The sequence below is a fragment of the Paenibacillus sp. LHD-38 genome (genome assembly GCF_031157315.1).
Classification (GTDB): domain Bacteria; phylum Bacillota; class Bacilli; order Paenibacillales; family Paenibacillaceae; genus Pristimantibacillus.
Genome location: NZ_JAVIFU010000016.1, coordinates 1 through 115,343, shown reverse-complemented (window position 1 = coordinate 115,343; position 115,343 = coordinate 1). Strand labels below are relative to the sequence as shown.

The 115,343-nt window shown below is 47.6% G+C and carries 110 protein-coding genes, 1 pseudogene and 4 riboswitches (1 of these 115 running past the window's edge); of the genes and pseudogenes, 35 read left to right on the top strand and 76 right to left on the bottom strand.

The genetic code is table 11. The annotated features are described in order from the left end of the window. From RCO25_RS15700 to RCO25_RS15635, 14 genes are all read right to left on the bottom strand, one after another. A protein-coding gene (locus RCO25_RS15700) for a 5'-3' exonuclease (RefSeq protein ID WP_308997085.1) crosses the window boundary here: on the bottom strand, nucleotides 1–709 show its 5' portion. It extends 158 nt beyond the left edge of the window; the window shows 709 of its 867 coding nt (coding positions 1–709); the start codon lies at nucleotides 707–709; the stop codon falls past the left edge of the window. Nucleotides 710–743: 34 nt separating this feature from the next. Then, nucleotides 744–1,949, bottom strand: a complete 1,206-nt coding sequence (locus RCO25_RS15695) for an aminotransferase class I/II-fold pyridoxal phosphate-dependent enzyme (RefSeq protein WP_308997084.1) — start codon at nucleotides 1,947–1,949, stop codon at nucleotides 744–746. 8 nt (nucleotides 1,950–1,957) lie between these two features. Beyond that, on the bottom strand, nucleotides 1,958–2,338 hold the full coding sequence (locus RCO25_RS15690) for an arsenate reductase family protein (RefSeq protein ID WP_308997083.1): 381 nt from the start codon (nucleotides 2,336–2,338) through the stop codon (nucleotides 1,958–1,960). 36 nt (nucleotides 2,339–2,374) lie between these two features. After that, nucleotides 2,375–3,337, bottom strand: coding sequence for an RluA family pseudouridine synthase (locus tag RCO25_RS15685; protein ID WP_308997082.1), 963 nt, complete (start codon nucleotides 3,335–3,337; stop codon nucleotides 2,375–2,377). Continuing rightward, nucleotides 3,334–3,906 carry a cob(I)yrinic acid a,c-diamide adenosyltransferase gene (locus RCO25_RS15680; RefSeq protein ID WP_308997081.1) on the bottom strand — a complete coding sequence of 191 codons (573 nt, stop codon included), beginning with the start codon at nucleotides 3,904–3,906 and terminating at the stop codon, nucleotides 3,334–3,336. Before RCO25_RS15680 ends, RCO25_RS15685 begins: the two co-directional genes overlap by 4 nt. Nucleotides 3,907–4,010: 104 nt before the next feature. Then, on the bottom strand, nucleotides 4,011–5,231 hold the full coding sequence (locus RCO25_RS15675; RefSeq protein ID WP_308997080.1) for an aminotransferase class I/II-fold pyridoxal phosphate-dependent enzyme: 1,221 nt from the start codon (nucleotides 5,229–5,231) through the stop codon (nucleotides 4,011–4,013). Between the two features lie 15 nt (nucleotides 5,232–5,246). Beyond that, nucleotides 5,247–5,738 carry an Lrp/AsnC family transcriptional regulator gene (locus RCO25_RS15670; protein ID WP_056640011.1) on the bottom strand — a complete coding sequence of 164 codons (492 nt, stop codon included), beginning with the start codon at nucleotides 5,736–5,738 and terminating at the stop codon, nucleotides 5,247–5,249. A 268-nt stretch (nucleotides 5,739–6,006) separates the two neighbouring features. Continuing rightward, nucleotides 6,007–6,408: a spore coat protein gene (locus RCO25_RS15665; protein WP_308997079.1), complete on the bottom strand. Its 402-nt coding sequence runs from the start codon at nucleotides 6,406–6,408 to the stop codon at nucleotides 6,007–6,009. A 34-nt stretch (nucleotides 6,409–6,442) separates the two neighbouring features. Then, nucleotides 6,443–6,667, bottom strand: a complete 225-nt coding sequence (locus tag RCO25_RS15660; RefSeq protein WP_308997078.1) for a hypothetical protein — start codon at nucleotides 6,665–6,667, stop codon at nucleotides 6,443–6,445. Nucleotides 6,668–6,759: 92 nt separating this feature from the next. Beyond that, the gene (locus RCO25_RS15655; RefSeq protein ID WP_308997077.1) at nucleotides 6,760–7,932 is read right to left on the bottom strand and encodes a Ger(x)C family spore germination protein; all 1,173 of its coding nucleotides are present in this window, start codon (nucleotides 7,930–7,932) and stop codon (nucleotides 6,760–6,762) included. Then, complete coding sequence (locus tag RCO25_RS15650) at nucleotides 7,932–9,395, bottom strand: spore germination protein (RefSeq protein WP_308997076.1); 1,464 nt, start codon at nucleotides 9,393–9,395, stop codon at nucleotides 7,932–7,934. Before RCO25_RS15650 ends, RCO25_RS15655 begins: the two co-directional genes overlap by 1 nt. Further along, entirely contained in the window at nucleotides 9,392–10,519 is a 1,128-nt protein-coding gene (locus RCO25_RS15645; protein WP_308997075.1) for a GerAB/ArcD/ProY family transporter, read from the bottom strand. Before RCO25_RS15645 ends, RCO25_RS15650 begins: the two co-directional genes overlap by 4 nt. Before the next feature lie 116 nt (nucleotides 10,520–10,635). After that, the gene (locus RCO25_RS15640) at nucleotides 10,636–11,301 is read right to left on the bottom strand and encodes a DUF2642 domain-containing protein (RefSeq protein WP_308997074.1); all 666 of its coding nucleotides are present in this window, start codon (nucleotides 11,299–11,301) and stop codon (nucleotides 10,636–10,638) included. 73 nt (nucleotides 11,302–11,374) lie between these two features. Continuing rightward, nucleotides 11,375–12,142, bottom strand: coding sequence for a DUF2642 domain-containing protein (locus RCO25_RS15635; RefSeq protein WP_308997073.1), 768 nt, complete (start codon nucleotides 12,140–12,142; stop codon nucleotides 11,375–11,377). 244 nt (nucleotides 12,143–12,386) lie between these two features. Here RCO25_RS15635 and RCO25_RS15630 point away from each other — a divergent pair, with 244 nt between their 5' ends. Beyond that, nucleotides 12,387–12,704, top strand: a complete 318-nt coding sequence (locus RCO25_RS15630) for a hypothetical protein (protein WP_308997072.1) — start codon at nucleotides 12,387–12,389, stop codon at nucleotides 12,702–12,704. Between the two features lie 97 nt (nucleotides 12,705–12,801). Then, nucleotides 12,802–13,872 carry a CotH kinase family protein gene (locus RCO25_RS15625; protein WP_308997071.1) on the top strand — a complete coding sequence of 357 codons (1,071 nt, stop codon included), beginning with the start codon at nucleotides 12,802–12,804 and terminating at the stop codon, nucleotides 13,870–13,872. 18 nt (nucleotides 13,873–13,890) lie between these two features. Here RCO25_RS15625 and cysK read toward each other — a convergent pair whose 3' ends face one another. The 5 genes from cysK to RCO25_RS15600 form a co-directional block, all read right to left on the bottom strand. Continuing rightward, on the bottom strand, nucleotides 13,891–14,808 hold the full coding sequence (cysK, locus tag RCO25_RS15620; RefSeq protein ID WP_308997070.1) for a cysteine synthase A: 918 nt from the start codon (nucleotides 14,806–14,808) through the stop codon (nucleotides 13,891–13,893). Nucleotides 14,809–14,832: 24 nt separating this feature from the next. Beyond that, on the bottom strand, nucleotides 14,833–16,032 hold the full coding sequence (locus RCO25_RS15615) for an MFS transporter (protein ID WP_308997069.1): 1,200 nt from the start codon (nucleotides 16,030–16,032) through the stop codon (nucleotides 14,833–14,835). 129 nt (nucleotides 16,033–16,161) lie between these two features. Next, nucleotides 16,162–16,785: a hypothetical protein gene (locus RCO25_RS15610; protein ID WP_308997068.1), complete on the bottom strand. Its 624-nt coding sequence runs from the start codon at nucleotides 16,783–16,785 to the stop codon at nucleotides 16,162–16,164. A gap of 112 nt (nucleotides 16,786–16,897) precedes the next feature. Further along, nucleotides 16,898–17,320: a DUF350 domain-containing protein gene (locus RCO25_RS15605; RefSeq protein WP_308997067.1), complete on the bottom strand. Its 423-nt coding sequence runs from the start codon at nucleotides 17,318–17,320 to the stop codon at nucleotides 16,898–16,900. Between the two features lie 50 nt (nucleotides 17,321–17,370). Beyond that, nucleotides 17,371–19,737, bottom strand: coding sequence for an endonuclease MutS2 (locus tag RCO25_RS15600; protein WP_308997066.1), 2,367 nt, complete (start codon nucleotides 19,735–19,737; stop codon nucleotides 17,371–17,373). Nucleotides 19,738–19,938: 201 nt separating this feature from the next. Here RCO25_RS15600 and RCO25_RS15595 point away from each other — a divergent pair, with 201 nt between their 5' ends. From RCO25_RS15595 to RCO25_RS15585, 3 genes are all read left to right on the top strand, one after another. Beyond that, nucleotides 19,939–20,298: a phage holin family protein gene (locus tag RCO25_RS15595; protein ID WP_308997065.1), complete on the top strand. Its 360-nt coding sequence runs from the start codon at nucleotides 19,939–19,941 to the stop codon at nucleotides 20,296–20,298. 210 nt (nucleotides 20,299–20,508) lie between these two features. Next, nucleotides 20,509–20,895 carry a cupredoxin domain-containing protein gene (locus RCO25_RS15590; RefSeq protein ID WP_308997064.1) on the top strand — a complete coding sequence of 129 codons (387 nt, stop codon included), beginning with the start codon at nucleotides 20,509–20,511 and terminating at the stop codon, nucleotides 20,893–20,895. A 213-nt stretch (nucleotides 20,896–21,108) separates the two neighbouring features. Further along, a complete protein-coding gene (locus RCO25_RS15585; RefSeq protein WP_308997063.1) occupies nucleotides 21,109–21,789 on the top strand; it encodes an SDR family NAD(P)-dependent oxidoreductase in 681 nt (226 codons plus the stop codon). A 91-nt stretch (nucleotides 21,790–21,880) separates the two neighbouring features. Here the strand turns inward: RCO25_RS15585 and RCO25_RS15580 are convergent, their stop codons facing one another. The 4 genes from RCO25_RS15580 to RCO25_RS15565 all read right to left on the bottom strand — a co-directional run bounded on the left by RCO25_RS15580 (nucleotide 21,881) and on the right by RCO25_RS15565 (nucleotide 30,618). Continuing rightward, nucleotides 21,881–25,576 carry a hypothetical protein gene (locus tag RCO25_RS15580; RefSeq protein ID WP_308997062.1) on the bottom strand — a complete coding sequence of 1,232 codons (3,696 nt, stop codon included), beginning with the start codon at nucleotides 25,574–25,576 and terminating at the stop codon, nucleotides 21,881–21,883. 200 nt (nucleotides 25,577–25,776) lie between these two features. Continuing rightward, nucleotides 25,777–28,218 carry a phenylalanine--tRNA ligase subunit beta gene (pheT, locus tag RCO25_RS15575; RefSeq protein WP_308997061.1) on the bottom strand — a complete coding sequence of 814 codons (2,442 nt, stop codon included), beginning with the start codon at nucleotides 28,216–28,218 and terminating at the stop codon, nucleotides 25,777–25,779. Nucleotides 28,219–28,242: 24 nt separating this feature from the next. Then, nucleotides 28,243–29,277, bottom strand: coding sequence for a phenylalanine--tRNA ligase subunit alpha (gene pheS, locus RCO25_RS15570; protein WP_308997060.1), 1,035 nt, complete (start codon nucleotides 29,275–29,277; stop codon nucleotides 28,243–28,245). Nucleotides 29,278–29,784: 507 nt separating this feature from the next. After that, nucleotides 29,785–30,618, bottom strand: a complete 834-nt coding sequence (locus RCO25_RS15565; RefSeq protein ID WP_308997059.1) for a GMC oxidoreductase — start codon at nucleotides 30,616–30,618, stop codon at nucleotides 29,785–29,787. A 163-nt stretch (nucleotides 30,619–30,781) separates the two neighbouring features. Here RCO25_RS15565 and RCO25_RS15560 point away from each other — a divergent pair, with 163 nt between their 5' ends. Continuing rightward, the gene (locus RCO25_RS15560) at nucleotides 30,782–31,549 is read left to right on the top strand and encodes a ThuA domain-containing protein (protein WP_308997058.1); all 768 of its coding nucleotides are present in this window, start codon (nucleotides 30,782–30,784) and stop codon (nucleotides 31,547–31,549) included. A 68-nt stretch (nucleotides 31,550–31,617) separates the two neighbouring features. On the opposite strand, the gene RCO25_RS15555 is transcribed toward RCO25_RS15560, so the two are convergent. The 5 genes from RCO25_RS15555 to RCO25_RS15535 all read right to left on the bottom strand — a co-directional run bounded on the left by RCO25_RS15555 (nucleotide 31,618) and on the right by RCO25_RS15535 (nucleotide 35,223). After that, on the bottom strand, nucleotides 31,618–31,749 hold the full coding sequence (locus tag RCO25_RS15555) for a hypothetical protein (RefSeq protein WP_308997057.1): 132 nt from the start codon (nucleotides 31,747–31,749) through the stop codon (nucleotides 31,618–31,620). A 95-nt stretch (nucleotides 31,750–31,844) separates the two neighbouring features. Further along, nucleotides 31,845–32,099, bottom strand: a complete 255-nt coding sequence (locus RCO25_RS15550) for a PP2C family protein-serine/threonine phosphatase (RefSeq protein ID WP_308997056.1) — start codon at nucleotides 32,097–32,099, stop codon at nucleotides 31,845–31,847. 136 nt (nucleotides 32,100–32,235) lie between these two features. After that, nucleotides 32,236–32,937, bottom strand: a complete 702-nt coding sequence (locus RCO25_RS15545; RefSeq protein ID WP_308997055.1) for a response regulator — start codon at nucleotides 32,935–32,937, stop codon at nucleotides 32,236–32,238. Then, nucleotides 32,934–33,791, bottom strand: coding sequence for a sensor histidine kinase (locus tag RCO25_RS15540; RefSeq protein ID WP_308997054.1), 858 nt, complete (start codon nucleotides 33,789–33,791; stop codon nucleotides 32,934–32,936). The genes RCO25_RS15545 and RCO25_RS15540 overlap by 4 nt, the downstream gene beginning before the upstream one ends. A gap of 22 nt (nucleotides 33,792–33,813) precedes the next feature. Further along, the gene (locus tag RCO25_RS15535) at nucleotides 33,814–35,223 is read right to left on the bottom strand and encodes a copper resistance D family protein (protein ID WP_308997053.1); all 1,410 of its coding nucleotides are present in this window, start codon (nucleotides 35,221–35,223) and stop codon (nucleotides 33,814–33,816) included. 171 nt (nucleotides 35,224–35,394) lie between these two features. Between RCO25_RS15535 and RCO25_RS15530 the strand changes: the two genes are divergently transcribed. After that, nucleotides 35,395–35,547: a hypothetical protein gene (locus RCO25_RS15530; RefSeq protein ID WP_308997052.1), complete on the top strand. Its 153-nt coding sequence runs from the start codon at nucleotides 35,395–35,397 to the stop codon at nucleotides 35,545–35,547. A 121-nt stretch (nucleotides 35,548–35,668) separates the two neighbouring features. Here the strand turns inward: RCO25_RS15530 and RCO25_RS15525 are convergent, their stop codons facing one another. Next, nucleotides 35,669–36,034, bottom strand: coding sequence for a gamma-glutamylcyclotransferase family protein (locus RCO25_RS15525; protein WP_308997051.1), 366 nt, complete (start codon nucleotides 36,032–36,034; stop codon nucleotides 35,669–35,671). A gap of 60 nt (nucleotides 36,035–36,094) precedes the next feature. Here RCO25_RS15525 and RCO25_RS15520 point away from each other — a divergent pair, with 60 nt between their 5' ends. From RCO25_RS15520 to RCO25_RS15510, 3 genes are all read left to right on the top strand, one after another. After that, nucleotides 36,095–36,979: an AraC family transcriptional regulator gene (locus RCO25_RS15520; RefSeq protein ID WP_308997050.1), complete on the top strand. Its 885-nt coding sequence runs from the start codon at nucleotides 36,095–36,097 to the stop codon at nucleotides 36,977–36,979. Nucleotides 36,980–37,088: 109 nt separating this feature from the next. Next, nucleotides 37,089–38,378 (top strand): glycoside hydrolase family 27 protein, encoded by a 1,290-nt coding sequence (locus RCO25_RS15515; RefSeq protein WP_308997049.1) that lies wholly within the window; start codon nucleotides 37,089–37,091, stop codon nucleotides 38,376–38,378. 1,378 nt (nucleotides 38,379–39,756) lie between these two features. Continuing rightward, nucleotides 39,757–41,136, top strand: coding sequence for a Glu/Leu/Phe/Val family dehydrogenase (locus tag RCO25_RS15510; RefSeq protein WP_308997048.1), 1,380 nt, complete (start codon nucleotides 39,757–39,759; stop codon nucleotides 41,134–41,136). A 66-nt stretch (nucleotides 41,137–41,202) separates the two neighbouring features. Here RCO25_RS15510 and RCO25_RS15505 read toward each other — a convergent pair whose 3' ends face one another. Beyond that, nucleotides 41,203–42,534: a VWA domain-containing protein gene (locus RCO25_RS15505; RefSeq protein ID WP_308997047.1), complete on the bottom strand. Its 1,332-nt coding sequence runs from the start codon at nucleotides 42,532–42,534 to the stop codon at nucleotides 41,203–41,205. Nucleotides 42,535–42,686: 152 nt separating this feature from the next. On the opposite strand from RCO25_RS15505, the gene RCO25_RS15500 reads away from it, so the two are divergent. Then, nucleotides 42,687–42,989: a hypothetical protein gene (locus RCO25_RS15500; RefSeq protein ID WP_308997046.1), complete on the top strand. Its 303-nt coding sequence runs from the start codon at nucleotides 42,687–42,689 to the stop codon at nucleotides 42,987–42,989. 73 nt (nucleotides 42,990–43,062) lie between these two features. On the opposite strand, the gene RCO25_RS15495 is transcribed toward RCO25_RS15500, so the two are convergent. The 4 genes from RCO25_RS15495 to RCO25_RS15480 form a co-directional block, all read right to left on the bottom strand. After that, nucleotides 43,063–44,025: an aldolase catalytic domain-containing protein gene (locus tag RCO25_RS15495; protein ID WP_308997045.1), complete on the bottom strand. Its 963-nt coding sequence runs from the start codon at nucleotides 44,023–44,025 to the stop codon at nucleotides 43,063–43,065. Between the two features lie 93 nt (nucleotides 44,026–44,118). Further along, nucleotides 44,119–45,129 (bottom strand): hypothetical protein, encoded by a 1,011-nt coding sequence (locus tag RCO25_RS15490; RefSeq protein WP_308997044.1) that lies wholly within the window; start codon nucleotides 45,127–45,129, stop codon nucleotides 44,119–44,121. Nucleotides 45,130–45,261: 132 nt separating this feature from the next. Further along, nucleotides 45,262–46,008, bottom strand: coding sequence for a GTP cyclohydrolase II (locus RCO25_RS15485; RefSeq protein ID WP_308997043.1), 747 nt, complete (start codon nucleotides 46,006–46,008; stop codon nucleotides 45,262–45,264). Between the two features lie 31 nt (nucleotides 46,009–46,039). Then, nucleotides 46,040–46,804: a DODA-type extradiol aromatic ring-opening family dioxygenase gene (locus tag RCO25_RS15480; RefSeq protein ID WP_308997042.1), complete on the bottom strand. Its 765-nt coding sequence runs from the start codon at nucleotides 46,802–46,804 to the stop codon at nucleotides 46,040–46,042. A gap of 147 nt (nucleotides 46,805–46,951) precedes the next feature. Between RCO25_RS15480 and RCO25_RS15475 the strand changes: the two genes are divergently transcribed. Next, a complete protein-coding gene (locus RCO25_RS15475; protein WP_308997041.1) occupies nucleotides 46,952–47,272 on the top strand; it encodes a winged helix-turn-helix transcriptional regulator in 321 nt (106 codons plus the stop codon). A gap of 173 nt (nucleotides 47,273–47,445) precedes the next feature. Next, nucleotides 47,446–47,606: riboswitch (cyclic di-AMP (ydaO/yuaA leader) on the top strand. Between the two features lie 5 nt (nucleotides 47,607–47,611). Further along, entirely contained in the window at nucleotides 47,612–48,037 is a 426-nt protein-coding gene (locus tag RCO25_RS15470; RefSeq protein WP_308997040.1) for a hypothetical protein, read from the top strand. A 170-nt stretch (nucleotides 48,038–48,207) separates the two neighbouring features. Here the strand turns inward: RCO25_RS15470 and kduD are convergent, their stop codons facing one another. The 7 genes from kduD to RCO25_RS15435 form a co-directional block, all read right to left on the bottom strand. Next, a complete protein-coding gene (kduD, locus tag RCO25_RS15465) occupies nucleotides 48,208–48,963 on the bottom strand; it encodes a 2-dehydro-3-deoxy-D-gluconate 5-dehydrogenase KduD (protein WP_308997039.1) in 756 nt (251 codons plus the stop codon). A 4-nt stretch (nucleotides 48,964–48,967) separates the two neighbouring features. Continuing rightward, a complete protein-coding gene (locus tag RCO25_RS15460; RefSeq protein ID WP_308997038.1) occupies nucleotides 48,968–49,762 on the bottom strand; it encodes a DeoR/GlpR family DNA-binding transcription regulator in 795 nt (264 codons plus the stop codon). A gap of 25 nt (nucleotides 49,763–49,787) precedes the next feature. Then, entirely contained in the window at nucleotides 49,788–50,618 is an 831-nt protein-coding gene (gene kduI, locus RCO25_RS15455; RefSeq protein ID WP_308997037.1) for a 5-dehydro-4-deoxy-D-glucuronate isomerase, read from the bottom strand. A 281-nt stretch (nucleotides 50,619–50,899) separates the two neighbouring features. After that, complete coding sequence (locus RCO25_RS15450; RefSeq protein ID WP_308997036.1) at nucleotides 50,900–51,163, bottom strand: hypothetical protein; 264 nt, start codon at nucleotides 51,161–51,163, stop codon at nucleotides 50,900–50,902. A gap of 137 nt (nucleotides 51,164–51,300) precedes the next feature. Then, nucleotides 51,301–51,870, bottom strand: a complete 570-nt coding sequence (locus RCO25_RS15445; protein ID WP_308997035.1) for a histidine phosphatase family protein — start codon at nucleotides 51,868–51,870, stop codon at nucleotides 51,301–51,303. A gap of 24 nt (nucleotides 51,871–51,894) precedes the next feature. Continuing rightward, the gene (locus RCO25_RS15440; protein ID WP_308997034.1) at nucleotides 51,895–52,464 is read right to left on the bottom strand and encodes a hypothetical protein; all 570 of its coding nucleotides are present in this window, start codon (nucleotides 52,462–52,464) and stop codon (nucleotides 51,895–51,897) included. A 34-nt stretch (nucleotides 52,465–52,498) separates the two neighbouring features. Then, the gene (locus RCO25_RS15435) at nucleotides 52,499–52,975 is read right to left on the bottom strand and encodes a hypothetical protein (protein ID WP_308997033.1); all 477 of its coding nucleotides are present in this window, start codon (nucleotides 52,973–52,975) and stop codon (nucleotides 52,499–52,501) included. 298 nt (nucleotides 52,976–53,273) lie between these two features. Here RCO25_RS15435 and RCO25_RS15430 point away from each other — a divergent pair, with 298 nt between their 5' ends. The 6 genes from RCO25_RS15430 (at nucleotide 53,274) to speE (ending at nucleotide 56,936) form a co-directional block, all read left to right on the top strand. Next, entirely contained in the window at nucleotides 53,274–53,756 is a 483-nt protein-coding gene (locus tag RCO25_RS15430; RefSeq protein WP_308997032.1) for an NUDIX hydrolase, read from the top strand. A gap of 273 nt (nucleotides 53,757–54,029) precedes the next feature. Continuing rightward, entirely contained in the window at nucleotides 54,030–54,539 is a 510-nt protein-coding gene (locus RCO25_RS15425; RefSeq protein WP_308997031.1) for a GNAT family N-acetyltransferase, read from the top strand. Nucleotides 54,540–54,800: 261 nt separating this feature from the next. Next, nucleotides 54,801–55,382 carry a TetR/AcrR family transcriptional regulator gene (locus RCO25_RS15420; protein ID WP_308997030.1) on the top strand — a complete coding sequence of 194 codons (582 nt, stop codon included), beginning with the start codon at nucleotides 54,801–54,803 and terminating at the stop codon, nucleotides 55,380–55,382. A 13-nt stretch (nucleotides 55,383–55,395) separates the two neighbouring features. Further along, complete coding sequence (locus tag RCO25_RS15415) at nucleotides 55,396–55,737, top strand: DMT family transporter (protein ID WP_308997029.1); 342 nt, start codon at nucleotides 55,396–55,398, stop codon at nucleotides 55,735–55,737. After that, nucleotides 55,737–56,051 (top strand): DMT family transporter, encoded by a 315-nt coding sequence (locus RCO25_RS15410; RefSeq protein WP_308997028.1) that lies wholly within the window; start codon nucleotides 55,737–55,739, stop codon nucleotides 56,049–56,051. Before RCO25_RS15415 ends, RCO25_RS15410 begins: the two co-directional genes overlap by 1 nt. Before the next feature lie 57 nt (nucleotides 56,052–56,108). Beyond that, on the top strand, nucleotides 56,109–56,936 hold the full coding sequence (speE, locus tag RCO25_RS15405; protein WP_308997027.1) for a polyamine aminopropyltransferase: 828 nt from the start codon (nucleotides 56,109–56,111) through the stop codon (nucleotides 56,934–56,936). A 218-nt stretch (nucleotides 56,937–57,154) separates the two neighbouring features. Here the strand turns inward: speE and RCO25_RS15400 are convergent, their stop codons facing one another. The 9 genes from RCO25_RS15400 to RCO25_RS15360 form a co-directional block, all read right to left on the bottom strand. Then, the gene (locus RCO25_RS15400; RefSeq protein WP_308997026.1) at nucleotides 57,155–59,197 is read right to left on the bottom strand and encodes an alpha-glucuronidase family glycosyl hydrolase; all 2,043 of its coding nucleotides are present in this window, start codon (nucleotides 59,195–59,197) and stop codon (nucleotides 57,155–57,157) included. Nucleotides 59,198–59,235: 38 nt separating this feature from the next. Continuing rightward, on the bottom strand, nucleotides 59,236–60,246 hold the full coding sequence (locus tag RCO25_RS15395) for an endo-1,4-beta-xylanase (protein WP_308997025.1): 1,011 nt from the start codon (nucleotides 60,244–60,246) through the stop codon (nucleotides 59,236–59,238). A gap of 19 nt (nucleotides 60,247–60,265) precedes the next feature. Continuing rightward, the gene (locus tag RCO25_RS15390; protein ID WP_308997024.1) at nucleotides 60,266–61,210 is read right to left on the bottom strand and encodes a carbohydrate ABC transporter permease; all 945 of its coding nucleotides are present in this window, start codon (nucleotides 61,208–61,210) and stop codon (nucleotides 60,266–60,268) included. A 14-nt stretch (nucleotides 61,211–61,224) separates the two neighbouring features. Continuing rightward, nucleotides 61,225–62,199 (bottom strand): ABC transporter permease, encoded by a 975-nt coding sequence (locus RCO25_RS15385; RefSeq protein WP_308997023.1) that lies wholly within the window; start codon nucleotides 62,197–62,199, stop codon nucleotides 61,225–61,227. Between the two features lie 96 nt (nucleotides 62,200–62,295). Beyond that, nucleotides 62,296–63,954, bottom strand: a complete 1,659-nt coding sequence (locus RCO25_RS15380; protein ID WP_308997123.1) for a type 2 periplasmic-binding domain-containing protein — start codon at nucleotides 63,952–63,954, stop codon at nucleotides 62,296–62,298. A gap of 188 nt (nucleotides 63,955–64,142) precedes the next feature. Next, the gene (locus RCO25_RS15375) at nucleotides 64,143–65,921 is read right to left on the bottom strand and encodes a sensor histidine kinase (RefSeq protein ID WP_308997022.1); all 1,779 of its coding nucleotides are present in this window, start codon (nucleotides 65,919–65,921) and stop codon (nucleotides 64,143–64,145) included. Nucleotides 65,922–65,965: 44 nt separating this feature from the next. Continuing rightward, complete coding sequence (locus RCO25_RS15370; protein WP_308997021.1) at nucleotides 65,966–67,543, bottom strand: response regulator; 1,578 nt, start codon at nucleotides 67,541–67,543, stop codon at nucleotides 65,966–65,968. Between the two features lie 22 nt (nucleotides 67,544–67,565). Then, nucleotides 67,566–68,360, bottom strand: coding sequence for a Nif3-like dinuclear metal center hexameric protein (locus RCO25_RS15365; protein ID WP_308997020.1), 795 nt, complete (start codon nucleotides 68,358–68,360; stop codon nucleotides 67,566–67,568). Between the two features lie 254 nt (nucleotides 68,361–68,614). Further along, entirely contained in the window at nucleotides 68,615–70,588 is a 1,974-nt protein-coding gene (locus tag RCO25_RS15360; protein WP_308997019.1) for a glycoside hydrolase family 127 protein, read from the bottom strand. Between the two features lie 136 nt (nucleotides 70,589–70,724). Between RCO25_RS15360 and RCO25_RS15355 the strand changes: the two genes are divergently transcribed. Next, nucleotides 70,725–71,597: a helix-turn-helix transcriptional regulator gene (locus RCO25_RS15355; protein ID WP_308997018.1), complete on the top strand. Its 873-nt coding sequence runs from the start codon at nucleotides 70,725–70,727 to the stop codon at nucleotides 71,595–71,597. Between the two features lie 764 nt (nucleotides 71,598–72,361). On the opposite strand, the gene RCO25_RS15350 is transcribed toward RCO25_RS15355, so the two are convergent. Continuing rightward, on the bottom strand, nucleotides 72,362–74,494 hold the full coding sequence (locus tag RCO25_RS15350; RefSeq protein ID WP_308997017.1) for a glycoside hydrolase family 52 protein: 2,133 nt from the start codon (nucleotides 74,492–74,494) through the stop codon (nucleotides 72,362–72,364). Between the two features lie 161 nt (nucleotides 74,495–74,655). On the opposite strand from RCO25_RS15350, the gene RCO25_RS15345 reads away from it, so the two are divergent. Further along, nucleotides 74,656–75,555, top strand: a complete 900-nt coding sequence (locus RCO25_RS15345; RefSeq protein ID WP_308997016.1) for a helix-turn-helix domain-containing protein — start codon at nucleotides 74,656–74,658, stop codon at nucleotides 75,553–75,555. 322 nt (nucleotides 75,556–75,877) lie between these two features. On the opposite strand, the gene RCO25_RS15340 is transcribed toward RCO25_RS15345, so the two are convergent. Beyond that, nucleotides 75,878–76,903: a dienelactone hydrolase family protein gene (locus tag RCO25_RS15340; protein ID WP_308997015.1), complete on the bottom strand. Its 1,026-nt coding sequence runs from the start codon at nucleotides 76,901–76,903 to the stop codon at nucleotides 75,878–75,880. 167 nt (nucleotides 76,904–77,070) lie between these two features. Between RCO25_RS15340 and RCO25_RS15335 the strand changes: the two genes are divergently transcribed. Continuing rightward, nucleotides 77,071–78,282, top strand: a complete 1,212-nt coding sequence (locus RCO25_RS15335) for an aspartate aminotransferase family protein (RefSeq protein ID WP_308997014.1) — start codon at nucleotides 77,071–77,073, stop codon at nucleotides 78,280–78,282. A gap of 82 nt (nucleotides 78,283–78,364) precedes the next feature. On the opposite strand, the gene RCO25_RS15330 is transcribed toward RCO25_RS15335, so the two are convergent. Together RCO25_RS15330 and RCO25_RS15325 are read right to left on the bottom strand one after the other, a co-directional pair. Continuing rightward, complete coding sequence (locus tag RCO25_RS15330; protein WP_308997013.1) at nucleotides 78,365–79,402, bottom strand: hypothetical protein; 1,038 nt, start codon at nucleotides 79,400–79,402, stop codon at nucleotides 78,365–78,367. Nucleotides 79,403–79,988: 586 nt separating this feature from the next. Continuing rightward, nucleotides 79,989–80,714, bottom strand: coding sequence for an SDR family oxidoreductase (locus tag RCO25_RS15325; RefSeq protein ID WP_308997012.1), 726 nt, complete (start codon nucleotides 80,712–80,714; stop codon nucleotides 79,989–79,991). Between the two features lie 115 nt (nucleotides 80,715–80,829). Here RCO25_RS15325 and RCO25_RS15320 point away from each other — a divergent pair, with 115 nt between their 5' ends. Beyond that, nucleotides 80,830–81,072 carry a hypothetical protein gene (locus tag RCO25_RS15320; protein WP_308997011.1) on the top strand — a complete coding sequence of 81 codons (243 nt, stop codon included), beginning with the start codon at nucleotides 80,830–80,832 and terminating at the stop codon, nucleotides 81,070–81,072. Nucleotides 81,073–81,097: 25 nt separating this feature from the next. Here RCO25_RS15320 and uxaC read toward each other — a convergent pair whose 3' ends face one another. Next, complete coding sequence (gene uxaC, locus RCO25_RS15315; protein WP_308997010.1) at nucleotides 81,098–82,504, bottom strand: glucuronate isomerase; 1,407 nt, start codon at nucleotides 82,502–82,504, stop codon at nucleotides 81,098–81,100. Nucleotides 82,505–82,524: 20 nt separating this feature from the next. Further along, entirely contained in the window at nucleotides 82,525–83,820 is a 1,296-nt protein-coding gene (locus tag RCO25_RS15310; RefSeq protein ID WP_308997122.1) for a Gfo/Idh/MocA family protein, read from the bottom strand. A 127-nt stretch (nucleotides 83,821–83,947) separates the two neighbouring features. On the opposite strand from RCO25_RS15310, the gene RCO25_RS15305 reads away from it, so the two are divergent. The 4 genes from RCO25_RS15305 (at nucleotide 83,948) to RCO25_RS15290 (ending at nucleotide 88,054) form a co-directional block, all read left to right on the top strand. Further along, nucleotides 83,948–84,799: an AraC family transcriptional regulator gene (locus RCO25_RS15305; protein ID WP_308997009.1), complete on the top strand. Its 852-nt coding sequence runs from the start codon at nucleotides 83,948–83,950 to the stop codon at nucleotides 84,797–84,799. A gap of 150 nt (nucleotides 84,800–84,949) precedes the next feature. Further along, a complete protein-coding gene (locus tag RCO25_RS15300) occupies nucleotides 84,950–85,954 on the top strand; it encodes a Gfo/Idh/MocA family protein (protein ID WP_308997008.1) in 1,005 nt (334 codons plus the stop codon). A gap of 39 nt (nucleotides 85,955–85,993) precedes the next feature. Further along, a complete protein-coding gene (locus tag RCO25_RS15295; protein WP_308997007.1) occupies nucleotides 85,994–86,941 on the top strand; it encodes an AraC family transcriptional regulator in 948 nt (315 codons plus the stop codon). 33 nt (nucleotides 86,942–86,974) lie between these two features. Next, nucleotides 86,975–88,054, top strand: coding sequence for a Gfo/Idh/MocA family protein (locus RCO25_RS15290; protein WP_308997006.1), 1,080 nt, complete (start codon nucleotides 86,975–86,977; stop codon nucleotides 88,052–88,054). A 259-nt stretch (nucleotides 88,055–88,313) separates the two neighbouring features. Here the strand turns inward: RCO25_RS15290 and RCO25_RS15285 are convergent, their stop codons facing one another. Then, complete coding sequence (locus RCO25_RS15285) at nucleotides 88,314–88,514, bottom strand: hypothetical protein (RefSeq protein WP_308997005.1); 201 nt, start codon at nucleotides 88,512–88,514, stop codon at nucleotides 88,314–88,316. 481 nt (nucleotides 88,515–88,995) lie between these two features. On the opposite strand from RCO25_RS15285, the gene RCO25_RS15280 reads away from it, so the two are divergent. The 3 genes from RCO25_RS15280 to RCO25_RS15270 are packed head-to-tail and all read left to right on the top strand — an operon-like array spanning nucleotide 88,996 to nucleotide 92,291. Next, entirely contained in the window at nucleotides 88,996–90,360 is a 1,365-nt protein-coding gene (locus RCO25_RS15280) for a TrkH family potassium uptake protein (RefSeq protein WP_308997004.1), read from the top strand. Nucleotides 90,361–90,372: 12 nt separating this feature from the next. Next, nucleotides 90,373–91,038 carry a potassium channel family protein gene (locus RCO25_RS15275; RefSeq protein WP_308997003.1) on the top strand — a complete coding sequence of 222 codons (666 nt, stop codon included), beginning with the start codon at nucleotides 90,373–90,375 and terminating at the stop codon, nucleotides 91,036–91,038. Between the two features lie 17 nt (nucleotides 91,039–91,055). Continuing rightward, on the top strand, nucleotides 91,056–92,291 hold the full coding sequence (locus tag RCO25_RS15270; RefSeq protein ID WP_308997002.1) for a cation:proton antiporter: 1,236 nt from the start codon (nucleotides 91,056–91,058) through the stop codon (nucleotides 92,289–92,291). Nucleotides 92,292–92,429: 138 nt separating this feature from the next. Here RCO25_RS15270 and RCO25_RS15265 read toward each other — a convergent pair whose 3' ends face one another. Next, nucleotides 92,430–92,918: a DUF2798 domain-containing protein gene (locus RCO25_RS15265; RefSeq protein WP_308997001.1), complete on the bottom strand. Its 489-nt coding sequence runs from the start codon at nucleotides 92,916–92,918 to the stop codon at nucleotides 92,430–92,432. A 168-nt stretch (nucleotides 92,919–93,086) separates the two neighbouring features. Between RCO25_RS15265 and corA the strand changes: the two genes are divergently transcribed. Next, the gene (gene corA / locus RCO25_RS15260; protein WP_308997000.1) at nucleotides 93,087–94,037 is read left to right on the top strand and encodes a magnesium/cobalt transporter CorA; all 951 of its coding nucleotides are present in this window, start codon (nucleotides 93,087–93,089) and stop codon (nucleotides 94,035–94,037) included. A gap of 53 nt (nucleotides 94,038–94,090) precedes the next feature. On the opposite strand, the gene RCO25_RS15255 is transcribed toward corA, so the two are convergent. The 7 genes from RCO25_RS15255 to RCO25_RS15230 all read right to left on the bottom strand — a co-directional run bounded on the left by RCO25_RS15255 (nucleotide 94,091) and on the right by RCO25_RS15230 (nucleotide 102,819). Further along, nucleotides 94,091–95,029 (bottom strand): magnesium transporter CorA family protein, encoded by a 939-nt coding sequence (locus RCO25_RS15255; protein ID WP_308996999.1) that lies wholly within the window; start codon nucleotides 95,027–95,029, stop codon nucleotides 94,091–94,093. Nucleotides 95,030–95,436: 407 nt separating this feature from the next. Continuing rightward, nucleotides 95,437–97,755 (bottom strand): histidine kinase, encoded by a 2,319-nt coding sequence (locus RCO25_RS15250; RefSeq protein WP_308996998.1) that lies wholly within the window; start codon nucleotides 97,753–97,755, stop codon nucleotides 95,437–95,439. Between the two features lie 71 nt (nucleotides 97,756–97,826). Further along, a complete protein-coding gene (gene kdpC / locus RCO25_RS15245; RefSeq protein ID WP_308996997.1) occupies nucleotides 97,827–98,435 on the bottom strand; it encodes a potassium-transporting ATPase subunit KdpC in 609 nt (202 codons plus the stop codon). A 30-nt stretch (nucleotides 98,436–98,465) separates the two neighbouring features. Then, nucleotides 98,466–100,499 (bottom strand): potassium-transporting ATPase subunit KdpB, encoded by a 2,034-nt coding sequence (kdpB, locus tag RCO25_RS15240; RefSeq protein ID WP_308997121.1) that lies wholly within the window; start codon nucleotides 100,497–100,499, stop codon nucleotides 98,466–98,468. A gap of 18 nt (nucleotides 100,500–100,517) precedes the next feature. Beyond that, a complete protein-coding gene (kdpA, locus tag RCO25_RS15235) occupies nucleotides 100,518–102,197 on the bottom strand; it encodes a potassium-transporting ATPase subunit KdpA (protein WP_308996996.1) in 1,680 nt (559 codons plus the stop codon). A gap of 16 nt (nucleotides 102,198–102,213) precedes the next feature. Continuing rightward, nucleotides 102,214–102,291 (bottom strand): K(+)-transporting ATPase subunit F, encoded by a 78-nt coding sequence (kdpF, locus tag RCO25_RS34855; protein WP_374992119.1) that lies wholly within the window; start codon nucleotides 102,289–102,291, stop codon nucleotides 102,214–102,216. Between the two features lie 123 nt (nucleotides 102,292–102,414). After that, the gene (locus tag RCO25_RS15230; protein ID WP_308996995.1) at nucleotides 102,415–102,819 is read right to left on the bottom strand and encodes a hypothetical protein; all 405 of its coding nucleotides are present in this window, start codon (nucleotides 102,817–102,819) and stop codon (nucleotides 102,415–102,417) included. Nucleotides 102,820–102,987: 168 nt separating this feature from the next. Continuing rightward, nucleotides 102,988–103,155: riboswitch (cyclic di-AMP (ydaO/yuaA leader) on the bottom strand. A 90-nt stretch (nucleotides 103,156–103,245) separates the two neighbouring features. Then, a riboswitch (cyclic di-AMP (ydaO/yuaA leader) is annotated at nucleotides 103,246–103,446 on the bottom strand. A gap of 395 nt (nucleotides 103,447–103,841) precedes the next feature. Further along, a riboswitch (cyclic di-AMP (ydaO/yuaA leader) is annotated at nucleotides 103,842–104,002 on the top strand. 6 nt (nucleotides 104,003–104,008) lie between these two features. Between RCO25_RS15230 and RCO25_RS15225 the strand changes: the two genes are divergently transcribed. The 4 genes from RCO25_RS15225 (at nucleotide 104,009) to RCO25_RS15210 (ending at nucleotide 107,059) form a co-directional block, all read left to right on the top strand. Continuing rightward, a complete protein-coding gene (locus tag RCO25_RS15225) occupies nucleotides 104,009–104,434 on the top strand; it encodes a hypothetical protein (protein ID WP_308996994.1) in 426 nt (141 codons plus the stop codon). Between the two features lie 120 nt (nucleotides 104,435–104,554). Further along, nucleotides 104,555–105,439, top strand: a complete 885-nt coding sequence (locus RCO25_RS15220) for an ABC transporter ATP-binding protein (protein ID WP_308996993.1) — start codon at nucleotides 104,555–104,557, stop codon at nucleotides 105,437–105,439. Nucleotides 105,440–105,445: 6 nt separating this feature from the next. Next, nucleotides 105,446–106,243, top strand: a complete 798-nt coding sequence (locus tag RCO25_RS15215) for an ABC transporter permease subunit (protein ID WP_308996992.1) — start codon at nucleotides 105,446–105,448, stop codon at nucleotides 106,241–106,243. A gap of 18 nt (nucleotides 106,244–106,261) precedes the next feature. Then, the gene (locus RCO25_RS15210) at nucleotides 106,262–107,059 is read left to right on the top strand and encodes an ABC transporter permease subunit (protein ID WP_308996991.1); all 798 of its coding nucleotides are present in this window, start codon (nucleotides 106,262–106,264) and stop codon (nucleotides 107,057–107,059) included. A gap of 142 nt (nucleotides 107,060–107,201) precedes the next feature. On the opposite strand, the gene RCO25_RS15205 is transcribed toward RCO25_RS15210, so the two are convergent. The 11 genes and pseudogenes from RCO25_RS15205 to RCO25_RS15155 all read right to left on the bottom strand — a co-directional run bounded on the left by RCO25_RS15205 (nucleotide 107,202) and on the right by RCO25_RS15155 (nucleotide 115,140). Then, entirely contained in the window at nucleotides 107,202–107,552 is a 351-nt protein-coding gene (locus tag RCO25_RS15205; RefSeq protein WP_308996990.1) for a DUF1048 domain-containing protein, read from the bottom strand. A 9-nt stretch (nucleotides 107,553–107,561) separates the two neighbouring features. Then, entirely contained in the window at nucleotides 107,562–107,909 is a 348-nt protein-coding gene (locus RCO25_RS15200) for a DUF1048 domain-containing protein (RefSeq protein WP_308996989.1), read from the bottom strand. Beyond that, nucleotides 107,909–108,214: a PadR family transcriptional regulator gene (locus tag RCO25_RS15195; protein WP_308997120.1), complete on the bottom strand. Its 306-nt coding sequence runs from the start codon at nucleotides 108,212–108,214 to the stop codon at nucleotides 107,909–107,911. Before RCO25_RS15195 ends, RCO25_RS15200 begins: the two co-directional genes overlap by 1 nt. A gap of 434 nt (nucleotides 108,215–108,648) precedes the next feature. Then, nucleotides 108,649–108,912, bottom strand: a pseudogene (locus RCO25_RS15190) (hypothetical protein); the annotation flags it as partial. A 299-nt stretch (nucleotides 108,913–109,211) separates the two neighbouring features. Next, nucleotides 109,212–109,697: a nitroreductase family protein gene (locus RCO25_RS15185; RefSeq protein ID WP_308996988.1), complete on the bottom strand. Its 486-nt coding sequence runs from the start codon at nucleotides 109,695–109,697 to the stop codon at nucleotides 109,212–109,214. After that, entirely contained in the window at nucleotides 109,684–110,031 is a 348-nt protein-coding gene (locus RCO25_RS15180; protein ID WP_308996987.1) for a hypothetical protein, read from the bottom strand. The genes RCO25_RS15185 and RCO25_RS15180 overlap by 14 nt, the downstream gene beginning before the upstream one ends. 446 nt (nucleotides 110,032–110,477) lie before the next feature. Beyond that, a complete protein-coding gene (locus RCO25_RS15175) occupies nucleotides 110,478–111,431 on the bottom strand; it encodes an aldo/keto reductase family protein (protein ID WP_308996986.1) in 954 nt (317 codons plus the stop codon). Between the two features lie 73 nt (nucleotides 111,432–111,504). Next, nucleotides 111,505–112,149, bottom strand: coding sequence for a ThuA domain-containing protein (locus tag RCO25_RS15170; protein WP_308996985.1), 645 nt, complete (start codon nucleotides 112,147–112,149; stop codon nucleotides 111,505–111,507). 29 nt (nucleotides 112,150–112,178) lie between these two features. Further along, nucleotides 112,179–112,874, bottom strand: coding sequence for an SDR family oxidoreductase (locus RCO25_RS15165; RefSeq protein ID WP_308996984.1), 696 nt, complete (start codon nucleotides 112,872–112,874; stop codon nucleotides 112,179–112,181). Nucleotides 112,875–112,937: 63 nt separating this feature from the next. Beyond that, the gene (locus RCO25_RS15160; RefSeq protein WP_308996983.1) at nucleotides 112,938–113,396 is read right to left on the bottom strand and encodes a VOC family protein; all 459 of its coding nucleotides are present in this window, start codon (nucleotides 113,394–113,396) and stop codon (nucleotides 112,938–112,940) included. Nucleotides 113,397–114,093: 697 nt separating this feature from the next. After that, nucleotides 114,094–115,140 carry a LacI family DNA-binding transcriptional regulator gene (locus RCO25_RS15155; RefSeq protein WP_308996982.1) on the bottom strand — a complete coding sequence of 349 codons (1,047 nt, stop codon included), beginning with the start codon at nucleotides 115,138–115,140 and terminating at the stop codon, nucleotides 114,094–114,096. Nucleotides 115,141–115,343 lie beyond the last annotated feature (203 nt).

The window sequence follows — 115,343 nt, the reverse complement described above, 5'->3', positions numbered from 1 at the left end:
GATCCGCTTCGATTTTAGCCCGAATCGTTTTGGACACTACCTCTAAATTTGCCAGCAGACCCTCGATAGAGCCATGCTCTTGAATCAGCTTATGAGCCGTCTTCTCGCCGATCCCTTTTACGCCGGGATAGTTATCGCTGGTGTCGCCCATGAGACCTTTGATATCGATAATTTGAATCGGGGTTAGCTGGCGTTCTTCCATTAAGGTCTCTGGCGTGTACACCATATAGTTGCCGATCCCCTTCTTCATGATGGCAACCGAAACACGGTCATCCACCAGTTGAAGCATATCATGATCGCCCGTCACGACAAAAATTTGCGCTTGATCCTTCAGTGCTGCAGCCAAAGTACCGATACAGTCATCCGCTTCATATCCCGCAATGCCTATGTTCGGTACATTGAAGCTCGCGACAACGTCTTTTACAAGATCAAACTGCGGCACCAAATCCTCCGGTGCGGCAGGACGATTCGATTTGTAGCCGTCATATTGCTCCGTCCGGAAAGTCGTGCTTCCCATATCCCAGCAGCAAGCCACATGCGTTGGATTAAAGGTGTTGATCGCATCCATGAAATAACGAACAAATCCATGCACGGCGTTTACCGGTACGCCTGCGCTCGTTTTACGAACGCTTCCTCCAAATGATGTTGCAAAATAAGCCCGAAATAAAATCGCCATGCCATCAACTAAAAGCAAACGCTGCTCACTCATATTTTTATAACCCCTCTCTCGCCCATTAACCTCTTTATTGCCCGCGAATAAAGTTTCCAATCCTTTTCGCTGCTTCTTTCAATCGTTCTTCGTCTTCCACAAGCGCTATCCGTACATAACCTTCACCTTCGGAGCCGAAGGCTTCCCCTGGAACGACAACAACTCCGGTTTGCCGCAGCATTTCCTGGGAAATCCGTCTTGATGTCCAAGGTTCGTCCTGCGACCATTGCATCGGAGGCAGCTGCGCCCATACAAACATGGTTGCCTTTGGCGCTGGAACCTGCCATCCTTCAGCACGAAGCGCTTCAATAAATGTGTTACGTCTCTGCTCGTAAAGCTTCCCGGCCTTTGGCAGCTCCGCGCCAGCAATCGCTTCCTTCAAGGCAGCTATGCCAGCCTCTTGAACGGGATCGAACACACCGTAATCGATATTGGCTTTTAGCTCGCGAAGCGCGCCGACCGCAACCTGATTCCCGGCCAAAAAGCCTATTCTGCAGCCAGCCATATTAAAACTCTTGGATAAGGAATGAAATTCAACCGCTTGGTCAAGCGCACCCGGTACCTCAAATATACTTGGCGGCTCGCAGCCGTCAAAGCCCATCTCCGAATAAGCGAGATCATGTACGACTAATACGCCGTGACGACGAGCCTTATCTATGAGCCTCTCGAAAAATGCAACGTCTGCTACCGCTGAGATGGGGTTATTCGGATAATTGAGCAAAATAAAGGTAGCTCTGTCCCAATCCGCATCGGAAATAGCATCCAGATCAGGCATAAAGCCGTTTTCTTCCTTTAGCGGCATCAGCACTGCTTCCACCCCGGCAAGCGCTAATGACCCTGCGTAAATGGGATAACCCGGATTAGGCAGCAAAGCCGTATCTCCTGGATCGCAAAGCGCCATTGCCAGATGCGCTAGTCCATCCTGTGAACCAAGCAGCGTAACAATCTCGCTGGCGGCATCAAGCTCCACGTTAAAACGATGCTTCATCCATTCCGCCGCATGCTGACGAAAGGGCAAGCCGCTTTTTGTAGCTGGATAGGCATACATATCCGTGCGCAAAGCCGCCTCACTTAGCGCTTGCCTAACGGAAGGCGAAGGCGGCTGATCCGGGCTTCCGATGCCAAGGTCGATAATATCAAGCCCGCTTTCTGCTGCTGACCGCTTCCACGCCGCGACTTCTGCAAAAATCGATGACCCTAACTGCGACAGCCTGTTCGATCGCCATTTGGTTTGCGACATTCGTTTATTCACCCTTTTCCGTTGTTCCAAACTTGTTCGTATTGCTCTTCCTTATAGCCTACCGTAACGGTTTGTCCGTCCGTTACGATTGGACGCTTAATCAGCATTCCGTTTGATGCAAGCAACGCGTATTTCTCATCTTCTGACATAGAAGCCAGCTTGTCCTTCAAGCCAAGCTCCCTATAAACTTCGCCCGATGTATTGAAAAACTTCTTCAGCTCCATTCCGCTGTTCGCAACAATCACCTTCAACTCCTCGGCTGTAGGCGTTTGTTCAACGATATCGCGGGATACGACGTCATTCCCTTTGTTTTTCAGCGATTTAAGCGCTGTTTTGCATGTACTGCATTTAGGATATTGAATGATGGTTAATTGCTTTTGCTTTGTCATCGTGATGAATCCTCCAATAGGTATGTGACCAATTCGCTATCCTTCCGACAGCTTCTGCTCTAATAATTCAAGCTCAGGCGGCAGTGATGCCTGCCATTCCATCCATTGTTTCGTGAGCGGATGCGTGAATCCAAGAATCTCAGCATGCAGCGCTTGTCGACCGACCGTACTTTCCCAGTCCTCAACTGACCCTTCCTCAGGACCATACATCTTATCTCCGACAAGCGGACAGCCTATATGCTTCATATGAACGCGAATTTGATGCGTCCTGCCCGTTTCCAGCTTTAAGCGAACGGCAGCTGCGGCTGGCTTGCCCGGGGAAGATCCAAAACTTGATATGGTCTCATAATGAGTAATAGACGGATAGCCCTCAGGCGTGACTATTCGAATATGAGGCTGGTCTGGATTCCGGTCAATCGGCGCATTCACAGTGCCTTGCGCTGGCACGGGGCTTCCGTAAACATAAGCGCGGTAGAGCTTCAAAAAACCGTTCGCCTGCATTTGCTCTGATAGCTGTTGATGTACGTAAGATGTTTTCGCAATCGCAACCAATCCTGAGGTTTCCTCATCAAGGCGGTGAACAGGCCTAAAGCGCACACGCTCCCCCATTTCCTGCCAGTGATACACGACCCCGTTTGCAAGCGTGCCCGTGTAATGCCCGTGTGTAGGATGGACGATCATACCTGCAGGCTTATTGATAATGAGAAGATCCTCGTCTTCGAAAACGATTTGTATGGGGATAGGTTGAGGCAAAATATCCTCGGAAACCTCCCGCTCCATGCGTACGCGTATGATATCGCCGGCGGCAACGGGAGCGGTTGTATAAGCACGGACTTCGTTCACCGTAAGCCCATGCTCCGTCAGCTTCACCTGCGACAACAGCTTGCGCGACACGCCAAGCTGCCGCTCAAGTACTGTTCGCACCGTTTTCCCATGCTCCGCGTCGCGAACAACAGCGACTAACGGCCGATAATATAATTGCTCTAAAAGATCTGTCATTTCTTTGGTTTCCGGAACACTTCCGCGCTTCGAATATATTCAATATCCGGAACGCCAAGCTTCGCATTGGCTACTCTTGCAGCCGCGAAGAAAAAATCGGACAGGCGGTTTAAATACGTTAGTACCTCTTGGTTAATGGGATGCTCGGCAGCAAGCGTGACAACGCGTCGTTCTGCTCGGCGGCATACCGTTCTACATACATGCAGCTGCGCGGAAACCGAACTTCCGCCCGGCAAAATGAATTTCGTAATTTCCGGCGCTTCCGTTACATATTGATCAATCCAATTTTCCAGCCGTTCAGCCGGCTCTGCCGAGATTTTTAAAGGAGCACCCTCTACGGCATAGGCAAGATCCGAACCGCAGTCGAACAGCTCCTGCCCAATGTCGATGAGCAAAGCCGCCATTTCCGCAAGTTCCTCATGCTTATCCGCTTCTGCCGCTGCTAAGCCAACAAAGCAATTGAGCTCATCAATCGTGCCATAAGCCTCAACACGCGCGTCGTCCTTCCGCACCCTCCCGCCAATCAAGGATGTCTGACCGCTGTCTCCCGTTTTTGTATATAATTTCAACCTTCTCAGCCTCCTCATGCATCTAATACTGGTTAATCATGCAAACAGCAGGCCGGATATTCTCCTGACCTGCTGCTCGTGAAAGTGAAGTAACGTGTTCCTGGTTACCCTTGCTGCTTTAAGCGATCTACAAAACCGCCAATTCGGTCTAAAGCTTCGGTTAGATTAGTAACGGAAGTTGCATAAGAACAGCGAAGATGGCCTTCGCCTCCGAGACCAAACACATCGCCCGGCACCGCCGCTACATTCGCTTCATCCAGCAGACGCTGTGCGAATTGTTCGCTCGTCAAGCCCGTTGATACGATCGAAGGGAAAGCGTAAAACGCCCCTTGCGGCTCATGACACTCGAGCCCGATATCACGAAAGCCCTTCACGACGAGACGTCGGCGCTGGTTGTACGCCTCAACCATACGGTCCTTCTCTTCCAAGCCATGCTGAAGCGCTTCAAGCGCCGCATACTGTGCCATGATTGGCGCGCACATTACCGTATATTGGTGAATTTTGAGCATCGCTGCAATAAGATCGGGATGGCCGCATGCATAACCCATTCGCCAGCCAGTCATGGCAAAGGCTTTGGAGAAGCCGCTGACAAGGATCGTTCGATCCTTCATGCCGGGCATACCGGCAAAGCTTACATGCTTCGAGCCGTAAGTAAGCTCGGCATATATTTCATCCGAGATTACGATAAGATCGTTTTCTTCCACAAGCTTCGCGATAGGCAGCCAATCCTCATAGGTCATGGTTCCGCCAGTCGGATTGCTTGGGTAACATAATATAAGTACTTTCGATTTCGGCGTAATAACCGCTTGCAGCGCTTCTGCCTTAAGCTTAAACTCATCCTTGGCAAAGGTTTCGATACCTACCGGCTTGCCGCCAGTAAGCGCGGTAATCGGCGAATACGAAATATAACAAGGCTCTGGAATCAAGATTTCATCGCCGGGCGCAATGAAAGCGCGCAGCGCAAGATCGATTGCTTCACTGCCGCCAACCGTAACCAAAATTTCGTTTGCAGGGTTATACTCCACGGCAAATTGATCATTTAAGTACTGACCAATCGCTTCGCGCAGCTCAGGCATACCCGCATTCGATGTGTATTGGGTTTTGCCTGTTTCCAGCGCGTATACGGCGGCTTCCCTTACATGCCATGGCGTCACAAAATCGGGCTCGCCGACCCCTAGCGTAATCACGTCCTTGCGCGTGCTGACCAAATCAAAAAACCGACGGATACCCGACGGTTTAATGTCCCGAACGAGCGGGGACAAATAATCGGCCATCGATTGACGCCGCACAGGTGTGGAGGGATGTTTTTCTTCGTCTTTAATCATTGCCATCACCCTTTTTTACGGCGAAACCATCAACCGATGATCACCTTCATGCTCCTCGAAGATAATGCCGTCTTGTTTGTATTTTTTCAATATAAAAAATGTTTTGGTCGATAATACCGCATCGATCGGCGATAATTTATTCGATACAAAAGAGGCGACCTCTTTTAAGTTTTTCCCCTCAACCTCAACTAACAAATCGTAGGCACCGGACATCAAGTAAACCGATTTTACCTCCGGATATAAATAAATGCGCTCGGCGATTCCTTCGAATCCGCGACCGCGTTCTGGTGTAATTTGTACCTCGATTAGTGCTGTTACCTTTTGGTCATCGATCTTGCTCCAGTTCACAACTGTTGCGTATTTCACGATGATATGGTCATTCTCAAGCTCGGCGATCGCTTGCTTCACTTCCTCAGTCGGTACGGCCAGCATGGTTGCGATCAACTCTGCATCCCTTCGCGCGTCTTCCTTCAGCAGTTCAAGCACTTTCAACTGTAATTCGGTCATTGTATAACTCCTTCCAGTACGACTGCGATTATAAAGAATATTTTACAACGTTTTTGAATCCCGTGCAATCAATGCCTAAGGCTGAAGCCTATATTAAAGCTGCTTCCGACCCCCAAGCAAGGGTAAATAAACTTGCCTTATTGATCGTTAACTTGCCGTTCTTGCTATGTAAAAGAACAAGCGTAAACGGCTGACACCGTCCTTGGCGGCAAAATCTCGTTTCTCGGTGAAATATAAGATTTAAATAAAAAAGACCCCAAAGGGGTCTTTACATGTAATACGGTTGACCGTTTTGCTGCTGGCCGGACTGCTGATGCATATTCGGCGTATACATGGTTTGTCTCTGCTGCTGCCCGCCAAGCGTTTGCTGCAAAAACTGATTCGTTTTTTGCTTTGTTTGCTGATATTCCTTCGCTTGCTTATCAAGCTCTTGACGGAGCGCCGGCGATGAAACATTATACATATTCGCTTGCTGCATCGCTTGGAACAACTGCCCCTGAAGCGCCAAAGTGCTGTCTGTTAGTTTCGTGAAGAGCTGGCGAATATCCGGACAGGTTGACTCCGTTGCGGCCGTGACGTATTCACGAACAACTCTTTTTAAATCAGCCAGGATCGAGCTCGCCAAATCCTCTTCCGACAAAATCGATTGCATTTGTTGCTGCTGATACATAGCGTGTTACCTCCTAAGCGTTAGTTGGATATCCTTATTGCTGCGGCTGCGTTGGAGCCATCTGCTGGTGATGCGATATCGCATGCAGCAAAGAATCATAATGCTGTTGATGCGTTTGTATCATTTGCGAGCATAAATTGGTTAGAGCCGGAGTAGTGCCTGTTGCTACTAATGCTGCACATTGCTTAATTAACAAGTCCTCGTTGGACATAGAGTCTGCAATGTACTCCAGCTCTTTCGCTGTCATTGGCTGAATCATAAGTCATCCTCCTTATTTCGGTACTGGCTTGCTATTCGCATGCTAATCCATTTTTTTCGTGCCAAACGTATTATGAGCTATATTTCCTTTATTTATGTACCTTCACCGAGTTCAAAATTGCCGGAATGGATCAAATTAAATTTGACCTGGATTTTCAGCTGATTAGGCTTTGGTTTCCAGTCCTCTCCCTTGCAGTTTTGCTTCCAGTACGCTAGGTGATAGCGGTACAGATGATGCTCCAGCTGGAATAAATCCATTCCTTTGGCTTGGCCCTTGCGATAGGTTTCCTCGATCTGCTGTTTAACCCGGTCTTCCATCGATGCGACCAGCTCGGCCTCACTCAAAGTGCCGCGCATTTCATCAACCTGGCCTTTCATACTGACCTGCAGTGAAAAATCGACCTCTCCGTCTTTGATGCTTGCCTTAACCTTGCTCTTGGAAGAATCGACCGCCACACTCGCCCTGCCTTCCTTGCCGATCGCTTCAAATAAGTAATGATGGAACACGGGATTGACCCATCGCAAGCCCGAAGCGTCTGATTCCGTCATAAAACCGAGATAATCAAGCTCTCTATACACAAAAATGCCATCATATAGTTGAATATTGAGCGGCTGCTTCTTTCTTTTCCAATAATCCTTATTTGCAGTCAGTGCGGGTAAGGTCGTCGTCATGGCCGGCTCCTTCAATGTCTGCACGGCGAGCTGCATCGCGTAGGGACGAATAAAACTTCTTTGACTGTTAAGCGAAAATGGCGAATACATAATGCTGTTGAGAGGTGATTGATCAAAAAAAGTATCGGTTGTAAAAATATTTTCGATTGTTCCTCTTGTTCCGAACATCAATGAAGTATACCGCGACGCCCGCTGACGGTTAAGCCCGTCCATAATGTCCCGCATTTTAAACATGGCTCTCTCCTGCACGACAACGGTTTTCAAATGCTCCAAGCTAAGTATGGCTTGTCCTGCCTGGGTTAAATCATTCAGCGCAAGCAGAATGGAATCGCCTTCGCCTTTACCGATCCACACCGGACTCGGATCAGGCTGCACAGTTTCCGTTTTTGCGATGAGTCCGAATTTGATCATTTGGGCATAAACGATGTAATGGCCTTCCGAGTAATCAATGCCAAGGGATGAAATATAGCTCACATCCTCTAAATTGATTTCATCCCAGCATCCCTCAAGCAGCAAAGAGCTGAACATCAACCCGATCAACGCCGCCCTTTTCCAAACAAAATTGCGCCGCTTAGCCAGCCATGCAGAAGCCATTACTTATCCCTCCTTCCGCTTCGAAGCTTCCAGGGCATTTGCAACAGCGCAGGAATCAATTGCTTGAAGCGCAGCGGCGCAAGCGGCTCTAGATAGGAGCGTCCAAACGATTCCAGCGTGCATAAGTAAATTATGACCGCGAAGGTTCCCACAAAGAAACCAAAAATCCCAAGCACCGATGAACAAATAAGAATCAGATAACGAATAATGCTCACCGATCCGCTTAAAGACTGATTGACGAGCGTAAACGTTGACACTGCGGTAACCGCGGCCATGACGAGCATGGTCGGGGAAGTCATTCCCGCACGAATCGCTGCGTCCCCGACAATTAATCCGCCAACGACCGAAACCGTTTGTCCAACCGCTCTCGGCAGCCTGACCCCCGCCTCGCGGAAAAGCTCAAACATAGTGAGCATCATGAACATTTCCATCGTCGAGGACAGCGGTAAGCCGATTCTAGAAATGGTTATCGTCGCGAGCAGCGAAAACGGAATTTGATCGGTATTGAATGCCGACAGCGCAATCCAAAAACCTGGCAGGCACATAGACAGAACGAGTCCGACAACTCTAAGCAGCCTCTCCAGTGATACGTAATAATACGGTAAATGCGCATCCTCCGGCGATTTAATAAGCAGCAGTAAAGTTCCTGGCGCAATAAGGGCCGACGGCGAGCCATCCATTAAGATGGCTACCTTGCCCTGCATCAGGGACTGAACGACATAGTCGGGGCGTCCTACATATTCGATAAGCGGAAATAAGGATAAACGGCGATCCGACAACAGCTCCTCCAGCTGGCTTCCCCCGTTCATTGAAGGGATATCGATTCGGCTCAGCCTTCTTCTCGCTTCATTTACAAGCTCAACATCAGCAATGCCCTCCATATAGATCAAAGCGATTTCCGTTAAAGACTCTCTTCCGATACGATTATATTCCACATGCATATCCGGCGTTCGAAGCCGCTTGCGAACTAAGGCGACATTCGTCGCCAGCTGCTCGACAAAGCCGTCGCGAGGCCCTCTTACCGATACCTCCATCGTTGATTCCTCTGGGCTTCTGCCAGGTTGATCCGCAATATCGAACTCATATAACCCAACCAGATTTTCAAACGACAAAATAACGCTGCCCGCAAAAAGCCGCGCGTACAAATTGCTTCCATTCGGCCCATGTTTTATCCTGCTGAATAACATGCTGGGCCTATGGATATCAGTCTCGTCCACTTTTGGAATTGCTCTAAGCTGCTCTGCCCATTTTTCCAACTGCGGAAGCAGGCCTAATTGCATTTGTTGATTATCGATTAATCCTTCGCAATAAAACAAGATGACCTTTAAAGGCCCGTGTACGTCTAAGGTGAGCTCATATTCAATCACGTCATGGCAGCCCTTCAGATTGGATCTGAATTGCTGTAACGTCATGTCGCTGCTGCCTTGTTGTTCATGACCTTCGTATCGGTCTTCGTGGTTCATGACTGCTCTGCCTCCTCGGAGCCGCTTATGACAATACGCTTGTTTTTGTCTTTTTCCCTCTTAAACGAGGATATTAGCCAAAGGATGCTGATTACCGCAAAAATAATTAGCCCAACGTATTGAAAATAAATGGCCAAAAGATGTTTGAATTGAAGCATATGGTTAATGCCGAAGCTCGAGACAATTAATATGAACAAACCGATGGCGGTCGGTGAAATCCATTTTCTTTTCAAACGCCGCATAGGTCCAAACTCAGACAAGATATGAATCGAAACAGCTAATCGGACAAGCGCCCCGGACATCCATTGAAAAATCGCAAAAAAATCAACATGCTCGAAGTATTTGCCAATCGAGACCAGCCGCCATTGCAAGAAAGCCGGATAACGCATCTTCTCGGCTTCCGCGGGACCAAATTCCGAGATAGCCCCCATTACGGGTCCAAGAGTCAACAATGCCAAAAACATGACGAGAATTATAAAATGCCACCGTTTGAACTTCCCTTTCATATGATGCTGGATGAACAGGAGTCCAAACAGCTCGCAAGAGGAGGTTAGCGTAAACAAAATACCTTTCAAGACGGGATTCAACCCATTCTCAAGCATTGGCAATAAGTAATGATAATCCTTATGAGGCATATTTGCGGACATGACAAAATCGCCGAGCAGTACGACAAACGGCAATAAAATGCAGCTAACGTAGGCAATCGTCCGAAGCCCTGAGATCGAAGCAAATAAGCATAATCCAAGGAATACCGCGCAGACCACAATCGAGGGGGTATTCGGCAAATAAGTGGTTGCGGTCCAAGAGGCCGTCATAATAAGCGTCTCAAGTGCTGTGCATAATTGAACAAATAATAATATCCCTAATATGAGTAAGGCCAGCAAGCGAGGAAAATAGCCATAAAGCCATTTGTCGACGGGTTTCCCGTCCATTCGCTTTAAGATCCCGTATATCGGAAACACGGCCCAAGGCAGTATAATCACAAGCTCTGCAAGCACAGAAATCCATGCGTCTCTTCTCGCGGCATCCAGCAGCAAAGGGACAACGAGCACATGGTTGACGAGACCCACTGACAAAATCATCATAAACATCGTGGGTAATATACCGAATGGCTTTATTTTCATTACCAATCACTTCCTTACAAAATAATGTTTCCCGTTACGCGCATCAAAATGCATCTTAATTTAAATAAAAAAATATGCTCACGCCGGTAAGGGGCGATGAGCATATTTATCTCTGATTAAGGGATATGAACCGTCTTCACATGGTCAAAATGCAAGAAAACGGCATTTCCGCTGGCGTTAGCAAGCTCGATCATATTTTGATCCACGCTTTTCAGAACACCGATTTTATTCGAATTTTCGCCTAAATCAAGCACGACAAATTCACCAATTAGTTTGCGCAGTTGTTGATCGAAGGTTCTAGCCAGTGTAAGCGGGGAAGGTCTTAGAGGAAATTGCTCTGGTGTTAAGGTGTATGGTGTTAGGTTCGGATGATAAGGAATCAAATATTTCATATGATGCAGCGAAACAATAACCGTATGATAGACGGGGGAATAGAAAACAAAAAAATCATTCATTACCGTAGTTAGATAGCCATGGATCGATTGATTTCCCGTAATATAAATTTCAGAGAACATGCCTTTGGCATTCATTAATATTTTGCGGTAGGAGACAGGATCGTTATAGGGTTCAAAGGGCATTTCCGGAGCATCGTACTTTTCTTCTTCTCGTGTGGAAACACGGAGCTGCTGTAGATGAATGAGCGGTATATATAAAAATTGCGTCCCATTATGGAGCACTAATATATCTTGACCAAATTCGATCAATTTACCTCGTATAGGCGCTACTTTTCCTGAAATCTCCAATTCGACCTGCCGGTCCAGCAGCGGATGACGGTTTTTCATGCGATCAACCTCCTTTCATCCGATTAGGTTGTAGAGCCAGGCAAAGGTCAAGACCTTCGCCTGGCTAAATCTATTAACCTTTTTTAATCGAACGACGTGTCAGATTGGTAGCTTTAACGGATGCTGCAGTTGCACGGCTTTTGCCGCCGCTGCGGTTGCCTTGTGTTTTATTTTTGTTATCGTTTTTGTTGTCGTTTTTGTTGTCATTTTTGTTATCGTTTTTGTTGCCGCCAGAGCGGTTACCGCCAGCTGCTTGAATCGTTTTGATATGATCTTTCTGGATTTGTATTGCTTCTTTGCCAGCTACCAGAAGGACAAAATCGTCTCCTACTTTCGCAATAAAGCCTTCAACTTTCTCCGGTCCGCCCGAGTTAATTTGTACGAATTGTTCATTAAACGAACGAATGACACCATCGAAGTTTCTCGCTTTTACGAAGTCGTGGTCACGGCGTCCGCTTTTGTTTCCGCTTTTGTTTCCACTTTTGTTGCCACTTTTATTGCCGCTTTTGTTGCCCCCGCTTTTGCCGTTAGTCTCTGTGATACTCTTAACATGGCTAGTTGCGACATAAACGACACCTTCTCTCGTTTTTACTACAAGGTAATCGCTTTTTACGGCAAGAAGCTTGCCTTGAATAGAACTTGGTCCGCCGCGGTTGATTTTAACGTTTTTGCCTACTAAACTATGAAGAAAATCATCATTTTGACCGTTGCTTCGGTGGCTCTTGTGACTCTTGTGGTTGTTGTTCATATCAGATTGACCAGCAACATAATGATAGTTACAGCAGTAATTCATAAAAAAAATCCCTCCGATAATTTCATTAGTAGTTTTCAAGATTTTCATAAAACCGACGTGTTGACAGTGTCACCAGCATCATCTGCTCTTTGCTCTGCATCCCTCCAATATTTAATTCACTACATCTATCATGAGGAGCGTTATGTAATATAATTATATGTATCCCCTATCGCAGTGGTACTAGATTAGTATCTATTTCTTAAAGAATGAGCAACTACCCGTTACGAGTAGTAGGGTCTGGACATAGGTTATAGTAGCTTCAAAAGTATCCCTATAATAGGAGGCAAATGAATTGGCCCAAAATAAAAAACGCAAGCAAAAGCAAAACGCAAAAGCAAGCAAGGTAGAAGAGCTTAAGAGCGGCAGCCGTTCGAAAGGTACGGTTTCTCAAGGAAATCGCACACAAGGGAATGTATCTAGCGGTAATCTTTCTGCAGGTAATCTTACTAGCGGCAATCGTACAGGAGGAAACCTTACTGGCGGCAATCAAACGAACGGCAGCTTATCGGAAGGCAGCACTCCATTTGATTATTCATCATACTTGCTGCTTGAAGCGCCCGACCAGCAGCAACAGCAGCCCAGCTTTGTATGGGAAATCAAGCTTCCCTAAATAGCTGTGACCATCTGGGCATAAGCCGAATACAGTAATAAGATCAAAAGCCTATCGTCTAACGGTAGGCTTATCTTTTGCCTCGGGAGATGGTTAGATGGCTGCTGAAAACCTGCCTGTGCGTACGATTCGCATAAATGATTCAGACTTTCAAGAAATTAAGGACAACGCCTGGGGTCGTTCCTTCAAGCCCGCTGAGCTCGAGACGGACGGTGAAACCTATAAAGCGGAATTTGGTTTGCGGGGAGGCCATACGCGTAACTACTCCAAAAAATCATACGAAGTTCGGCTTAAAAACGGCAAAACGCTGCATTGGAATGCTGAATACGATGACCCGTCAATGATGCGAAACGCGCTTTCCTTTTACTTCTTTAATGAAATAGGAGTACCTTCACCTCAAACGAATCACTTCTGGCTGATCATAAATGGCATTCCGCAGGGCGTGTATTTGGAAATTGAAGCGGTTGATAAGCTTTTTTTCGAGAAAAGAGGGATTGGATACCGATCACTTCTATACGCCGTCAATGACAGCGCCGATTTCAGCCTAATTGACCCTGTCTCCAAGGCTAAGAAGACCTCGCTATTCGATGGCTACGAACTGATGAAGGGAAAAACGGGGACCAAGAGCAGGCTTGTATCATTCGTGCGTAATTTGAATCGTATGTCTGGAAAAAAGCTGGGCGTACACACCGTCAGGCGACTTGATGTTTCTCAATATCTATTATGGCTTGCCGGTGCTGTATTAACGGGGAATTATGATGGATTTGATCAAAACTACGCCCTGTATGAGCATAGTGCAAGCGGCAAATATCGTATTATTCCATGGGATTACGAGGGAACCTGGGGGCGAAATTGTTACGGTAAGCCATGCGGCAGCGATCTCGTTAGGCTGCAAGGCTATAATACTTTGACAAAGAAGCTCTTTACTTTTCCAGCCTGCCGTCGAAAGTATAGATCTATCATCAAAAGGTTACTGCAATCCGCTTTTACTGCGGAAAAGCTGAAACCTGTTATTTCCAGCATGCATGAAAGGCTGTCGCCCGCCATTCGCGGCGATTATACCCGCAAGGCAAGCTATGATACCTTTTTGTCGGAGCCGTCCTTTATTCATACGTATATTGAAGAAAGGCGAGAATTATTGCAGCATTCGCTGCGGGAGTGGGTTTAACCACTCCCCGCAGCCTGTTCAAAATATATCCATGCTCATATAACGCTCACCCGTATCCGGAGCGATGCACAGTACCCGCTTACCAGTTCCCAGCCGCTTTGCGATTTGCATGGCTGCCCAAACGGAAGCACCTGATGACGGACCAAGCAGTAATCCTTCCTTGGTGGCGAGCGCTCGCATCGTCGTCAAGGCATGCTCATCGGATACTTGAATAATTTCGTCATAGATGGACGTATTGAGAATGGCAGGCACAAAGCCAGGACTTGTTCCGACCAGCTTATGCGGTCCAGGCGCGCCGCCCGATAATACAGGAGAGCCTTGGGGCTCTACAACCGCTACATATAATTGCGGCAATGCTTCCTTAAGCGCCTCTCCTGTACCGGTTATCGTACCGCCGGTGCCCGCGGTAGCGACAAAGGCATCAAGCTTCCCGTCTACTTGCTCCATAATTTCGATCGCAGTCGTCAATCTGTGAATTTCCGGATTTGCATGATTTTCGAATTGATTGGGAATATAGCTGCCTGGATGCAGTTTCCGAAGCTCCTCCGCCTTGCGGATGGCGCCTGGCATTCTCTCCGCTGCTGGCGTCAATACGACCTCGGCACCGTATGCCTGAAGCAGCTTTATACGCTCTGCAGTCATATTGTCCGGCATAATCAAAATCATCTTGTAGCCTCTGGCTGCTGCATTCATAGCTAACCCAATTCCGGTATTGCCGCTCGTCGGTTCAATAATCGTATCGCCGGGATTGATTAAGCCTCGCTTCTCTGCATCGTTTATGAGCGAAAATGCTGCCCGATCCTTTACGCTTCCGCTTGGGTTAAAGCGCTCAAGCTTGACGCATACTTCGGCGCTGCCTTCCTCCGGAAGCCGGTTCAGCCTAACGACCGGAGTATTTCCGATTAACTGCGTAATATCTGTAACGATTCTTGGCATCTCTTGTCCTCCTTTCTGTCCGTGTTAAGCCTGCTGCTCTACCAAAAACGGCCTAATAAACCACCAGCCTGCTATCGGAACGATTCCTACTGAAAATAGCAGCCATGTAATCGCAACCGTGGAATGATTCAGCGGCAGTACAATGAGATAGGACGACAAACCAATGACTCTGCCCAGCACGAGTCCTGCCTCGCGAAGGACGATAAACTCCTCCCGCTCCCGGGCGCTTTCTTCGGATTGCCCGATTAAGTCAAATACTCTGGAAGTCATCGGTATAATGTAGAGCGGCATGAAAAGTGATGTTCCTATTCCGAACATCAGCAGCGTCGTATAGGTTACCTTCCAAAACAGCGGTAATATAACGATCGCAATCATAATGACACCAATCAGCATCGCCAGCTTGCGATTGTTTTTTTTAAGCATTTTACCAACAATCCAGAAGCTGATTAAGGCAACGAGCGAGGTTATGAGCGAGAAGGTCCCCAGCTTGCTCTCGTTTTGAGTGGCCACGTAAACCGTAAGGCCGACCAGAAACATAAAAACCCCTTCACGCACGCCTTGCGCCGCAATAGCGGGAAACATGCGGCGCCAAGGATTCCCTTTCTGCATGAGCTGCTGTATGCCATGCTTCCAATTGTAAATGCCCTCGGCATGCCGCTTCTTCAGCCAGAAACTCAAAACTACGCTGACCGAGAAAATAACGAGCGATATCGTGAAAATAAGCCGATATCCCTTTTCTCCCTGCATCGATGTAATGAGCAAGCCTGAAACCCAAGGCGCTACAATGCCAGCGGCCGAACCCAGCAAGCCCGCCCAGCCGTTATAGCGATCACGGTTATCCGGATCGGTTACTTCAAAATAAACAACGTTGAAAGCAATCCAAAAAAAACCAAGCGCAATCCCGTTCAAAATGCCGAGCGGCAAGTAATATACTTTTGCCTGCGTGCCCAAAAGCAGAACGGTGCAATAAAAAATGCCTGATAAAATAATCCCAACCCGCAGGCTGTTCATTTTGTTATGCTCTTTCACCCATTTGCCAGCAACATAGAAGGTTAATCCACTCATGACATAATGCCCCATCGTGAACCATCCGATCAATGTATAAGACTGGCTTGCTTTCCACAAATAGACCGGAACGAATGTCCCGGACAGCGCATTCGCAACGCCGTAAAGAGCTTGTACTAAGAGCAATAGAACAGCTTGTCGATCCAAGGTTTTTGCCAAAACGATTCCTCCTGCCGCAGGATAGAGGCAAGGCTTCCAAGCCTGTCTATCCCTTCATTTATCAGAATTACGTTTTGTAAGGTTCCCTTTTTGACAGCAGCCCATGCCCGTCCAATTTATCCAATGCGTCTACTCGTTTGGCGTTAAACGTTTGATCATTTGCTCCCGGTCGCTTTGGCTTAGCAAAGAGGACGTGTGGTAGCAAGCAGGGCAAACGTAAAGCAGCAGCTTAAAAGGAGTCGTTAGTACCGGTCCGCCGAGTGAAGGTGCGATTCTAGACTCAAATTGCTGCTCGCCAAACCGCTGTTCCCCTGCCTCAACCATATAGGAGCGGCATACCGGACATTCCGGCACTTCATCCTGATCATCAAGCACGCGCTGCACGGTCTCTTCTACAGCAAACCGCGAAGTATCGGCACTTCGGTAACCATCGCCCTGCTCCAGCCAGCGTTTATGGTTCGGATCATCGGAATAGTCTTCCTCCGCTTCTTCTTCCAGCTCATCCTCTGACCATTCATCCTGTTTGGATGCGGAGCCGGATTGCTTCGCTGCTCTATGTGAATCATTGATTTTTAAGGCATGAACTGATCTTTCATACTCGTCAGCTTCTACTTCTTCTTCATCGTAACCAAGCTCTATCGTACGATAAGCACTGAGTTCATTATCGCAATGCGGACAATGCGACTCCGGGCCGATCTCTTCATCCCATACGATTTCCGTTAAACACCAAGGGCAAATCAAATGCTCTTCCATTGTTTGTCTTCTCCTCTAATGGTTCATTAAATAAACGACACCAAATGCAAAAAATAAAATAGCGACGACGACCAAAACTCTCCATAAATATTTCAAAATGGCTTCCCCCGGATTAAATAATGACCGTTGCTCCGATGACATAGGACAGCGATACCGAAATAATCATCGCAATGAGCCCTACCGCGCGATTATCGCGGGCAATTTCATCGTCAATTCGGAATACAGGCGTTAGAAATTCGAATAAAAAATAAGCGGCCATCAAAATGATAAAACCGAAAGCGCCCCAAATCAGGCTTTGATAAACCGAATCATTGGATTCAATCGAGAATCTAAAAATATTACATATCCCGAAAATTTTACCGCTTGTCGCCATAGCAACGGCGACATTCCCTTTCTTGATCTCGCTCCAGCATTTATATCTCGTTACGAGCTCAAAACAGGATAAAAATACAATAAGAGACAACACGGTAACCGATACATAAACGAGTGAGGCAGCATACGGATTGCTAAGCAGCTTGTCGACTTCATTACTCATTCAACGATCCCCCCATCACCTTGCGATCTCCTTGGCGCGGCGGCTGCGTGCTATTTTAGCTCCGCAACTGTCACGCCTACGCCGCCCTCGCCATAATTTCCGAGTCTAAAGCTTTTTACGTGGCTGTGTTTACGCAAGTATTGCTGTATCCCCGTCCGGAGCACTCCCGTACCTTTGCCGTGGATAATTGCAACTTGCGCTAAGCCTGACAAAAAGGCTTCATCCAGAAACCGATCGACTTCGAGAATCGCTTCTTCCAAATTTTCGCCGCGGAGATCAAGCTCCATTTTGAAATTCTCTTCTTTGGAGCGTTTAAGGCTTGCTGCCTGCTTTGGCTGCTGCGTTTTTGCGGATGATGCTCCTTTAATCAGCTCCAAATCATCCAGCGCTACCTTCATTTTCATAATGCCAAGTTGAACCGTAGCATCCGTACCGTGAATTTCCACGACGGTGCCCTTTTGATTCAAGCTGTACACCGTTACTTCGTCGCCGGCTTCAATCTTTGCCGTTTTTGGCGCGGTTTTCGTGCCGCCCCGTTTGGTCTTCAACTGCTCAGGCGCTGCTTCATCCAGCTTGCGGCGCGCTTCAATAAGCTTATGCTCCTTGACCGAAGCGCCCTCTTCCATGGCAAGCTTGCGTAAATCTGCAATTATTTGCTCAGCTTCGCGTTTTGCTTTCGCGACAGCTTCGCGCGCCTCATCCTGTGCTTTGAGCAAGAGCTTTTCCTTTTGTTCCTCGAACCGCAATCGTTCAGCCTCATGGCGAGTTCTGAGCGTCTCCATCTCGCGGCGAAGCGTTTCCGCCGTTTGGCGTTCCGTTTCAGCGCCTAACCGGTTCTCTTCAAGCGAGGCAATCATATTATCGACCCGTTGGTCTTCTTCGCTTACCTCGCCTCTTGCATGTTCGATAATCGATCGTGCAAGGCCTAGCCGCTCCGCAATCGCAAACGCGTTACTGCGTCCCGGCACTCCGACAAGCAAACGATAGGTTGGACTGAGTGTCGCAACATCGAATTCCATGCTCGCATTAATTACGCCTTTTCGATTATAAGCATATGCTTTAAGCTCGCTATAATGCGTAGTCGCTACGATGCGGCTTTCCATTGCATGCACATGCTCAAGTATTGCTATCGCAAGCGCTGAGCCTTCGGCTGGATCCGTTCCTGCCCCGAGCTCATCCAGCAGCACTAAGCTTTTGGAGGTCATCGTGCCAAGAATGCGAATGATGTTCTTCAAATGGCTGGAGAAAGTGCTTAAGCTTTGCTCAATGCTTTGCTCATCGCCGATATCTGCATAGATCGCATCAAAGACACAAAGCTGGCTACCGTCCTCAGCCGGCACAAATAAACCCGACATCGCCATCAAGCTGAGCAGCCCAATTGTTTTTAAGGATACGGTTTTACCGCCCGTATTCGGGCCCGTAACGATAATCGCGGTATATTGATTGCCCAGCTCTACGTCGATGGGAACAACCAGGTCAGCGGAAATGAGCGGATGACGGCCCCGCTTCAGCTTTAGAAAGCCTCTGTCATTCATGCGCGGCAGCGTAGCTTTCATGCCGTGGGCAAGACGTGCCTTTGCATAAGCAAAATCAATTTGCCCGAGCAAATCCAAGTTGAAAATGAGATCCTCAACGTAATCCGATGCCAAAGCGGTAAGCTTCTGCAATATTTTCTCGATTTCCCGCAGCTCGCCCGCTTTCAGCTCCCGCAGCTTATTGTTCATTGCAACAATCGCTTCAGGTTCGATGAACAGCGTTGCGCCGGATCCCGATTGGTCATGCACGATACCGCCAAAATGAGAGCGGTATTCCTGCTTAACCGGAATAACATATCTGTCGTTGCGCAGCGTTACGATGGAGTCCTGCAGCATTTTTTGCACGGAAGATGAACGGATCATTTGATCCATCTTCTCGCGAATGCGCGATTCCCCGTTCCGCAGCTCGCGTCTAATCGAGGCTAAAGCGGCGCTCGCACTGTCCATGACCTCGGCTTGATCGTCAATACATTCAAAAATCGCATCCTCCAGCTGCTTATGCTCGCTAATCTGTTCGGCAATATCATGCAGCATTGGAATAGGATTATCTTCATGCAAAACACTGATATGCTTCTTGACACGGCGTCCGCCGCGGGAAGTGGCCGCAATATTTAGCAGCTCCTCCGGATTAAGCGTCCCGCCGATACGCGCGCGGTGAAGCGGAGCGGTAATGTCAACGACGCCTCCAAACGGCGCACTGCCTTTCAGCCGGTCAGCCGTATAGGCTTCATCGGTAGCCTGCAAAATTTTCTTAACCGCTTCCAAGTCTGTAACAGGCTGAAGCGACTCCGCTATCGCCTTACCGAGCGACGTAGCCGCATGCTGCGACAATCTATGTATGATTTTAGGAAATTCAAGTGTCGTCAAAATTTTAGTGTCCAACAAATAACACTCCTCTCGCCTTACTATTATAGCCGAACCGCGGCGCTGATGCACGAATTCGAGCCACGTTTCATACATAAATGATGCACAGTTGGTCACAATATAAACGAACGAGCCGTCTTACGATGTAATTTTCGCAATACATGACGAAAAGAAACTGCCTGACAGTTTCCTTCGTAAAACTTAAGGAGGGTTTGTGCAATGACTTTTTTGGGACATGTGGTACGATTTATTGTAGCTGCGCTTGTGTTAATGCTTGTCGGGTTTATTGTTCCCGAGTTTAGCGTCGGTGGCTTCTGGAGCGCCTTTTTTCTCGCTCTTGTTATCGCCGCGCTTGGCTGGATTATTGAAGGTATATTTGGCAAAAGGGTTACGCCCTTCGGTCGCGGTATCGTCGGCTTTATCGCCAGCGCAGCCGTCATATGGATCGCTCAGTTTATTGTCGGAGGCGTAAACGTTACGCTGCTCGGCGCGATATTGGCTGCTTTAGTTATCGGGATCATCGACCTCTTCATTCCGGTCAGCACCCCGTATGAAGCAGGCAGACGCGATCGCGATTAATAAATGCTCCAGCAATGATAGCCCTTGATAACCTGAAGAAGGCGATCAAGGGCTTCTTGCTGCATTACCTTGGTTTTCTTCATAGTAAATTCACAGCTTCTTCAATAGTTTGACATATGCAGTCACTGTTTTTAATGAGAAGTTAAGTTACAATATAGAGGACTCGGCTAAGCAAGCAAAGCCGGATATTTGAAAGGGGAAGCACTGCACATGAAAAAATGGTTACTATTCGCAAGCGCAATAAGCCTAGTATTCGTTATTGCCGCATGCGGCGCGAACACTACAAAAGAAGACAACAAGGAAGCCAGCACAACTACCGCAGACAGCGGAGCAGCATCCTCGGATCTTGTAATCACAGCATCTAACTGGAAGTTCGATCAGAAGGAATATAAAATCAAAGCTGGAGAAACAATTAATCTAAAGCTTGATTCTGTTGACGGTATGCACGGTTTGCAGATTAAGAATACGGATTACGAAGTTGATAACGGCAAAACAGTCCCAGTCAGCATCAGTGAGCCAGGAAGCTACGAAATGGTATGCATGGTTCCTTGCGGCGCGGGACACCGTGAAATGAAAGCAACGCTTGTGGTTGAATAACGATTACGCGAAAGCACAGAAAGGCTGATCTGAAGGTCGATTTAGACCTTCAGATCAGCTTTTTTTATAGTCAAGATACATATCATTTTATTTTTAGCAAATATCATTTTTATTTACCTTTCGACTAAAAAAGTCTGATAGCTATTTCTCTTCCCCTACCGCTCAGCCTCTGATAAGATATTCACAAAACGAACAGCGAATGGAGGAATCGTGATGGGTATCCTACAAAATCGAGTCGCCATTATTAGCGGAGCTGGTACGGGACTTGGGCGCGCAGCATCGATCTCTTTTGCGGCCTCAGGTGCGGATGTCGTGCTGCTTGGAAGGCGAATGGAAAAATTAGAGGAAACCGCTGCGCTCGTCAAGGCAAAGTCGCAAAAGGATGCCCTGATTCTGCAAACGGATGTTTCCGAGGAGCAGCAGGTGCTGGATGCCGTATCAGCAGTAATCGCGCATTTGGGCCGAATCGATATTATATTGAATAACGCCGCCGTGTTCGAATCCGGTACTGTGCTTGAGCTGACCTCCGACGAGTGGCAAAACCAAATTTCAACGAATTTAACAGGACCTTTTCTGCTTACGAAGGCCGTACTTCCGGTCATGCGCAAAGCAAAATACGGACGAATTATTAATATAACCTCTGGACTGTCATGGAACGGAGCAGGCGGCTATGCGGCTTACAGCGCGGCCAAGGCTGGTCTTGAATCGCTAACGCGCACGCTCGCGGGCGAGGAGCATGAGCACGGCATACTTGCTAACCTGTATAACCCGGGAACGCTTCGCACTGAAATGCATGCAACCGGCAAAGATCCGGCCATTGTAACGCCCGACCTGATTCGTTTAGCCAGCCTGCCGGCGGGCGGTCCTACGGGGACAATCGTTTCATACGGTTAATGCATTCCAAGAATAATGGATCAACAAAAAACCGCTGTAACAAGCCAGGCGTTTGCCTTGCTCGTTACAGCGGTTTTTTTATAATTGCGCGCTAGCTATGCTCGATGAGCTCAATCCACTCGTTATATTCGGTTTGCAGCTTCGAATATTCATTCTTCAGCTTGTGATGCTGCTCTAGCAAGTCAGCATGATCCTCCGCCAGCCTCTCAGCGGAGCGCGTAGCCTCATCACGCTCATAAGAGAGCGACTCTAATGCGCTGGCTGCCTGATCACGCTCATTCGCAAGCTGCTCTGCCTTGCGCGCTGCTTCTTCTCGCTCCCTTGCAAGCCTGGTCGCACGCTCGCTCAGCTCTTCCTTCAACTCGAAGGCTGCCGCTGCTTCTTGCATCGCTTGTTCAAGCCGCTCACGCATTAAGCTTTCCTCTGTTTCCTGCATTTTCTTCTCTTGCTCAAGTCGGCTGGCTTCAGATGCTGTCAGCTCCGCGAATTCCTGCTGCTCCTGAAGCTGTATGCCCAGCTCCTTTTCACGGGCCGCTGCCGCTTCCAGCTGCTGCGCCGCAATCCGCTCGCGAGCAGCTATCCACTCGAGCTGCTCGGTCAGCTCCTGCTCTCTAACCTTCTGCTTCTCCAGCTCTGCCTTGTAGGTTTGCTCGCTATCCGCGGCGGAAGTAGCAATTTGTTCGATTTTGTCGAGCTGCGCTTGCAGCTTCTGAAGCATCGTCTCATAGTCATGCTGCTGCTGCAGAAGCAGCTCCTCGTGATTCGCAGTCAGCTGCTTCACATGCTCGTCATGCTCAGATGCCAATTGCTGCAGAAGCTCCTCGCGCTCCTCAGCCAGTTGCTTCCGTTCTTCTTCCTGCATAGCCGCCAGCGCAATGTAACGCTCCTCGTATTGGTCGACCAGCTGCTCGGAACGCGCTGCCTGCTGAACGGCAAATGCCTTGGATTGCTCTTCATACTCACCGGCGAGCTGCTTGTTCTGCTCTTCGTACTGAACAGCCTGCTCAAGAAGCTGCTCCTCATATCGATCAACAAGCTCCTTGCTGCGGACTTCGTATTCAGCCGCTTTCAGCTTCAATTGCTCCTCATACTCGCGAGCAAGCCGTTTATTCTCCTCTTCGTTCTGTATTGCCTGCTCAAGGAGCTGTTCCTCATACTGCTCAACAAGTCGTTTCGACTGTTCTTCAGCCTCAGCTGCATCCAGCTTAGCTTTTTCCTCATATTGCCGGGCAAGCTGTTTGTTCTGCTCCTCGAGCTGTACGGCTTGCTCAAGCAGCTGTTCCTCATACTGCTCAACAAGTCGTTTCGACTGTTCTTCAGCCTCAGCTGCATCCAGCTTAGCTTTTTCCTCATATTGCAGGGCAAGCTGTTTGTTCTGCTCCTCGAGCTGTACGGCTTGCTCAAGCAGCTGATCCTCATACTGCTCAACAAGTCGTTTCGACTGTTCTTCAGCCTCAGATGCATCCAGCTTAGCTTTTTCCTCATATTGCCGGGCAAGCTGTTTGTTCTGCTCCTCGAGCTGTACGGCTTGCTCAAGCAGCTGCTCCTCATACTGCTCAACAAGTCGTTTCGACTGTTCTTCAGCCTCAGCTGCATCCAGCTTAGCTTTTTCCTCATATTGTAGGGCAAGCTGTTTGTTCTGCTCCTCGAGCTGTACGGCTTGCTCAAGCAGCTGATCCTCATACTGCTCAACAAGTCGTTTCGACTGTTCTTCAGCCTCAGCTGCATCCAGCTTAGCTTTTTCCTCATATTGCCGGGCAAGCTGTTTGTTCTGCTCCTCATATGTATCAGCAAGCTTCCTGTCATGCTCCTCATGCTCAGCCGCTTGCTGCCTGATTTGCGTCTCATACTCATGCACGAGCTGTTTGTTTTGTTCTTCATATTGCACGGCTTGCTCGAGCAGCTGCTCTTCATATTGGCTGACCAATTGTTTCTTTTGTTCCTCGTGTCCGGCCGCAAGCGCCATGCTGCTAGCCTCCCGCTCAGCTGCCAGCTGAGCATAACGTTCGTTGCTCTCCGCAGACAGCTGTTTAAACAACTCATCATTTTCTGCTTCTACGACCCTCAGCTGTGTCTCGTGCTCCTGACGCAGCGATTTAACAAGTTCATGCTTCTCTTCTTCCAGCGCCTGCAATTGCTGCTCATGCTCCTCATGCAGCAAGTCCCGCTGCCGCTCAAGCTCAGTACGCAGTCTATTTTGGAACTCATCCCTCAGCTGCTGCTCCTTAAGCTCTTTCTCTTCAAGCTCAAGCTGCAGCTGAAGCTGCTGCTCCTCTTGCTGCTTTTGCAGCTCTTCCAGCTGAAGAAGCGTCAGTCCCTGCTGCTGCTCCCGCTCCTGCGCGTCTTTCAGACGCTGCTGCAGATCCGTAGCCCGTTTGTCCGCAGCGGACACGTGGCTCCGCTCATGGGCAAGCTTTTGCTCCAGCTCTTGGATCTGAGCGGCAGCTTCGCTCCTATTCTCCTGCAGCTCCTGAATCTGGCGTATCGTTTCGTTCAGCTCGGTTTGAACGAGCTGTACTTCGCTCTCTTTCTCGTTTAAGCTGCTCTCCAGCTGAGCAAACGAGGTTCTTGAGGCTTCCTCCTGCTCCATCGCCTGAACGAGCTGCTCATCCGCCACAGAAATCCGTTGCTCGAGCCCTTGCTTATCCTCCGCCCAGCCTTGCTGAATCTCCGCAATTTGCGCTTGCAGCCTGCTGCGCTCCTCTAACCAGCCGTTTCTGCGGCGCTCCAGGTCGGCACGGAAAACCTGCTCCGCTTTTGCTGCTTCAGCCTTCCAGTTCTGCTCCCGCTCCTCGCTTTGGCGGGCAAGCTCCAATTGCGAGGTCTCGGCATGGGCAAGCCAGCTTAGCTCCCGCTCATCCCACTTGCTCTGCCAGCTGCCTGCCAGCTCGGTAAGCTCTGACTCTTTTTCCTCCTTGATGGTTAAAAGCGAGGCTTCATGCTCTTGAATCAATGCTTTCAGCTGCTCATCCTTATCCTGTCTAAGCGCAGCTAGTTCATTTTGCTTCACGCTTTCGAGCTCCGAAAGCTGTATCTCCTTCTCAAGCTCCAGCTCCATCTGCAGGTTATCCTTGGCTTCTTTCAGCTCCAAGAGCTCGGCTTCCCTTTGTTTTTGCAGCTCGGCAAGCTCTGAATCCTTCCGGTTTTGCAGCTCCGCTAGCTCCGATTCCTTCGAACTGCGAAGCTCGGCCAGTTGGGCTTCTAGCAAGCGCTTTAGCTCGTTCAGCTCAGAATCCTTCTTGGACTGGATCTGTGCCAGCTGTTCATCCTTCTTAGCGCGCAGCGCGGCAAGCCGCTCCGCGTTTTCCTCAGTAAGCCTTACTATCGCTTCCTCCTGCGCCTTCATGGCTTCCGCGGCGGCAGCTTGCTCCGCAGCGGACTGCTCTGCGGCAAGGGCCAGCATCTCGGCCATCTCAGCTTCCGCTGCTGCTTTCGCTTTCTGCAGCTGCTCACTCGCCATGCGCTTCGTCTCCGCCAATTCTGCCTGCAGCGTGACGGCCTGCTCGCCGATCTGCTCCAGCTCTCTAATCAGCAGGTTTAGCTTAGCTTCCTCTTCGAGAAGTCTGGCGTTATCACGTCTCAGCCGAAAAACTTCCTCCGTTATTTGCACAGCGGAGAGTACAGCCAGCTTCGGCATATCAAGGCGTGGATAGCCCTTGGCTAGCTTTTTCATGCTTTCGTCGATTGCTGCCGCAACCCTTTTCATATATTCCACATTGGAATGACCTTTTAATTTATATTGAACTCCATATATATCAACCGTAACAACCGTATTTTCAGCATCCATTAAGGCGAATCCTCCTATTGTACAAGTAGAGCAAGCGAAGACGGCTGTCGTCGTCCATGTAAAGGAGCTGCTTTCATTTCGCGGTGAAATATAGGCATATGGATCGTTGCAAAATGATTTATGCCACATATTTAAAAGGAAAAAAGCCGCATCGATAGCTCACTAGGAACTATTTCGATGCGGCTTTGAAGGTTTCCTGCCTATTTGCGTAATTCAGCTGCAAAAGATTGTTCTAATTGTAAAACAACCTTCCCATGCAGCTCTGTTACCTCTTCATCTGTCAAAGTACGCTCTCCATGGCGGTATACAAGTGACAGCGCAACGCTCTTCTTGCCTGCTCCGAGCTTCTCGCCGGTGTATACGTCGAAGACGCGAACCGACTCCAGCAGCTCGCCAGCTATATCCCAAGCAACGCCTGTCAGCTTCGCAGCAGCAATCTCTTGATCTACTACTACAGCGATATCACGCTGCATAGCCGGATAACGCGGAAGCACTTTATATTCGATGCTGGAATCGGCTAGATCGTAAACCAGATCCAACCCGATCTCAAGCACGTACGTATCCGCAAGATCCGCCTCCAGCTGAAGTGCCGGGTGCAGTTGACCCACGTAACCGATGACTTCATTGCCTTTTGGCGTATGAAGCAGAACGGCAGCCGTGCGGCCAGGGTGGAAATGTTCAGGCTGTGCCGCTTCGTAGGATACACTCGCAGTTAAACCGAGCACGGCGAATACCGTTTCCAAAATGCCCTTCGCATCGTAGAAATCCACCTGCGCCGCTTTTGTGTTCCACTGCGCCTCTGAGCGATTGCCAGTCAGAAGAGCCGCAAAACGATGCTTCTCATGCGGAAGGCGAGTCAGCTGTTCTTCATCGGTATGGAATACGCTGCCGATTTCAAATAGAGCCGCTGATTCGTTTTTGCGATTGCGGTTATAGGCTGCCGTTTCAAGCAGCTGCGCGATTAGCGTCGTGCGCAATACGCTCCGGTCCTCGCTCATCGGCATGGCAAGGCGAACGGGATTCGTATGCTCGGCCAGTGCAGGGAACAGCTTCGTCCGCTCCGGCCCCGTGAAGGAATAGCTGACGACTTCATGCAGACCGGCATCCGATAGGCGTTTACGCAGCTCGCGGCGGATGGCCTGCGGCTTCGTCAATGATCCTGGCACGACATCGCCATGAATGAGAGTCGTCGGAATCTCATCGTAGCCGTGTAAACGGGCGACTTCCTCGATGAGATCCACTGCGCGAGTAATGTCGCCGCGGCGCGTCGGCACGTTCACGGTAAACACATTTCCTTCAGAGAGCTCATACTCAAAGTGCAAACGTCCAAAAATCGTTTGAACCTCCAGCCTTGAAAGCTCCGTTCCGAGATACCCGTTAATTTTATCCAGCGACACCGCGACTTTAGCCGGCTTCACTTCGGCGGAAGCAACCTCTACAATGCCTTCCGCGACTAAGCCTTGCGCAAGCTCAGCGATAAGCGCAGCCGCGCGGTCGAGTGCGGGAATGACTCTTGCCGGGTCAACCTCTTTCTCGAAGCGAATGCTTGACTCCGAGCGCAGACCAAGCTGACGTGACGTCTTCCGTACGGTTCCGCCATCGAATTTCGCCGATTCGAGCAAAATATTGACCGTTTCTCCCGTCACCTCAGTACTCGCACCGCCCATTACGCCCGCAAGCGCAATCGGCTGCTGGCCATCGGTAATTACGAGCATATGCGGCTCGAGCTTGCGTTCCTGGTCGTCCAGCGTAACCAGTGTTTCGCCGGCCTTCGCAAGCCTTACATCAATGCGTCCGCCTGGCAGGCGATCTGCATCAAAAGCATGCAGCGGCTGACCGTACTCGAGCATGACAAAGTTTGTAACGTCGACGACGTTACTGATTGGACGAATGCCTGCTGCAATCAAACGGTTTTGCAGCCACAACGGAGATTCACCGATTTTCACGCCTTTAATATAACGCGCCGAATAGTGTGAGCAATGATCCGGTGCGCTGATGCTTACCGACACAAGACTGTCGGTGCGTACGGTTGTATGGATAATGTTGGCGCTAGGCAGACGAACCTCGCGGCCGGTTAAAGCACCAATCTCGTAAGCCACGCCCAGCATGCTAAGGCAATCCGAACGGTTTGGCGTCAAATCAAGCTCAAGCACCTCGTCGTCAATTCCGAGCACTTCGCCGATTGGCGTACCGATCTTCGTAGCTGCCGGAAGAACGAGAATACCCTCCTGCTGCTCCTTTGGGAGAAGCTTCTCATTCAAGCCAAGCTCCTTCACCGAGCAAATCATCCCTTGGGATTCCACGCCGCGAAGCTTTGCGCGCTTGATCTTGAAATCGCCGGGCAATACCGCGCCGATTACGGCAACGGGAACGAGCTGTCCCGCGTCGACATTTTTGGCTCCGCATACGATTTGCAGTTCTTCTCCAGTACCAACGTCAACTTTGCAAACGTTCAGCTTATCGGCGTCTGGATGCTTTTCTTTCGATTTCACATATCCGACAACGACGCCGGTTACGCCTTTGTTCCGGGATTCAACAACGTCGATTTCAATGCCGCCGCGCGTCATTTTTTCCGCAAGCTCTTCCCCTGTAAAGCCGGAAAGGTCGATATATTCATTTAACCATTTATAGGATACGTTCATCTCTCTTCTTCCCTTCTCTCATTGCTACATTCTTGCGAATTGTCCTAAGAACCGCAGATCGTTCGTATAGAAATGACGAATATCGTCAATGCCGTATTTCAATAAGGCGATACGCTCAACGCCCATGCCGAATGCGAAGCCGCTGACTTCCTCAGGGTCATAACCGCCCATCTCAAGCACGCGCGGATGAACCATGCCGCAGCCGAGAATTTCGAGCCAGCCGGTATGTTTGCACATACGGCAGCCTTTGCCGGCGCATTGCACGCAGGTAACGTCAACCTCCGCGCTTGGCTCCGTGAACGGGAAGAAGCTTGGACGAAGCCTGATTTGCGCTTGCGTGCCGAACATTTGCTGCACGAATTGCAGCAGCGTTCCTTTCAGATCGCTCATCCGGATATTTTTGCCGATAACAAGACCTTCGATTTGGTTGAACTGGAAAGAATGCGTCGCATCGTCGTCATCGCGGCGGTAAACCTTGCCTGGGCAAATGACCTTAACCGGTGTTTGGCCGTTCATAGCCTTCATGGTACGTACCTGAACCGGGGATGTGTGCGTGCGCATCAGAATGTCATCCGTTACGTAGAACGAATCCTGCATATCGCGCGCCGGGTGGTTTTTGGGCAAATTCAAGGCTTCGAAGTTATAGTAATCCTCTTCGACCTCTGGTCCCTCCGCAATGGTGTAACCCAGACCGATAAACACATCCTCGATCTCCTGCGCTACCTTGTTAAGAGGATGCACGGAGCCTGTCGGCAGCTGTTTGCCCGGAAGCGTCACGTCTAGCGTCTCCGCTAAAAGACGGTTATTCGTTTCGGCTTGCTGGAAAGCCTCCTGTTTCTCGTCAATAACCGTCTCAATGGCTGCGCGGACATCGTTCGCAACCTGGCCGATGACCGGACGCTCTTCAGCGCTTAGACCGCCCATACCACGCAAAATTTCAGTCAAAGCCCCTTTTTTACCTAGATACTTCACACGCAAATCATTTAGCTGCTGAGGAGTGCTTACTTGCTGAAGCTCCTGCAGCGCTTCGCCGCGCAGTCCTTCCAATCTTTCCTTCATTCTTCTTCGCCTCCATATCATCATCCCTAAATCATGCAAGCGTAAACGGCTAAAGCCATACTTAGGAGGCTTAGCTATCGTTTCGCGGAGAAATATAAGCACTTTATAAGCTAACAAACTTATAAATTCTTATATTTACACAAAAAAAGGCCCTCTCTCCCTAAAGGGACGAAAGAACCGTGGTACCACCCTAATTCGGACTGCGCTCCTGCCTTGCGTATAACCATCTATGGTCATCGCTTGCCTGCTGGCGGCGGATTACAATCCCTTAGCCCCATAACGGCGGGAACCGGACTCTCCCTACTTGCGCCGCGCGGCAAGCCGCTGTGACGTTTCAGGCGTCTGCTCCGGAGTGAATCTTCGGCAGCCTATTTTCACAAAGACGCTCTCAATCTACGGCGTCTTCTCCCTGTACGAAAGTACTGCTTACTCTTCTCCATCATCGCTTTACTGCGAATATGACACAATAATCTATATTATATGCAATCTGATGCAGCGTTGCAACCGCTACATGTTTTGGACAATGTAATCTACCGTACGAATGGCCATCGCAGCAGCAGTGAGGGATGGATTAGCGGCTCCAATATGAGGCAATACGCTGTTTCCTGCAACATAAAGGCCGGATATGCCGTGAATCTGGCCATATCGATTAGTCGTTGAGGTGAGGGGGTCATTTCCCATTCGGCATGTTCCGGATTCTTGGAAATCGGCACCCGGAGCGAGTAAGCTAAGGTCGGGCTGGCCGCTCGAGCCAGTTAACTGTATGCCGGCGGCCTGAGCAATCCGAGGGATATCGGCTTTTATTTGCTCGATGATAGCGTGGTCCTTGGTGCTGTAGGCAAAGCTTACCCCGATATGAGGCACGCCATAATCATCACGCCGGGCAGGATCGAGGTAAACTTTATTTTCGAATCTGGATTCAACGGTACCAAACCCGCCACAAAAATTCAGCCCCCATTCCTCCTGCAGCTCTTTCGCGGTATCGTGATACCAATAGTATGGGCCAGGACCTTGAATTTGTACCTGATAAGGACGTTTAGCTGTCGATGGAACCAAGATCGCAAGCGTTCCTAATACTTCTGGAATTGCAGATGTCCGAATGAGCCCATACGTTACGACGAAGGAATGGTTGGCTAGGTAATGGCCGATCGCCCGCCCGGGAATACCGGAATGCAGAAGCAATCTAGGCGCTTGAAGCGTGCTAGTCGCGACGATGACGGATTTAGCCCTTATAAAAAAGGCTTGTTTGAGCGGATTGCTGACTTCAACGCCGACAACTTTTCCTTCCTGTGTCACGATACGCGTAGCGTTGGCATTCACCGCTAAGTCAAAGGAAGCCATATTCAGCGAAAAGCATCTACTTCCTTTTATATTAGGTTTCCCTATATTATGTATCGGTGTACCCGTCTCATGACAGGGGTTCCGCTTCGCTTATCGATATTCACCCTTTTAGGCGAGAGACATATTATAGTAGAAACACGGATTGCAGTAAGGAGTATGGCTAATGATCAAAGCGTTGATCGGCGGGAAAGCGTACCAGGAGAAAAGGGCCATTCGCGTGACAGTCTGGAATGAATATATTGCGGAAAGGGAACATCCGGAGGTTGCCGCCGTATACCCGAAAGGCATTCACTCCGCGATTGCCGATGGATTAGCGCCTTACGGCTTTTATATTCATACGGCTGTATTAGAACAGCCGGAGCATGGCCTAACGCCAGAAGTATTAAACCATACAGATGTCTTAATTTGGTGGGGACACCACGCTCATGAGCAGGTTAGTGATGAGGTCGTCGAACGAGTTTATCATAAGGTATTAGGCGGAATGGGACTTATTGTGCTGCATTCGGCTCATTTCTCCAAGCTGTTTGGTAAACTGATGGGAACGACCTGCCAGCTTAAATGGCGGGAGGCAAAGGAGAGAGAGCGCTTATGGGTTGTTAATCCTGCGCATCCGATCACTGCAGGGCTTGGCGAATATATCGAGCTGCAAGAAGAGGAAATGTACGGCGAATTTTTTGATATTCCGGCACCGGATGAGCTCATTTTCATCGGCTGGTTTCAAGGCGGTGAAGTATTCCGGAGCGGATGCACTTTCTACCGCAGGCAAGGAAAAATCTTTTATTTCCAGCCTGGCCATGAAACGCATCCTACTTTTTATAATAAAGAAATCATACACGTCGTCGCGAATGCGGTTCGATGGGCGGCATCCCCTCATGGCGCATCTCCCGTATTCGGAAATGCAGCAGCCCTGGAGAAAATACACAGTAACTAAAATCGAGGTTAATATAATAAGAAAGAGCGCCCAGTGGGCGCTCTTATTTTCGATTCGACTGATTTTCCTTAGGAGTCAATTCGCATCATCATTTCCTCAAGCAGCCGAATGCGGGCAAACGAAGCGCGCAGCAAGCCGATCCCGATCTCCGGATATAGGCGGATGAGTCTGGAGACGTTATCGCCTAACAGCTTCAGCACCTTTACATCGCCAAGCTTGCCATCATTAGCAGCTTACGCTGATCCTCTGGACGGGCACCAATTGCGCGCAATAGGCTATCTATTTTCATTTCACCTTAAACCAGCTCACCCGGCGATAGATTCGAATTCATTTTCCCTTTGATAAGCGAGGGCGTCATCGCCATGAATAGCGCCACCGGAATTCCTTTGTCGGATACGTCTCCGAGCGTAAAGAAGAGATGATCGTCGTTGATTTTGAAAAAGTTAAAAAAATCGCAGCCGACCTCCTTGGCCGACTTCAAGATCGCGCACACGTCAAACGGCTCATTCGCAGAGGGCATCGTCGTTGGCAGAAAGCTGAGCTGCGACATTCACTACCCCCCAATTTGAAGCTGACCTATCCGCTCTTAAGGCTATACGACACGAATCTAGTAGTTCTCCGAAACTTGCGGGAATCCTGCTAATGCTGTCGAAATGATTTCATGCCTCCGTCGACATGATTCCGCACTATTCGACCATACCCTGTTCGAAGGCATATCTTGTCAGTTGGACCCGATTGTCAAGATGAAGCTTTTGCAATATGTTTTTGAGATGGTTTTTGACGGTATGCTCTGACAATCTTAGCTCGCCTGCAATCTCGCGGTTTGAAGCGCCGGTCGCCACTCGCTCGAGCACCTCCTTCTCCCGTTCTGTAAGCGGAGTGGTCATAATCGCCGCATCCTTATTCAACGACTGCGCCTTGCTCACTGTCCGCTTTGTTTCCTTTGGCTTACTCGCCGAAAATTCTTGAAGCAGCCGAAAAGCAAGCTCCTTCGACATTGGCGCTTCATCCAGGGAAATGGCCCGCAAATATTCGATCCATGCGGATGGGGCCAGGTTTTTAAGAAGATAACCCTGCGCCCCGCGCTTAATCGCCTCGAACAAATTCGTGATGTCATCCGATACCGTAACCATTACTATCTTCAAAGAAGGCATAAGAAGCTTTAGCTGCTGCGTCGCCTCTAAGCCGCCCATGCCAGGCATGTTGATATCCATGAGCACCAAATCCGGCTTCATCTCTTTCATAACGGCTATCGCTTCCTCGCCGCTTGCCGCCTCTCCAATGACGGCGAAGGAGTCGTCGCCCATCACGATATCGCGCATCCCTTCCCGTCCATGGGGATGGTCATCAACCAAAAAAACACGTACCTGAACTGCTTTTTCACTCACTCTGACCCGCTCCTGCCGCTAATTTCTACCGTCGTGCCTTTGGGCTTTCTTTCCTGCACCGTAACGCTCCAGCCCAGTGCCTCCGCTCGGTCCTGCATCATTTTCACGCCGTATTTCCCTTTCTCATAAAGCCTCTCCTGAGCTGCGCCGATTCCGTCATCGGAGATAAAGCAGCGGAAAAAGCTTTGCTTTAAATCGGGATTGAGCTCGCTTCCACACCGAATGAGGATATGCTCTGCTTTTGCATGCTTCTGAACGTTCATCAGCGCTTCTCGCATAATGGCAAGCAGCTCGACCTTCTGTTTATGCGAGAACAAGCCATCCTGCACATTCCATTCGACCTTGGTGCGAATACCGCAGGTTTGCTCCATTTCCTCCGTTAAATGATGAATGCTTTGCATCCACGACAGATCCGCGGGAAACGGCGCATCATGTAAATTGGCAATCGACTGCCGGACATCATCATAGACATGCCTGACCGTCCTTCTAATTTGGTCTGTCGTTTGCTGTGCATCGGTCACCGTTTTTGCCCGCTCCAGCTTATCCAGCTTGACCGACAGCATGAAGAGCGACTGCGATATCCCGTCATGAAGCTCACGCGCAAGCTGCTCGCGCTCCTCAAAGGCAGCCTTTACGATCCGTTCGCGCTGCAGCGTTTCCTGCATGTTTTCGAGCTTTGCGAATAATGCCCGCAGCAGCGTGAGCGTAATGATGAAGACAAATACCGGAGCTAGTATATTTCCGAGATCCATTGAAACGAAAGGAAGAAGCAAGCTATGGCGCAAATATTCCCACAAACCGATCGCAACGGTCGGAATCCACAGAATCAGCCATTTTAGCCATTTATACGACATGCTCGTTCCTCCTTCACTTTCATTAATCATTGCGGAATTCGATCAGCTGCCGGGTTTCCGCTCCGGACTTGTCCTTTATAAACAGCTCCGCCTCCCATGCGCCCCGCGTTGGCAGATCAACCCTGCTTGATTCATAATCCGTTTCGGTAAAGCCAGGGAAGGCTAAATCCCCTTCGTCGCTGTCGCTTTGAAGAGGGGCTTCGATCGGTTTATCTTTTGGATGGTCAACAGACCGAAGCAGAAGCCGTACGGAAGCCGGCGCGCCAAGCTGTTCCGGCAGCCAAATCTTCAACGTAATCCGATTAGGTCCCGGTCCGTTTGGCGTAATTTTCATCGTATAATGCAGCTTTTCGCCCATTTTATGGTAGGAGAACGGCTCCGAGTCAGGAATAGGACTCACATAAGTGAAGATACTCACCAAGACCAGCACTGCAGCCATCATCAGCCCGTCCCATTTCAGCAGCTTGCCGCTGGGCAGTTTTTGCTGCTTGACTCGCATACGCAGCAGGAAGCCTGCGCATGCAATCAGCAGCACCAAGGCGGCCTTCGCCAATAGCATGGCGCCCCAGCCCGTATAAAATAAATACCGCCATGAGGGCAGCAGCAGCGCCGCCATTAAGGTACCGCTAGCCGTCAGCAGGAGAATGCTCAGCCATGCGGCTCTCATAAACCGCTCTGCAAATCTCCCTGCCTCCTTGCGGTCTGCCCGCCAGAACATCAAAAGCAGGAGCAATCCGCCTGCCCATAGAGCAGAGCACACGAGATGAATAAAGTCGAGCACGATGGCAAGCGTATTGCTCGGAAGGGCATTGACATGACCGTTGAAGCTTTCTGCCGCTGCAAGCAGCAATGCCCATATCATCTTGAAAGAATTAGGCAGACGCAGCAGAGTAAAACCCAGCAGCGACAGCACGATGAGGGCCAGCCAGGATTGTCCGGTTGCGGTTTCTGTCAAGATGCGGAGCCACTCATTCGGACTGCTGTCCTCATACCCTTTTAATAGCTGGCTGATGTGGACGAATACGAAAAGAAGAACGGCAAGCAGCAGCCCTCTTAACGAATAGACCTCCCATTTATTGACAAGCTTTCGCTGTACGTTATTCGAATCCTCCGGAATCGCAATCGACCAAAGCATCATGCCGGCAGCAAGCATAAACGCGAAATAATAAATCGCCCTAACTGTAAAAAATAATGCCTGTTGAACGGTAATGCCTTCTTCGGCATGCGCATCGGTGGAATGCTGATGGCCTACCTGCTCATGCGGGTCGAAGGATGGTGCATCCATGCTAATCAGCGATTCCGCGAAAGCGTGCTGCGACGTTAGCAAAAGCGAACCAATAACCAAAAGCAGAAGAGCTAACATGCTGATTACCAGATTATTTTTCCGCCTAGCGGAGGGTCGTTTTTCCATGAAAGTTTGTATAGTACTCAACTGATGTCACTTCCTCTTATGTCATTCTGCTTTAGTGTACTAGACCGTTGTCAAAAGAACAATTGTCGTAATTCAAGCTGCGAAATCCGCTTCTTTCCGGATCATGCGTATAGAGGAATGAATTATGGTTCATTCTACAATTAAATCTAAAACCCAAAGGATGTGAACCCTGTGATATACAAGGATTATCGGATTGCCGAGCTTGGCGGGCAAGGTGACGCGCTGGATGCCATTCGCAAGCTGGAGCAGCAATTGACTGAAACCTACGGTACGGATGTAGCTCTCATCGCTTATGAGGCAGATCACGAAGTTGAGCGCAAGTAGATTTGCTGTTGCATCATAAATAGAGGCATGGTCCCTGCGCTTGCACAGCACAGGTCTTATGCCTTTATTTATTTGCCATGCTCTGCTTTGCGCCCGAAATAATCCGGCCAATAATCTTCGTCTATGTTTGGACAGCCCTGGCCGATTCCCATATGTAAGTCCAGCCGGTGACCATTCGGTCGGCGGCGTCACAAACCCAAATCCGCTCATAATCATTTTGTTCTTCTACTCCGTAAAATTCTTCAAGCCTGTCCATCGCGGCAAGTCCCTTTCTATCGACGGTGATCCATTGACCGCGTATAATACTATTGCGACCGAATGCGATTTCGTCCCGCACGGCTGCCGGATAGGCGCCGCAGTCCACGATCCTGCCGGATATTTGTCCTGGCTTATATGATTTTACATAGGTTGAAACGACGGAATGATTGCTTTGATCGGGTAATAGAGAACCATATATAAAAACGTTTAGCAGAGGTATTGCTATCATCCCCTTCCTTATTATAAATTCACCCTATTCCATCCTGCTTTATTGGAGGTGCTTAATCGCTTGGTTATCCAGCAGCCATATGGCGTATACGGCTACCGTTTTCAGGATTCGCCCGCGCTCCCGATCTATCAGCTGTTTGCTACGGGCTATCAAGAAGTGAGGGAGTCCGATTACTATTGGGACGGTATGAAACGAATTGACGGGCCGCTCTATTTGTTCCAATATGCCGTTTCGGGATTTGGACAATTCAGGCTTGGCGGAGAAACATACGAGATCCATGCCGGAACCGCCTTTTTGGCCGAAATCCCCGGAGACCATCACTATTGCTTGCCCCGTTCAAGCGACCACTGGTCGTTTTATTTCGTATTATTTCGTCAGCAGCATTTGCAAAAGCTTTGGGCAGAGTTGATCCAAGCCGTTGGTGTCACGCCGAGCTTTGAGCCCTCAAGCGCAGTCGTCCACACCCTAAAGGGTTTATATACGGAAGCTAGGAGCAACCGCATACAGAACAGCTTTCAAGCATCGGCGCATATTTACCGTTTGATGATGGAACTTCTCCAATCGAGTACCCTTCAGCAGCAAGAAAAAGCGAATTGGCCGCAGCAAATCAAGCAGGCGGCCGCCTATATGGAGGCGGAATTTCATCGATTGCAAAGCCTGGATGATGTTGCTTCCGCCGCCGGGCTGTCTAAGTATTATTTTACGCGAATGTTCACTAAGACAACAGGCATCTCCCCGATGGATTATGTCACGAAGCTCCGAATCGAGAAGGCGGTTCAGCTGCTCCGAAGCAGCAGCCTGTCTGTCGAGGAGATCGCATACGCCGTTGGCTACGCAAGCGGCAGCTACTTCAGCAAAGTATTTCGCAGCCGAGTCGGGTTTCCACCAGCTGATTTCCGCTTAGCGAAAGAGCTTCCTTCCATCGATCGACTGCAGTTTGATTAGAGAGCAATATTTTACATACTATCGCAATAAATTGTGCTAGTCACGGACTGCTGTTTCGTTTTACGATTATTGTATAGAGCAATATTACGATATGAGAGGACGAAATCTAATGACTAATTCTTCTAAGCACCATCAATATGCCACAACGCCGCCTATGGGCTGGAACAGCTGGGATTGCTACGGCGCCAGCGTGAGAGAAGATGAAGTTCGCGGAAACGCAGCGTACATGGCTGAACATCTGAAGGCTTTTGGCTGGGACTATGTCGTTGTTGACATCCAGTGGTATGAGCCAGGAGCTAACTCCTCCCAATACCGCCCCTTCGTGCCGCTTGAAATGGACGAGTATTCCCGGTTGCAGCCCGCCGTTAACCGTTTTCCTTCCGCTGCGAACGGCGGCGGCTTCAAAGCCCTTGCGGACTACGTCCATTCATTGGGACTGAAATTCGGCATTCATATTATGCGGGGTATCCCGCGCCAAGCGGTTCATGCAGATACCAAGATCCTTGGCTCGAATGCGACTGCGCGCCAGATCGCTCATCCAAACTCTATCTGCCCGTGGAACACCGACATGTACGGCGTCGATACATCCAAGGATGGAGCGCAGCAGTATTACAATTCCCTATTTGATCTGTATGCTTCTTGGGGTGTGGATTTTGTCAAAGTGGATGATATTGCCGCTTCCAGACTCTATGGTATCCATTTGGAGGAAATTAAGCTCATTCATCATGCCATTGAGCAATGCGGCAGACCGATGGTACTTAGCCTATCGCCTGGACCTGCTCCATTGGAGCATGCAGAGGCGCTTGCGGAGCACGCGAACATGTGGCGTATGACCGATGATTATTGGGATCTGTGGCATTTGCTCCACGAGATGTTTGAACGCTGCGAGAAATGGGCGCCGCATGTTGCTGAAGGCGCGTGGCCGGATTGCGATATGCTGCCGCTCGGCCATCTCGGTATCCGCTCGGTTGATGGCGGGGGCAGCGATCGCTGGACAAGATTTACGCGGGACGAGCAGGTTACGATGATGTCGCTTTGGGCGATTTTCAGATCGCCCCTCATGTTCGGCGGGGAAATGCGGGATAATGACGAATGGACATTGTCGCTTCTTACAAATGAAGAGGTGCTGTCTCTGCATCGCAATGGCCTTGGTGCCCGCCAACTGTACCGTGAACAGGAGCGCATAGCATGGGTTGCTCAGGATGAAACGGGAGTAAACTACGTCGCTTTATTTAATGCCGGCGAGCAGGAAGATACGGTTACAGTTACCTTGGAGCAGCTTGGTCTGACCGCTGCGCCGCAGGTTCGCAGCCTTTGGGAGCGCAAGGATCTAGGAAGTTTGAACGAGCTTTCGTTCTCGCTGCCGCCCCACAGCTCGCTGCTTCTAAAACTAACTTAACTATTTATGAATACCGCTTGCTTCTGCAAGCCCTAACGACAACCGGTTAAACACGTTAGCTGCTGCTGCGTGCTTAATCGGTTGTTGTTGTGTTTACGCTAGTTCCTCGTTTAGGAGGGGCTTTTTTTGTGGCATGTTGTATTAAGCAGCTGAGCAACACTATGGCAGACAACCGAAGGTTAGCCTGAGTTAAAACCGGTTTTTGTAGTTTATACGCTAGTTCCTCATACAAGGGAGGGCCTTACTCCTTTTCTCAGGAGTAGAGTCACAGTATGCGATCCCCGCGGAGATTTAACTGGAATTTCTCCTGTTAAATGGAGCTCTCTTCGCCTCACACGGCAAATACATGGAAAAACTCCAGCTAATTTCTGCCTTTCCTTCATAATCGCGCATTAATCATGAAATTAGCGGGAGAAATTCCAGTTAATTCATTAGATAAGCAGTATTTCCGCTTATTAACGGGAGATTTTCCTGTTAAATATTCAGCTGAGCAGCATAGCGGCTAATAAGGCGAAGGTTAGCCTGGGCTAACACCGGTTTTTGTTGTTTATACGCTAGTTCCTCATACAAGGGGGGGCCTTTCTCCTTTTCTCTGGAGTAGAGTCACAGTATGCGATCCCCCGCGGAGATTTAACTGGAATTTCTCCTGTTAAATGGAGCTCTCTTCGCCTCAAGCAGCATATACATGGAAAAACTCCTGTTAATTGCTCCATTTTCTTCATAAGCCCGCATAAATCATGAAATTAGCGGGAGAAATTCCAGTTAATTCATTAGATAAGCAGCATCGCCGCTTATTAACGGGAGGGTTTCCTGTTAAATATTCAGCTGAGCAGCATTGCGGCTAATAAATCGAAGGTTAGCTAGTTGGTTATGCGATTGAGCAGCCTTACGGCTCATTAACGGGAGGGTTTCCTGTTAAATATTCAGCTGAGTAGCATTACGGCTAATAAACTGAAGGTTAGCTAGTTGGTTATGCGATTGAGCAGCATTCCGGCGCATTAATGGGAGGGTTTCCTATTAATGATACAGCTAAACAACATTGCAGCGAATTAACTGAAAGTTAGCTAGTTGGTTATGCGGTTGAGCAGCATTGCGGCCCATTAGCCGAAGGTTAGCCAGTTCCATATACGGTTGAGCAGCATCGCCGCTAAAAAACCGGAGGTTTTTCTGTTCAATAAGCGGCTAAGCTTCAGCCAATGCCGCGACGCCAAGCCGCACGCGAGTAATCGCTCCACTTAAGCCGTCTCGCATGGACGATTAAAATCCGCCGGCTTTTGGTTTACGCGTTCCAATATGTTACAGTTAGAATTCACATGCGAAACGAGTCTATTCGCATGGCAGACATCTCATTCCTGAAGATGAAGGAGGTCGTTTAGTTATGGCAAGCCAAACAGGAGCCATCGTACAGCAATCCTTAAACGCATTAATGGGAGACTCCACTTTTTTACCGAATTTACAGGAGCAAGCTCGCGAGCAGGCTTTTTTATCACTCGCCGCCATTCTTTCCACGCCCAATAAAGTACATAAAGCCTTTTTGCGTATAACCGTCGACAATGGCAATGTCGTGCGCATTCCGGCTTATCGTATTCAGCATAACGATACTCTAGGGCCATATAAGGGCGGCATTCGATTTCATGAATCCGTCAGCGAGGAGGAGGTTACGAACCTCGCCGCGCTTATGACGTTGAAAAACGCTTTGCACGAGGTTCCCTTCGGCGGCGGGAAAGGCGGAGTCGTCATCAATCCGCGTTCTTATTCTGCCAAAGAGCTTTATCTTATTTGCAAAAAATATGTACAGTACTTCAGCGACGTGCTCGGCCCTGACAAAGACATTCCGGCTCCGGATATGGGGACGGGCGAGCGTGAAATGGACTGGATGATGGCGGAATACAAAAGCATTCATCCCGGGCAGCCTTACCTCGGCAGCTTTACTGGCAAAAGCGTCATTAACGGCGGATCGCTGGGCCGCAGGGAAGCGACCGGCAAAGGCGTGTATTTCACCTTCCGCTATATGCTTTATGATTTTCTTAAAGCGCAGAGCAGCTGGCTTGCAGGCAGTACGAATCCCTTCGTGCAGACTGCGCTCGCCCTTGCCGATAAGCCTCTTTCGATCGCCGTACAGGGCTTCGGCAACGTCGGCTCCGTGGCCGCGCTGGAGGCATACAAGTGCTCTTATCTGCAAAACAGAGTAGTCGCTGTCAGCGACCGCAACGTGACGCTATATAATCCGGACGGCCTTTCCGTTCCCGCCTTGATTGATTACGCGCTTCAGCATCAAGGGGATCTGCCTTCAACGGAAGCCGCTCTGTCCGAGCTTAACCTCAAAGCACAAATTCTCGGGCGTGAGGACGTCCTATATTTGAATGTCGACGTTCTCATCCTTGCCGCGCTGGAGGAGCAGGTCCACAAAGGCAATGTAGAGCAGGTCAAGGCCCGGATCATCGTAGAAGGGGCTAACGCGCCCGTTACGGGCGAGGCTGATGAGGCCCTGACCGCTAAGGGGACGATCATCGTTCCGGATATACTGGCAAATGCAGGCGGCGTAATTGTGTCCTATTTTGAATGGCTCCAGGGCAGAGAGACTCAATTTTTCAGCGAAGAACAGGTGCATCAGATGCTTTTCGAAAAAATGCAAAAGACATTAAACATTATTTTGCCCGCCTTCTTCGGAGATCCGTTCCCGCTTCGTCAAAACTGCTACAATCATGCCGTCTTGAAGCTTTCCACTGTGCTTTACCGTCTAGGCAAGCTTTATTGACGAATTAAAGGGCCATTCCTCCGGCAGCTCTTGCCGCTTGGGAATGGCCCTTCTCTATTTTACGATTTACTCCTGTACGTAACGGTTAATAACCTCAACTAGCAAATCATTCAACAGCTTTACCTCAAATTCCCCGACTGCCGGCTCCAAATGATCGCCCCCGATACCACTGTCGTCGGTCAAAAACAAATACGTGCCGCCCGTGGCTGCCGCCATGAAGCGCATTAAATATTCCGTCTCGATGCTTACCCCGCTCGATGCTACAGGGATAATCCGTATCCCCTGCTCTGCGGCATCGCCGGTCAGCTTCTTCATCTCGTCAATGACCTGCTCCTCGTCATGAGGCGGTGCGTCGAGCACTAAAAAAAGGAGCCGTGCTCGCGCTTCCTCGCTCCATTCATGCTCGTGCAGCGCATAGCGAAGCGCTTGATTGACAGCCTCGGGAAAGTCGCCGCCGCCCTCTGCCTTTTGCTTGCTGAACTGATCCGTTACTTTATTGATATCCGTCGTGAAAGGATACGGCTTTACGATGTAATCATCGTAACGATCCCTGTAAAAGTTTGCGCTGATTCGAATGCCGAGCTGATTGGCATGCTGATCGGAGACACGATTCACGACATCCTTTAGCTCTGCCTCCAAATAATTCAGCTCATCCTCCATTGATCCAGTCGTGTCCACGACAAACATGATGTCAACCTGATCAGATAGCTTTGCGCCTTTACCTAAGTCCACCTTGATGCTGCCTTGCTGAGGAATTTCAAGCTGCTGCGTCGTTTTGCTTTCCTGAGCCGACTGCACTTTCACGGTATACCTGCCTAAGTTCACTGTATCTTGATCAAACATCGCAGCAAATACGAAGGCTTTGCCCTCGGTGTTCGTTCGCGCCTGCCAAACCGTTTGCCCGCCGGCCAACAGCTCCACACCCGCATCAGACACTGCTTTTCCGTTTGCCGTTACAACAACCTCAAGCCTATGAAAATTCCAAAACTGCCAAACCCGCTTGCTGTTATCCCCTTCTTGCGAATTCAGCAAATTGCCGAATCTCTCCCATGCGGCTAGATCATCCCATTCGCCTGCGGTTAATTGGCCGGCTTGCACATCCTTATCCGGATTCGGATAGCCGCGCTTGCCGCCTTCTTTTTCTCTAAGGGGTTCCTCGCTTATGGATTTGTTTTCATCTCGGCCTGTGCTGGTTTCTGCTTTAGGCGCTGAATTTTCTGTTGAATTTGCCCTATTTGACGTTTCGCGGTTTCCCCCGTTTGAAGCATCTCTAGATGCATCGTTTGAGGCGGAAGAGCACGCGCTGAGCATAAGCAGCATGACGAGCAGAACAAATGCCATCCTTACTAAACCATTCCTCTGACCAGGCAATCTTTTGAACGAATGACCCTCTTTCATACCTTCAACCCCTTATCTTTGTATTTCCTAATCTGACGAATATTGGCTATGTAATGTTGCATAAATAGGCAAGTAACATTACAATCGTTAACAGACATGCGGCGAGTCCTAGGGTCGACTGCATTAAGCTTTCTATACAGGAGGACTTCAACATGGAAACCTTTGATTTACTTGCATTTGAGATGACCTATCAGCAGAAGACCATACGGCTTTCCTTCACTTCAGCCGAGCTCGTTCGTGTGACCGAATACGGAGATCGCTTGTGGTACGTCGATATTAACGGCGTCGGCGACCGTGAGCTATTAGCATGGTTTGGCCGAAGCGAGGATATCGGAATCGAGCTGACTGCTGTAGCCAGCACCGGCCAAACCTTTCGCGGCAAAGGCTATTTCCATCCCAACGAGCCGCATCAAGCCGCAGCCATACGTGGTGACGGCGAGCTGCTTGAGCAATAATCCTCGTTCCTCGTTCAACCAAAAAAAGCTCCGTCAAGTCTTGTTAGAGACTTGACGGAGCTTTTTAATTGTTTTATTTGCTGTGAGCGATCTCAGGCGTCGTAAGGCGGTCGTAGAACTCCACGCCTTTGTCTTTGTCAGCCGAATCACGAAGCGCCATTGCAGAACGAGGATGCTCGTCCAAAATGCCCGTGATCATGTAAGGGATGATATAACCCCATTCTTCCTTCTCGCGAAGGGGAATCATGAACTTCTCGATCATGTCGAGCACGGGGCGAATATTGTATTTCGTGTTTTGAAGCTCAGCTACAAGCAGCTCCGTATTGCAGTTACCCGCAGCGCGGCCCATGCCATAAACAGAAGCATCAAGCAGCTCAACGCCTTTTTCTGCAGCTAGCAGTGTATTGGCGAAAGCAAGCTGAAGATTGTTATGAGCGTGAACGCCAAGGCGTTTGTTAGGCAGGTGCTGACGGAATTTCTCAACAAGATAGCTCATGTCGTTCGGCTTCAAGCTGCCGTAAGAGTCTACCACGTACACGACGTCAACCACGCTCTCGTTGATTAGCTCGAAAGCTTCAATCAGCTGATTCTCCATTACGTTTGAAAGAGCCATGATGTTGATCGTTGTTTCGTAACCGCGGTCATGAAACACTTTAACTAGCTCAAGCGCCTTATCCACGTCTTGGATGTAACAAGCAACGCGGATCAAGTCGAGCATGCTCTCGCTGCGCGGCAAAATGTCGTTCTCATCGACACGGCCGATATCAACAAGTGCGGAAAGCTTTGTGTTTCCTTTGTTCGGAATCACTTTTTTCAAGAAATCATCGTTCAGGAAACGCCAAGGGCCTGCACTTTCAGCGCCTTTAAGAAGTTTTGGCGAGTTTTTGTAGCCGATTTCCATATAATCGACGCCGGCTTCGTTCAGGCTTTGATACAAATGCTGAACGAACTCGACGCTAAAATCCCAGTTATTTACGAGACCGCCATCGCGGATCGTGCAGTCAACAATTTTACAATGACTCGTTTTTGATTGCATGCGTAGATACTCCTTTAATTTGAACATGAGTTCATTTTTTTTCATCATACTTGAAAAGGACCCGGAACGCAAAATAATTTTGTCGTTTTATGGCTATTTTAAAAGCTTTTCCGCTTTATTCGCCAATCCCTCGCGAAACTGTTTTATTGCCGTCAGTTCCGTCAATTCGCCATCTTTCTGCTGAATGATTTGTCCGTCGGATTCCGTGAGAATCTCCAGAAATTCCTTCGTCATTCGGGCCGTTGCCGACTCCGGCGCTTTAGCGATTGTCGCTTGGTAGCTGCTCTTCACTTCATCCAGCAGCTTAAAGGTCTCCAAATCATAGATAAGGGTATTGGGCAAACCATTGATATACATCGCTAAATACCCGTTTACATATTTGTTTTGAACTTCCTCCCGCTCAGGAGAATCCGCATAATTTGCGATAAACTTCTCGGCAAGCAAGGCCCTTGAAGCCAGCTCATCCCATGTAATGACGAGTCCGCCGTCTTTAGCAGCCGCTGTATTCGATTCTTCGGCCATTAACTGGACGTAAGCATTCATCTGCTCGGACAGCGACTTGCTGTACTGCAGCTGATTACTGTAGTCAACGATAGGATAGATGGTTCCTTCTACCGTTTCTAATTTATATCCGCCGGCGTAGGCTCTTTGCACAAGAGCTACCACCTTTTCATCTTTTATGGCAGCAGCGCTCTCTTTCGAAATCGGCCATGCTTCCGCTGTCAGCACCTCTTGCACATTCGAAGCAAAAAAGTCGGTTTGTGCCGCTTCCAAATGCGTCTCATAATAATCATGCAAGCCGCGCAGCATCGTGTCGGCCGTCGATTGATCAGCCTTTGCCATATTTTCGACCATAAAAGTGACAAGTGCAGATGCATCAGCCGCTTCCTTCGCCACAAGCTTAAACTCGGAAAGCAATGCTTGCTGGTCCTCCTGGATTCCTTGCTCGCTTCCGCCGTCATCCGTCACTTGGATGTCAGACTTTACGGATTCAGACGGATTGCTTTTGCTGCATCCAGTCATTGCTAATAAACCGATAACGGCTAGAACAGAAGTTATCACACGCCATTTGTTAAACCTAGTATGACCATCCTTTTGCATCATTCATCCATCCTCTCCTTACATTTGATTTATGACCTGCTATGTAGTAGACGTAACGGCAGCGCAAAATGTTTTCGAAAAAAAACTGTGCCAAGGTTACCGAAAGCAACCTTAGCACAGTTTTTCTTTTTCTTCCTATTTAACGAGGGTCTGAGGCTCTTGACCAAAATGACCCGATCGATTCATTTTCGTTTGAATGTATTTCTCGTTGTAGACTGAGGAATTGCCCCATAGCGGCACTCTGCCCGCTACGTTCATACCTGATTTGCGCAGTGCGTCCACTTTACGCGGATTATTGGTAATGATCGATACTGGCAAATCGCGCAGCAGCTTAAGTACGGCAATGGCGTCGCTGTAATCACGCGCGTCATCCGCGAAGCCCAGCTCGATATTGGCATCAACCGTATCAAGGCCATCCTCCTGCAGCAAATAGGCAATCGCTTTGCTGAACAAGCCGATTCCGCGTCCTTCATGGTTGGCCAAATAAAACAGCGCTCCTGTTCCGTGCTCGGTAATAATACGCATGGATTGCTTCAACTGATAGCCGCAATCGCATCTTGCGCTTCCGAAGATATCCCCTGTATGGCAAATACTGTGCATTCGGATAAGCGCGTCTTCATTGTTATCAAAATCGCCGTAGACGAGAACGCTCGATTGCTGGAGATCCGCATAAGAGAAGCGGTTCAAATCCTCGACCAGCTGTTCGGGAGACATTTCCTCGCCTGCTTCCTTGCGAAGCCAGCTGTACCAATGAAACGTTTTTGTCTCTCCGTCCAGCTCTACTGGCAGCTTGACCGGGCCAATGACGTAGATATCGTCATTTCCGGCTTGCGTGCGTTTTAGTTTATCTTTTATTAGTGCTGCGATATGGGGTTTGATCATATTAGTTCACCTTTTCTAAATGGATATAGGATTAAAATCGCATAGATAAGTAGCTCAATGTGCCGAATTCATAGCTTCTATAGATAACCTGCGGGACCGCGCCCGGATCTCCGCTTCCAAGTGCTATATATAAAGGAACGAAATGCTCTGCCCGAGGTACTGCCATTTTAGCATGTGGAGCCAGCTCTTCATACCGAAATAGAGAATTTATATCATGCTTATTCATTTTCTCTATTAGCCACTCGTCAAATTCGACTGCCCAGCTCTCCGGCTCTTTCTGTCCCCATTTCACCGCCCGAAGGTTATGAACGGTCACGCCGCTTCCGATGAGCAAAATATTTTGATCGCTCAGGCCGCGCAGCGCCTCGCCGATTCGGAACTGCTCCTCCGCTGAGCGATAAGGGTTAACGGAAACCTGTACGACCGGGATATCTGCCTTTGGAAACATATGCTTCAGCATCGTCCATGAACCATGGTCGAGTCCTCTTGACGTATCATATGCTACCGGGATATGATTTTCGCTCAGCAGATGGCCAACTAGCTCCGCTGCCTTTGTGGAGCCTTTGGCCGGATATTTAACCTTGTAAAGCTCATCGGGAAAACCGTAGAAATCATATATCGTTTCGTATTCATCATCCTTGGAGGAGATGGTAACCGTCTCTGTCTCCCAATGTGCTGTAAAAATAACGATGGCATCCGGTTTCAGGCTTGCTCCCGTTTGTTGAAGAAATTTGCTATATTCATTCTGCTCGACAGCGAGCATCGGTGATCCATGTGCTAAAAATAATGGTTTCATGGCGGTACCTCCTTATTTTCGCTTACTATTCGTAACTAATTATAATTTTATAACTAAGGATAGTCAAGTAATTAACAATATTCAGGTGTGCTTGTATAAATAAGATATTGAGGTTATACTTATTGCAAGATAAAAGAGGTGATACTCATGGATCAATCTAACCTTTGTCCCCGTTTCCAGAGGGGAATGGACATTATTAGCAGACGTTGGACCGGCCTAATCATATTCCAGCTTCTGTCCGGACCGCAGCGCTTCTGCGCTGTCCAATCCGCATTGCCAATCAGCGGAAGACTATTGTCTGAACGTTTCAAGGATTTAGAAAACGAAGGTATTGTCGACAGGCATGTTTATCCCGAAATACCCGTTCGCATAGAATATTCATTAACGGAGAAGGGCCGCGCGCTGGAGCCGATCATCCGTGAAATACAAGTATGGTCGCAGGACTGGATAGAGATAGCAGAGGCGTAACGGGAACGTTCCGGACAAAAGGAATATCACGATAGCGGATGACTACGTGCCGCTTCGTGATATTCCTTTTTTTACTTTACAGGATTCTAAAGCCTGTCCAAGCTACCTTGTACGTATCCCTATTTAATTGTACAAGATTTACAGATATGCAATTGAGGGTTATAATGAAGAGTACATTATTCACGCTGAATTTTTCGAATGAAAAAGCGGGGGAACCAACGCGAACGATTCCAATCGTACGCAAGGGGTGAATCCAGGGATTTGTAACCCTGGCAGGGCATTCTCTCTAGCCCGAATCCGACAGCTAACCTCGTAAGCGAACAAAGGAGAGATTTATTTATGTTGACAAATTGTGCAAATCATCTGCATCATTTCACGGAACAGACTCCTCATTTATCCGTCACCCGAATCGAGCTTTTCGTTATTCCTGCTCTCGCCGTCGATTCTGCAGGCCACCGCATATGTCTTCGATTAACGAGCAATCAAGGCTTTGGCTGGAGTGAGCTGTTTGCCAGCGATACAGAAGAGGCCGTTGACTTAGACAGATGGAGCGATCTGCTTCAAAGTTTTATCGGCAGCATCCCTCTTCCGCCTCTTGACCAGTATCAATACGACAAATCGGATCAGGATGGCCGTGCTCTCCACTTGTTCGTTACAGCTGTCAACCATGCGCTAGCCCAATCTGCCGAATCGCCCCCGTACAGCATCGATCATGAAGAATCTGTTTTGCGTCAACGTTCTGTCTCCTATGTCTCTTTGGATTAGTTAGCAAAAAGAGTTTGTACAAATAGAAAGTCCAGAACAGTCATTCTCGTTCTGGACTTTCTAACTTTTTTCAGCAGTTTTCGGGAACCGTTCGGCATTCGCAACAAAAAGGCCCTCCTTTATTACAGCCGCAGCTGCATAGGGAGAGCCTTTACGCATTTATTGCCTTATTACCTTACCAACCATCCGCCATCAACGGCGAGAATATGGCCGTTCATGTAATCAGAAGCCGAAGAAGCTAAAAAGACTGCCGGCCCAATCAAATCCTCCGAGGAGCCCCAGCGTCCAGCTGGAATGCGCTGCAAAATTTGGGTGCTGCGTACGGGATCCTCGCGAAGCGCTTCCGTATTATCCGTGCTCATATAGCCTGGAGCAATCGCGTTTACCTGTAAGCCTTTGCTCGCCCATTCGCTTGCAAGCGCTTTGGTAAGCCCTGCAACCGCATGCTTGCTGGAAGTGTAGCCTGGAACGTTAATACCTCCCTGATAGGAGAGCATCGACGCGATATTAATAATTTTGCCTGAGCCCTGCTCGATCATATGCTTGCCTGCAAGCTGAGACAGCACAAATACCGAGTTCAAATTAACATCTATTACAGCCTGCCAATCCTCATAGCTGTGCTCTGCGGCCGGCGTACGTCGAATGATGCCCGCGTTATTGACCAAAATATCGATCCGTCCCAGCTCGTTCACTGTCCGATCAATGATGCCCGCCAGCTTCGCGCGATCAGAAACATCGGCTTCTATGGTAATGGCTTTGCGTCCTAATGCCCGCACGGCGTCAGCTGTCTTGTCAGCAGGCGTGCTATTGGTGACAAGCGCCACATCAGCGCCTGCATCCGCTAACCCAAGTGCTACCGCTGCTCCAAGGCCGCGGCCGGCACCTGTTACGACAGCCGTTTTTCCTGTTAAATCGAACAAACCCATCGGTTTAAGTCCTCCCTCTCGTACGCCTCCCGCTTTCCGGAAGCTGCGCCTTCATCATTTTTATATGAAGCGCCTCATATTTAGCTGCGACCTCTGGAGCAATGCCATCATCTGTAATGATGCAATCAATCTCATCCAGACCAGCAAAAGTAATCAAAGCGCCCTTGTCGAACTTGCTATGGTCGGCCAAGCAATACACGGTTTTCGCGTTATCCATGTAAAGCGTCTTCAGCTTCGATAATTCTTCCGTAAATATCGTCAGCCCATATTCCAAATGAATACCCGTCGTTGATAAAAAAAGCTTATGGACATTCAAGCGTTTAATCCATTCCTGTGACTCTGCCCCAATAAGCAGGTTATTATGGCGATAACCGCCTGGAATCACAAGCCTTACCTGGTCCTTTAAGGTCAGCTCTCGAATAATGAGCAGGTCATTCGTAAGCACGGTGACAGGCATATTGGGGAGCTTCTTCGCCATCTCAAGCGTAGTGCTGCCCGCATCAAGCGCGATGATATCGTTATCCTCGATGCAGGAAAGCGCAAGCGCGGCAATGGCTGCTTTTTCCTGTTGATGCTTGCTGTTAGGGAATTGCAGCGGGTAAAGGCTGTCTTCGCCTTCTTGCTCTACCACAGCCCCGCCATGTGTACGCTTCAGCAGTCCCTTCTCCTCGAGCTTCTCCAAATCCTCGCGAACCGTTTTTTCCGTGACGCCAAACTGTTCACTCAGCTCAGATACTTTAACTGCCCCAAGCTGCTCTAGTTTCTCAATAATTTTCCGATGCCGTTCAGCAGCAAGCATGGTGCACCTCCTGTAGCGATTGCTTCTATTTTAGCTCGCTTGCAGGTACCGCGTCCATGTCTGTGAAGGTATAGTTTTCTCCTGCCATCGACCAGCAGAACGTATAATTGCTCGTTCCGACGCCGGAGTGAATGGACCAAGGAGGTGAAATAATCGCTTGCTCGTTCGCCACAACCAAATGTCTGGTTTGCGAAGGCTCCCCCATCATATGAAATACGCGTGCATCTGCATTCATATCGAAGTATAGATACGCTTCCATGCGCCGATCATGCACATGAGAAGGCATTGTGTTCCAAACGCTTCCCGTTTTTAGGCTTGTTACGCCCAGCATAAGCTGGCAGCTTTGAATGCCGTCCGCATGAATGTATTTGTAGAGAACACGTTCATTTGAAGTTTCCTGCGACCCAAGATGAGTCGGATTCGCTTCCTCCATCGTCATCTTGCGTGTTGCGATTTCAGCATGCGCCAGCGCGGAGCAGAAATAAAGCTTCGCCGGGTTTTCTTTGTCAACGCTGGACAGCAGAACTTGGCGTTTGCCTTTTCCAACATAAAGCACATCAAGCTTGCTAAGCTCGTAAACTTCTCCGTCAACAGAAATCGAAGCAGGTCCGCCAATGTTAAGGAAACCAATCTCGCGGCGCTCCAAGAAATATTCAGTTTTCAACGTGGCCGCATCTTCCAGCTCAAACGTTTCGTTCACAGGCAATGCACCGCCAACTACCATGCGGTCATAATGGGTATATGTCATCTTGATTTGATCCTGTACGAACAGGCTCTCGATCAAAAACTCGCTGCGCAGACGTTCCGTATCATATTGCTTCACATCGGTAGGGTTTGTTGTGTGGCGTACTTCCATTGAATAAAAGCCTCCTAAAGTTTTTTGGCGCAGCTTGCTCTGCAAACCACGCGTACGTTTGTTAATGTTCGTTTTTATAATATCACACATTTACGAACATAAAAAGTACTTTTAATAATCCGACTGCAAAGGCGAACCCTCGTTTCTCCAGAACGATCATCCCACTCCGCTTCTGCCTTCCATTTATCGAGCCGCTTTTTCTTGATGAGCTCATGCCGGGTACTAAAAACGCAAGAAGGAGGAGACATTGGTCTCCTCCTTCTCCCTATCCAAGCTGCAGCTTACCAAGTAATCCGGCCGCCTGTACGTTGATAGCCATGTAATAATTCATACTTCTCGCTGCGCATCAAGCGTTTCATTTGAACTCTGTATTTACGATTGTCATCTCTTCTTGCTTCGGTACATTCTTTGTTATAATGAACACTCTTGATTCCCTTCCGGTATTCCCGGGTCTTGCTTCTTCTTGGGTCGTAGTGCTTCTTCGCAAAAACAGGCTTAACGTTTTGCTCATTTTCCCACAACGTGATTTCTTCCTGAATAAACATCTTCATCCCCGTTATACCGGGTTAGATTATGGCATCAAGCCACTATACCGATATAACTAATAGAAGAAGACCTTTGGATCGAACATCTCCGTCACCCCCTATGATGAGCATTGCTATTTTAGCATGAATGCATAGCGTTACCGCGGCTGGTTAATTCTGCTCCAAACCCTGCTAACTGATTTTAGACCGGCGCCGTCGAAAGCCAGCCTATAAATATCCGGCATATCGAGCTGTTTCCAGAAATCGAAGCCATAGCTTTGATCAAAAGAATTCAGGATTAATGCCAGCAGATTCCCGTGCGTGCCGATTACGATGTTTTTGTTAGGATGTTTTTTGAGCACCTGCATGACTGCTTCCGCTCCGCGTTTCTGAGCAATCACATTCGATTCTCCGCCCTCCCATGCAAAGCTGCTGTCCTCCCAAACTTTCTCGATAGCAGCCTGAAAATCCTCCACAGGTTGGCCCGAAAGCAGCCGTTCCTTAAAATCATCCTCAATAAGGATAGCTCCGCTAATGTATGCTGCAATGCCTTCCACGGTTTGAATCGCTCGTTTATAGGGACTAGAAATGACAACGTCTATTTTCATTGCCTTTAGCGTGTCAGTAATTGTTTTTGCATCATTTAAACCCTGCTCCGATAAAGGCCTCGTTAATTCGTCCAGCGTATAGACGGAGTGCGCATGCCGCACCAAATAGAGATTTGTCATCTGCTTGCTTGTTCCCCCCTTTCTTTACTCCACCGTAACGGTTGTATGAACGGAGACGTCGTAACGGCTGTCCACGACCAACTTGTCTAAGGAAAAATCACAGTGTGCGGCAATATAATACGTTCCGCTTGGCAGCAGCAAATCCTTCTCGCCGTAAAATTCCTTCCAAAACTTTGCGTCGGGACCGTCGTTCGAGTAACCGCCGCTTTTCTGAAAAGGATATTCGTATTTTTCTCCCTTTACAAATACGGTTGGCGTCAGCTCTGTTGTATTGGCTCCTTCCATTTCCAGCTTTTTGCCGTCCGTTAAATAAAACACGACATTCGTTCGCGGTCCCCAGACCGTTATCGATTCGTTATCGCCAATATAAGTCAATGAAGCGGAATAGACGATCGGTTCACCCTTTGCAAAAGTGGTCTTATCGATGTTTAAGCTCATCTCAAAAAGCTCGTCTTTATGCACCGGATTAGGCTCAGTCATTTTTTTCAAAAGGACGGGGTCCACCGCATTTTCTGCCTTCTTTCCCCCATTAGGACCGCTGCATGATGATAGGATTATCATGAACATGATGAAGATTAGGACAACACGTTTCATAGTGCCTCCTTTCCCTCAAGGAACAGTCTGGCAATCAATCCACAAACGATAATACATGTTCCTTTACTTGAACTTTCTGTTCTGCTGTCAGCTTAATGGATTTCAAGCCCTCGTAATTTTCATCGGGTATGAGTATGGTTGATGGCTTCGTCAGCTCGGTTTTGGTTTGATCGCCATCTTCGGTCATCATAATATTGGACCTGTTTGCATCGGAGAGTATGATTTCAGACTTAATGAAATTCCCCTCTAAATCATAAGTGTCCTCGATCATTTTGATATCGGATTTAATATAATTTTTGCCTTCAACGACAATCGTGATGGAATTGACTTTCTTATATCCTGTTCGCACAAACATGCCTTCTTCATTCTGCTCGCTCGTTTCTGTGGCAAAAACTTCGATATGCTCCACCTTCTCCGATTTGCTGCAAGCACTTATCATTACAAAAACAATGCATAGCAGATTAAGTTTGATTACAGCGGCATGCATGCCTGTTTTGCATTTAAATCCCAAATCACCACTCCTTAATGCTTTCGTTTTTTGGGCTTTCGCGGTTTCACTGCCTTACGGAATGAGCAAGCAAATGGTTGATTGGTCTGCTTCTGTCCCGCTGCAGCCGGATAACCTATATTCCGTGCCTTTATCTGTCTTATATCCTCACTTCATAATCACAAACGTTTACAAATTTGTAAATGTTGCAATTGCCCACGGAATGCGAAGGCAATCTTCAAACCTAACGAATCACGTGATAAAATAGGAATGGAACTTTAAGTCAATTACACCATTTTATTTGTATGCGGAGGTTATATGCATGCCCATGCCAACCCACATTGTAGCAGTAGGCGGTATCGTGGAAAATGAGCAAGGACAAGTTCTTTTGGTGAAGACTCAACATGGCGGATGGGTATTTCCGGGTGGGCAGGTGGAAGCAGGAGAGAATTTAATGAATGCACTCATGCGGGAAATAAAAGAGGAAAGCGGAATAGACACCGCTGTTTTGTGCTTAATAGGCATTTATTCCAATACAGGAACCTATACCTGGCATGATGGAGTAACCGAAATTCCAACCAAAGTCATGCTGGACTTCTCGTGCAGGGCGGTAGGCGGACAATTATGCATCTCCGAGGAAACGTCGGAAAGCAGATGGTTTGATAAGGCCATGGCACTCGAAGCGATTACAGCGCCTGCCATCCGTACCCGCTACCAAGCTTATTTGGATTTTGGTGGAAGCGCTAGCTATATGGAGTATGTGACGAGCCCTGATTTTGACATTAAATTAAAACGAAGTATCTAGCTGTTATAAGCAGTCAATCCTGCACAGCCAAATGAACAAGCCGCTATCCTGCAATAGCACAGGGGAGCGGCTCAGCACCTTTTCATCATCTGAACAGAAACTGTCTGCGGTCCGTCATTACTCGCGATACACCGGTCTCCTAATTGTAGAAAAAAAATAAAGTATTAGACTGACGGCTCGTCATTAAGCAAACGAGCAGCATAGTTAAAAAAAGGTGTGAGTAAAGATTTATCGAATAAAGTTGGGAATGTCTATACTAAGGGGCTTTTTCTTATGACTGAAATACGTTGGGCTAAGTTAGAAGATGCTAGGGATTTGGGTCTTGTCCATTCAGAATCTTATCGAAATGCGTATAAAGGTGTACTGCCCGATGAATTTCTCAATCAGTATACACCCATCTCAAGAGAAAGGTACTTTTATAATTCTCTTATTCAAGGTACCGAACATATAGCAATTACTCTAGTTAACAATAAAGCTGTTGGCTGTTTGATGCTAAAAGCCTGCAGTGACAATGATTTGCAAAAATTCAGTGGTGAAATATCTGCGATATACCTTCTTCAAAACTTTAGGGCTATTGGACTTGGAAGTCAGTTGTTGAACTGGGGATTAGAGAGATTAAAAGATCTTGGATATAGCACGGCAGTATTATGGGTATTAAAAGAAAATAAAAATGCTATCATGTTTTATGAAAAACAGGGATTTATGCGCGACGGAACAGAAAGGATAATCTTAAGAGGTAGAGAACTAAGTCAAATCAGATATCAAAAGGAACTTCTATACTGAAGAAGTTTTTGTTTCCCTTTATTACGCTAACGGGGTACTATTGTTGAACAAACAAGGAGCAGTTTGCTACGGCAACTGCTCCCTTTCTTTATTAAGCTAACGGGCAGGTTAGTTCCATTAAGACTTCATGGTAGATGTACAATCTGGATGGGATTTCTCTTGTCAAAATGTGAAAAATTAATTGAACTATGACCATCTCTATGATAAACTAACAATCGTTAATCAAACTAACGACCGGTAGTTAGTTTAAGGAGGATTTCGATGACTGCACAAAAAATTATGAATATTGCACTTCGCCATTTTGCAAAAAATGGGTTCGAGGGTGCCTCTCTCACAGATATCGCTACTGATGTAGGGATTAAAAAACCGTCTATTTATAATCATTTTAAAGGAAAAGATGATTTATTCATGGCTGTATATCAGGATGTTGCGACGCGAGAGCTACAATTTGTTGAAGAATATCTAAAGCCTAACCGTTTATCGTCACTGGAAGAACAGTTATATGGTTTCTTGATTGAGTACAAGAAACGATACGAGAAAGAGGTAGACACGAAGTTTTTTTTGCGAATGTCTTTTTTCCCACCCGTACATTTGCAACAAGAGTCGATGAAATTAAGCTTGTTTTATATCGATAAAATGGCTGAATTAGCCAAAGTTTTCTTTCAATCCGCAAACCAAAATGGATTAATCCATTTGGATGTATCAGTTGAACATGCGACAGGCGCGTATATGGCAGTTCTTGACAGTATATTTGTTGAGATGCTTTATGGGGATCAAGACCATTTAATGAAAAGACTTGAGGCAACTTGGCATGTTTTTTGGCGGGGAGTAAGAACCATCTAGAGGAGGAACAGATATGAATCGTAGTTGGATTTTCATCATTATTGGTGCGTTGTTTGAAGTTATGTGGGTCATCGGCTTTAAGCACGCAGATGATATTATTACATGGTTAGGGACAATTTTCGCCGTTGTCATTTCGTTTTATCTAATCATCGTTGCATCCACTAAATTACCTGTTGGTACTGTTTATGCAGTATTTACAGGACTTGGGACGGCTGGGACCGTACTTTCCGAAATGATCTTGTTCGATGAACCAGTTAAATTAACAAAACTCCTACTGATCGCGTTGCTTTTAGCAGGTGTATTGGGATTGAAATTGGTCGGCGGATCATCTAAATCCAAGGAGGTATCGGAATAATGGCTTGGTTATCGTTAATTTTCGCTGGTCTATTTGAAATAGTAGCTGTGCTCGGGATGAACCGGATTAAACGTGACAATATCGTAAAAGCTTATCTACTCTTTTCCGGGGCGATCATTCTTAGCTTCATATGTTTGAGTTATTCAATGAGAAGCCTACCTATGGGTACGGCTTATGCGATATGGACGGGGATTGGTACTGTTGGAGGCGCATTAGTTGGCATGTTTTTATTCGGTGAATCTAAAGAATGGCGTCGTGCTCTATTCATTGCCATGGTTTTAGCTGCTGCTGTGGGGCTTAAACTCATCTCTTAATCAGGAGATAAGTAACTTAATCAATTAAAAATATTAAATTATCAGGAGGTATTTCAAATGGAATTATGGTTTACAGAAAAGCAAACGAACTCATTTGGAATCACAGCTAAAGTCAAAAAATCTCTGTATTCGGAACAAACACCTTTTCAACAACTAGATCTTATTGAAACAGAAGAGTTTGGCAACATGCTTCTTCTAGATAATATGGTCATGACTACAGAGAGGGATGAATTTGTATACCATGAAATGATTGTTCATGTCCCCCTCTTTACTCACAATAATCCAAAGAAAGTCCTTGTAGTAGGAGGCGGAGACGGTGGAACAATTCGTGAAGTGTTAAAGCACCCAAGTGTGGAGCAGGTTGTACAAGTTGAAATTGATGGCAAAGTAGTGGAGCACTCCAAACAGCATCTTCCCCATATAGCCTCTGCTTATGGGCATCCAAAGGCCAAACTAATCATTGGCGATGGCTTTATGCACATATTAGAAAGTATGGATGAATACGATATCATTTTGGTGGATTCTACTGAGCCAGTAGGACCAGCAGCTCACTTATTTACAAAGGGTTTTTATGCAGGCATTGCAAAAGCGCTTAAAAAGGACGGCATTTTTGTAGCTCAGACGGATAACCCTTGGTTTAAAGCTGATTTGATTCGCACAGCTATCCAGGATTCAAAAGAAATTTTCCCTGTCACACGTTTATATACTTGTAACATCCCAACTTACCCTAGCGGGTTATGGACGTTCACGTTGGGATCGAAGACACATGATCCACTCAATGTGAGCCAAGATCGTTTCTTCGAATTGGATACGAAGTATTATACACCTAAATTGCATAAGGCTTCCTTTGTACTGCCTAAATTTGTTGGTGAGCTGTGTAAGTAGATTCGTTATTCGTTGTGATAAAGAAAGCGTCCATTGAAACGAGGAACTATTGCTTAAAATCACCAGAACGAGGCTGCCGGCATAGAACGGCAGCTTCGTTGAGCTAACGGATAACTATTGCTCAATAAAACAGCGGCAGCCTCGGACTTTATTATCTCGTCCTGGCTGCCGCTGTTTCTATTATTGGGATCCGTATAGTCCCTTATTTTCCTTGAACACTAATAAATGACTCGACCTTCCACGTCAGAAATACCTGATTTACGATAGAAATACGTATTAATAATATCACGCCAATTTCTAGCATGTTCGGCCTGGACAGCCAAACGCTCAGCAATAGGGGCAAATCTGGCTTCGTCGATTTTGCTGGAGAGGCCAGCCCATTGCTGCTGCAGCCTGTCCGCTTCCTCCGCGCCCCAGAAATGTATATCATAAATATGTTGAATTACCGTTTTTCCAGATTGGAGCTTATGGGTATAGGGTACATGGTGAAAAAACAGCAGAAGCTCGTCCGGACAGGTTTTCAAGCTGTCATACAGAGCTGCGTTCGGCTCAGCGTACTGCGATGTATATCCCGTGCCACTCGTCTGCGTCCGGTTAACGCCGATACCGTCCCGATCCGCAAAATGATAGGTTCCCCACCTTGAGTACTCGTAGCCGTCTACATCCGGACCGTAGTGATGGTTAGGCGCGACCATCCAGCCGACGCCAAGCGGCGCCGTGTAACCTTCGTAAATCGGCCACGACAACATCAGCATCCGGCCGATCCCCGTTACGACTTCGGGATCGTTTCCAAACGTTGCGATGGTCCACTCCACGCCAATTTCCTCGGCCGTTAAATCCGGATTCCAGATTAGGCGGCCATACCCGTACAGATTAGCCTGAGCAAGAATATGTCCCGTCCAGCTTTCCTCATCCCCGATATTCGATACGGCGGCAATGCCGCTAAACGTCATCCCGTATAGCGATCCATCTACGATCCGTTTCACCTCAGTACCCGAACCTTCCGCATGCGTATCGAAATCGAGTACCTGCTTCCATTGCGGTACCAGATAACATAGATGCCGCTGCTGGCCTGTATACTCTTGGGTTATCTGAAACTCCAGGATTTGATTGGTTTGTTTCATAGCGCCGAATAAAGGGGAGACAGGCTCCCGAACCTGAAAGTCCATCGGTCCATTCTTAATTTGCAGCAATACATTTCGCCGAAAACGGCCGTCTAACGGTTTGAAATGATCATATGCCGCACGAGCGCGGTCGGTCTTCCGGTCACGCCAATCCTGCATGCAATCATAAACGAAGCAGCGCCAGATCACGATTCCGCCATGGCTTGCAAGCGCATCAGCCAGCATGTTTGCCCCGTCCGCATGATCGCGGCCGTAGGCGAACGGACCTGGCCGATGCTCGGAGTCCGCCTTCACGACAAAGCCTCCGAAATCAGGAATGAACCTATAAATCCGGTCAGCCGTTTCCTTCCACCAACTTTGCACGTCGCTATCCAGCGGATCTGCTGTCGGCAGGTCCCCCAATTGCAGCGGCGCCGCAAAATTCACGCTCAGGAATAAAGTGATACCGTATTCCCGGAACGCATCCGCGAAGAGCGCAATGGACGGAAGCAGCTCTTCCGTTATGAACCTGGTCTCCAGCGCATGAACATTCACATTGTTAATAGAGATGGCGTTGAGACCGGCGGAGGCCAGCAAACGCGCATAATCCCTAATACGCTGCAATTCAGAGGTGATGCCGCCGTTCCGATAAAAAATCGAACGCCCCGCGTACCCTCTCTCGATGGTGCCGTCTGCATTATCCCATTGGTTAATCATCCGCAAATCGTTTCTTGGTGATTCATTCACATTCAGTTCCTCTAAAGGCTCTCCTGCGCCTACTAGCCGAAGCAAATGGAACACGCCGTATAATATGCCGGCATCCGAGCCTCCGGTAACCATTATTGCGCCATAGCCGCTTTCTTGCCGGTAACGCAGCGTATATCCTTCTTTCCCCTGCTTCCATTCCCCTGGGCCTTCCTCTTCCGAGTAAACCGCTAGTTGAACGCGGCCACCATCCTCAGGCCTCTCCATGATGCACGCATCGATGCCAAGCAAAGCTTGGATGCCATGCTGGAGCTCCTTTACGGCGGTTTCCATAACGACGGAACGTTTATCCGCAGCAATAGTTTGGCCTAAAATGTCGCTATAGGCTTTTTTCTTTTGCCTATCCTCAATCGGAAAGTAATTCAGCCAAGCCTTATATGCCGAACTGTTCATTAATCAAAATGCCTCCTTACGAACCCGCTTTGCAGTTGTTAGCTCCTCTGAATAACTCGCCAGAACGAGCCTTTCGGCTCATGCTCCTCATTGAACAGAAGCGGCCAGTTTTTCCGTCCACGTACAGGAAAGTCACTCAGCCACGTATAATCATCCGCGGCTCCCCAGAAAGTAACGGCGTCAATATGGCTCCGATACTCCTCCAGCAGTTTAAACAAGGCTTCATAACGCTTTTCTTGCAAATCCAGCATTTCAGCCGTAGGGCTTGCTAGATCCGTGTGGCGGTCATCGTGACGGAACATCGATACATCAAGTTCCGTCAATTGAAGCCTTAAGCCAAGCGAAGCATATTTCTCGATTGCAGCCCGTATATCATCCAATTCAGGACTATGCAGATTCCAATGCGCTTGAAGGCCGACGCCATGCACCGGAACGCCTTGCTCAAGCAAGGATTTGACCAAACGGTAGATCTTATCGCGCTTATCGTGATTCGACTCATTGTAATCATTGTAGAAAAGCTGGGCTTTGGGATCCGCTTCATGAGCGAGCTCAAAGGCTTTGGCGATAAAACCGGGCCCAGCGATATCCAGCCATTTGGAGGGGCGCAGAAGCTCCGAACCCTCGTCCGCGATCACCTCATTCACAACATCCCACGCATAAATATCCTCTTTATAGCGCTTCACGACTGTATCAATATGCGATTTCAAGCGGTCATACAGCTTATCGCGGCTGACCGGACGGCCATCCGCTTCTTGGAACAGCCAATCCGATGTCTGATTGTGCCAAACAAGCGTATGTCCTCTCATTTTCTTGCCATGCTCTCTTGCAAAAGCAACGATCTTGTCTGCCTCTTCGAACGAATACGTATCCTCTGCCGGATGCAGGCTTACGAACTTCATCTCATTCTCAGCGGTCAGGCTGTTATAATGCTTGGCGATCAGCTCTCCCGCCTGAATGATCGTTCGCGGATTAACCGCTGCTCCAATATCGAACGAGGCTTGAAATGCCTCATGAAGCTTTGGAATGCTGCGGTTCGGAATGTTGTTCACTTCCTGTTCCCCCATTCGATTATCCTTTCACGCCGCCTACGGTCATACCTTTCACGAAATACTTTTGCAAAAACGGATATACCATGATGATCGGCAGAGAGGCTACAATGGTCATCGTTGCCCGAATGGCGAACGGCGTTACCGTATTGGCTCCCGTATTGCCCGCATTGGCAAATGCATCGCCGGCCGACTTCGTCGTCAAGGAAGCATTGGAATTCTGCAAAATTTTCTGAAGCTCATATTGCAATGTGCTTAAATCGATATTCGATGAATTGTACAAGAAGACGTCAAACCATTGGTTCCACTGATACACCGCTGAGAATAAAGCGACGGTCGCAAGCACCGGAACGCACAAGGGCAGTACGATACTGTAAAACATTTTAAAATCGCCTGCGCCGTCTATTCTTGCCGACTCGAGAATGCTCTCCGGTAAACCTTCGATAAAAGAACGAATGATGATTAAGTTAAATACGCCGATTAGGCCGGGGAAGATATACACCCAGAAATTATCAAGCAAACCCAAATCGCGGATTAACAAAAAGTTTGGAATAAGGCCGCCGTTAAAGTACATCGTCAAAATGAACGCGATCGTAACGAACTTACGAAGAACATACTCCTGTCTCGTAATGGTATAGGCCACCATGGCTGAGCAAAACACGGTTGCAATCGTTCCGATCACGGTACGCAGAACCGAAATCATCGTCGCATGGAATATGGTGGATTCCTTAAGCACATAAGCGTAATTGTCCAGCGTCCACATTCTAGGCAGCAAATAGATGCCGCCCTTGATCGAGTCTGTCGCGTTATTCAGCGAAACGGCGGCCGTATTCAAGAAAGGATATAGGGTAACGATCATCAGTAATGTAAGAAAGATATAATTGCATGTGTCGAAGATGATATCGCCTTTCGACGAACGTATGCGGCTTGATTTTTTGGAAACAGCTCCCGCTGCCGATTGATTCATGATGTACCCTCCCTCTAAAATAGTCTGGACTCGCCCATCCGCTTCGCGAGATTGTTCGCTGCGAATAACAATATAAAACTAATGATTGTTTTAAACATTCCCGCCGCGATCGAGAGCGAGTAGTTGCCTTGTGCAATCCCGTATTTAAGAACAAATATGTCAAGGTTTTCGGAAAAATCGACGTTCATCCCGTTCCCCAGCAAATACTGCGGCTCGAAACCCGATTCCAGCAAATACCCGATATTCATAATCAGCAATACGATAATAACCGGCTTAATGCCAGGAAGCGTAACATACCACATCCGTTTAATACGGCCTGCTCCGTCCATCTCCGCCGCTTCATACTGCGCGGGGTCGATCATTGTCATTGCCGCCAAATAGACGATTGTGTTCCAGCCTACGTCCTTCCAAACGGAGCTTGCTCCGAATATAGCCCAGAATTGCTCCGGTATGCCGAGGAACAGAATTTCCTCGCCCTTCTCGACGAAGCCGGTCCAAAGCAGCAATTGATTGATGATACCGTCTGGCGATAACGTCGTTTGAATGATGCTTGCCGCAACGACCCATGAAATGAAATGCGGCAAATAGCTTACCGTTTGAACCACTCGTTTAAAAGCAACCTTGCGCACCTCATTCAGAAGCAAAGCAAGCGTAATGGCCGTCACAAAGCCAAGAATCAGATTGATACCGCTCATGGCAAGCGTATTTCTTAATACGCGGATAAAGCGTTCATCCTGGAACAAAAATTGAAAATGTTCAAACCCCACCCACTTCTGGTCGCCAAAGCTTTTGGCCGGCTTGTAGTCTTGAAAAGCGATGGTCCACCCCCATAGAGGCATGTATTTAAATATGAACAACCAAACTAAAAACGGTACGGACATGAGAATAAGCACGCGCTGTTCGATCAGCTTTTTTAAAAAATGCTTCAGTCCTGTCGGCTTCTTAGGCAACACCAGGTTTGACGTTGACATTGCTCGCTTATGTTCCATCTTTATCTCTCCTTCCGGACTGAATCAGGCATATAAAGTAGAAAGGCCGGACAATTGCATGTGCAAGCCGGCCTCTCACCGCTAATTCGTTAACTGTTATTTTGATGCTTCGATCAGTTTCTTGACTTCATCTGTTGTCCATTTCTCGTAGGCTGCTGTATCGAGCTTGCCGAAAGCTTCCGTATACTCTGTCCACACCTTATCGAAATCGGCCGGCTTCGCAAGGACAAGCTTAGGGAAGTACTTCTTCGTGATTTCGTCTTTTTTCGTTTCCCATATTTGCTGTTCCGAGCCTTGCTCCTTAGGAATGCCCCATGCAGGGTACCAAGGGCGGGCGTCCGGTTTAGCGAACATTTCGGAATAGGTTTTTACGCCGTATTTTTCAAGAATCGCTTTATCCGCATCCGTCAGGCTCATTTGGAACACTTCCGGCTGATTTCCTGGAGCAACCGCATTGCCGTCAGGCAGGGAAGAGTTGTTTCCGTAAAGCGGCCAGTTCCATGAGTAGTATTTGAAGCCGAATTTTTCATTAAAGGTTTCATCGATTTTTAAGATTTGTTCAGCCGTACGGTACATCCGGCCTTTGTCGTCCACTTCGTAGGTTTCGCCTTTAATGCCCCATTTTTGAAGAATTTGATTCTCGTCCGTCAACAGATTATCCAAGTATTGAATAATGCGAACCGGGTCTTTTGCGCTTACCGTAATGCCCATACCGCGGTTTTTTACGAAGCCTGGAGGATCCAAATATTGATCCTTTTGACCATCGAAGGTTACCGGCAGCGGGAAATAAACAAAGTCATCCATTGCCGGGTCCTGCTTGGCGGCATCTTTAAGCGCATTTTGCGCGTTCCCGAACTGCCAGCCGTAATCGAAGAATCCGACTACTTTGTGAGACGTGAGTTTCGCCAAATATTGATCATAGTTGTCTACGAAGGATGCTTTATCAAACAAGCCTTCCGCGTTGATCTCGTTTAATTTTTTCAGCCAGCGTTTTGTATTGTCATCCGCTGCGTATGTTTTTGCTTCAAAAGTCGTCATGTCGACGATGACATTACCATCGTTCGGATAACCAGCCAAATGGTTTGGAGGGTTAGAAGTTGCGAAGAATCTCCAGTCATGCGTCAAGGAAACGATACCGGTTAAATCCTCGTCTTTATGTTTTTCTACGAAATTTTTAACCAAGTCCATATAGGCGTCAAGCGTTGTGATTTTCGGATATCCTGCTTCCTTCAACACGCGGCGCTGTACCCAGAAAGCTCCTTGTCCGATATTCGGATCCGGGATGTATTCGCCAACCGTGTTCGAGAACGGCAGGAAGTAAATTTTGCCGTCTGCGGCTTTCATTTGATTGAAATAAGGACCGTATACGCGTTTAATGTTCGGACCGTATTGTTCGATTAGATCATCAAGCGCAATGAACGCGCCCGCATCTAGAATCTTGTCGATTGCGGCATCCGGAATCATAACATCAGGATAAGCGTTCGATGCAATCATCGTTCCAATCTTCGTATTAAGATCGCCAACTAAGTGCTCAATCTTAAAGTTAACGCCGGTTTGATCTTCAAGTATTTTACCGATCGTCGTTTCATTGGTATTCGTATCTTTAGCTGCCGCTACGCCGTTGAAATAAGAAAAAGTCACTTTTGGGGCCGGTTTCTCTCCCTCATCCGCCGTTGCATTCGGACTGTTCGTGCTGTCTGAGGGCTTGTTTGTTCCGCCATTGTTGTTATTCGAGCACGCTACAGTAAAAATCATGAAAGCAGCCAAACAAACTAATAATAATTTCTTTGTCACTTTTTCGAGCCCCTTTCCATACTTTTTGTTTTTTTGTTTTTGTAAGCACTTTCAGTATAAAAAAATTCAGAACCTTTGTTTACCCGGCAAACTATAGTTCTTGCTTTAAAAAGCATATAACCTTCAGCCGGTTTGAGTTGCGACCTAACCTATTCAACGGGTACTCTAACCCGAATAAACGTTCCTTCCCCAGGCATACTCTCGATTAAAAGCTGAAAACGGCCGCCGTAGATCAGCTTCAAGCGATAAATGACATTTTGAACGCCGATCCTTTCTCCGATCTCTTCCTCGCTCTCCAAATAACCGTAAAACTGCTTCACTTTCTCTTCGTCCATTCCAATGCCATTGTCTCGGATGGAAAAGATCAGCTCATCTTCCTCCCGTTCGACCCTCACTTCAATTTTGCCTCCGTTCCTAAGCGGCTCAATGCCGTGAATGCTGGCATTTTCCACAAACGGAAGGAACATCATTTTTGGCATCATGCACTGTTTGGCCGAGGGATCAATGTGAATATGGTATTCCATCCGGTCCTCAAATCGATATTTTTGGATTTCCAAGAAGCAAACAATAAACTCCACTTCCTCGCTGACCATCACTCGGTCCTTGCCCCAAGTAAGCGAGTTTCTGAATATTTTCGCCATATTCTGAATAATTTTTGCCGTCTCTGTCTCATCCTTTATCAGACTGCGCATTCGAATCGTTTCCAGCGCATTAAATAAAAAATGAGGATTAATTTGGCTTTGCAGCGCATTAAGCTGAGCCTTTCTTCGTTCCAGCTCTAAGGATTTCGTCTGAATGTCCGCGATATAGACATCGTCAATCAAGCTTTTCACCTGTACCGTCATCCGATTGAATTCGCTCGTCAATTGACCGATTTCATCCGAATATTCTTCCTGTTTAATCGTATCGAAATGCTGGTTTTTCACTTTTTTCATATGTTTAAGAATTTCAACCAGCCGTACATTCAATGAACGCGTAATCCATAAAATAATCAATGTCGGAATGAAAATATTCAAGCAGGCCAATACGAAGACAAATTCACGCGATTGACGCACTTCCTTCAATACCTCTTCCTCCGAAATCGAAGCAATAATGCGCCAGTTGTCCATATAGCTGACATAGTTGTATTCAGCCTGGAAAGCGATGGCATCCGATGGAAATTCCAGCGAATCATAGCGTATGGAATCTTTTCGCCAGTCCACCGCAGGGTCAGTTGTAAACTCGATTTCTCCTTTGTCATTGACTAAGTAAATACTGCCTTGTAAATTCTGATTCCGGAAAATTTGTTCAATCGTGCTTGTTTTCAAATCAATTTTCAAAAACTTCTTCCACTGTTTTTTTGATTCATAATAATTCATTTCACGTATAATGCTGAAGGTATTTCGGGAAACATTCTCTTCGCTCTTCAAATACAAGTCTTCCTGCTGCGTGCGGATAAAGATCGGGTAAGTATTGTGCTTCTCCTGCAGCAGACGATACCAATCGGTTTGCTTGATTTCATCCGAAAGAAAACCGATGCCGCCGGAATGCAGCATCGTTGGGTTTTCAACATAAATTTTAATATTTTGAATGGAGGTATATACGGGGGTGTAGCTGTTTAAAATTCTTCGGAAATAGGTATCATAAGCCTCAATATATTCAGCTGGCTCTTGATAGTCGGTTTCTAATATTTGATTTAGATTATAGTCCGTATAAAATACGGACGAGATCGTCACGGCATCCTCGACCTCGGACCGGAATTCATTGTTTATCTGATCGACGGCGCGTGAAAAATCCTTCATCCGCTGGTTTTTCACATTCACTGTCGTCACATTATAGAAAATGACATTCGTCAATACGATGGGGAGGAATACCGAAAAAATATAAAGGACCAGCATCTTATTCCGCAGTCGGACATTGTTGAGATTCAGGTGCAGCTTCACGCGCATAATCCCCTTTATTTGTGTTTAGTCATATCATTTGGCGTACAAGCTTACTGCAGCTGATTGCGGTATTCGGTCGGTGTCATATGCTCAATCTTCTCAAATTGGGTAACAAAATAATCGGCGTTGCTGAACCCGACCTTCTCCGCAATCTCATATATCCGCATCGCGCAGGATTGCCGCAGCAGCTTTTTGGCTTCGTTCACCCTAAGCTGCAGCAGAAACTCATTGAAATAAACGCCGTACGTCTTCTTGAATAATTGGCCCAAATAGACAGGATTCACATAAAATTGCGCCGCGATGCTTTTTAGGCTCATATTTTGCGAATAATTCATCTCGATATAGCTCTTGATTTTCTGTATGCCGCCCTTCTGCTGTTCTTTTCTTAGCTCAGCGACAAGCTGCCCGCTCTCATCAATAAATGCGGAGAACATGTTTTTCAATTCGCCCAGCGATAAGTTCATGTCCTGCCAATTTAGCAGCGGTTTAAGTGTAGATAAGGATTGCTCGTCCCCCTCCATGCTGCGAATTGTCTTCATAATTCCCATCACGCATTGCTGAATGTTCATCTTGATCGCCTCCGGGGCATAACGTTTCTCGCGAAAATCATGAAACCACAGCTCGACTGTCGCTTTCACCGCCTCTAGCTTTAGCTCTTCGAAATGCTCCATAAACTGATTAAACTGAGCCGGCTCGAATCCGATGTAATTCAACTGCTCCGATTGTATTTGGTCATACATAACGATTCGGTCGTCAATTGTATATTTGTATAATAGGGCTTCCTTTGCCGCCTTATACGAATCTCGAATATCCGCTAGACCATAAACCGAAGAACCGGCATATAGAAACACGCCTTTCCCAAAATGGATATCCAGCGCCGCTCTAAACTTGGTCAAGAAGCGGTCAAGCTCCCCGTTGAAGGGCGCAAGCAGAAAGCCGGGCAGCAAAATGCCGATGCGGTTGCGATGCTCATACATGCTGACCGGTTGGTCGGATGCCGAAAGCCGCTTAAGCTCCTGCTGAACCAGCTCCATGAAACGGGCGTTCGTTATTGGCCCGGCGGAAGGCTCCCACTTATGGTTGTCATTTAGCTCAGCGAACAAATAGATTAAGCGGTCGTTCTTCTTCAGATGCATGCGATACTCCCACCCTGTAATGGAAGCCTCGTTTGCTTCCCCAAGAATGAGTGATTTAATCATCTCGCCGCCCATCAGCCTCGCCTTCTTTACTTGCTCCTCAAGCTCCGCATTTAGCTTTTCGTTCAGTTTCTTCAAAATGCTGGAAAATTCAATTTCATCAATCGGCTTCACTACAAAGTCGTGAACGCCGTAACGCATCGCCTGCTGGGCATAGTTAAAATCGTTATAGCCGCTTATTATAATGAAAAAAGGCTTCATGATATTTTCCGTCGTGACCCGCCTGATCAGCTCCAATCCATCAATGACAGGCATACGAATATCCGTGATGACAAGCTGAGGCTGAACGCGCTCGATCAGCTCCAACGCATCCTCTCCATTATCCGCTTCCCCTACAATTTCAAAGCCGCAGTCTTCCCAATCGATCAGCTTCATAAGACCTTTGCGTGTAAATAATTCGTCGTCCACCAGAATTGCACGATGTAATTGCATCCTTTTATCCTCCTTATTCGGGTTATACGATACGAAACACAGGATCTACAGGCATATAATGGACGGGAATGCCGGGATACCATTTCCTTAGCCGGTCGGCTAGCAGCTGCATACCCGGCTGCTCACTTTCCAAGTGGCCAAGAACAATGAGTGCATTGTTTTTACCAGCGTGCATGGCATCCCTCACATACTCAGGCGTTTCCCACTCCGGGCCCTCCCCGTAAATAATCAAATCCAGATTATATTTGCTGAACAAAGGAATTGCGTTATGGCCTGCTCCTCTATAGCCTGCAAGCAAGCCAATGCGGGTGCATTCCGTCGATCTATCGCCAACCGCTCGCATGAAGTGGATGCCCAGTCTTTTTTTGATAACGTCAATGATCTGTTCAAGCTTCATCGACGGAATCGTTACGAGCGTTGCTGCAGGTAAATTTTCCGTTACATGCTCCTGCCATCCCAAGGCATGGATGAGTCCTTCCATAATGCCGTCGGGTTGAAAGCGATGCCAATAATCATGGAAACGATAAACGGCCAAACCCGTCCCTTCGATATACCATTTTTTCGCCTCATATACAACATCGTCCGCGTACAAGGCTTGCGTACCGTCATGGTGGCTGTAAAATGTCCCTTCATGCGTTATGACGAGGTTAGCTCCTAGTTGGAAGGACTGTTCGAGCACCTGCTGCGTCGCCATGAACGTAACGGCAATTCCCGTAATCTCCGTCTCGGGTGCTCCAAACGTTAGGGTATCCACAGTATTTGGAATCGGTTCAACGGAGGCTGTCAGCCTGTCTATTATATCCTGTATTGTTATCATCTTTTTTTGTCCACTCCTACAGGTTTGAGATGAAAGTAAGCTTAGCTTCGATATATAAATATTATGTTCAATAAATAAACCGCACAATGTAAAAAGTATAGTGTCAACCCAAAAAACTAAAGGTATTTTTCATGTCCTTTTGACGCTAGACGGCTTGGGAACAAAAAAAGCGACCGCTCCGGAAAGATTCCGGTAAGCGATCGCCGCATAAGCTTTATTATTTTAGCTTCAAACCTGCAGGAAGTGCAAGTATTCTACAAGCGTTCTTTCACCCAGACGGCCATTTCGCCTTTGCCGCGGTTCGCCCATGCGTAATACGGAATAAAAGTAAGGCTCGCCGGCTCAAGCGCAGCGCCTGCGTCCGAGCGGTAAAGCTGAGTGCCCCATTGCTCGAACTGCAGCTTCAGTCCTTCCGCTTTAATCACCTGGATGCCGTCTAGCAACTCCTCTTTGTAAGAGGCTTCAAGCTCGGCGTCCTGCGGCAGCAGCAGCTGCTGAAGCTGCTCTCCGTTGTCGGCTTCCTCTAGGCAATACACGAGGGGGCCGCGCTGCAATGCAACTTTACCTGCGTTTTGCTTAACGAGAGGATGGCTTCTTACGCGTAAAATAGGCATTTCAAGCGTGAGCTCGACGATATCGCCTGACAGCCACTGCCGATCGATACGCGCATAGCCATCAACGGTTTTATCCGCAATCGCATAGGCCTCTCCGTTTACGAGAACGGATGCATTCGCGGACCAATCCGGTATGCGAAGCGCCAGCGTGAAGGCTGTCGGCTGATCCAAAGTAACCTCGAAGCGCGCTGATCCCTCCCACGGCATCGACGATTGCTGATTAAGCTTAACCTTTGCAGCTCCCAATGAGAGTTCCATCTCGCCGCCGATATAAAGATGAGAGTAGACAGTGTTCTCCTTTACGGAATATAAGTACTCGCCTAGCGATGCCAGTAACCGCGCAATATTCGGCGGGCAGCAAGCGCAGCCGAACCATTCTTGGCGGACCGGCTTAACATGGTTGTAGTTTTTATTTTTCCCTTCGCATACATCCGGCGTTACTTCCAGCGGATTAACATAGAAGAAATGTCTGCCGTCTCGCGACATCCCCGCAAGCACAGTATTATACAAAGCGCGTTCCATTACGTCGGCATATTTGCCGTTCGGCTCCAGCTGCAGCATTCTGTGCGCGAAGAAAATGAGGCCGATCGATGCACAGGTTTCCGAATATACCGTATCATTCGGCAAATCGTAATCAAAAGAAAATGCCTCGCCCTGCGCCATCGAGCCGATGCCGCCCGTGATGTACATTTGCTTGGAAGCAATGTTGTCCCAAAGCTTGCGGCAAGCGTTCATCAAGGATTCGTCGCCCGTTTCCCGCGCAACGTCTGCCATGCCGGCAAGCATGTAAACTACGCGTACCGCGTGGCCAGCGGCCGCTTCCTGCTCGCGTACAGGCACATGCGCTTGAAAATATTCCGGGTCAATATGAATCTTATTGTTGCTCCAATGCGTCGTTCTTCCTCTGCGGTCAGCTTCTGCTTCGAAAAAGCTAGGCTGCTGTCCGCGCTTGTCGATAAAGTAGCTGCTTAGCTCCAAATATTTGCGTTCGCCTGTGGTTTCGTACAGCTTTACAAGCGCAAGCTCCACCTCCTGGTGACCGTCATAACCAGCGATTTGGCCCGGACCGTCACCGAATACTACGGCGATATCATCCGCAATCCGGCATACGATATCAAGAAGATTACGTTTACCCGTCGCACGATAATAAGCAACGCCTGCTTCAATCATATGTCCCGCCGAATACAGCTCATGGCATTCCGTTAAATTCGTCCACTTTTTATCCGGTTCCTTAATCGTAAAGAATGTGTTCAAATATCCGCATGGCTGCTGCGCCTTGCCGATAATCTCGATCATCTCGTCAGCAACCTGCTCGAGAGCAGCGTCAGGCTTTGTTTCAAGCAGGTAAGCTACCGCCTCTAACCATTTGGCTACGTCGGTATCTTGGAACACATAGCCGTAAAACTCGCCTTCTTCAAGCCCTGCCGCAATTTTAAAGTTGCTTACCGCGCCGCTTCGCTCCGCACCCTCAACCCGGTCGTTTATCGCATCCCACTGGTAAGGAACAACAACATCCCTCACCAAATTAATATAATAATTCCAGAAATCATCTGTAATATGAACTTTCTTTAATGATACCGGCTTCGCATGATCCTTGCTTACTGCTTGTCCCATTCGTATCGCACCTCTCCAGCATTTATTCAATTTCATACTGCTGATTCCTATTTTATGCGTTAGAATAGAACATAAATACAAACACAAATAACCTATTTCTTATAAAATATCACACAAGCTCGGAGAGTGGATCAAGATGACAGAAGCATCGGAGCATATCTATTTCGCGGCGCCTCCGCTTCCTTACTATCTCGAAAGCGGCGTTACGGTCCATAAACGCGGAGACCAGCACCCAAGCCGCAAGCATCTTGGGGTATTCGATCTGATTATCGTGGAAAACGGCTGCCTATTTATTGGAGAGGAAGAGCGAAATTGGGATTTGACGGCAGGTCAAACCCTGCTTTTGCTGCCTGACCGTCCCCATTATTCCGTCAAGCCCTCCGAGGAGAAAACGATTTTCTATTGGGTTCATTTTCTCGCGGTAGGCGAATGGCAGCAATCGGAGCTCGAGCATGCCAGCATCAGCCATGATCAGCATTACAATCGGTTTCTAACGTCGCCTTATTCCCTTCATCTCCAAAAAGCTTGGTCGCTTCCATACCCCGAGCAGGCTTACCGGCTCATGCGAACGCTGAACAAAGCGGGCGGGGAGCGTCAATCAAGCGCCTTCTGGACGCAGCAGCAGACCTTCGAGGAGCTGCTGCGCATGATGGATTTACGTCAAAATGACAGCTATACGAGCCCTTCCGTCACATTGGCCGAAAAAGCGGAGGCCTATATCAAGAACAATTACCGTACGGAAATAACGAGCCAGACGATGGCAGACGCGCTTAATTTCCATTACAACTACATCACCCGCTGCATGAAACAGGTATACGGCATGACGCCGATTGACTATCTATCCAAGTACCGTCTTGAGCAGGCGAAGCTGCTTCTGCTTAAGACGGAATGGCCCGTAGCCCAAATCGCCCTGCATGTCGGCTTCGAAAACGTCCCTTACTTCTCCAACTGCTTCACGCGGCAGATCGGAATGCCGCCGACTAAGTTTCGCAAGCAGTATACGACTTGATGCTTTCGCGGCGATCGTGCAAGGTTCCGTCACGAACGGTCCTTTGGTAGACCTCAGTCTATTATCCAGCAGCACGCTGTTATGGACCTCTCAGCTGCGGAACCCCAGCCCGATCGGGAGGCGAGCTAATACCGAATGCTGACGCAATCGGCCTACCGGTGGTGAGCCGGGCCAATCAAGCTGCCTATTCAACCCATTGCTTCCTCCCCTCGCTCATCTACAACATGAATCTAGCTGCAGTGTAGTTACTGCAACTGAACCACTCATGTTTCGGTAGCTCCATCTCTACATTGCAGTTACTACAGCAGATTATCTTGTTTCCGGCCATTCTCGCCTGACGGAGGCCGTTTCTGCTGTATTTTCTACAGCGCAGCCTGCAAAATAAGTGCGATCCCAGCTTTCTGCTGCACAAAGTACACGATTATCGCTTCAAGGTCATTCATTTGCGGAATAGTGGAATAACCTGCACAACATTGCCGGCAAGCGGGCGGGTCATGGCGGGTATTCTGTTTGACACGATTATCGCTTGCTAAAAAGTATCGATATGATTAATCAGCTAAGCCACGGCAACTTTGTCGGTCCAATCGTCACAAGCGTAAACGGCTGTCGCCGTCCTCTGTGGCAAAAGCTGACGTTTCGCGGTGATATATAAGCACATTTATAAGTGAAAACTTATAAATTCTTATATATTGAAAAAACAGGGCATCTCCTCAGCCGAATAAATAAGCCGAGAGGATGCCCTGTAAAATGAATGGAACAGCCGTTTATTGATGCGGCTTCACTTTATTAGCCCCTTCCTCGAGCCACAAAATCGAGGTTACGCCGCGCGGATAATATTTGCTGCCGGTAATGCGGCCGGAAATAATTTGGTCGCTCCAGCTCCAAATCGACAGCTCGGGATGCGTCAGCCATTTTACATGAGCCTCGTCCGCTTGCTGTCCGCTCTCCTCCCATGCGATGCCGAGCAGCTCGCGGGCAACGAACTGGCACAAGTAGATCTTGCTGAGCCAGCTGTTATTGCTCGTGGAGGACAGCTTCCAGCCTCCATCCTCAAACAAGCAAATGCCTGGACGCAGGACATACTGCAAATGCGTGTTTAAAGCCTCCAAGTATGCGCCAAAACGTCCTCCCGGCTCAAGCGCGGCAAGGTTCCCCGTCACGTAAGGGAAAATAAGTCCTTCGATTGCCGGAATGATTTTGGAATCGTTATTTTCACCAATGACAGCAGGAATATAGCCTTCGCTTGTAACATGGCTGACAATCGTGGCTGCACATTTGTCCGCTTGCTTCCCTGCGGTCTCTGCGAGCGAAGCCCGTTCGTTATCCTGGAATAAACGTTCCATTGCCACGTAGGCCGCCCAGTTTTTCCCTGCTAAATAAATGTTGTTCCGTGATTGCCCTAGAGATACGTCCAAGCTGTCGTAGGTTGTAATCTCCGCTCCGCCCATCGTCCGCGAGCTGTCGAGACCCATGATGCCGTTACGGCTGTCCGGGTCGGAATCATCCCGGTTGAGCATGCTGCTTAAGCATTTCTCGAATATGCCCAGGTTCGCGTCAAGCCACTCGCGGTCTGCCGTTTTCTCGTAATAAGCAGCGCCGCAAAGCACCCAGTTCGTCAGCTGCTCATGCGTCATATGGGAGAAGCAGCCGTCAAGGCCGTACAACTCATAGGAAGAGTAACCCGGACGGGATACCGCATTCGCAACGCCCATGTCATGCGTAAAGCTGATGCCGCCTGGATATACCTCATCACTGCCCGGCTTGCGAATCGTATCCTCATAGCTGTACCGTTCCACAAACATGTCCAGCTCGTTTTTGACCGTCCATGGATTCATTTTGAGCTCATAGAACAGCTGGTCAACGGTCAAATCGAACGTATTCATCATGCGGTATTCGCCCTCATTGACGATCCAGAACGGCTTCCCTTCGTAATCAAGAAGCTGCGTGGATCCGTAATAGCTGCGAATGGAGTGGATAAGCATAAACTTTTGGTCATCGGAGAGGTTGTCCTGCTCTGCCAACGCGCCAGCTTGAACAGTCTCCTCAGTCAGCCTGTCAAAATGGGTCAACGCATAATCAGCGACTGCCTCGACATTCGGAAAGTACCGCGTATAGAAGTAGGAAGCGTCGATCCCTGTCGTTACATACCCGGCTCTGTAGAAGCAAATGGCGAATCGGTAAGTCTTAATCTCACCAGGTTCCGTATCCAAGATAAGCGAGCAAACGGCCCCGAGGCCGAAGGTCCAGTTTTCTTTTAACGAAGCGCCCAATATATCCTCTAACGTAAAATGCTGCGCGGATTCAGCCGTATTATCATCCGTTACGATAGCAAGCTGGCGTCCCTGCCCAATACCCGGTCGGTCGCAGGTATCCTCCATACGCCGCATCGCTTGGTAGGGATCACTTCCTTGAAAACCGAAGAACGCCCTGCGTTTGCGATCAGAACGCGAATTATCTACGGTCAGCTCCGCGAATACGGCAGGCAGGAGCGTGTCTTTAAGCTCCCGCTCTGAGGCGGTTGCCAGGTCCGGAACCGATCTTACCTGCGAATAAATGCGGAATGACAAATCGCCAGACTTCCATGTATCCGTCGTTAACTGAAAATCACGCTGAATGTCCTGCTGCGGCAGCGGGTGAAGCAGCTTCGGCTTGTTCGGATTTGGATCGGGATTCTCGATATCGTAGCGTTTACTCTCATCTTCTTCCTGTATATCATGGAATGGCAGCGTGTCATAGCCGGTTCCGTCCATTCGTTCCAGACCAATATATATATTCTCCTTCGGCGGCTTAGCCAGTTCGATATCAAAGCCTCCCGAAGCACCGGGAAATCCTAGCGTAAAGCTTGAAAAAGCACCGATCGGGGAATGATGCGCGTTAAAAAATTGATTTCTAGCCAAAGCAGATTCATCTCCTTTATAGGTTGTATCTCTTACCATCTTACGGTTGTTTCACCCGTGCTAACAGGGTCATAACAGACCTTTATTTGTACAAAACGACACCAAGCCGTTGGCTTACGATATGCTATACAGTACTCATCCTATTAAGTGAGGAATAAACGATGAGAAACCCTCTTCCCTTCGGCCGGGAAAACAGCATTCATGAGCTAATGACGCCCGATTTGCAGTTTGCCTTTCAAATTGTTGCGGCGCATAAGCGTACCGTTAACGGGCAGTGGAGCTACCCCGAGCATCACCACACCATGTTTGAGCTCAACATGGTCTTGGACGGAGAACAGACCATGTTTGCGGGGAGCTCATCCTTTTTGCAGCATGCAGGAGATATCTTGTTCATTCCGCCCAGCGTCAAGCATAGAAGCGAAGGTTCTGCCGGCAAAGAGGCGATGACTTACTTCTGTCTTCATTTCGATATCGATGATTTGACACTCCGCAGAAGCTTGATGAGCATGCAGACAACGCTGCTTCCGACCGGAAATCCCTCGTCCGCCGGCATCAGAAACACGCTGGAGCGGTTAATACACTCGCTGCAATATGCCCAAACAGGGCTGCAGAGGGACAAGCTGGCATTCCTCAGCGATACCTTCCTCATGTTGTCGGCCTTAACGAATTGGACGGTCGATGAGGGATCCGGCGAACTGCAAGGGAAAGAAGCTTCCGAGAATGAAGTGTCACTCGCCGTAACGATAGAACGCGAGCTGCGGAGCGCCTCCGTTTCCGAACACCTGCCTGAAGAACGAATCGGGATCGAAAAAATGGCCGCACGCCTGGGCTATAGCCCAGCTTATTGCAAACGGGTATTCCAGCGTGTCTATGGCATGTCCCCTCGTCAATATTTAACGGGACTGATTATCCGCCAAGCGAAGCTGCTGCTGATCAATTCAGAGCTTACCGTCGAGGATATCGCCTATCAGCTCGGTTATCATGATGTATCGCAATTCAGCAAGCAATTCAAACGATGGATGAATCTGTCTCCGACAGCCTTCCGTAAGCTGACGAAATAACCCCGACTCACGGGGCGTAAAGGCAGATGCCTTCCACTGCGACAAAAACAGTTGGAAGATCAGCAAAACATTTAAATTCTTACCAAATAAACAAGGGACGCCAGCCGAAGCTTGCGTCCCTTGTTTCCGTTAACTTTGAAGCTCGAAAAGATCCGTTTACTGCTCTCTATTTACTCAGTACTCTCTTTACCCTTGGCATACTCTTAGGTTAGGCGTGCTTAATTTCCATTAATTGATTTTGATACTGAATACGACCGGTGCCGCGCTTTGAACATGCCTTGTTTGAAGCAGAAAACTATCTATCCCTTGATCAAAAGTAACTTTATCGAGAGGTTAACGTCCGCTTCAGCCAGTCGTAAGCCAGCCGCCCGCTTATTTCGTGCGCGCCCGGAAAAATATCTGTCGCGAGCTTATCCCCAGCACCCTCTGCCTCATAAATCTCCTGAATTACAGCTGCTGCCTTGCGAAAGCCTCCAACCGGAAAGATCGGATCATGCTCGCCAGACTCGAGAAATAACGGGCGTGGCGCAATTAGCCCGATTAATTCAGGCAGCTCTGCATGTACAAGCAAGCCCGGCGTATAATTATCAATGCAATGTCGGACGGCAAAAATACTATCTTTAACCGTGTTCGTAAAGCCGGTCAACACCGTTGCGTTGATCCGCGCCTCCAGCACGGCAGCTGCATAACCGATTAACCCTCCGCCGGAGAAGCCCATGAGTCCCATGCGATCCGCATCGACCTCCGGCCTTGAAGCCAAATAAGTAAAGGCCTTTAGAGCCTCTGTAACCCGCAAGCCGGTAAGCGTTTTTCCGAGCATCATCAGCTGCGCAGATAGATTGAAGCAGGAGCTGGGCATATTCGGATCAAGCGCAAGATCCGCAAGGAGCCTGCGCTCACCGAACCCGATTACGTCCGGCGCAATAACGACCATTCCCCGCTTCACAAGCTGCACAGCAAAATGCTGGTGAATGCCTGGCTCTTCCTGATCGGGCGAGCCATCTCTCAGCAAGCCTACGATTTCGCGGCTGCCATAACCATGACCATGAATAGCCAGCACTGCTGGCAGCGGCTCCTTCACGTTGTCAGGAATAAGGACATAAGCAGCAAAGGTTAACTCCGGTGTTGCCGAAAGCTCCACCCGCTCGCGGACATATCCATCGCATTGAACGCGTTCCAGCAATCGTGGAGCAAAACCGGAGTTAGGCTCAAAGTGGCCGATCGCTTCACGCAGCGCCGCCTTTAGCCTGGGTCTGCGCTCGTTTCGAAGCTCATGCTTAGATTTTGTTTGATGCTGATTGACCGCTTCGTTGTACAGCTTATTTAATAAAGAATCCCCATTCCACATAGTCCGCTCAACCGCCTCTATTCTAAATTTTCAACATGTAATCCTTTTTATAGGATCAATCGTTTTCCGTTGTAAATGTGCGCTGTGAAGATTAAAATCTGCTTATTGAATCTTTATTCATTATACTGTATATTTATACAAAACAATGAATAACCGGGAGGCTCGTCATGATTCAATTAGAAAAATCATTAACGTCAGCATTGCTCGAAACAGCGGAGAAATCGGTTTTATTTACGGCACGTCGTCCCGGGATCGTGATGGAGCGCAGCGAAGGGATGCATCTTTGGGACACGGATGGAAAACGTTATTTGGATTTTGTCGGCGGATGGGCCGTCACAAGCCTTGGTCATTCTCCAGCGGCCTTGCAGGAAGCACTATCGCGCCAAGCAGCCACTTTAGTTCACGCTAGCCCCGGCTACTACAATCGGCCGATGATTGAATTCGCCGAACTGCTTACCAGCGTCAGCGGGATGGATAAAGCATTCTTCGCCAGCAGCGGCGCCGAAGCGAACGAGAGCGCAATTAAGCTGGCCAGAAAGCATGGTGCGGTCAACCTTAACGGAGCCTATGAGATTATTACGCTAACGAACAGCTTTCACGGACGAACGCTTGCAACGATGTCGGCTACCGGTAAAGAGCAGTGGAAGGAACTTTTTGCTCCCAAAGTAGATGGATTCAAGCATGTGCCGATCAACGACCTCGATGCCTGCTTCGCCGCGGTTACCAATCAAACCTGCGCGATCATGGTCGAGCTTGTACAAGGCGAGGGAGGGGTTCATTCGGTATCGGAATCTTATTTATACGGATTGCGCAAAATTTGTGACATGTATGGCATGCTGCTTATTTTCGATGAAATCCAGACGGGGATGGGCAGAACGGGCAAACTCTTTGCCTATGAGCATTATGGCATTCAACCGGATGTCATGACGCTCGGCAAAGGGATCGGCGGCGGATTTCCGTTATCGGCGATGCTCACACTGAACAAATACGATCTATTCGAGCCCGGTGATCAAGGCGGAACCTATACGGGTGCTCCGCTCGCGATGGCCGCAGGCTATGCCGTGCTGAAGGAGCTTCTTGAACGAAACTTAGCCGTAAATGCGAAGAAGCAGGGACAATATTTAGTAGATGGACTGCATGATCTTGCATGCAGCTTCCCTATTTCGAACATTCGCGGCAAAGGATTGCTGATTGCGTTCGACTTACCCGAGGGTGCAGCCACCGAACTCGCAGCAGCTTGCCTGCATGAAGGTCTGCTCATTAATTCGCCTAACTCATCTACGATTCGTCTCGTGCCTCCGTTAATCGTAACGCAGCAGAACATCGATGATATGCTGGGCATTATGCGTCACGCGCTCGGAAAGCTGCAGCCGGGTTGATGCTTCAAGCGTAAACAGCCGACACAGCGCTTGGCGGCGAAAGCTCGTTTACGGTGAAAAAGCAGCGGATCAAGATAAAATTTCAAATAAAAGGTCTGCGGTCCAGTACGAGCTGCAGCGGTTCATCGGTTTGAATGAGCCCGGGGATCAGCTGCTGAATCGCAGCCAAGCCGCATACCGCTCCGCATAATGAATGCAGGTCGTCGAAGGGCTCATCCGATTCGGTGCCAAGCTGGGCCAGATTCTCGATAAAGCGCTGCGAAGTGCCTTTTACGGCGGCCTTGCATTCCTCTTTGCGGTAAGAAGCCGTTTGCTTCAAGCAGCAAAGAATCGTATAGGCCCAGTCAATATGGAAATAGGAAAATACCTCTTCGGGCAGCTCCAGCTCACCACTTTGATACAGCTCCAGGCAGGTGTCTATCACACGCTCCGGATATGGGATTTGCTCCTTTCGATGAGCGAGGTTGAACAAATAATGAAAGCTGCCTGCAATATGGTGGAACAACGGCGCATTCACTGGACTTCCGTCTGCTTGCTTTACGCAACCTTTACGCCATAAACCGGTCAGCGGATCAGCATTTTGAAGCAGCCAATCGAAGTATTCCCGCTCCCACGCTTCATCGACGGATTCCGACAGAACCAAGCATGCATAAATGCCGGCACCCTTTAATGACTCGCCCCAAGGCTGATCTCGCCAATCCAGGCTCTCAAGAAACGGCGCAATTTGTTCTTTGTCCATCAGCTCTTTGAATCGAACAAGCGGAAACCCAGCTTTCCCGTCAAAAAGCTCCAATGCCGATAGCGCAAACGCCGTACTATGAATCTCATTATGGCCTTGGCCTGCGAATACGCCGGTATTTTCCGACTGGTGCTGCTGCAGAACAGCAATCCAAAGCTTTTTCTCTGCCGGAAGCTGCGGCAGTGCATTCAGCGTATATAAAATAATGGCAGCATCTGCCGTTCCGTAAACATCCTCATTCGTATTTCCCTGCTCAAGCTGCGCTAAATGCCTGGCATAGGCTCGGCTCTCCTCATGGAAACGATGAGCCTCCAGCGTTTTCATCACTCGAGCAATAAATGGACGCAAATCCGTCACGCTATCCCACCATCCTAAAATCATTTTTGCATGGCTTCACCTTAATAGCGGGAATAACCAGGCTCTTATATTGATGTACTGCTTACGACAAGTACATCGATACGAGCTGTTTCCTATGAGATGAACATTCAAATCGGTACCAAGTCGCTAATCGGCTGCTTTTCTGCAAATACAATACGATCATGCTTGCTCCCCTTCCAGTCCTACAATGCAGAAAGTACAGCGGAATCCCTGTTATTCGCCTCTCTTCGAAGCTGCGTTGCATAAAATACAGCAGAACATAACAATTGAACCCATTTTCCCGGAATAGGAGTCGTTTATAAAAAATCCGTTGTAAAAACTACAGTGTATGAGAAGAAGCTGCTGTTCTGGCGCCATTCTATTGTACGAACTGCAATGTAGGCCTCCCTAGCTTCAATTAGAAATTTGCACCGCACCAACTCCCAACAAAACTCATAAGCTGCTGCCCTGCCTAGCTAAATGGCAGATGCCTCCCTTGGCGATAGAAGCTAGTTTCGCTGTGAAATATAAGCATTGCATAAGGTTAAATCTATATTTTCAAATGTAAAAAAACCTTACTCGCCCCCCGCTGTCGAACCAGCCTTAACCTCTACCAATTAAGCGCATTGCCTGCGTAATCTACATACTCGCACTCAGTCCCGGCCGCCGGCAGTCGCAGCCGCGCCTCGATTAGCTGCAGGATGGCACCCGCTGACTGCTCGGGCGTTAACGCGGCATCTGCATCAAGCTTGCCCTGCATAAAAGTTTGCACCCAGCCCGGATGTACGACTAATACGCGTCCGCCCTGCTGCTTGATTCCGTTATGGATCAGCTTGGACTGCATATTAAGCGCCGCCTTCGACATACAGTATGCGAACCAGCTGTCGCGATAGCAATCGCCAATACTGCCTGCCTCCGAAGAAATATTGATAAGAAATTTGGATTCGCCCCTCAGCAGCAATGGCATAAAAGTTTGACTCATCCGAAGGCTGCCCAGCGTGTTCACGTTGAAGACGTCCATCATCTCCGCATAATTAAGCGGATCCAGCACGTTAGCTCCAATGTCGCCGAGTATAGCGCCGTTATTGATTAACAAATCAAGCTGATCCGTTTTCCCGGACGCCGCTTCAAATGCCCTTGCCACGCTCTCATCGCTCGCGATATCTAGAGGCAGCAGACAAAGCTGATCAGCATGCACTTCTTTCAGTGCTTGAAGCTCCGGCGCTTCATCCGCGTATTGTCCCGCAAATACATGAAAGCCCTGCCCCAGCAAGCCCTTCACAAGGGCGAGACCTACCCCGCGATCCGTGCCCGTTACAAAAGCTGTTTTTTTCATTTCGTTCACTTCTCCGATCACTATTAATTCGCCGCTCGCTATGCATGATGGATAAGCACTTGCGCATAAATTAGATACGGTTGTAATGCGCCTAATCAGCAGGAGGGCTACCATTTTGCGTACAAGGACCGTAAAAAACAATGAATTTAAAATTTACGTCATACCCGCTTGGAAATGGAAGGAGTTTCTGGCCTTCGAGCTCATCGGCGGTACAGCGTTTTATTTGCTATGCAGAAAATTGGCCCATTCCGAGCTGTTCGGAATGGCCGCCAATATCGCCGGACCCCAAATGCTTAAATATTTAATGGCCGCTTACCGGCTCGATACAAAAAACGTTCCGCAGCCCCCGCCGAGCTAGCGGAATTGCAGAACGTTTCTTTCATTTAAAATCCGAAGTATGCTTTCGCATTGCGGTAGGAGATGTTTTGAACCAAGTCCCCGAGCAGCTCCATATCGTGCGGAGCCTCGCCGTTTTCCACCCATTCGCCAAGCAAATTACAAAGGATGCGTCTAAAATATTCATGCCTTGTGTAGGATAGGAAACTGCGTGAATCGGTCAGCATTCCGACAAACCGGCTAAGCAGACCTAAATTCGCAAGCGCATTCATCTGGTCCAGCATGCCATTTTTCGTATCGTTAAACCACCAAGCCGAGCCAAGCTGGATTTTCCCCGGCACTCCGCCGCCTTGGAAGCTGCCGATAATCGAGCCGAGCACATCATTATCCTTCGCGTTTAGCGAATAAACAATGGTTTTCGGCAGCGCGTCATCCGCATCCAGCGCATCAAGCAGCTTTGCAAGCGGATAAGCCACTGCGCTGTCATTGATGGAATCGAAGCCAGTGTCGGGTCCAAGCTTGCCGAGCATGCGGGAGCTGTTGTTTCTTGCTGCGTTAATGTGGAACTGCATCGCCCAGCCGCGCTCCGCATATAAGCGGCCAAGGAAGAGCAGCGTAAATGTTTTATACTGCTTTTCTTCCTCCAAGCTTACTGTTTCCCCATTCAAGGCTTTGGCAAAAACAGCGGCAGCGGCAGCCTTCGTCGTCTCCGCATACGCCACATAATCCAGCGCATGGTCAGAAACCTTGCAGCCGACCTCGTCAAAAAATTTCACCCGTGCAGCAAGCGCGTCCAGCAGCGCATCATAGCTGTCAATCCTGGCAGAAGCCGCTTCGCCAAGCTTGCCCACCCAATCCAGGAACGTTGCGCGGTTTATTTCAAGCGCCTTGTCCGGACGGAAGGATGGCAGCACCTGCACGTTAAAATCCTCTAATTCCTTAATCGCTATATGATACTCGAGCGTATCAACCGGATCATCCGTCGTACAAATGACCTCTACGTTCGACATTTTGATCAAATCACGTGCCTTGAACTGGCCCGTCGCCAGCTTTGCATTGACCTTCTCCCAAATCGCCGGCGCATTTTTTTCATTAATAAGCTCGTTTACGCCGAAATAACGGCGAAGCTCCAAATGCGACCATTGATACAAAGGATTTCCGATGGTTTGCGGAACCGTTTTGGCCCATGCTTCGAAACGATCGTAATCGGTTACGCCTTCTCCGCCTGTTACATAACGTTCCTCCACGCCATTCGCGCGCAGAGCCCGCCATTTGTAGTGATCGCCGTAGAGCCAAGCCGCCGTCAGGTTCTCAAAGCTTGTATTCTCCAAAATTTGCTGCGGGCTTAGATGGCAGTGATAATCAATAATAGGCATGTCCTTAGCAAAATCATGATAAAGCCTAACCGCCGTTTCATTCGATAGCAAAAAATTGTCGTCCATAAATGGCTTCATTTCAGCTTTCCCCCTGAACACTATTTGTGGAATTTCACAAGGTCGTCGATCTGAACGGCCAACCCCGTTTGAATGGAACGGTTAGCGGCAATGCCCGTTAGAATCGACCTGGCTCCGTCAATATGATTAGCTGCCCGATTGAAAGGATCCTCCACCGGCGTTCCGAATAAGTCGTTCAGCAATACAGGATCGCCGCCGCCGTGACCGCCTACGCCTTCCTCCACCTCAACCTCGTAAGGAGCACCAAACATCGGGAACACCTTAATCGTCTTCTCCTTTAAAGCGCCTTCATCTGCTTTCTTGCCGCCTGAATTGACGTACGATTGCTCGACGATATTCATCTCAAGGCGCCCCTTCGTTCCATTAAACGCAATACGGTAACCTTCCCAAGGCAAGTAAGCGTTTAAGGAATACGTCAGAATGGCGTTGTTTTTGTAACGGACAAGCACACCCATCGTGTCTTCGATATTAATGCCGTCACCGAATACGCTCTGATCGCGGCGATAGCCGTCCTCGTGTTCCGCATCCAAATACATCGCTTTCAAATGGTCATTTTTATCCAAGTGTAGCGCAAAAGGATCGTTCTCGGCAATCGGATTTCCTGTCGCGCGCTCATAGAATTGCGTTTCCCCGCGCTGCTCCGCATTTTCACGGCCGTAGAACAGCAAATCGCCAAAAGCAAATACGGATTCCGGCTGCGACCCGATCCAGAAGTTAACGAGATCGAAGTGATGCGTCGATTTATGCACAAGCAAGCCGCCGCTGTTTTGTTTATTGCGATGCCATCTGCGGAAGTAGTCTGCGCCATGCTGCGTATTCAGCAGCCACTCGAAGTGAACAGAGGTCACTTTGCCAATGGCGCCGTTCGCGATAAGCTCTCTAGCCTTCGTATGATGCGGCGCATACCGGTAGTTGAACGTTACCCGCACATTGCGGCCCGTCCGTTCCACCGCGTCCAAAATGTCTTGGCATTTATTCTCGTCAACCGTCATCGGCTTCTCCGTCACGACATCACAACCGAGCTCCAGCGCACGAATAATGTATGTGTGATGCGTACGGTCCATGCTCGTAACGATAACCGCATCCGGTTTCTCCTGCTCGATCATCCGGTCGAACTCATTTGATTTGTACGTTCTTACTGCCTCATATTTATATTTATCCACTAAAATGCGGTTCGCATAGTCCATTCTCGTTTGGTTGATATCACAAAAAGCCAGCAGCTCGGATGTCTCTCTGAAATCGGTTGCAAGCGCACCGTAAAAAAATTCAGCTCTCCCGCCGCTGCCTACCAGCACGTATCGTTTTTTTGTCATTATTATCATTCCTCCCTAAAATTGCTTACTTTCATGTTACCGCATGAGAGTGCTATAATTCTCTGCATATCATGCTTTATTTTCATATAACACCGCTTTTCTTGCGGTATGTGTAAGGAGCTTGCATAAAATGATTAACGAACTGGAATTATACAGCTTCGGCTCCACACCCGAGCTATTTGTGGAATATACGAAACGTTCTGCGCCCTTTACGATGGAAAATGACCATTACCATGATTATTATGAAATCTACTATATGCTGTCTGGACAGCGGATCTATTTTATCAAGGATCGTTCCTATTCGATTGAGCAAGGCGATCTCGTCTTTATACACAAGCATGAGCTTCACAAAACGATGCAGGCAGGCAGCGGCTCGCATGAAAGGCTGATCTTTCATTTTAATGATGCGAAACTTCTCAGCTTGGCGGGAAAGCATACAGAACTGCTGTTAACCCCATTCAATCAGCAATTCCATATCATTCGTCTGCCAAGGCAGGAGCAGCTAGCGCTCGAACAGCTAATGAGGCGCATGGTTTCGGAGATGAAAGAGGAGCCCGCAGGCTATGAGCTTTTTCCGGCTTACGCCTTAACCGGACTGCTGCTAAGCGCAGCTAGATATATCGAGCAGCATGATCCGGCCCCGCTTCATCATGCAACGCCGATGCATGCCAAAATCTCTGAGGTGATCCGCTATATTAACGCTCATTTCGCAGAACCGCTTCGTCTAGGCGGACTTGCCGAGCATTTTTTCATTAGTCCTTACTACCTAAGCCGCATGTTCAAGGACATAACCGGGTTTACCTTCTCCGACTACGTCATTCTCACGCGCATCAAAGAAGCACAGCGTCTGCTTCGAGAATCCGATAGCAGCATTACGGAGATTGCGGCCGCGGTCGGCTTCGATAACTTTTCCCATTTCGGGAAAACGTTCAAAAAAATCACCCGGGATTCACCGCGCGGCTATCGCAAGCAGTATAAATGATCGCAACGTTATCATGTCGCAATTTCACACATATATAGTCATTAAATTACACTAAAAATGAGTGTAGAACTATGTTAAATTATATTTGTTGTCATAAATTTATACATGAAATTAGAAACAACTAATAGATGCCCAGGGAGAGATGAACCGATGATTCGAATTGGTAAAATCAGTTATTGGCACGTGCACGCATGGGATTATACGAAGCAAGCTCAGGAGCATCCGGGTACGGAAATCGTAGCGGTTTGGGATGAAATTGCACAGCGCGGACAGGCTGCAGCAGAGAAGCTAGGCGTTACGTTTTATGAAGATCTGAACGAAATGCTGAGCCGCGATGATGTTGACGCGGTTATCGTTGATGCTCCAACGGCAAGGCACCAAGAGGTTATCGTCGCCGCTGCTAAAGCGGGCAAGCATATTTTTACCGAGAAGGTTATTGCTGCTACCCTGAAGGAATTAAACATAATACTGGATGAAGTCACCAAAAATAATGTAAAATTAACCGTATCACTGCCGCGTTTAAACGATGGCTATACGCTTGCGATTCGTGATATTTTATCACAAGGCGTGCTTGGAAAAATAACGCTGGTACGTGCTCGTCTGTCACATAACGGAGCAACTGCCAATTGGCTGCCTGAGCATTTCTACAGCTTAGAGGAATGCCTCGGCGGCGCATTAATCGATTTGGGTTGCCATCCGATGTATTTGACCAGACTGTTTATGAACGAAATGCCTAAAGAGGTATCCGCTCATTTTGGTTATGTCACCGGCAAACAAGTGGAAGATAACGCGGTTGCGGTCTTGACCTCAGATTCCGGCGCGATCGGAATCGTAGAGGCCGGCTTCGTTAATAACCATTCACCGTTTACGCTGGAGGTACATGGCACAGAAGGATCGCTGCTTTACGGCACGCCTGAGAACCAGCTGCTGCTTCGCACTACCGGTTCAGGAGCCGGCTCGTCTGAGAAGTGGACAGAACAAGTCATCCCTCCGGCAAGGGAGAGCGCTTTTCATCAATGGGTGCAGCATATTGAAAACGACACGTCAGCCGATGAGAATGTAAGCCTTGCCATCGATTTAACAAAATTGATGGAAGCTTCAAATCTTTCCGCCCGCGAGCACCGCGCTATTCGGATTGATGAGCTAATCAAGTAAGAGTAAACGGAAAATGGATGACTCCGAGGAGGAATCAGCATGCCTAACTTTCCTTACGAAATGATGCATGAGCGACAGGATGCGCTTGAGCGCCTGGAGCTCTGCATCAGGTGGGGACAATACGACATCCATGTGCTGCGCTTCCATTTAACGCAATTTCCTCCCGGAAGAGTCATAGGCTTCCACAAGCATGCCGAGTATGAATTTCATTTCATTCCGCAGGGCAAAGGAAAGGTCATTATTGTCGACCAGGAATATGCGCTGAAGCCCGGCATGTTTTATTTAACCGGACCTGAAATTATGCATTATCAAGAAGCGGATGCCTTTGAAGCAATGGATGAGCTCTGTCTTCATGTCGATATTATCGACCGAAATGCCGAGAATAACGGCAGCGATCCTTATTCTTACGACGATTGGGAAGCTGCCGAAGCGCATGATTGCATCGAGAAGCTGCGCTCGCTTCCTCTCTATCCTACGACGGATCTGCATCAAGCGATGCCCCGTTTCCTGGAAGCTTATCAGGCATGCAGCGATAATTTTGTCGGCAGTTATACCACCATCAAGCAAACCGTAATACAGATTCTCCTGCGGGCCGTACGCGCTTACGATACGGCAAACGAACAAAAACAGTTTCCAACGCGTGATATGAAGGCCTACCGTTACCGGCTTGCCTTGGAGTATATTTACGCGAACTATGACGGCAGCATCACGCTTGAGGACGTAGCAGACAAGCTTAACCTCAGCTCGCGGCATATTCAGCGGTTATTTAAGGAGCTTCATCACGGGCATACCTTCAGCCGCATACTCGAAGATATTCGATTAGCAGTCGTATGCCGGGAGCTGCTGGAAAGCGAGCAATCCGTCGAACAGATCGCGAAGCTCGCAGGCTTTGCCGGCGGTAACTATCTGCATGCTGTCTTTCGCAAAAAATTTGGCGTCACGCCCTCCGAATACCGTAGGAGCGCTCGTCAAACCCAATTGCAATAACAAAATTTTATAACTATTAGGAGGCTATTTAACATGTCTAAAGTATATAAACTTGCTATTATCGGCTGCGGCGGAATTGCAAACGGCAAGCATTTGCCAAGCCTGAAGAAACTGGATAACGTTGAAATCGTTGCATTTTGCGATATCGTCGAGCACCGCGCTATTGAAGCTGCCGGCTTGTACGGCGCTGAAGGCGCAAAAGTATACACCGATTACAAAGAGCTTTTGACCGACCCTGCCATTGAAATCGTTCATGTCTGCACGCCAAACGACTCGCATGCCGATATCTCTATCGCGGCGCTTGAAGCCGGCAAGCATGTTATGAGTGAAAAGCCGATGGCTAAAACCGCTCACGACGCGCAGCGTATGGTTGATGCGGCTCGCCGCAGCGGCAAGAAGCTTACCGTTGGTTACAACAACCGCTTCCGTCCAGACAGCCAGCATTTGAAGAAGCTTTGCGCAGCAGGCGAGCTTGGAGACATTTATTACGCGAAAGCGCATGCGATTCGTCGCCGCGCCGTACCGACTTGGGGCGTGTTCCTCGATGAGGAGAAGCAAGGCGGCGGACCGCTTATCGATATCGGTACTCACGCGCTTGATTTGACGCTTTGGATGCTTGACAACTACAAGCCAAAAGTCGTTCTTGGCACTTCCTATCACAAGCTTTCGCAGCGTGAGAACGCGGCAAACGCATGGGGCCCTTGGGATCCTGCGAAATTCACGGTTGAGGATTCCGCATTCGGTATGATCGTTATGGAGAACGGCGCTACAATCGTGCTAGAATCCAGCTGGGCGCTCAATACGCTTGAGGTTGACGAAGCGAAATGTACGTTGTCTGGTACAGAAGGCGGAGCGGATATGAAGAATGGCCTTCGCATCAATGGCGAAAATCAAAGCCGTTTGTACACGACAGAGATCGATTTGAAGGCTGGCGGCGTTGCTTTCTTCGACGGTAAAACAGAGAGCGATGCTGATCTCGAAATGAGAATGTGGCTGAAAGCGATCGACGAGGACACCGATCCTGTCGTTACGCCTGAGCAGGCTTTCGTTGTATCACAAATTTTAGAAGCGATTTATGAGTCCTCCAAAACCGGCAAAGCCGTATATCTATAAGAATTAAGTGTTCAATGAAAATAAAGTAATAGATTGATAAAAAATAAAGGCAGCGACAGCTTGGACGGTGAATATTGTCCTGGGCTGCCGCTGCCTTTTTTAGGCTATCTTTACACGTTAGCGTAACAAACGAGAGAGTAACGACTCCGCCTCACTCGTCATTCCGAGCGGAATAAGTACGACGAACTGGTCTGTATGTTACTGATATTCTTTCTTTAGATCTACTAAATACTCATAAACATTAACAATTCGGGGCATATCAATTTTTTTTTGCAAAGCGGCTGTGATTATTGCGATCACCAAGATCCATAGGCTGGATAAATACAATAGGTGATTCTTCTAATGTTCTCACTGAATCTCCTTTGGTAAGAAAAGCAAAGTGGTCTCCATCTGATCCTGTTCGAAGAAATACAATTGCATTTTTAGGTGTATACCCGTAATCATCCTCTTCTTCAAACACTAACTATCCTCCAAAATAATCATCAAAGCCCATACCATGCTCACTCATAAGCTCTTGGTCAATATTAAATAAATATTGCAGAGTTGCAGGTTTATCATATCCTTTTACCATAAAGTCGCCCCCCCCCACTCCCTAAAAATAAGATCGTTAGCCTTGTCCCATTAAAATTCCTGTAGTTTTTCGGTCGCTTCTCGAGGGGTGTTGTCTCGGTTTTCTTTGTTCTTTTTAACGAGAGGGGAATTTACGAAAATAGCCTCAATTCCCTTGCCTGAAATAGGTGGAATCCTGCGAATTCATGAGTCTGAGTAAGAGAATTGAATCATATTGAGGGTGCTTAATAAGGAAGAATGTAGAATTCGTTATTATTATTAATCGATTGGGTATAAATTGAGAAAGGAATTGCATAATAGAACCAGCTTCACTCCATCCAATGTCTTACATACACGTTAGCGTACTTCGATTATATAAGGAGTTGTCGGTCATGTTAAATTTTAAATATCTTCTACGCCACATAACCCCGCCAAAGGTATTGGCACTTGGGTTTGCTAGTATTATCTTTTTAGGTGCCTTTTTATTAACTTTACCGATCTCTTCAGAAGACGGTTCACCCACTTCATTTATTGATGCATTATTCACCGCGACCTCGGCAACCTGCGTGACCGGGCTCGTAACAGTCGATTCGGGTACGCATTGGTCCACGTTCGGGGAAATTGTCATCATTTCCTTGATCCAGATAGGCGGTTTAGGGTTTATGACGATGGGCACTCTTATCACATTGGTTTTCCGGAGGAAAATTTCCCTCAAGGAAAGATTGATTCTGCAAGAATCACTGAATCAGACAAGCATGGAAGGCATTGTTCGGCTTATTCGAAAAGTTTTGCTCTATGCATTAATCATCGAAAGTATCGGTGCCTTACTGCTCTCAATCCGGTTTGCCTATGATATGCCCTTTGGGCAAGCGTTATATTATGGTATCTGGCATGCAATTTCGATGTTTAACAATGCTGGATTTGACCTTTTTGGCCCAATCACCGGTCCCTTTAGCAGTTTTACAAGTTACGTCTCCGATCCTCTGGTGACTTTCGTGGTAACGAGTTTAATTATACTCGGCGGTATAGGCTTTATTGTTATCGCTGATGTTTTAGAGTTCCGAAAACGTACTAAACATACAAAGCTTTCTCTACATTCCAAAGTTGTTCTCAGCATGTCCGCTGCTCTACTTATTATTGGCACGATCGTCATCTTTATATTTGAATTTAGCAATCCGAGCACGTTACAACCGCTCGACTGGGGATCTAAACTGCTGGCGTCTTACTTTCAGTCTGTTGCACCGCGTACCGCCGGTCCGAATTCATTGGATCTCACTGCACTTCGTCAAGCGACACAGTTTTTTATCATTATCCTTATGTTTATCGGAGCATCTCCTGGTTCAACCGGTGGTGGGATAAAAACAACGACATTTTCGATACTCATCGGCGCAATGATCGCGATGGTCCGCGGCAGGAACAATATCTCCATATACCGGTACCGGTTAGCTCAGAACAGGATATATAAAGCAATTACACTCACTATATTTGCCGTGTTCCTCGTCGTCTTTGTCACCATGGTTCTTTCCACGACTGAGGATGCTCAATTTCTAAAAATACTGTTTGAGGTGACCTCAGCATTCGGCACTGTAGGCCTCAGTTTGGGTCTTACGCCGGAGCTCTCGGTAATAGGTAAAATAATAATTGCATGTATGATGTTTATTGGCAGGTTAGGACCACTTACCTTGGCTTATGCGCTAACCCCTAAACAAGAGAAGGAATTGTACAAATATCCGGAAGGCAAAATCATAATTGGGTAAGGAGACTACACAATGAAGCAAAAAAATCAATATGCGGTGATTGGATTGGGGCGGTTCGGCAGCAGTGTCGCCAAGGAGCTTATCGATCTTGGATATGAGGTATTGGGCATAGACAAGGATGAGGAAATTATCGAAGAAGTAGGGAAACTTCTTACCCATTCTGTTATTGCCGATACGACAGACGAAGAAGCAATGCGAGCAATAGGTATTCGCAACTGTGACTGTGTGGTAGTCGCAATTGGAGATGACATCGAAGCGAGTATCATGACCACGATCCTGCTTAAAGATCTTGGGGTACAAAGAGTGGTAGCCAAGGCACTGTCGGAACTGCATGGCAAGGTTCTTCAAAAAATGGGTGTGGACCGTATCATCTATCCCGAACAAGAAATGGGTGTACGAGTAGCGAACCAGCTTGTATCTCCAAATTTGCTGGACTACATTGAGCTATCCAAGGAATACACGATAGCGGAACTGTCTGCATCCAAAAAAATAGCTGGGCATTCGTTAAAGGAACTGGATACAAGGGCACGACATGGATGCAGCGTTGTAGCGATCAATAATAAGCATGACATTATAATTGCCCCAACAGCTGAATCTATTATAGAAGAAGGCGATATTATGGTGGTTATCGGGACGAATGAACAGATTGATAAGTTCGAAAGTGTAATAAATACCTGACAGGAGGACTGAGTTGCATGGTTAACGAGACTACGATAATGATTCATCATGTACTGTTTCTCCTCGTTCTAATATATGCTGTAGGCGTGTTAAGCGGAAAAATTGCCAAGGCAGTAAAGTTACCGGACGTTGCCGTTTTTTTAATTTCTGGTATGGTTTTAGGTCAAGGATTGCATCTGATCAATGAACCAAGTACATCATTTACCAATCAATTTATTCTGATTATCGGTTCTGCCCTCATCCTATTTGACGGCGGAAGAAACATTCGTTTGCAGGGGCTTGCTAAAGTCTGGGTAACCGTATCCCTGTTGAGTGTACCTGGCGTATTGATTACGTGTGGTGCGGTGGCTGCAGCTGTGCACTACTTGCTTGGACTAGATTGGATTTATGCTTTTCTACTAGGTGCGATTATCTCTTCCACTGATCCTGCAACGCTCATACCGGTATTTAAGCAGGTTAAAATCCGGCCTAAGGTTAGAGAAACGGTGGAGAGTGAGTCTGCTTTTAACGATGCGACTGGTTCAATTCTAACGTTTTCGATCCTGGCGATCATCATGGGAACGCAAAAAGTCACGATTTCATCCGGAATCATGAATTTCCTGACCACTGCGTTAGGTGGAATTGCTGTTGGGTTATTCATTGGGTTTCTATTGACCTACTTGACATCTCATCGCACATTAGGCTTATTGCGTGATTATACGACGATTGCAATGATTGTAGCGGCACTAGGGGCTTTTCTACTCGGAGAAACATTCCACGTGAGTGGATTTATGGCTACATTTGTAGCTGGTCTTATCTGGGGAAATGCTCCTTTGTTCAAACTGAATATGAAGGAAAAGGAATCGGAAATGAATCATTTCTCAGAGAATCTTACCTTGATGATGCGAATGCTTATTTTTATATTATTAGGCAGCCAAGTCAATATAGAGGCTATTCTTCATTATTTCTGGCCAAGTGTTGCAGTCATTGCAATATTCATGTTGATCGCCCGGCCTTTGACCGTACTCGCATGCGCACTTCTCGATCGGAGTGCCAAATGGGAACGAAATGAGATATTGTTCATGTTTTGGGTGCGAGAAACAGGAGTTATTCCAGCAGCACTTGCAGGTATGGTGGCAGCTGCGGGTATCGAGCATGTAGAAATCATTGCAGCAGTGACGTTTATGGCTGTTTTGCTTACGATTGTTTTTCAGGCCAGTACGACTGCTTTCGTAGCACGTAAACTCGGTATCGTATATGAGTCTGATCGGTAGCTGCTTTTATTTGATAAATACCATATCACTAAAACAACTGCTCAATAGCTTGACGAGGCTGCCGATTATTTGTGGCAGCCTTATCCTATTGTTTATTGAGCTAAAGCCATAGACACCCGCCCGTTAGTTGAACATAGATTAGCTTAAAGATTCCGTCATGCTTTTTTCTTTAACGAATTTAACAAATAAATACCGAACAAGCGGTCCCACAATTAGGAGTTGCAGCGGAAAAGCAAAAATAAAATTTTTGAAAACGATCGAAAGGTAACTCTCAAGCAATGGTTCTCCTACCAGGCTGTTAGAAAGATAAGCAGTTCCCAATCCAAAAAGAGACATACAGAGAACCATTCCAATCACCATAAAAAATGAGATGGCTAGAATCACAAATAACTTTTTAGACTTGTCATATGGTAATGATAAAGCAATTTTCTTAGCCACTGGACCGACAATAAATGATTCCACCAAGAAAGCAGTAATAAAGCCCAGAATAAGCTGGATAAGTATACCTTCCAAAGGTACCGTGCCGATCAAGCCATTTGTAACTAAATTATAAAATGTCATGACTACGACCATCCCAGAGCACATCATCAACCCAAAATAAAAATTTTCTTTCTTCGTTGTTGGCAATTTCCATCATCCTCTCTATTTACCCTTGTTATTATAGAGTTAATGGAAAGCTCCACATAAGTGAACAGTCTGTGAACATTTTGATGACGAGTTTCCCAACAATAATAAATCATAGCTTCTAATGCAATAATATCCTTAATTAGATTTTTACATGAGGATGGTGCAATTTTGCTTCGAACAATTGCTGTAACCAACGACTTGAAAGTGATTACAGATATTCATATAACCGACCTTACTGATTCAAATAATAAGTGGTTTTGGGTTGATTTCAATTCTCCTACAGAAGAAGAAATAAAATTATTAAAAACCCATTTCCACTTTCATCACTTAGCTATTGAAGATTGTCTCCACTTTTTACAACGTCCAAAATTAGACCATTATGATGATGACCACTTTTTTGTACTCCATGCCATTAATCAAAAATCTTTGCAAGCCGAAGAAATTGATTTGTTTATCGGCAGAAACTTCGTGGTTTCATTCCATTTACTCGATAGCATAGAGATCGATGAAGCCTGGAGCCGCTTAATTGAACATAAATGTTTATCCGAAAAAGATCATATTTATGTTGCTTACACCATTATGGACAAATTGGTTGACAACTATTTTCCAACTTTGTATCAAATAGAAGACCAATTAAATGAAATTGAAAGCAATGATATTAACGAAAGCGTTGAAAAATTAATGGATACAATTTTCGATATCCGCTCTAATTTGCTCAAACTACGAAAAACCGTCTTACCTATGAGGGAGCTTCTTTACCGCATAATTAATTCGGAAAAAATTGATGGAATTAAAGAACAATTGGTTTACTTTACCGATATTTACGACCATTTGCTGAAGCTTTCCGAAATGATTGAGTCTGATCGAGAAATGACAGCCGATATGCGGGATAGCTACATTTCAATAAATTCAAACAGAATGAATAAAATTATGAAAACACTAACCGTTATGACATCCATTTTTATTCCCTTAACCTTTATTGCGAGCATTTATGGAATGAATTTTGAGTATATGCCAGAACTTACTTGGCGATGGGGATATTTTGGAGTATTAGGGGTTTTGTTAGGAGTTGGGTCTACAATGTTATTCTGGCTATGGCGAAAGGGTTGGTTTAAATAGAATAATGCTTAAAAGCCGATGTCCTGTTTAGAAAACATCGGCTGTTCAAGCTATTAGAAGAACCTCTTCTTCCAGAATATAATTGCTGTGATACTTGATAAAATAACGGAAATGGTCATTGCGATAAAAAATGCGTAAGGGTAATCTTGAAATGGAATTTGGACGTTCATACCATAAAAACTCGCCACCATGGTTGGCAAAGATAAAATAATAGTAATGGATGTCAAGAATTTCATTACGATATTTAAGTTATTGGAAATGACAGAAGCAAAAGCGTCCATCATACCACTTAATATTGTTGTATGGGTTTCAGACATTTCAATTGCTTGTTGATTTTCTACGATTACATCTTCCAATAATTCTTGGTCATCCTCATACATTTTCATATATTTGCTTTTCAGCATTTTTTGCATAACAATATTATTAGATTTTAAAGAGGTTGTAAAATAGACCAAACTCTTTTCCATATTTAATAATGAAAAAAGTTCTTTGTTTTTCATCGACTGATGTAATTTCTTCTCAATTTCGTCTGTCATTTTAATAATTTGTTTTAGATATTTGAGATAAGATGTCGCTATTAAATATAGAATTTGAAATGAAAACCTTGTTTTTTTATAAGTGTAAAAATTTTTCACTTTATTTTGTGCAAAAACGTGGAAAATGGGATTGTCTTTTAAGCAAACCGTAATAAAGCAATCATTGGCAATAATCATTCCTAATGGAATCGTATCATAAATGGGAATCCCCTTTTCATCTTTCAAAACCAATGGAATATTTACAATGATTAGAACATTATTATCGTCATTTTCAATCCTTGACCGTTCTTCTTCATCTAATGGGTCTTTGATAAAGTCCAAAGGGATTTGTGCTTCATCAGCTACTTGATTCATTTCTTGTTCAGTTGGAGATACAAGATTTATCCAGCACCCGGAAGTAATCTCATTAATTTCTTTGAGTATTCCTTGCTCGTCAGTATGATAAATTTTCAACATTGATATAACCTCCTCAGATTAGTGAGGAAGCCAGAAATGCCCCTGCCATACAAAAGAGTTGATATTCAATTTGGCAATCAATCTTCTGAGTATTGGTTTGTTAATGACTTCCTCATGTTGCGAACTTGGCTCGGGTTCGTTGCAACTTCGACTACCCATTAAAGAACTCAACTCCTTTTTTCTCAATATGGTTAAGCACGTTCATTATAATACGCCGATTTAATGAAATTGTCATGCTATATTAAAAAATTACTAATATAACTCCGATTCGATGATAATGAAGTAATCAGTAGCTATTCGGAACTCTGGGAATCATTTTATTATTCATTATTGCTTGGAATAGAAGGACCGACCGCCACAAAAGAAGCTCTCCCATCCATTATCAATAGAGGGAGAGCTTCTTTGCTTTACTTATCAGAGAGGCGATTCGCTACAATAAGTACATCCATATGGCGGCCCGTTTGCAGCAGCTGGCGAACCATGTTACCCCACCGCAAGGACTGCCAAAACGTCCGATCAGACTGTCCGATAATAATCTGCGTCGATTTCGAGCGATTGGCTGCCGTAAGAAGGGTAGCGGCGATGTGCGCTCTGCTTTCTGCTTTCGACATCTCGAAGACTCCCCCCAGCCGTTCTGTTAAATGCACTAGAGCATCTTTCTTGGCCGTCATCTCTTCCGTCCACGGTGAGCCGTCTTGCACGTAATGAACATGCCATTCTGCCTTTAGCCGATAGGCTAGCCGGAAGCCGCGGCGGATGAGCCGTTCGGCGTTCGAGCGTATATCAACACCTACAAATATAACCTCCCGCCTTCGCAGAGGCCCGCGTAATGTCTGGTTGCGATCCCATGACTCCAGCCGTTCATCAACGTCATCGGCAATTTCCCGCAAAGCGAGCTCTCGCAGCGCGATTAAATTACCTGTCGTAAAGAAAGCGCCCAGCGCCTGGTCCACCTTTGCCATCGCGTAAATTTTGCCTTCCCGCATACGCTGCTGCAGCATTTGCGGTGTTACATCAATAAGCTCCACTTGATTAGCCATGCGTATTATGGCGTCAGGCACTGTTTCTCTTACGGTCACGCCGGTTATTTGCTTAACCGCGTCGTTCAAGCTTTCGATATGCTGCACATTCATCGTTGATATAACTGAAATGCCCTTTTCGAGCAAATGGATAACATCCTCGTAACGTTTCTTCCGCAAGCTTCCCGGCACGTTAGTATGGGCAAGCTCATCAACAAGCACAACGTCCGGATTACGGCGAATGATCGCATCGACATCCATTTCCTTCAGCTTCGTCCCTCGGTAATCGATCGTTTGCTGCTCGATGAGCGGTAGGTCCCCAATCTGCCTCTGCGTTTCATGCCGCCCATGCGTCTCAAGTAAACCAATCACGATATCGATGCCCTTGCGAAGCAGCGCGTTCGCTTCCGAAAGCATGGTGTATGTCTTCCCTACTCCAGGAGCAGCGCCGATATAAATATGGAATGTTCCTCTTCGAATGGTTTCGATTTGCCTCTCCCGCTCCTCCGGGCTGAATCTGCGAAACAGCTCCCTCTCGGAATCTCTTCTTTGCTTGACCGGCATAATCCGTTCGTCCTCATGCTCTGCCCGATCCGCCATCAGAAACAAGTCCACCTGATTAAGCTTGCGCAGTATACCGTCGACAATCGATCCCTGCCACAGCTGCTGCCACCTGCTCTGCTTGGAATGGCCCATTACGATACGCGTCACGTGGTGCTCCTCTGCGTAACGGACAAGTGCGGCAGGCAGCCTGCGGCGTTTAATCAGCGGAAGCTCCTCGAATTTCCCTTCCACCTTTTTAGTGAGTTTCTTAATCGATGTTCGGAAGGCTTGCTCTTCCTTAGATAAGCTCTTCTTCGGATTCACGAAGGAAACGACAACGATATCTCCGTTTAACCTTCTTGCGATTTGCTGACCTCGGCGCACATATAACGAGCCGTTCCAATGATATTGCGCTGTAACCAAAATTCGTTCCGATGCTCCCGACGGCCCGGTAAGCCCCAGCTCTTCACGGTGCTTCTCTAGCGAGTCGTTTACTCCCTCGGCAACGAGCCGAAGTGACAGCTCGCGCAGCACCGCTAAATTTCCTCGCATCGAAATAGCCGGATTTGGACGATCGCCAAGAATACCGTCCTTGAACCGTTTCAGCATCGTCTCCGGAGATACATCGATAAGGCGGACCTCATCCGCCAGCTCGAGCGTATTGGCTGGCACCGTGCACGCTGCCCTTATGCCCGTCCATTTTAACGCTGTCTCATCTGCTCCTTCGAGCTCGTATACATTAATCGTCGTGATAACGCTTATCCCTTTCTCTAATAGAAAGAGAACGTCCTCCAAGCGTGTTCCAAATCTCGCCTCCGTACGATTGCGATGAGCGAGTCCGTCAACCAGTACAACCTCCGGATTTCGTTCAATAAGCGCATCCAGATTTAAATCCTTCTGCTCTTGATTGTCCTTCCACCAATGGATGCTCGCAACTCTCTCAAGCTGTCCGACCTGTTCGAGAGTTTCCGGCCTTTGCAGCGTCGAAACGGCGCATATGACGACATCGATCCCATCCCGTTTCAGCTGCGCTCCTTCCTTCAGCATGTGATATGTTTTCCCCGAACCGCTAACGGCGCCTATTAATATTTTCAACCTTCCCCTATGAAGCTTGGAGATGGAAAGCAACAGTTCTTCCGGTGTTTTTCTGCGAAATGGAACCACGGCGGCTTCTCCTCCTAAATGCTTGAAGCCCACCCGTCATCGCGACGGGCGGGCATGAAGCAGCGATAAAGTTAATTGCCCAGCTTTGCGGTTAACGCAAGATTCAGCTTAAGCACATTGACCCTTTCCTCGCCGAATACTCCCAAATCGCGGCCTTCGGTATGCGCCTTAACGAGCGTCTCGAGTTCATCTGGCGAAAGTCCGGTCAGCTTGCTGATTCGTGGTATTTGAACCAACGCTGATTTCGGCGTAATGTGCGGATCAAGGCCGGAGCCCGAATTCGTGATTAGCGCGATCGGAACCTGATCGATTGGAACCTCCGGATTGTTCGCTTTCCACTCTTCAATCGATGCTTTCGTCCGCTCGATCAAAGCCGGGTTGGACGGCGCAAAGTTATTGGAGCCTGAACCTGCTGCATTATGAACGATACTCGACACGCGGCCTTGGAAAAAGCTAGGATTCGTAAAGCTTTGCCCGATGAGCTCGGAACCCGTCACCTCGCCGCTGCTGTTCTTCAGCAAGCTTCCGTTTGCCTGATGCGGGAAGAGCAGCTGCGCTGCTCCCGTACTTGCTAACGGATATAGAATGCCGCAAATGATCATGAAAACTATGCTGATGCGTATTGAAACCGAAAGGATAGATAAACCGTTACCAGAGCCTGATTTTGCTTGACTGTCCATATTTTATGCCTTCTTTCATTAATAATGAATTTATATCCAAATGTGTACGATCAAGTCAATCAGCTTGATGCCGACAAAAGGAACAATGACGCCGCCGAGCCCGTAGATAAATACGTTACGGCTGAGCAGACGAGCCCCGCTCATTGGTGTGTACTTCACGCCTCTAACCGCTAGCGGAATGAGCAGTGGAATAATAATCGCATTGAAAATAAGCGCCGACAGCACAGCTGACAATGGAGAGCCCAGATTCATAATATTAAGCGCGCCCATCTCCGGAATAGCGAGCATGAACATAGCCGGAATGATCGCAAAATATTTGGCAATATCGTTGGCGATACTGAATGTTGTCAAGGCGCCTCTCGTCATAAGCAATTGCTTACCGATGGCTACAACTTCAATGATTTTGGAAGGGTCGGAGTCCAAATCGACCATATTTGCTGCTTCCTTAGCCGCTATCGTACCGCTGTTCATGGCAAGACCGACATCCGCTTGCGCAAGGGCAGGAGCATCATTCGTACCGTCGCCGGTCATGGCGACCATCTTGCCTTCCGCCTGCTCGCGGCGAATGACTGCAATTTTGTCTTCAGGCTTACTTTCCGCTATGAAATCATCAACACCCGCTTCCTTAGCAATCGTCGCAGCCGTTAACGGATTATCTCCCGTACACATGATCGTTTTGATGCCCATTTCGCGCAGCGTATCGAACCGTTCCTTCATCCCCGGCTTAACGGTATCCTTCAAATAAATAACGCCGAACATTTTATTATCTACAGCCACGGCAAGCGGCGTTCCGCCTAATTTCGAAATCGTGTTCGATACCTGCTCTAGATCGGACGGAATTTCCCCGCCTTGTGCGGCTACCCATTTCTTAACCGCATCGACCGCTCCCTTGCGTACGTGGCGGCCATCCTTCAGGTCGATGCCGCTCATCCGCGTCTCCGCCTTGAACTCTACGAACTCACCGCCGTCCGCTATCGTTGCATCAAAGCTCTTGCCTTGCTTCTTCATCCACTCGAGCACAGACCGGCCTTCGGGCGTCTCATCCTTAATCGAGCTGATAGCTGCCCATTCCGACAGCTGATTGATGGCATTTCCTCCAACCGGAACAAGCTCGCTTGCCATCCGGTTGCCGAAGGTGATCGTACCCGTTTTATCCAGGATCATCGTATTAATGTCACCGGCCGCCTCAACCGCTTTACCCGACATGGCAAGCACATTGAACTTCGTAACCCGGTCCATGCCCGCAATGCCGATTGCCGATAACAAACCGCCGATTGTCGTCGGAATAAGGCAAACGAGCAATGCAATCAACACCGGAACCTCTAGTTCAATATCGAGATAATTAGCAATTGGAGCCAATGTCACGACTACGATTAAGAAAATAATCGTCAAACTGGTCAGGAGCGTATTAAGCGCAATTTCATTCGGCGTTTTTTGCCGCTTCGCGCCTTCTACTAATGCAATCATCCGGTCAATAAACGATTGTCCGGGTTCGCTCGTCATCCTCACTGTAATCCGGTCGCTCACGACTCTCGTTCCGCCGGTTACGGAGCTGAAGTCGCCGCCGGCTTCCTTAATAACCGGGGCTGACTCGCCTGTAATGGCCGACTCATCCACGGAAGCCAAACCTTCGATTACCTCTCCGTCACCTGGAATCATTTCGCCTTGGGACACGACAACGATATCGCCCTTGCGAAGCTCCGTCGATGAAATAACGGTAATCGAGTTGCCCATAAGCTTATTAGCCGTCATTTCCTGCTTCGACTTCTTAAGTGAATCAGCCTGCGCTTTGCCACGGCCTTCCGCTATCGCTTCAGCGAAATTCGCGAACAATACCGTAAACAATAGGATAAAAAATACTGTGATATTAAAGCCAATACGATCTTTCGAGTCAAAATAATTCGGGAATAACGCCATCAGCAGCACGATGACCGTGCCGACCTCGACGACGAACATGACGGGATTTTTCATCATAGTGACCGGGTTTAATTTAACAAAGCTGTCCATTATCGCGCGCTTCACCGCAGCGGATGACAACGTTTTATTTTTCTCGTTTCTACTCATCATCGTTCACCTCATCCGTTAACGGAGTGTCAAATATTCTGCAACCGGTCCAAGAACGATAACCGGTAAGAAAGTTAAAGCGCCAATCAAAAGAACCGTACCAATTAGTAAGCCCGTATACAGCGCATTATCTGTACGGAACGTGCCAATCGTCTCTGGCACCGGCTGTTTGCGTACAAGCGAACCCGCAACGGCCAGCATTGCGATCAAGGAAATATATCGGCCGAACAGCATGACGAGCCCGGTGCTAATATTCCAGAATGGCGTATTATCGCCCAATCCTTCAAAGCCGGAACCATTGTTCGCTGCCGATGACGTATATTCGTAGAGCACCTGGCTGATGCCGTGGAACCCTGGATTTGTTATTGCGACGGTTCCGAGATCGCTCATAAAGGCGATCGCGGTCGGCACTAGTATAATGAAAGGATGAGCCAATATGGCTATCGCAATCAGCTTCATTTCACGCGGTTCTATTTTGCGCCCAAGAAACTCTGGCGTCCTGCCGACCATAAGCCCACATATAAATACAGCCAATATCGCATACATGAGCATATTAATAAGCCCGACACCTTTTCCGCCGAAAACAACATTGAGCATCATTTCCGCGAGCGGTACTAAACCGCCAAGCGGAGTAAGCGTATCATGCATATTGTTTACAGTGCCGGTCGTTGCGGCCGCAGTCACCGTCGTGAACAGCGCGGATTGCGCAATACCGAAACGAACCTCCTTGCCTTCCATGCTGCCTTGCGAAGCGTCGATGCCAAGAGCGTTCATCGCCGGGCTTCCGACTTTCTCTGATGTATAGGCGACGCTCAGGAAGACGAGGAACAGGCACATCATCGCTGAGAAAATAACCCAGCCTTGCTTTTTGTTCTTAGCGAATAGCCCGAACGTGTAAGGCAATGCAGCAGGCAGTGCCCACATGCATAAAATTTCAATTACGTTAGTGAGTGGATTCGGATTCTCAAACGGATGGGCCGAGTTGACGCCAAAAAATCCGCCGCCGTTCGTTCCCAAATGCTTGATCGATTCCAGTGAAGCTACAGGCCCGATCGCAATTTGCTGCATTGCGCCTTCCAGCGTCTTGACCGTTAACGTCGGATCAAGCGTTTGCGGCACCTGAAGCACTACGAGCACAAGTGTAATAATAAAGGAAATAGGAAGAAATATTCTCGTGTGCGCCTTAACGAAATCCTCAAAGAAGTTACCGATCGTTTTGCCTTTGCTCGTTATTCCGCGAACAAATGCGATAGCTACCGAGAAGCCCGTCGCCGCGGAGGTGAACATCATCATCATAATGACGGCCATTTGCGAGAAATAAGATAAGGCACTTTCCCCGCTGTAATGCTGCAGGTTTGTATTCGTCATAAAGCTGATAACGGTATTGAAGGCAAGCGTCGGCTCCATACTGCCCACCGCGTTCGGATTGAACGGCAGCGCGTTTTGCAACCGCAGAATCAGATAGCTGAACGCTACCAGAACAATATTTGTCGCAATAAAGCTTAGCGCGTATACCTTCCAGCTCATTCCCTCACGGCGTTTTAAGCCGATAAGCTTGTAAATGAACCGTTCCTTGCCTCCGTAAACTTTGTCCAAACGATTCTGTTCATTCGAAAATACATGGTAGACGTACGTACCTAGCGGCTTGACAAGCAGGACGAGAACTGCAATGACTACCAGCATCTGTAAAATATCCATCGTAACTCCTCCTGGGCTAAAATTTTTCCGGATTAATTAAGGCATAGATCAAATAGACGAACACGAACAACGCCAGAATGGTCACAATAATCATCCGTTATCGCCTCCCGATTGCTCAATGACATTGCCGCACCAAGTCAAAAAACCGTAAAACAAACCAAAGCATGCTATTAAGACAATAATCATATACACATCTGCCATAGGAATTCCTCCTGCATTATTTCCTGCTTTTGTTTAATAAAAATCCTACCTCGCCGTTTTGTGAGTACACGATATGATCCGCTCCAAGGCCTTTGTAAATGGCCCGCGGATTCCATGACTGCGTAATCACGTAAATGGACTTTGACGTCCATGCCCGACAGCACTGCACAAAACGGCAGCTTAGCGTGAAACTGCTCTCAAATATGAAAACCTCACGGATATAAAAATCCGGTACATCCCAACTTTTCCTATCATTGGTATCCACATAGAGCACATTAGCTATGCCTTGTCTCCGGAGCAGCTTCTCCTCTTGCTTGCTGTTGGTCAGCACCATGAAAGGGAGCTCGTGAAATTCCAAAATTCTTATAAATGATTTGCCAGACTCGCTTAGCCCGGCGACAATAATATGCTCATTTTCCAAAGCGGTTCTCCTCCAAATGTTGAAAAAAAGGCAACAAAAAAGAAGCCTTAGGAAAAGAGGAACTTTCCCCGCAGCTTCTTGACCCGCAGCCCAGCATAAACGGCTTACACCGTCATTTGACGGCAAAGCTCGTTTTGCTTTAAAAGCCACAGGTAGCGCGATGGTTGTTGCCTCTCTCGAGTACGCTTGCGAGGTTAGCTGTCGGATTCGGGCGTGAGAGTCGCCCTACGCTTGGCAAAGACCAAGTGATTCACCCCATGAGACGATTCGTATTTGCACACGAACACTCGTTGGTTCCCCCGCTCCTGCTGCTGCAGGACTCAGCGTTTTAGATCCTTTCTTACCAGCTGCTCCTGTTTTGGGCAGCAAAAAACCGCAGAGGCATATGACTCTGCGGTCGAAATTAATCGATCACAAGTTTCATCATTCCTCTCTCGATCCACGCTTACGAGGTTAGCTGACGGATTCGGGCGGTGAGAGTCGCCCTACTTTGCCTGGCATCCATGGTGCCAGGTCAAAGATTCACCCCTGCAATGCTGCTATCCGACTCTCACATCGAACATGCGCACTGCCTAACATTTGGTTCCCCCGCTTTCCGCTTTCACGGAAACTCAGCGATCAGTCAATCGAAACTTATTGTAAATCCTGTATCGAATCTTACTCCTCGCTAAACCTGCTGTAAAGAGGCCTCGCAGGTCATATCAAGTTATAATAGACAATAAAGAGCAAATGTCAACGCTTTCATTGATTACTATCTCCGATTACCTCGCTATTTCTACGTTTATCTCTCGTTTTCAAAATTAATGACAGCAGCCTATATACTGAAATACTGAGTAAATAATCAGATTTCTTTAAATAAAAGAATGAGTGAGCATCAGCGTGATTTTCGAAGAATAAACCTTTTTTTGCGCATGAAATGATCGTATTACTTTATAAATGACAATATGGCGTCAAATCCCCAAAAACCTATGTTTTACAAAAGATGGCTGCAGGTTTACTATAGACGGCAAGCCGACTAAGGCAAACAATTATCGCTGAATTTTTCAATGAAAAACGGGGGAACCAATCGCGAGCGGCCGCATTGTACGTTTGCATGGGGTGAGTCCGGAGCTTAAGCCTCCGGTAGGGCAGCTCTCTAGTCCGAATCCGTCAGCTAACTTCGTAAGCGAACTGAGGAGAGATTTTATTTATGTTGACACAATCTGCAGTCCCATTACCTTGTTTGGATGAACAGCTTTCTTCTATGCGTATTAAAAGAATCGAGGTTTTTGTCATCCCCTCCTTCGAAGCTGATTCCTCTGGTTTTCAAGTACGTCTTCGTATTACAAGCAATATGGGATACGGTTGGAGCGAATTATTTATTAGCAGATCCGAGAAACCTCTCGACTGGATCAGCTGGAGCAGCCAACTTCTTCGTTTTATCGGTATTAATCACCTTACCTTTTTTACAGATCGTTATCAGGATAGAGCCTCAAAGGATGATCGCATTTATCGTTTGTTTTTCAATGCTGCGGAGCAAGTAGGCATCCAGTCAACCTCTCCTAATAGCCAAGACTACCAAGCAGAGGAATCTGTTCTTCTAGAAAGAGCTGTCTCTTACGTATCTTTATTCTAATAACACCTAGGGGATTCGATAACCTTAACGGAGATGGAGGTATATTGGGAGACATTGAAAATAACTTTTACAAATAGAAAAAAGCATCTCTACCCACTCATCATACGAGGAGGTTTTACCATGAATGTCATAAATATCAGCGATTTGACCAAAACGTACGGGAAAGAAAGGGGAATCACGAACGTCAGCTTTCATGTAGAAGAAGGCGAAATTTTTGGGTTTATCGGACCGAACGGAGCTGGAAAATCTACGACGATCAGAACTTTGTTGTCTCTGATTTACCCGACTAGCGGCAAAGCCGAGATCTTCGGCAAGGATTGCATCGAGTTTGCCCCCGAAATTGCCAAGCAAATCGGGTATTTGCCTTCGGAGGTTTTCTATTATGACAATATGAAGGTGATCGACCTCTTAAAATACTCGGCAAGCTTTTACAAAAAGGATTGCAGCAAAAGAATTAAAGAGCTGGCTGAGATCATGGATCTTGATTTAAAAAAGAAAATCGACGACTTATCGCTCGGCAACAAAAAGAAAGTCGGGATTGTCCAAGGATTGCTTCACGAACCCAAATTAATCATACTCGATGAACCGACCAGCGGCCTTGATCCGTTGATGCAGCAAAGATTCTTCGATCTGCTTCTGAAGGAGAATAAAAAGGGAGCAACCATCTTGTTTTCATCCCATATCTTAAGCGAGGTTCAGCGTTTATGCGATCGGGTCGCCATCATAAAGGAAGGCAAAATCGTCACGGTCGAAAAGATCAGCACGTTAAAAGAAAACAATTATAAAAAATTCAAAATCGAAACAAAAGATACAGCAGAACAGGATTTCTTCAACATAGCCGGCGTGGAGAATCTTAACGTGGCGGATCATTCGGTATGCTTCTTATTCAGAGGCGATATTAATAACGTCATGAAAAAGATAGCCGAAGTCGAAATCGCAAACCTATGGATTGAAGAACCGGACCTCGAGGAGATCTTTATGCACTACTACGAAAAGGAGGTCTGATCAGCGATGAATATTTTTCTTCATGAATTAATCTTTTATAGAAAATCAACGTTGATTTGGTCCGTTTCATTGGTTGCCCTGCTCGTCCTGTTCATGTCCATGTATCCTTCTATTACAGGAGATATCGATTCGTTCAAAAAGCTGTTGGAAGGTTACCCGGAGGCTGTGCGGAAAGCGATCGGTCTTGAAGTGGAGAACCTTGGTTCAGTGCTGGGCTTCTATTCCTATATATTTCTCTATTTATCACTTTGCGGGGCCATTCAAGGAATGAATGTAGGTACGTCCATCATTTCCAAGGAAATACGAGACAAAACTGCAGATTTTCTTATGACAAAGCCTGTATCGCGAACTACCATATTAACGGCCAAGATTTTGGCGGCATTGACCTCGTTAGTTGCTACGAACGTGGTTTTTTTAGCTGCAGCCGGCATTATGCTGTCTCAGGTAAAGACGGAAGAGTACAGTGCAGTAACCTTCTTTATGATATCCGTTACGCTGTTTTTTGTTCAGCTTATTTTTCTTGCCTTGGGCATTGTCATTTCGGTCATCACTCGGAAAATAAAATCCGTACTGACTTTATCTCTTGGAACCGTGTTCGCCTTTTTCATCATCGGCATGCTCGTATCGACAAGCGACGATGAAGCGAAAAGGTATTTATCTCCCTTTAAATATTTCAACACGGCCGATATCACAAGAAGTTCCAGCTATGACACCTCTTTTTTGCTTGCTGGAGCAGGAATCGTCGTAGTTTCACTGGTTATTAGCTATATCGTCTACATCAAGAAGGATATCCACGCGGTTTAATTGTGGGGAGGAATTGGAATGAATATCTTTTGGATCGAAATGAAAGCATACACGAAATCTCTCATTTTCTGGAGTATCGGCATCCTATTCTTAATTGCCTCCAGCATGGGCAAATATGCTGGGTTATCCTCCACCGGACAATCGATGAGCGATTTAATGGAGGGCATGCCTAAAGCTTTGCAAGCCATCATGGGGATCGGAACGCTCGATCTATCGAAGGCAAGCGGATATTACGGCGTTATCTTTATCTACCTAGTGTTAATGGGAACGATTCATGCCACGATGCTTGGCGCTAATATTATCGCTAAGGAAGAACGGGATAAAACGGCGGAGTTTTTGTTCGTCAAACCCGTTTCAAGAAACAAAGTCATTTTATCGAAATTCATGGCTGCACTTGCAAATCTCGTGATCTTTAACATCGTTTCGCTGGTTACCTCCATCTCCCTGGTCACGAAATACAGCAAAGGCGAATCCGTAAGCGGCGATATTGCAATCACATTGGCAGGAATGTTTATTTTGCAGCTCTTGTTTTTGGTCATCGGATCAGCGACGGCGGCCGTCAATAAAAATCCGAAGAAGGCCGCATCCTTATCTACAGCAATACTATTGATCACCTATATATTATCCATTGCAATCGACTTAAACGATAAGTTCGAAAACCTGAAATACCTTTCCCCGTTTAAATATTTTGAAGCGAAGAATATGATGTATGGCGGAGGCTTAGAGGCTGTCTATCTTATTTTGTCAGTGTCCTTGATTGTCGTATTAACCGTAGTAACTTTTGTGTGCTTTAAAAAAAGGGATTTGCGGTTGTAATTTCATGAATTCATACATGAGGAGATTTTGTAGCGCACACGTTCCAGCCAGTTAGATTAAAAAAGAAATGGAGCAGTTGTCATAGCAACCTGCTCCTTATTTATGAATATCAAATTGCTTTTTCCTTCCCGATATCCCCCTTTTACTTAGTTTTATCCGTAACCTTTTTCATGGCCTTGTTACCTTCTTGGTCAACAGATTCTTGATAGATATCAGCGTAAGTTTTTGAATCTTTGATTAGATCGTCGCAGAAAGCCGCTACGTCACTGCCCGTCACTTCGAGCACGCCTCTCCCCAAGGCCGCGCCCTCTTTAAAAAGATCGATAATCCCCGAGAGCAAACCCGTCCCATCGGTTAGCTCAACAGGGCCGACCTTAAAGAGATATTTTTGAATCTCTTTATAAACAATCTGATAATCTTGCGGGAGCGCTTTGACACGCGCCACGTGCGCTCGCCACTCTTTTTTGCCTTCGATGATATCTTGTATTCTCATTTTATCCTCCTATTTACCTAATTTTTTAGCGATATTATTGTTGAGTTGCTCGCGCCACTTGTCGCGAAAAGACTTTGCCCCTTCTTCGCCGGCCAGCGCTGAACAGAAGCCTTTGATATCGTCACCAAAAACCTCTTGGACACGCTGACCGTCCGCCGCCGTTTCTTCGAGTAGGCCAAGCACACCGTCAAGAATTGGCATGAGGTTGCGACCGGTGAAATCTGAGTGCGGCCAAAGATTGGCATTAATTTTTTCCCATGCCGCTTGATAATCAGCCGGCAGCTTTTTCGCTCGCGATTCAAAAGTTTTCAATTCTTTAGTCATATCGCTGCCGGTGATTTTTTCCCAAAAATTCATTATTTTTTCTCCTTTAACTCGTTAATTTTTGATGATACGAACTCCCATTTTTCCCAGAACTTCCGTAGTTCCTTGCGCCCCGCGTCGTTGAGCACGAAAAACTTGCGCGGCGGTCCCATCTCGGAGGGCTTCTTGGTGATCTCCACCAACTTGTTTTTTTCAAGCCGGATCAGGATAGTGTACACCGTTCCCTCCACAACATCTGTGAAGCCGAGGGCGTTCAGCCGCCGCGTGATTTCGTAGCCGTAGGTTTCTTTGCGGCTTATAATTTCAAGGACACAGCCCTCAAGCACCCCTTTTAGCATTTCCGTTAGGTTTTCCAGCACAATCACTCCTTGATATTCTGTATCACCGGTATAAAGTGATACTTACTACAGCTATAAAGTAACACGTAGTAGACGGTTTGTCAATAGCGTTTGCTCTGACACGGATTTTACGATTTCAATTATCCTGCCCGTTCGTATCATGAGGTCACCAGAAGAGACTTGGATCTCGAGAGCTATTCCGTTCATCCCCGCCTGCTTGTTAAACCATGATTAGGCTAGTTGGGGCAAGAGACCCCGAATCACATGCGATAATGTGGACGACAAGATACCGTTCCCCATGTGTAACTTAAGTGATGTGTTCAATCTATTTTTCTTGGTAAGTAATATACACTAGAAAAACTGAGACCATCATCCATAACTTATAAGAAAAAACACTTTATATTACTGTATTACTTATAATCGTTGCTAATCAAAAAATACTTCTCGACCGCAAGCGAGGTACTCTCCGCAATGAACCCGAGTGAGTGCACGGCTATCTTTAATTTCGATGCATCATGTCCTGTACGAGCAGCAGCGTTCTTATAGAGCGGCACGAGCGGAGCAAATTGCAAGGGACTCCCGCCAATAATCGCCAAAAGTTCTTCATAATCTTTTAAATCATAACCAAACAATGGGAACGCATCGACCATAGAGCCTCGACCCGCTATAATCTCAGCACGTCCATTTGAAATACCTTCCTCTCATTGGCAAGCTGCTGTCGATACTCCACACAAGCAATCAGCCCCAACCCCAATTCTTGGTGTTGCTGCCCTTACCGCGATCTCTGATTAATTAGATCATCGAAATAGCCTACATGAATTTGTTTTTAATAAAACCATATGAAATAGCCCGACCTAGTTGGTCGGGCTATTTTATATGGTTATTTCGATAGTTTTTTCTTCGTTGAACTTCCCTTTATTTATATCATCCAGCAAATAAGTGAGCATGATCTTCTTAGCGACCCACATCAGAATCATTCCGCTATCAAAATAGACAACTAGGAAAGGTAGGTGATCTTGGAAGTAATCGACGTTCTTGGCTTAGCAGTTGGAACTTCCGCCGGATAGCCAATTGCAAATACACCAATAACATCGTAATCTTGCGGCACATCGAGAATTTCGCGATTATGAGCCGAAGCCCCCAAAGAAGCCCAATATACGCCGACCCCCGCTTCATGAGCGGCTATTAAGAAATTCTGTACAAAACATGAGACAGCCATGACGTTCTCATCACGCTCAAATGAAGTGGCACCAGGTTTAGACAATACTGCAATGATGACAGGTGCACTGCCAAAGTCCGTTTTATGATTTAATTTGGCTCTTGTTTCTGGTCCGACAAAAAGGAGCTCCCATGGTTCGTTTAAACGATGATTAGGCGCATAGCTTGCAGTTTCCAGCCAAGATATCAGATCGCTTTCACTAATTGGCTGAGGGTTGAAAAATTTAATATTTCTGCGGGTTTTGATTACATCAGTTATTGTCATCGTTCACATCATCTCCATCACTATTATTTTCGTTTTCAGGGGAAGTTTCGCGTAGCTCAAACGATTGGATAAACTCCTGGATAATCGCATCGGTTGCTTTTAATTCACCACTTATAACTTGTTTTATGGCGTCAAATTCCGGCTGATTCAGTTGCTGCAGTAAAGTGGAACGCTTCGTGTTAAGTCTCTCAAGGAACGCGATCGCTCTGCCTCGACGAAAGGTTTGGGCGCTTTGGAAACGTTCTTTTTTTCTATCACCTTGTTCATGTCCCCGGTTTCCCCTATGCCCACTATGATCATGATGCCCTTTGTGTTCATGTCTTCCCTCGCGCATTCTAACTCCTCCTCAATTTGTATGCATTTGTATACAATAATCTTTATGTATACAAATGTATACCGCCTCATGTTGAGTTGTCAAGAAATTATTGGTTAGAACGTGTGCAGCATTAAATTGTTGATGAGCAATTGTAATCTTTATAATCTCAAAGCTCGATGAACCTTCCAACTGAGCATAACCGGTACGCCTGCTGGAACGAATGTCGGAGCCCGCTAATAAAGATAACCATGGCAACCGATAGCGCATCATAAAAAAGAGGATTGATGGGAGTATCCATCAATCCTCTTTTCTCTAGCAATGGTCTCATGACTTTACCTGGCAGCTCTTTTTTCATACGCGTTATTTATTAGCAAAAAATGATGCAAGCAGGATGAGAGACATTATAATCAATCACAAATACAATGCTGGAATAAGAGTCTCTTACATCTGCCTGCATTTAAGCATTAATCCGCTAAAATCGCGTCAATGCGCTGAATAACTTCTTGCGTCAGCGTAAGCTCACTTGCTTTGCTATTCTCTACAATCTGATCAGGCCGGCTAGCGCCGACCAAGGCGCTGGCGACGTTCGGCTGGCGGAGCACCCAAGCGATAGCAAGCTGCGCGGTAGAGAAACCAAGCTCCTCCGCCAACGCCTTCAGCTGATCCACGCGGGTTAGATGCCAATCGCTCAAATAACCTCCGATATACATATTAGAGCTTGCGTCCAGCGCGCGGCTGCCCTGAGGCTTTCCTGCTTCCCCGCGGCTGTATTTCCCCGTAAGCACTCCCTGTGCAAGCGGCGAGAACACGACCTGGCTTATGCCGTTGCGTTCGCCTAGCGGAATGATTTCCTTCTCGATTGCGCGGTGGAACATATGGTACTGGGGCTGATTAACCGCGATGCGGTCAAGCAAATACTTATCTGCTACCTGCAGCGCTTCCTGCATCTGCGCGGCCGTCCACTCGCTTACGCCGACATAAAGCACCTTGCCGGAACGAACAAGATCCTCAATGGTGCGAAGCGTCTCATCCACCGGCGTATTCGAATCAAAGCGGTGACAATAATATATGTCGATATAGTCAAGCCCAAGCCGTTTCAAGCTGGCATTCGCTTGTTCCAAAATATGCTTGCGGGACAAGCCGCGATCGTTCGGCCCCGCCCCCATTTCACCATAAACCTTCGTCGCTATGACGTAAGACTCGCGTGCATAGCTCCGCAAAGCCTCTCCTACTACCTCCTCTGCTTTACCGCGCATGTACACATTGGCTGTATCGAAGAAGTTGATGCCTAAATCATAAGCCTGCGCGATCGTTTCGGCTGCCGTTCCGTCATCGACCGAGTTTCCGTACGTCAACCAGCTTCCAAGACTGATTTCACTTACCTTTAAGCCCGTTCTACCGAGATTTCTATATTTCATGTCAACCTCCGCTGCGTTTATTTTTTAGCCGTTCATCCTATTATTGACGGTCGTTTTTTCTACTATTGGCTGGTTATATGTCTGCAATCCACGAGATTTCACGCCTAAGCAAGCTCAAAAACTCCGAATGCAGCAAACCCTCTTCGCGATGGGCCGGCGTTACGCAGCTTACTCTCCCGGCACCATAGGGATGACGCCAGCCTGCAATAGATTCCCCGTCTTCCGAGAAGGAGCGAAGAAAAACCTCCGTGTTCTCCTCATCGCAACGCACAAAATAATGCTCATCCACAAATGAAAACCGATCCTGTTGGCCGTCGTCCGCCGGGGCATAGCTCACCTGCTTGTTCTGCTCGGGATGCGATAAGAAATAACCGCGCAGCATCTGCGTATAGCTGCTGTCCGGCGGATAGGAGGCTAATCCGGAATGCCACGCTAACCAGCCTCCGCCATTTTCTACGTATTGCACGATCTGATCCGATAGAGCCGGCGTCATCCATTTTAAATCCGGCTGTTCAATGGGAGCCACGCGGTCCTCTGCGAACAATACGACGGCAGCCGGATGGTTGTGCAGCTCTCGGATTAATTGGTCCGGATTGCTGACGAGATGCACCTCGATTTCTGATGCAGCGATATGCTCAGCTAACGCTTTATGCAGTGAATCGCTTGCGAGCTCCTTCTTATGATAGAAATCGCCGACTAATGCGACTAGCCTTTTCATTCTGCTCCTCCTCTCGTAAGCTAATGCGTTTACAATTTCATTGGAGCCCCGGTATGATCAATAAACAGAGCATCCGTTTCGATTTTCCGTTCTACTAGGTCGAGGATGCCTGCAGCAGAAACGGTCGCATCCCCTGGAGCCTGCTCTCCACCCATATCCGTTCTAATCCAGCCCGGATGGAGCGCATGAACGATAATTCCTGACGGCGCAAGCTCCTGGCGGATCTGAGCGGAGAACATATTCAGCGCCGACTTGGAAAGTGCGTAGGAATAGTCCCCGCCATATGCGCCGGCAAAGCTGCCTGCCTCCGAGCTAATATTAATGACGCATGGCCTCTCCCCTTTGCGGAGCAGCGGCAAGAAATGCTTAAGAACTACAATAGGACCGTATAAATTCGTCTGAAAGGATTGCTCTACCTGCTCCATATTAAGCTGTTCGAGCTTCTGATCTCTGCCAAGCAATATTGCTGCGCTGTTAATGACAGCGTCAAGACTGTGAATGCGGCTTCCGACCTGCTCGTATGCGTATCGGACCGAATTCTCGTCCGCAACATCAAGCGGCACTATCGTTACCTGCTCTGGAAATCTCGTAACCAGCTCCTGTAATCCCTCTGCAGCAGAGCCTGGGCTCCGAACCCCAGCCAGCACTTGATGTCCCCGCCCACAAGCTTCTGCAGCAAGCGCAAGGCCTAACCCTCGATTTGCACCCGTAATCAATATATTCATACGGTTTATTTCCTCCTATCAATCCATGCTCTTTTATTTGCCGCGCTGCCTATCAAACGGCTGCTATTTCTTGTCGTTCTCCAGCAGCTCCAGCATGATTTTCAACTGTTTAAAGGTATCCATATAAGCGTAGCGCCCGCCTGTATATTCTCCTTTTTGCACCAAGGCCATACCGTTCTTTTCCATTGCGGCAACCTTTTCTTTCATCCCATCCACTAAAAAAGCTATATGATGCAGGCCCTCTCCATGCTTATCAAGATGCTCTCTCCATGTGCTTGGATGCTCATCAGGCTCAATAAGCTCAAGCTGCAAGGATCCCATGTCAAAAAAAGCAAGCTTGGCGCGCGCCACAGACGACTCTCCGTTATATTCGGTCTGCGCTTTGTCTACCGTATCGGTCCAAAACCAAGCTGGCTTCTCCACGCCAAAAAAATCGGCATAGGCTTGCGAGGTCTCATCAATATCATTCACCAAAAGCCCAATTTGCGTAATAGCCCGTGTTCCAAGCACATTGTTGTCCATGCTCATCTCTCCCTATGTTTTATTTTGATAGACTTCGTTTTTCTATTCGTAAAAAAGCAATATCGCCTTCTGCTATACCGGTACAAAACAACGATCTCTTACGAACGCTACATACCTATCACCCCTCTCGCTAATTTCAGCCTAATCATATGAACGCGCGTTCATTTTTTGGAAAAGAAAACTGAGTAAGCAGGCTGTTAAAACGTATTCCGCCTATCTGGACAGTCCCAACAACTTTACAAACACTTTAACAGGAAAATCTCCAGCTATTTTGCGTGAAAAGGAGTTTATTCTCGTTTAACTGGAAATTCTCCCTTTAATTATAAGTAAACCGCTGCAAACAGCGATAATCAGCTAATTTAGCAGGAGAAATTCCTGTTAATCACAATTACAGTTTTCAACTCCCCCAATTAGCTGGAGTTTTTCCTTTTATTCGATACGGTTCCTTCATTTCCGTTCCGCATCGTTTGCCTTTCTAGACGCTATTCTGCTAATGAGCCTAGCTCCATGAACTGTTCTGCTGTTCTGCTGTTCTGCTGTTCTGCTGTTCTGCTGTTCTGCTGTTCTGCTGTTCTGCTGTTCTGCTGTTCTGCTGTTTTGCTGTTTTGCTATTCTGCTATGCTGCTATGCTGCTATGCTGACAATCCATGAACTATCAGCAATCAGTCCGCTGACGCCAGAATACAGCACACTACAATCAGGCTGTCGTTACGCTCTGACAGGATTCCCTCACGATCAGCTTGGTTCCCGCGGCTGAGGTCTGGAAGGCATCCGCCCCTCGCTCGATGCTGGCTATCAAGGTTTTTGTCAGCTGATCCATCATATCGGCGAAATCAATCTTAATCGTCGTTAAGGGAGGATTGTGATGCTCGCTTCTAAAATGATCATCAAAGCCGATGACAGAAACATGCTGCGGCACGCGGATTCCAGCCTCTTTCAGGGCGCGAATCGCACCAAACGCTACACTGTCGTTTGCTGCAAAAATCGCTGTCGGGAGCTCTGTCGTCGCTTTCAAAAAATCCTTAATGGCCTTGTAGCCGCTTCCTTCGTTAAAATCACCAGGCAGTATCCACTGCTGATTAAGTGGCAGGTTATGCCTTTCCATCGCAGCCTGAAACCCCCGCCACTTGGACGGTCCCGAAAATCGGTTCATATCCCCGTTTATCATACCGATCCGAGTATGCCCCAAGCTTACTAAATAATCGACAGCCAGGCCTACGCCGGTTTCATTGTCGAAGTTGAACACAATCCGGTTCGGTTCAGTCCGGCCGGGTAAATGCTGGTCAACGATAGCAACCATAAAGCCTTCCGTGATCAGCTCTTCGATAAGCGGTTCATGATTGGCTGCCCCGATAAATACGCCTCCATCAATTCTACGCTGGTAGAAGCTTTCCTTTATGGTCCGGATTTCCTCCGGCTCCTTCATATCCCGCACGATATGCGTAAGCACATAATAGCCCTGGGAAGAAGCGCTTTCAATAATTCTCGCTAGCAGCAAGCTTGAGATGCTGTCGCCAGATACGCGTCCGGAATCGATCATGAACAAACCAATCGTTCTAGTACGCTTCCCGGCCAGCACCTGCGCGGATAGATTCGGAAAATAATTGTATTGCTCAATGACCTTCATGACCTTTTGTTTCGTTTGCTCCGGCACGTTGGAATAATTGTTGATGACCCGGCTGACCGTGCTTCTCGAAACACCGGCCAACTTGGCAATTTCCGTGCTGTTTATTTCTTTATACAACCAAAAACCCCCACCCGTAAACGCGTGTTTATGCGCATATGGTACCAATGATTGCATCTGCTGTCAATCCATAATTGCAGGAGGTGTTGTTCTTCTGTGATAATGTCATCCCATAACTGTTCTGAGATAATGTCACTATGGGACAGGAGACAATTACATTGAGCAGAGAAGAAATGAAGAAGGTACTTGTGGTGGGGAAAATC

What these genes read in the sequence shown, in the direction of transcription:
- RCO25_RS15695 (WP_308997084.1), bottom strand. Translation starts at nt 1,949, where the DNA reads ATGTCGCAAACCAAATGGCGATCGAACAGGCTGTCGCAGTTAGGGTCA.
- RCO25_RS15690 (WP_308997083.1), bottom strand. Translation starts at nt 2,338, where the DNA reads ATGACAAAGCAAAAGCAATTAACCATCATTCAATATCCTAAATGCAGT.
- RCO25_RS15685 (WP_308997082.1), bottom strand. Translation starts at nt 3,337, where the DNA reads ATGACAGATCTTTTAGAGCAATTATATTATCGGCCGTTAGTCGCTGTT.
- RCO25_RS15675 (WP_308997080.1), bottom strand. Translation starts at nt 5,231, where the DNA reads ATGATTAAAGACGAAGAAAAACATCCCTCCACACCTGTGCGGCGTCAA.
- RCO25_RS15670 (WP_056640011.1), bottom strand. Translation starts at nt 5,738, where the DNA reads ATGACCGAATTACAGTTGAAAGTGCTTGAACTGCTGAAGGAAGACGCG.
- RCO25_RS15665 (WP_308997079.1), bottom strand. Translation starts at nt 6,408, where the DNA reads ATGTATCAGCAGCAACAAATGCAATCGATTTTGTCGGAAGAGGATTTG.
- RCO25_RS15660 (WP_308997078.1), bottom strand. Translation starts at nt 6,667, where the DNA reads ATGATTCAGCCAATGACAGCGAAAGAGCTGGAGTACATTGCAGACTCT.
- RCO25_RS15655 (WP_308997077.1), bottom strand. Translation starts at nt 7,932, where the DNA reads ATGGCTTCTGCATGGCTGGCTAAGCGGCGCAATTTTGTTTGGAAAAGG.
- RCO25_RS15650 (WP_308997076.1), bottom strand. Translation starts at nt 9,395, where the DNA reads ATGAACCACGAAGACCGATACGAAGGTCATGAACAACAAGGCAGCAGC.
- RCO25_RS15645 (WP_308997075.1), bottom strand. Translation starts at nt 10,519, where the DNA reads ATGAAAATAAAGCCATTCGGTATATTACCCACGATGTTTATGATGATT.
- RCO25_RS15640 (WP_308997074.1), bottom strand. Translation starts at nt 11,301, where the DNA reads ATGAAAAACCGTCATCCGCTGCTGGACCGGCAGGTCGAATTGGAGATT.
- RCO25_RS15635 (WP_308997073.1), bottom strand. Translation starts at nt 12,142, where the DNA reads ATGAAAATCTTGAAAACTACTAATGAAATTATCGGAGGGATTTTTTTT.
- RCO25_RS15625 (WP_308997071.1), top strand. Translation starts at nt 12,802, where the DNA reads ATGGCTGCTGAAAACCTGCCTGTGCGTACGATTCGCATAAATGATTCA.
- cysK (WP_308997070.1), bottom strand. Translation starts at nt 14,808, where the DNA reads ATGCCAAGAATCGTTACAGATATTACGCAGTTAATCGGAAATACTCCG.
- RCO25_RS15610 (WP_308997068.1), bottom strand. Translation starts at nt 16,785, where the DNA reads ATGGAAGAGCATTTGATTTGCCCTTGGTGTTTAACGGAAATCGTATGG.
- RCO25_RS15605 (WP_308997067.1), bottom strand. Translation starts at nt 17,320, where the DNA reads ATGAGTAATGAAGTCGACAAGCTGCTTAGCAATCCGTATGCTGCCTCA.
- RCO25_RS15595 (WP_308997065.1), top strand. Translation starts at nt 19,939, where the DNA reads ATGACTTTTTTGGGACATGTGGTACGATTTATTGTAGCTGCGCTTGTG.
- RCO25_RS15590 (WP_308997064.1), top strand. Translation starts at nt 20,509, where the DNA reads ATGAAAAAATGGTTACTATTCGCAAGCGCAATAAGCCTAGTATTCGTT.
- RCO25_RS15585 (WP_308997063.1), top strand. Translation starts at nt 21,109, where the DNA reads ATGGGTATCCTACAAAATCGAGTCGCCATTATTAGCGGAGCTGGTACG.
- RCO25_RS15580 (WP_308997062.1), bottom strand. Translation starts at nt 25,576, where the DNA reads ATGGATGCTGAAAATACGGTTGTTACGGTTGATATATATGGAGTTCAA.
- pheT (WP_308997061.1), bottom strand. Translation starts at nt 28,218, where the DNA reads ATGAACGTATCCTATAAATGGTTAAATGAATATATCGACCTTTCCGGC.
- pheS (WP_308997060.1), bottom strand. Translation starts at nt 29,277, where the DNA reads ATGAAGGAAAGATTGGAAGGACTGCGCGGCGAAGCGCTGCAGGAGCTT.
- RCO25_RS15565 (WP_308997059.1), bottom strand. Translation starts at nt 30,618, where the DNA reads ATGGCTTCCTTTGACTTAGCGGTGAATGCCAACGCTACGCGTATCGTG.
- RCO25_RS15560 (WP_308997058.1), top strand. Translation starts at nt 30,782, where the DNA reads ATGATCAAAGCGTTGATCGGCGGGAAAGCGTACCAGGAGAAAAGGGCC.
- RCO25_RS15550 (WP_308997056.1), bottom strand. Translation starts at nt 32,099, where the DNA reads ATGTCGCAGCTCAGCTTTCTGCCAACGACGATGCCCTCTGCGAATGAG.
- RCO25_RS15540 (WP_308997054.1), bottom strand. Translation starts at nt 33,791, where the DNA reads ATGTCGTATAAATGGCTAAAATGGCTGATTCTGTGGATTCCGACCGTT.
- RCO25_RS15525 (WP_308997051.1), bottom strand. Translation starts at nt 36,034, where the DNA reads ATGATAGCAATACCTCTGCTAAACGTTTTTATATATGGTTCTCTATTA.
- RCO25_RS15515 (WP_308997049.1), top strand. Translation starts at nt 37,089, where the DNA reads ATGACTAATTCTTCTAAGCACCATCAATATGCCACAACGCCGCCTATG.
- RCO25_RS15510 (WP_308997048.1), top strand. Translation starts at nt 39,757, where the DNA reads ATGGCAAGCCAAACAGGAGCCATCGTACAGCAATCCTTAAACGCATTA.
- RCO25_RS15505 (WP_308997047.1), bottom strand. Translation starts at nt 42,534, where the DNA reads ATGAAAGAGGGTCATTCGTTCAAAAGATTGCCTGGTCAGAGGAATGGT.
- RCO25_RS15500 (WP_308997046.1), top strand. Translation starts at nt 42,687, where the DNA reads ATGGAAACCTTTGATTTACTTGCATTTGAGATGACCTATCAGCAGAAG.
- RCO25_RS15495 (WP_308997045.1), bottom strand. Translation starts at nt 44,025, where the DNA reads ATGCAATCAAAAACGAGTCATTGTAAAATTGTTGACTGCACGATCCGC.
- RCO25_RS15490 (WP_308997044.1), bottom strand. Translation starts at nt 45,129, where the DNA reads ATGATGCAAAAGGATGGTCATACTAGGTTTAACAAATGGCGTGTGATA.
- RCO25_RS15485 (WP_308997043.1), bottom strand. Translation starts at nt 46,008, where the DNA reads ATGATCAAACCCCATATCGCAGCACTAATAAAAGATAAACTAAAACGC.
- RCO25_RS15480 (WP_308997042.1), bottom strand. Translation starts at nt 46,804, where the DNA reads ATGAAACCATTATTTTTAGCACATGGATCACCGATGCTCGCTGTCGAG.
- RCO25_RS15475 (WP_308997041.1), top strand. Translation starts at nt 46,952, where the DNA reads ATGGATCAATCTAACCTTTGTCCCCGTTTCCAGAGGGGAATGGACATT.
- RCO25_RS15470 (WP_308997040.1), top strand. Translation starts at nt 47,612, where the DNA reads ATGTTGACAAATTGTGCAAATCATCTGCATCATTTCACGGAACAGACT.
- kduD (WP_308997039.1), bottom strand. Translation starts at nt 48,963, where the DNA reads ATGGGTTTGTTCGATTTAACAGGAAAAACGGCTGTCGTAACAGGTGCC.
- RCO25_RS15460 (WP_308997038.1), bottom strand. Translation starts at nt 49,762, where the DNA reads ATGCTTGCTGCTGAACGGCATCGGAAAATTATTGAGAAACTAGAGCAG.
- kduI (WP_308997037.1), bottom strand. Translation starts at nt 50,618, where the DNA reads ATGGAAGTACGCCACACAACAAACCCTACCGATGTGAAGCAATATGAT.
- RCO25_RS15450 (WP_308997036.1), bottom strand. Translation starts at nt 51,163, where the DNA reads ATGTTTATTCAGGAAGAAATCACGTTGTGGGAAAATGAGCAAAACGTT.
- RCO25_RS15445 (WP_308997035.1), bottom strand. Translation starts at nt 51,870, where the DNA reads ATGACAAATCTCTATTTGGTGCGGCATGCGCACTCCGTCTATACGCTG.
- RCO25_RS15440 (WP_308997034.1), bottom strand. Translation starts at nt 52,464, where the DNA reads ATGAAACGTGTTGTCCTAATCTTCATCATGTTCATGATAATCCTATCA.
- RCO25_RS15430 (WP_308997032.1), top strand. Translation starts at nt 53,274, where the DNA reads ATGCCCATGCCAACCCACATTGTAGCAGTAGGCGGTATCGTGGAAAAT.
- RCO25_RS15425 (WP_308997031.1), top strand. Translation starts at nt 54,030, where the DNA reads ATGACTGAAATACGTTGGGCTAAGTTAGAAGATGCTAGGGATTTGGGT.
- RCO25_RS15420 (WP_308997030.1), top strand. Translation starts at nt 54,801, where the DNA reads ATGACTGCACAAAAAATTATGAATATTGCACTTCGCCATTTTGCAAAA.
- RCO25_RS15415 (WP_308997029.1), top strand. Translation starts at nt 55,396, where the DNA reads ATGAATCGTAGTTGGATTTTCATCATTATTGGTGCGTTGTTTGAAGTT.
- RCO25_RS15410 (WP_308997028.1), top strand. Translation starts at nt 55,737, where the DNA reads ATGGCTTGGTTATCGTTAATTTTCGCTGGTCTATTTGAAATAGTAGCT.
- speE (WP_308997027.1), top strand. Translation starts at nt 56,109, where the DNA reads ATGGAATTATGGTTTACAGAAAAGCAAACGAACTCATTTGGAATCACA.
- RCO25_RS15400 (WP_308997026.1), bottom strand. Translation starts at nt 59,197, where the DNA reads ATGAACAGTTCGGCATATAAGGCTTGGCTGAATTACTTTCCGATTGAG.
- RCO25_RS15390 (WP_308997024.1), bottom strand. Translation starts at nt 61,210, where the DNA reads ATGAATCAATCGGCAGCGGGAGCTGTTTCCAAAAAATCAAGCCGCATA.
- RCO25_RS15385 (WP_308997023.1), bottom strand. Translation starts at nt 62,199, where the DNA reads ATGGAACATAAGCGAGCAATGTCAACGTCAAACCTGGTGTTGCCTAAG.
- RCO25_RS15380 (WP_308997123.1), bottom strand. Translation starts at nt 63,954, where the DNA reads ATGATTTTTACTGTAGCGTGCTCGAATAACAACAATGGCGGAACAAAC.
- RCO25_RS15375 (WP_308997022.1), bottom strand. Translation starts at nt 65,921, where the DNA reads ATGCGCGTGAAGCTGCACCTGAATCTCAACAATGTCCGACTGCGGAAT.
- RCO25_RS15370 (WP_308997021.1), bottom strand. Translation starts at nt 67,543, where the DNA reads ATGCAATTACATCGTGCAATTCTGGTGGACGACGAATTATTTACACGC.
- RCO25_RS15365 (WP_308997020.1), bottom strand. Translation starts at nt 68,360, where the DNA reads ATGATAACAATACAGGATATAATAGACAGGCTGACAGCCTCCGTTGAA.
- RCO25_RS15360 (WP_308997019.1), bottom strand. Translation starts at nt 70,588, where the DNA reads ATGGGACAAGCAGTAAGCAAGGATCATGCGAAGCCGGTATCATTAAAG.
- RCO25_RS15355 (WP_308997018.1), top strand. Translation starts at nt 70,725, where the DNA reads ATGACAGAAGCATCGGAGCATATCTATTTCGCGGCGCCTCCGCTTCCT.
- RCO25_RS15345 (WP_308997016.1), top strand. Translation starts at nt 74,656, where the DNA reads ATGAGAAACCCTCTTCCCTTCGGCCGGGAAAACAGCATTCATGAGCTA.
- RCO25_RS15340 (WP_308997015.1), bottom strand. Translation starts at nt 76,903, where the DNA reads ATGTGGAATGGGGATTCTTTATTAAATAAGCTGTACAACGAAGCGGTC.
- RCO25_RS15335 (WP_308997014.1), top strand. Translation starts at nt 77,071, where the DNA reads ATGATTCAATTAGAAAAATCATTAACGTCAGCATTGCTCGAAACAGCG.
- RCO25_RS15330 (WP_308997013.1), bottom strand. Translation starts at nt 79,402, where the DNA reads ATGATTTTAGGATGGTGGGATAGCGTGACGGATTTGCGTCCATTTATT.
- RCO25_RS15325 (WP_308997012.1), bottom strand. Translation starts at nt 80,714, where the DNA reads ATGAAAAAAACAGCTTTTGTAACGGGCACGGATCGCGGGGTAGGTCTC.
- uxaC (WP_308997010.1), bottom strand. Translation starts at nt 82,504, where the DNA reads ATGAAGCCATTTATGGACGACAATTTTTTGCTATCGAATGAAACGGCG.
- RCO25_RS15305 (WP_308997009.1), top strand. Translation starts at nt 83,948, where the DNA reads ATGATTAACGAACTGGAATTATACAGCTTCGGCTCCACACCCGAGCTA.
- RCO25_RS15300 (WP_308997008.1), top strand. Translation starts at nt 84,950, where the DNA reads ATGATTCGAATTGGTAAAATCAGTTATTGGCACGTGCACGCATGGGAT.
- RCO25_RS15295 (WP_308997007.1), top strand. Translation starts at nt 85,994, where the DNA reads ATGCCTAACTTTCCTTACGAAATGATGCATGAGCGACAGGATGCGCTT.
- RCO25_RS15290 (WP_308997006.1), top strand. Translation starts at nt 86,975, where the DNA reads ATGTCTAAAGTATATAAACTTGCTATTATCGGCTGCGGCGGAATTGCA.
- RCO25_RS15280 (WP_308997004.1), top strand. Translation starts at nt 88,996, where the DNA reads ATGTTAAATTTTAAATATCTTCTACGCCACATAACCCCGCCAAAGGTA.
- RCO25_RS15275 (WP_308997003.1), top strand. Translation starts at nt 90,373, where the DNA reads ATGAAGCAAAAAAATCAATATGCGGTGATTGGATTGGGGCGGTTCGGC.
- RCO25_RS15270 (WP_308997002.1), top strand. Translation starts at nt 91,056, where the DNA reads ATGGTTAACGAGACTACGATAATGATTCATCATGTACTGTTTCTCCTC.
- RCO25_RS15255 (WP_308996999.1), bottom strand. Translation starts at nt 95,029, where the DNA reads ATGTTGAAAATTTATCATACTGACGAGCAAGGAATACTCAAAGAAATT.
- kdpC (WP_308996997.1), bottom strand. Translation starts at nt 98,435, where the DNA reads ATGGACAGTCAAGCAAAATCAGGCTCTGGTAACGGTTTATCTATCCTT.
- kdpB (WP_308997121.1), bottom strand. Translation starts at nt 100,499, where the DNA reads ATGAGTAGAAACGAGAAAAATAAAACGTTGTCATCCGCTGCGGTGAAG.
- kdpA (WP_308996996.1), bottom strand. Translation starts at nt 102,197, where the DNA reads ATGGATATTTTACAGATGCTGGTAGTCATTGCAGTTCTCGTCCTGCTT.
- kdpF (WP_374992119.1), bottom strand. Translation starts at nt 102,291, where the DNA reads ATGATTATTGTGACCATTCTGGCGTTGTTCGTGTTCGTCTATTTGATC.
- RCO25_RS15225 (WP_308996994.1), top strand. Translation starts at nt 104,009, where the DNA reads ATGTTGACACAATCTGCAGTCCCATTACCTTGTTTGGATGAACAGCTT.
- RCO25_RS15220 (WP_308996993.1), top strand. Translation starts at nt 104,555, where the DNA reads ATGAATGTCATAAATATCAGCGATTTGACCAAAACGTACGGGAAAGAA.
- RCO25_RS15215 (WP_308996992.1), top strand. Translation starts at nt 105,446, where the DNA reads ATGAATATTTTTCTTCATGAATTAATCTTTTATAGAAAATCAACGTTG.
- RCO25_RS15210 (WP_308996991.1), top strand. Translation starts at nt 106,262, where the DNA reads ATGAATATCTTTTGGATCGAAATGAAAGCATACACGAAATCTCTCATT.
- RCO25_RS15205 (WP_308996990.1), bottom strand. Translation starts at nt 107,552, where the DNA reads ATGAGAATACAAGATATCATCGAAGGCAAAAAAGAGTGGCGAGCGCAC.
- RCO25_RS15200 (WP_308996989.1), bottom strand. Translation starts at nt 107,909, where the DNA reads ATGAATTTTTGGGAAAAAATCACCGGCAGCGATATGACTAAAGAATTG.
- RCO25_RS15195 (WP_308997120.1), bottom strand. Translation starts at nt 108,214, where the DNA reads ATGCTAAAAGGGGTGCTTGAGGGCTGTGTCCTTGAAATTATAAGCCGC.
- RCO25_RS15185 (WP_308996988.1), bottom strand. Translation starts at nt 109,697, where the DNA reads ATGACAATAACTGATGTAATCAAAACCCGCAGAAATATTAAATTTTTC.
- RCO25_RS15180 (WP_308996987.1), bottom strand. Translation starts at nt 110,031, where the DNA reads ATGCGCGAGGGAAGACATGAACACAAAGGGCATCATGATCATAGTGGG.
- RCO25_RS15175 (WP_308996986.1), bottom strand. Translation starts at nt 111,431, where the DNA reads ATGAAATATAGAAATCTCGGTAGAACGGGCTTAAAGGTAAGTGAAATC.
- RCO25_RS15170 (WP_308996985.1), bottom strand. Translation starts at nt 112,149, where the DNA reads ATGAAAAGGCTAGTCGCATTAGTCGGCGATTTCTATCATAAGAAGGAG.
- RCO25_RS15165 (WP_308996984.1), bottom strand. Translation starts at nt 112,874, where the DNA reads ATGAATATATTGATTACGGGTGCAAATCGAGGGTTAGGCCTTGCGCTT.
- RCO25_RS15160 (WP_308996983.1), bottom strand. Translation starts at nt 113,396, where the DNA reads ATGGACAACAATGTGCTTGGAACACGGGCTATTACGCAAATTGGGCTT.